Source organism: Vibrio sp. nBUS_14 (assembly GCF_051201655.1).
GTDB lineage: Bacteria > Pseudomonadota > Gammaproteobacteria > Enterobacterales > Vibrionaceae > Vibrio.
Map to the genome: position 1 here is coordinate 403,701 of NZ_CP179207.1, position 115,343 is coordinate 519,043.

At 43.9% G+C, this 115,343-nt stretch carries 85 protein-coding genes and 22 pseudogenes (2 of these 107 cut by a window edge); 47 read left to right on the forward strand and 60 right to left on the reverse strand.

All coding sequences use genetic code 11. The annotated features are described in order from the left end of the window. The 3 genes from ACMAZD_RS19395 to ACMAZD_RS19405 all read left to right on the forward strand — a co-directional run. Positions 1-1,657: the 3' portion of a PTS mannitol transporter subunit IICBA gene (locus tag ACMAZD_RS19395; protein ID WP_435250233.1), read on the forward strand. Its footprint begins 236 nt before the window's first position; the window shows 1,657 of its 1,893 coding nt (coding positions 237-1,893); its start codon lies beyond the left edge, outside the window; its stop codon occupies positions 1,655-1,657. A gap of 183 nt (positions 1,658-1,840) precedes the next feature. After that, complete coding sequence (locus ACMAZD_RS19400) at positions 1,841-2,989, forward strand: mannitol-1-phosphate 5-dehydrogenase (protein ID WP_435250234.1); 1,149 nt, start codon at positions 1,841-1,843, stop codon at positions 2,987-2,989. 50 nt (positions 2,990-3,039) lie between these two features. Then, entirely contained in the window at positions 3,040-3,576 is a 537-nt protein-coding gene (locus ACMAZD_RS19405; protein WP_435250235.1) for an MltR family transcriptional regulator, read from the forward strand. 346 nt (positions 3,577-3,922) lie between these two features. Here ACMAZD_RS19405 and nagB read toward each other — a convergent pair whose 3' ends face one another. The 9 genes from nagB to ACMAZD_RS19450 form a co-directional block, all read right to left on the reverse strand. Continuing rightward, positions 3,923-4,723, reverse strand: coding sequence for a glucosamine-6-phosphate deaminase (nagB, locus tag ACMAZD_RS19410; protein WP_435250236.1), 801 nt, complete (start codon positions 4,721-4,723; stop codon positions 3,923-3,925). Positions 4,724-5,900: 1,177 nt separating this feature from the next. Further along, positions 5,901-6,503, reverse strand: coding sequence for a flavin reductase family protein (locus ACMAZD_RS19415; protein ID WP_435249975.1), 603 nt, complete (start codon positions 6,501-6,503; stop codon positions 5,901-5,903). Between the two features lie 348 nt (positions 6,504-6,851). Beyond that, entirely contained in the window at positions 6,852-7,127 is a 276-nt protein-coding gene (locus ACMAZD_RS19420) for a hypothetical protein (RefSeq protein ID WP_435249976.1), read from the reverse strand. 510 nt (positions 7,128-7,637) lie between these two features. Then, positions 7,638-9,110 carry a group II intron reverse transcriptase/maturase gene (gene ltrA / locus ACMAZD_RS19425; protein WP_435247824.1) on the reverse strand — a complete coding sequence of 491 codons (1,473 nt, stop codon included), beginning with the start codon at positions 9,108-9,110 and terminating at the stop codon, positions 7,638-7,640. A 653-nt stretch (positions 9,111-9,763) separates the two neighbouring features. Beyond that, on the reverse strand, positions 9,764-10,162 hold the full coding sequence (locus tag ACMAZD_RS19430) for a hypothetical protein (protein ID WP_435249408.1): 399 nt from the start codon (positions 10,160-10,162) through the stop codon (positions 9,764-9,766). Further along, complete coding sequence (locus ACMAZD_RS19435) at positions 10,162-12,066, reverse strand: site-specific integrase (RefSeq protein WP_435249409.1); 1,905 nt, start codon at positions 12,064-12,066, stop codon at positions 10,162-10,164. The genes ACMAZD_RS19430 and ACMAZD_RS19435 overlap by 1 nt, the downstream gene beginning before the upstream one ends. 3 nt (positions 12,067-12,069) lie before the next feature. Continuing rightward, positions 12,070-13,812 carry a hypothetical protein gene (locus ACMAZD_RS19440; RefSeq protein WP_435249410.1) on the reverse strand — a complete coding sequence of 581 codons (1,743 nt, stop codon included), beginning with the start codon at positions 13,810-13,812 and terminating at the stop codon, positions 12,070-12,072. Then, the gene (locus ACMAZD_RS19445) at positions 13,809-15,083 is read right to left on the reverse strand and encodes a tyrosine-type recombinase/integrase (protein ID WP_435249738.1); all 1,275 of its coding nucleotides are present in this window, start codon (positions 15,081-15,083) and stop codon (positions 13,809-13,811) included. The genes ACMAZD_RS19440 and ACMAZD_RS19445 overlap by 4 nt, the downstream gene beginning before the upstream one ends. A 143-nt stretch (positions 15,084-15,226) precedes the next feature. Further along, the gene (locus ACMAZD_RS19450; protein WP_435250237.1) at positions 15,227-15,580 is read right to left on the reverse strand and encodes a DUF413 domain-containing protein; all 354 of its coding nucleotides are present in this window, start codon (positions 15,578-15,580) and stop codon (positions 15,227-15,229) included. 156 nt (positions 15,581-15,736) lie between these two features. On the opposite strand from ACMAZD_RS19450, the gene ACMAZD_RS19455 reads away from it, so the two are divergent. Then, positions 15,737-16,627 (forward strand): LysR family transcriptional regulator, encoded by an 891-nt coding sequence (locus ACMAZD_RS19455; protein ID WP_435250238.1) that lies wholly within the window; start codon positions 15,737-15,739, stop codon positions 16,625-16,627. Positions 16,628-16,751: 124 nt separating this feature from the next. On the opposite strand, the gene ACMAZD_RS19460 is transcribed toward ACMAZD_RS19455, so the two are convergent. Then, positions 16,752-16,955 (reverse strand): hypothetical protein, encoded by a 204-nt coding sequence (locus ACMAZD_RS19460; RefSeq protein ID WP_435250239.1) that lies wholly within the window; start codon positions 16,953-16,955, stop codon positions 16,752-16,754. Positions 16,956-17,189: 234 nt separating this feature from the next. Here ACMAZD_RS19460 and ACMAZD_RS19465 point away from each other — a divergent pair, with 234 nt between their 5' ends. From ACMAZD_RS19465 to ACMAZD_RS19475, 3 genes and pseudogenes are all read left to right on the forward strand, one after another. After that, entirely contained in the window at positions 17,190-18,638 is a 1,449-nt protein-coding gene (locus tag ACMAZD_RS19465) for an AlkA N-terminal domain-containing protein (protein WP_435250240.1), read from the forward strand. Between the two features lie 25 nt (positions 18,639-18,663). Further along, complete coding sequence (locus tag ACMAZD_RS19470; RefSeq protein WP_435250241.1) at positions 18,664-19,146, forward strand: methylated-DNA--[protein]-cysteine S-methyltransferase; 483 nt, start codon at positions 18,664-18,666, stop codon at positions 19,144-19,146. Between the two features lie 158 nt (positions 19,147-19,304). Beyond that, a pseudogene (locus tag ACMAZD_RS19475) lies at positions 19,305-19,690 on the forward strand (hypothetical protein). Between the two features lie 24 nt (positions 19,691-19,714). Here ACMAZD_RS19475 and nhaD read toward each other — a convergent pair. Together nhaD and ACMAZD_RS19485 are read right to left on the reverse strand one after the other, a co-directional pair. Next, a pseudogene (gene nhaD / locus ACMAZD_RS19480) lies at positions 19,715-21,153 on the reverse strand (sodium:proton antiporter NhaD). 286 nt (positions 21,154-21,439) lie between these two features. Then, positions 21,440-21,619 (reverse strand): hypothetical protein, encoded by a 180-nt coding sequence (locus ACMAZD_RS19485; protein WP_435250572.1) that lies wholly within the window; start codon positions 21,617-21,619, stop codon positions 21,440-21,442. Between the two features lie 522 nt (positions 21,620-22,141). Between ACMAZD_RS19485 and ACMAZD_RS19490 the strand changes: the two are divergent. The 4 genes and pseudogenes from ACMAZD_RS19490 to ACMAZD_RS19505 form a co-directional block, all read left to right on the forward strand. Continuing rightward, positions 22,142-22,222, forward strand: a pseudogene (locus ACMAZD_RS19490) (nucleoside recognition domain-containing protein); the annotation flags it as partial. Then, positions 22,221-22,514 (forward strand): annotated as a pseudogene (locus ACMAZD_RS19495) (hypothetical protein); the annotation flags it as partial. The pseudogenes ACMAZD_RS19490 and ACMAZD_RS19495, both read left to right, overlap by 2 nt. 603 nt (positions 22,515-23,117) lie before the next feature. Beyond that, the gene (locus ACMAZD_RS19500; protein ID WP_435250242.1) at positions 23,118-23,504 is read left to right on the forward strand and encodes an MAPEG family protein; all 387 of its coding nucleotides are present in this window, start codon (positions 23,118-23,120) and stop codon (positions 23,502-23,504) included. Positions 23,505-23,512: 8 nt separating this feature from the next. After that, positions 23,513-23,904: pseudogene (locus tag ACMAZD_RS19505) on the forward strand (DNA mismatch repair protein). A gap of 40 nt (positions 23,905-23,944) precedes the next feature. On the opposite strand, the gene ACMAZD_RS19510 reads toward ACMAZD_RS19505, so the two are convergent. The 3 genes and pseudogenes from ACMAZD_RS19510 to ACMAZD_RS19520 form a co-directional block, all read right to left on the reverse strand. Continuing rightward, positions 23,945-24,571 (reverse strand): START domain-containing protein, encoded by a 627-nt coding sequence (locus ACMAZD_RS19510; protein ID WP_435250243.1) that lies wholly within the window; start codon positions 24,569-24,571, stop codon positions 23,945-23,947. A 175-nt stretch (positions 24,572-24,746) separates the two neighbouring features. After that, positions 24,747-25,604 (reverse strand): DUF2608 domain-containing protein, encoded by an 858-nt coding sequence (locus tag ACMAZD_RS19515; protein ID WP_435250560.1) that lies wholly within the window; start codon positions 25,602-25,604, stop codon positions 24,747-24,749. A gap of 295 nt (positions 25,605-25,899) precedes the next feature. Continuing rightward, a pseudogene (locus ACMAZD_RS19520) lies at positions 25,900-26,106 on the reverse strand (YHS domain-containing (seleno)protein); the annotation flags it as partial. On the opposite strand from ACMAZD_RS19520, the pseudogene ACMAZD_RS19525 reads away from it, so the two are divergent. Together ACMAZD_RS19525 and ACMAZD_RS19530 are read left to right on the forward strand one after the other, a co-directional pair. Continuing rightward, a pseudogene (locus ACMAZD_RS19525) lies at positions 26,096-26,335 on the forward strand (helix-turn-helix domain-containing protein); the annotation flags it as partial. The pseudogenes ACMAZD_RS19520 and ACMAZD_RS19525 sit on opposite strands and share 11 nt — an antisense overlap. Before the next feature lie 205 nt (positions 26,336-26,540). After that, on the forward strand, positions 26,541-27,419 hold the full coding sequence (locus ACMAZD_RS19530) for a 6-pyruvoyl trahydropterin synthase family protein (protein WP_435250244.1): 879 nt from the start codon (positions 26,541-26,543) through the stop codon (positions 27,417-27,419). A 125-nt stretch (positions 27,420-27,544) separates the two neighbouring features. On the opposite strand, the gene ACMAZD_RS19535 is transcribed toward ACMAZD_RS19530, so the two are convergent. Beyond that, positions 27,545-28,585, reverse strand: a complete 1,041-nt coding sequence (locus tag ACMAZD_RS19535) for an acyltransferase (RefSeq protein WP_435250245.1) — start codon at positions 28,583-28,585, stop codon at positions 27,545-27,547. A 122-nt stretch (positions 28,586-28,707) separates the two neighbouring features. Then, entirely contained in the window at positions 28,708-29,664 is a 957-nt protein-coding gene (locus ACMAZD_RS19540) for an AEC family transporter (RefSeq protein WP_435250246.1), read from the reverse strand. 223 nt (positions 29,665-29,887) lie between these two features. On the opposite strand from ACMAZD_RS19540, the gene ACMAZD_RS19545 reads away from it, so the two are divergent. Next, positions 29,888-30,481, forward strand: a complete 594-nt coding sequence (locus ACMAZD_RS19545; protein ID WP_435250247.1) for a TetR/AcrR family transcriptional regulator — start codon at positions 29,888-29,890, stop codon at positions 30,479-30,481. 199 nt (positions 30,482-30,680) lie between these two features. Next, positions 30,681-31,529: an alpha/beta hydrolase gene (locus ACMAZD_RS19550; protein ID WP_435250248.1), complete on the forward strand. Its 849-nt coding sequence runs from the start codon at positions 30,681-30,683 to the stop codon at positions 31,527-31,529. Positions 31,530-31,641: 112 nt separating this feature from the next. Here the strand turns inward: ACMAZD_RS19550 and ACMAZD_RS19555 are convergent. From ACMAZD_RS19555 to ACMAZD_RS19570, 4 genes and pseudogenes are all read right to left on the reverse strand, one after another. Beyond that, positions 31,642-33,465 (reverse strand): annotated as a pseudogene (locus tag ACMAZD_RS19555) (glycosyl hydrolase family 18 protein); the annotation flags it as partial. Between the two features lie 166 nt (positions 33,466-33,631). Then, positions 33,632-34,825, reverse strand: a complete 1,194-nt coding sequence (locus tag ACMAZD_RS19560; RefSeq protein WP_435250153.1) for an IS91 family transposase — start codon at positions 34,823-34,825, stop codon at positions 33,632-33,634. 92 nt (positions 34,826-34,917) lie between these two features. Beyond that, positions 34,918-35,628, reverse strand: a pseudogene (locus ACMAZD_RS19565) (chitinase N-terminal domain-containing protein); the annotation flags it as partial. Positions 35,629-36,014: 386 nt separating this feature from the next. Continuing rightward, positions 36,015-36,479 (reverse strand): DUF2850 domain-containing protein, encoded by a 465-nt coding sequence (locus ACMAZD_RS19570; RefSeq protein ID WP_435250249.1) that lies wholly within the window; start codon positions 36,477-36,479, stop codon positions 36,015-36,017. A 308-nt stretch (positions 36,480-36,787) separates the two neighbouring features. Here ACMAZD_RS19570 and ACMAZD_RS19575 point away from each other — a divergent pair, with 308 nt between their 5' ends. After that, complete coding sequence (locus tag ACMAZD_RS19575) at positions 36,788-37,069, forward strand: pyrimidine/purine nucleoside phosphorylase (RefSeq protein WP_435250250.1); 282 nt, start codon at positions 36,788-36,790, stop codon at positions 37,067-37,069. A 183-nt stretch (positions 37,070-37,252) separates the two neighbouring features. Here ACMAZD_RS19575 and ACMAZD_RS19580 read toward each other — a convergent pair whose 3' ends face one another. Beyond that, positions 37,253-38,119: a pirin family protein gene (locus ACMAZD_RS19580; protein ID WP_435250251.1), complete on the reverse strand. Its 867-nt coding sequence runs from the start codon at positions 38,117-38,119 to the stop codon at positions 37,253-37,255. 158 nt (positions 38,120-38,277) lie between these two features. Between ACMAZD_RS19580 and ACMAZD_RS19585 the strand changes: the two genes are divergently transcribed. After that, on the forward strand, positions 38,278-38,559 hold the full coding sequence (locus tag ACMAZD_RS19585; RefSeq protein ID WP_435250252.1) for a hypothetical protein: 282 nt from the start codon (positions 38,278-38,280) through the stop codon (positions 38,557-38,559). A gap of 43 nt (positions 38,560-38,602) precedes the next feature. Here ACMAZD_RS19585 and ACMAZD_RS19590 read toward each other — a convergent pair whose 3' ends face one another. Together ACMAZD_RS19590 and ACMAZD_RS19595 are read right to left on the reverse strand one after the other, a co-directional pair. Beyond that, positions 38,603-39,784 carry a GGDEF domain-containing protein gene (locus tag ACMAZD_RS19590; RefSeq protein WP_435250561.1) on the reverse strand — a complete coding sequence of 394 codons (1,182 nt, stop codon included), beginning with the start codon at positions 39,782-39,784 and terminating at the stop codon, positions 38,603-38,605. Between the two features lie 373 nt (positions 39,785-40,157). After that, positions 40,158-41,261: an ISAs1 family transposase gene (locus ACMAZD_RS19595; RefSeq protein WP_435250253.1), complete on the reverse strand. Its 1,104-nt coding sequence runs from the start codon at positions 41,259-41,261 to the stop codon at positions 40,158-40,160. Between the two features lie 619 nt (positions 41,262-41,880). Here ACMAZD_RS19595 and pulA point away from each other — a divergent pair. Then, positions 41,881-45,519, forward strand: a pseudogene (pulA, locus tag ACMAZD_RS19600) (pullulanase-type alpha-1,6-glucosidase). A 605-nt stretch (positions 45,520-46,124) separates the two neighbouring features. Continuing rightward, positions 46,125-47,228, forward strand: a complete 1,104-nt coding sequence (locus tag ACMAZD_RS19605) for an ISAs1 family transposase (RefSeq protein WP_435247125.1) — start codon at positions 46,125-46,127, stop codon at positions 47,226-47,228. Between the two features lie 34 nt (positions 47,229-47,262). On the opposite strand, the gene ACMAZD_RS19610 is transcribed toward ACMAZD_RS19605, so the two are convergent. Together ACMAZD_RS19610 and ACMAZD_RS19615 are read right to left on the reverse strand one after the other, a co-directional pair. Further along, a complete protein-coding gene (locus ACMAZD_RS19610; protein WP_435250254.1) occupies positions 47,263-47,559 on the reverse strand; it encodes a hypothetical protein in 297 nt (98 codons plus the stop codon). Between the two features lie 44 nt (positions 47,560-47,603). Further along, positions 47,604-47,849: pseudogene (locus ACMAZD_RS19615) on the reverse strand (alpha-amylase); the annotation flags it as partial. Positions 47,850-48,007: 158 nt separating this feature from the next. On the opposite strand from ACMAZD_RS19615, the gene ACMAZD_RS19620 reads away from it, so the two are divergent. After that, positions 48,008-48,397: a DUF1294 domain-containing protein gene (locus ACMAZD_RS19620; RefSeq protein ID WP_435250255.1), complete on the forward strand. Its 390-nt coding sequence runs from the start codon at positions 48,008-48,010 to the stop codon at positions 48,395-48,397. A 55-nt stretch (positions 48,398-48,452) separates the two neighbouring features. On the opposite strand, the gene ACMAZD_RS19625 is transcribed toward ACMAZD_RS19620, so the two are convergent. Then, positions 48,453-49,037, reverse strand: a complete 585-nt coding sequence (locus ACMAZD_RS19625; protein WP_435250256.1) for a LysE family translocator — start codon at positions 49,035-49,037, stop codon at positions 48,453-48,455. Positions 49,038-49,178: 141 nt separating this feature from the next. Here ACMAZD_RS19625 and ACMAZD_RS19630 point away from each other — a divergent pair, with 141 nt between their 5' ends. The 3 genes from ACMAZD_RS19630 (at position 49,179) to ACMAZD_RS19640 (ending at position 52,163) form a co-directional block, all read left to right on the forward strand. Then, the gene (locus tag ACMAZD_RS19630; protein WP_435250257.1) at positions 49,179-49,619 is read left to right on the forward strand and encodes an Lrp/AsnC family transcriptional regulator; all 441 of its coding nucleotides are present in this window, start codon (positions 49,179-49,181) and stop codon (positions 49,617-49,619) included. Positions 49,620-49,645: 26 nt separating this feature from the next. After that, positions 49,646-50,575: a LysR family transcriptional regulator gene (locus ACMAZD_RS19635; protein ID WP_435250258.1), complete on the forward strand. Its 930-nt coding sequence runs from the start codon at positions 49,646-49,648 to the stop codon at positions 50,573-50,575. A gap of 343 nt (positions 50,576-50,918) precedes the next feature. Further along, on the forward strand, positions 50,919-52,163 hold the full coding sequence (locus tag ACMAZD_RS19640; RefSeq protein WP_435250562.1) for a tetratricopeptide repeat protein: 1,245 nt from the start codon (positions 50,919-50,921) through the stop codon (positions 52,161-52,163). Positions 52,164-52,327: 164 nt separating this feature from the next. Here the strand turns inward: ACMAZD_RS19640 and sstT are convergent, their stop codons facing one another. The 6 genes from sstT to malT all read right to left on the reverse strand — a co-directional run bounded on the left by sstT (position 52,328) and on the right by malT (position 60,092). Beyond that, positions 52,328-53,542 (reverse strand): serine/threonine transporter SstT, encoded by a 1,215-nt coding sequence (sstT, locus tag ACMAZD_RS19645; protein ID WP_004732110.1) that lies wholly within the window; start codon positions 53,540-53,542, stop codon positions 52,328-52,330. Between the two features lie 568 nt (positions 53,543-54,110). After that, positions 54,111-54,569: a copper chaperone PCu(A)C gene (locus ACMAZD_RS19650; RefSeq protein ID WP_435250259.1), complete on the reverse strand. Its 459-nt coding sequence runs from the start codon at positions 54,567-54,569 to the stop codon at positions 54,111-54,113. 112 nt (positions 54,570-54,681) lie between these two features. Next, positions 54,682-55,278, reverse strand: a complete 597-nt coding sequence (locus ACMAZD_RS19655; protein WP_435250260.1) for an SCO family protein — start codon at positions 55,276-55,278, stop codon at positions 54,682-54,684. Next, entirely contained in the window at positions 55,275-55,715 is a 441-nt protein-coding gene (locus tag ACMAZD_RS19660) for a hypothetical protein (protein WP_435250261.1), read from the reverse strand. The genes ACMAZD_RS19655 and ACMAZD_RS19660 overlap by 4 nt, the downstream gene beginning before the upstream one ends. 196 nt (positions 55,716-55,911) lie before the next feature. Beyond that, positions 55,912-56,832, reverse strand: coding sequence for a DUF368 domain-containing protein (locus ACMAZD_RS19665; RefSeq protein ID WP_435250262.1), 921 nt, complete (start codon positions 56,830-56,832; stop codon positions 55,912-55,914). 551 nt (positions 56,833-57,383) lie between these two features. After that, positions 57,384-60,092, reverse strand: a complete 2,709-nt coding sequence (gene malT, locus ACMAZD_RS19670; RefSeq protein ID WP_435250263.1) for an HTH-type transcriptional regulator MalT — start codon at positions 60,090-60,092, stop codon at positions 57,384-57,386. Positions 60,093-60,659: 567 nt separating this feature from the next. On the opposite strand from malT, the gene ACMAZD_RS19675 reads away from it, so the two are divergent. From ACMAZD_RS19675 to glgB, 3 genes are all read left to right on the forward strand, one after another. Then, positions 60,660-63,113 carry a glycogen/starch/alpha-glucan phosphorylase gene (locus ACMAZD_RS19675; protein WP_435250264.1) on the forward strand — a complete coding sequence of 818 codons (2,454 nt, stop codon included), beginning with the start codon at positions 60,660-60,662 and terminating at the stop codon, positions 63,111-63,113. Positions 63,114-63,290: 177 nt separating this feature from the next. Continuing rightward, positions 63,291-65,471: a 4-alpha-glucanotransferase gene (malQ, locus tag ACMAZD_RS19680; protein WP_435250265.1), complete on the forward strand. Its 2,181-nt coding sequence runs from the start codon at positions 63,291-63,293 to the stop codon at positions 65,469-65,471. A 175-nt stretch (positions 65,472-65,646) separates the two neighbouring features. Next, positions 65,647-67,830, forward strand: a complete 2,184-nt coding sequence (gene glgB / locus ACMAZD_RS19685; protein ID WP_435250266.1) for a 1,4-alpha-glucan branching protein GlgB — start codon at positions 65,647-65,649, stop codon at positions 67,828-67,830. Between the two features lie 266 nt (positions 67,831-68,096). Here glgB and ACMAZD_RS19690 read toward each other — a convergent pair whose 3' ends face one another. The 4 genes from ACMAZD_RS19690 to ACMAZD_RS19705 form a co-directional block, all read right to left on the reverse strand. Next, positions 68,097-68,936, reverse strand: coding sequence for an energy-coupling factor transporter transmembrane component T family protein (locus ACMAZD_RS19690; protein ID WP_435250267.1), 840 nt, complete (start codon positions 68,934-68,936; stop codon positions 68,097-68,099). Next, on the reverse strand, positions 68,933-70,627 hold the full coding sequence (locus ACMAZD_RS19695) for an ABC transporter ATP-binding protein (protein ID WP_435250268.1): 1,695 nt from the start codon (positions 70,625-70,627) through the stop codon (positions 68,933-68,935). Before ACMAZD_RS19695 ends, ACMAZD_RS19690 begins: the two co-directional genes overlap by 4 nt. Before the next feature lie 6 nt (positions 70,628-70,633). After that, complete coding sequence (locus ACMAZD_RS19700) at positions 70,634-71,182, reverse strand: ECF-type riboflavin transporter substrate-binding protein (protein WP_435250269.1); 549 nt, start codon at positions 71,180-71,182, stop codon at positions 70,634-70,636. Positions 71,183-71,421: 239 nt separating this feature from the next. Next, positions 71,422-71,613, reverse strand: coding sequence for a PT domain-containing protein (locus ACMAZD_RS19705; RefSeq protein ID WP_435250270.1), 192 nt, complete (start codon positions 71,611-71,613; stop codon positions 71,422-71,424). A 57-nt stretch (positions 71,614-71,670) separates the two neighbouring features. Between ACMAZD_RS19705 and ACMAZD_RS19710 the strand changes: the two are divergent. Continuing rightward, positions 71,671-71,879: pseudogene (locus tag ACMAZD_RS19710) on the forward strand (carboxymuconolactone decarboxylase family protein); the annotation flags it as partial. On the opposite strand, the pseudogene ACMAZD_RS19715 reads toward ACMAZD_RS19710, so the two are convergent. Further along, positions 71,838-72,290 (reverse strand): annotated as a pseudogene (locus ACMAZD_RS19715) (LacI family DNA-binding transcriptional regulator); the annotation flags it as partial. The pseudogenes ACMAZD_RS19710 and ACMAZD_RS19715 sit on opposite strands and share 42 nt — an antisense overlap. 118 nt (positions 72,291-72,408) lie before the next feature. Next, positions 72,409-73,836, reverse strand: coding sequence for a PLP-dependent aminotransferase family protein (locus ACMAZD_RS19720; protein ID WP_435250271.1), 1,428 nt, complete (start codon positions 73,834-73,836; stop codon positions 72,409-72,411). 124 nt (positions 73,837-73,960) lie between these two features. Between ACMAZD_RS19720 and ACMAZD_RS19725 the strand changes: the two genes are divergently transcribed. Continuing rightward, positions 73,961-74,860, forward strand: a complete 900-nt coding sequence (locus tag ACMAZD_RS19725; RefSeq protein WP_435250272.1) for a DMT family transporter — start codon at positions 73,961-73,963, stop codon at positions 74,858-74,860. Between the two features lie 103 nt (positions 74,861-74,963). On the opposite strand, the gene ACMAZD_RS19730 is transcribed toward ACMAZD_RS19725, so the two are convergent. Together ACMAZD_RS19730 and ACMAZD_RS19735 are read right to left on the reverse strand one after the other, a co-directional pair. Then, positions 74,964-75,389: a DUF3010 family protein gene (locus ACMAZD_RS19730; protein ID WP_017088295.1), complete on the reverse strand. Its 426-nt coding sequence runs from the start codon at positions 75,387-75,389 to the stop codon at positions 74,964-74,966. 314 nt (positions 75,390-75,703) lie between these two features. Beyond that, on the reverse strand, positions 75,704-76,051 hold the full coding sequence (locus ACMAZD_RS19735) for a DUF3316 domain-containing protein (RefSeq protein WP_435250273.1): 348 nt from the start codon (positions 76,049-76,051) through the stop codon (positions 75,704-75,706). A gap of 262 nt (positions 76,052-76,313) precedes the next feature. On the opposite strand from ACMAZD_RS19735, the gene ACMAZD_RS19740 reads away from it, so the two are divergent. Beyond that, positions 76,314-77,183 (forward strand): LysR family transcriptional regulator, encoded by an 870-nt coding sequence (locus tag ACMAZD_RS19740; protein ID WP_435250274.1) that lies wholly within the window; start codon positions 76,314-76,316, stop codon positions 77,181-77,183. 4 nt (positions 77,184-77,187) lie between these two features. Continuing rightward, positions 77,188-77,865: pseudogene (locus tag ACMAZD_RS19745) on the forward strand (endonuclease III domain-containing protein). A 148-nt stretch (positions 77,866-78,013) separates the two neighbouring features. Here ACMAZD_RS19745 and ACMAZD_RS19750 read toward each other — a convergent pair. Beyond that, positions 78,014-79,675 (reverse strand): methyl-accepting chemotaxis protein, encoded by a 1,662-nt coding sequence (locus ACMAZD_RS19750; protein ID WP_435250275.1) that lies wholly within the window; start codon positions 79,673-79,675, stop codon positions 78,014-78,016. 276 nt (positions 79,676-79,951) lie between these two features. On the opposite strand from ACMAZD_RS19750, the gene ACMAZD_RS19755 reads away from it, so the two are divergent. Next, a complete protein-coding gene (locus ACMAZD_RS19755; RefSeq protein ID WP_435250276.1) occupies positions 79,952-80,467 on the forward strand; it encodes an RNA methyltransferase in 516 nt (171 codons plus the stop codon). Between the two features lie 237 nt (positions 80,468-80,704). Here the strand turns inward: ACMAZD_RS19755 and ACMAZD_RS19760 are convergent, their stop codons facing one another. Then, positions 80,705-81,856: a multidrug effflux MFS transporter gene (locus ACMAZD_RS19760; protein ID WP_435250277.1), complete on the reverse strand. Its 1,152-nt coding sequence runs from the start codon at positions 81,854-81,856 to the stop codon at positions 80,705-80,707. A gap of 352 nt (positions 81,857-82,208) precedes the next feature. On the opposite strand from ACMAZD_RS19760, the pseudogene ACMAZD_RS19765 reads away from it, so the two are divergent. The 11 genes and pseudogenes from ACMAZD_RS19765 (at position 82,209) to phnE (ACMAZD_RS19815) (ending at position 95,206) form a co-directional block, all read left to right on the forward strand. Further along, positions 82,209-83,044 (forward strand): annotated as a pseudogene (locus ACMAZD_RS19765) (SGNH/GDSL hydrolase family protein). Between the two features lie 91 nt (positions 83,045-83,135). After that, entirely contained in the window at positions 83,136-84,026 is an 891-nt protein-coding gene (locus ACMAZD_RS19770) for a LysR family transcriptional regulator (RefSeq protein WP_435250278.1), read from the forward strand. Positions 84,027-84,117: 91 nt separating this feature from the next. Then, complete coding sequence (dgcN, locus tag ACMAZD_RS19775) at positions 84,118-85,125, forward strand: N-acetyltransferase DgcN (RefSeq protein WP_435250279.1); 1,008 nt, start codon at positions 84,118-84,120, stop codon at positions 85,123-85,125. A gap of 57 nt (positions 85,126-85,182) precedes the next feature. Next, on the forward strand, positions 85,183-86,178 hold the full coding sequence (gene dgcA / locus ACMAZD_RS19780; protein WP_435250280.1) for an N-acetyl-D-Glu racemase DgcA: 996 nt from the start codon (positions 85,183-85,185) through the stop codon (positions 86,176-86,178). A gap of 371 nt (positions 86,179-86,549) precedes the next feature. Further along, positions 86,550-88,523, forward strand: coding sequence for a sensor histidine kinase (locus ACMAZD_RS19785; protein ID WP_435250281.1), 1,974 nt, complete (start codon positions 86,550-86,552; stop codon positions 88,521-88,523). Continuing rightward, a complete protein-coding gene (locus tag ACMAZD_RS19790; RefSeq protein ID WP_435250282.1) occupies positions 88,520-89,872 on the forward strand; it encodes a sigma-54-dependent transcriptional regulator in 1,353 nt (450 codons plus the stop codon). Before ACMAZD_RS19785 ends, ACMAZD_RS19790 begins: the two co-directional genes overlap by 4 nt. A gap of 258 nt (positions 89,873-90,130) precedes the next feature. Beyond that, the gene (locus tag ACMAZD_RS19795) at positions 90,131-91,351 is read left to right on the forward strand and encodes a glycerophosphodiester phosphodiesterase family protein (RefSeq protein WP_435250283.1); all 1,221 of its coding nucleotides are present in this window, start codon (positions 90,131-90,133) and stop codon (positions 91,349-91,351) included. Positions 91,352-91,650: 299 nt separating this feature from the next. Then, complete coding sequence (phnD, locus tag ACMAZD_RS19800; protein ID WP_004732989.1) at positions 91,651-92,691, forward strand: phosphate/phosphite/phosphonate ABC transporter substrate-binding protein; 1,041 nt, start codon at positions 91,651-91,653, stop codon at positions 92,689-92,691. Between the two features lie 129 nt (positions 92,692-92,820). Further along, on the forward strand, positions 92,821-93,591 hold the full coding sequence (gene phnC, locus ACMAZD_RS19805) for a phosphonate ABC transporter ATP-binding protein (RefSeq protein ID WP_435250284.1): 771 nt from the start codon (positions 92,821-92,823) through the stop codon (positions 93,589-93,591). Continuing rightward, positions 93,579-94,403 (forward strand): phosphonate ABC transporter, permease protein PhnE, encoded by an 825-nt coding sequence (gene phnE, locus ACMAZD_RS19810; protein ID WP_372247069.1) that lies wholly within the window; start codon positions 93,579-93,581, stop codon positions 94,401-94,403. The genes phnC and phnE (ACMAZD_RS19810) overlap by 13 nt, the downstream gene beginning before the upstream one ends. Beyond that, a complete protein-coding gene (phnE, locus tag ACMAZD_RS19815; RefSeq protein WP_435250285.1) occupies positions 94,403-95,206 on the forward strand; it encodes a phosphonate ABC transporter, permease protein PhnE in 804 nt (267 codons plus the stop codon). Before phnE (ACMAZD_RS19810) ends, phnE (ACMAZD_RS19815) begins: the two co-directional genes overlap by 1 nt. Before the next feature lie 163 nt (positions 95,207-95,369). Here phnE (ACMAZD_RS19815) and ACMAZD_RS19820 read toward each other — a convergent pair whose 3' ends face one another. From ACMAZD_RS19820 to ACMAZD_RS19850, 7 genes and pseudogenes are all read right to left on the reverse strand, one after another. Beyond that, entirely contained in the window at positions 95,370-95,525 is a 156-nt protein-coding gene (locus tag ACMAZD_RS19820; protein WP_435250286.1) for a DUF3012 domain-containing protein, read from the reverse strand. Between the two features lie 169 nt (positions 95,526-95,694). After that, a pseudogene (locus ACMAZD_RS19825) lies at positions 95,695-95,862 on the reverse strand (helix-turn-helix domain-containing protein); the annotation flags it as partial. A gap of 156 nt (positions 95,863-96,018) precedes the next feature. After that, positions 96,019-96,480, reverse strand: a pseudogene (locus ACMAZD_RS19830) (hypothetical protein); the annotation flags it as partial. 21 nt (positions 96,481-96,501) lie between these two features. Further along, positions 96,502-97,605 (reverse strand): ISAs1 family transposase, encoded by a 1,104-nt coding sequence (locus ACMAZD_RS19835; protein ID WP_435247125.1) that lies wholly within the window; start codon positions 97,603-97,605, stop codon positions 96,502-96,504. A gap of 109 nt (positions 97,606-97,714) precedes the next feature. Continuing rightward, a pseudogene (locus tag ACMAZD_RS19840) lies at positions 97,715-98,392 on the reverse strand (HlyD family secretion protein); the annotation flags it as partial. Further along, entirely contained in the window at positions 98,392-98,787 is a 396-nt protein-coding gene (locus tag ACMAZD_RS19845) for a DUF3302 domain-containing protein (RefSeq protein ID WP_435250287.1), read from the reverse strand. The gene ACMAZD_RS19845 and the pseudogene ACMAZD_RS19840, both read right to left, overlap by 1 nt. A 285-nt stretch (positions 98,788-99,072) precedes the next feature. Then, positions 99,073-100,101 (reverse strand): IS630 family transposase, encoded by a 1,029-nt coding sequence (locus ACMAZD_RS19850; protein ID WP_435247117.1) that lies wholly within the window; start codon positions 100,099-100,101, stop codon positions 99,073-99,075. Positions 100,102-100,146: 45 nt separating this feature from the next. On the opposite strand from ACMAZD_RS19850, the pseudogene ACMAZD_RS19855 reads away from it, so the two are divergent. After that, positions 100,147-100,680: pseudogene (locus tag ACMAZD_RS19855) on the forward strand (EamA family transporter); the annotation flags it as partial. Positions 100,681-101,008: 328 nt separating this feature from the next. Beyond that, complete coding sequence (locus ACMAZD_RS19860) at positions 101,009-101,770, forward strand: IS5 family transposase (protein ID WP_102276546.1); 762 nt, start codon at positions 101,009-101,011, stop codon at positions 101,768-101,770. 21 nt (positions 101,771-101,791) lie between these two features. On the opposite strand, the gene ACMAZD_RS19865 is transcribed toward ACMAZD_RS19860, so the two are convergent. Then, positions 101,792-102,829 carry an IS110 family transposase gene (locus ACMAZD_RS19865; RefSeq protein WP_435250288.1) on the reverse strand — a complete coding sequence of 346 codons (1,038 nt, stop codon included), beginning with the start codon at positions 102,827-102,829 and terminating at the stop codon, positions 101,792-101,794. A 68-nt stretch (positions 102,830-102,897) separates the two neighbouring features. Here ACMAZD_RS19865 and ACMAZD_RS19870 point away from each other — a divergent pair. After that, a pseudogene (locus tag ACMAZD_RS19870) lies at positions 102,898-103,275 on the forward strand (EamA family transporter); the annotation flags it as partial. A 137-nt stretch (positions 103,276-103,412) separates the two neighbouring features. Here ACMAZD_RS19870 and ACMAZD_RS19875 read toward each other — a convergent pair. From ACMAZD_RS19875 to deoD, 7 genes and pseudogenes are all read right to left on the reverse strand, one after another. Continuing rightward, positions 103,413-104,234 (reverse strand): annotated as a pseudogene (locus ACMAZD_RS19875) (GGDEF domain-containing protein); the annotation flags it as partial. A 95-nt stretch (positions 104,235-104,329) separates the two neighbouring features. Continuing rightward, positions 104,330-105,052, reverse strand: coding sequence for an IS21-like element helper ATPase IstB (gene istB / locus ACMAZD_RS19880; protein WP_286291966.1), 723 nt, complete (start codon positions 105,050-105,052; stop codon positions 104,330-104,332). A 10-nt stretch (positions 105,053-105,062) separates the two neighbouring features. Next, on the reverse strand, positions 105,063-106,595 hold the full coding sequence (gene istA, locus ACMAZD_RS19885) for an IS21 family transposase (protein WP_435247818.1): 1,533 nt from the start codon (positions 106,593-106,595) through the stop codon (positions 105,063-105,065). A gap of 211 nt (positions 106,596-106,806) precedes the next feature. After that, positions 106,807-107,570, reverse strand: a pseudogene (locus ACMAZD_RS19890) (GGDEF domain-containing protein); the annotation flags it as partial. Continuing rightward, positions 107,570-109,039 carry a hypothetical protein gene (locus ACMAZD_RS19895; protein WP_435250289.1) on the reverse strand — a complete coding sequence of 490 codons (1,470 nt, stop codon included), beginning with the start codon at positions 109,037-109,039 and terminating at the stop codon, positions 107,570-107,572. The gene ACMAZD_RS19895 and the pseudogene ACMAZD_RS19890, both read right to left, overlap by 1 nt. 186 nt (positions 109,040-109,225) lie before the next feature. Next, positions 109,226-110,695: a transposase gene (locus tag ACMAZD_RS19900; protein ID WP_435250290.1), complete on the reverse strand. Its 1,470-nt coding sequence runs from the start codon at positions 110,693-110,695 to the stop codon at positions 109,226-109,228. Positions 110,696-110,777: 82 nt separating this feature from the next. Next, positions 110,778-111,488 (reverse strand): purine-nucleoside phosphorylase, encoded by a 711-nt coding sequence (gene deoD, locus ACMAZD_RS19905; RefSeq protein WP_435250291.1) that lies wholly within the window; start codon positions 111,486-111,488, stop codon positions 110,778-110,780. 346 nt (positions 111,489-111,834) lie between these two features. Here deoD and ACMAZD_RS19910 point away from each other — a divergent pair, with 346 nt between their 5' ends. Beyond that, complete coding sequence (locus ACMAZD_RS19910; RefSeq protein ID WP_435250292.1) at positions 111,835-112,833, forward strand: L,D-transpeptidase family protein; 999 nt, start codon at positions 111,835-111,837, stop codon at positions 112,831-112,833. A 117-nt stretch (positions 112,834-112,950) separates the two neighbouring features. Here ACMAZD_RS19910 and ACMAZD_RS19915 read toward each other — a convergent pair whose 3' ends face one another. Next, positions 112,951-113,217 carry an Lpp/OprI family alanine-zipper lipoprotein gene (locus ACMAZD_RS19915; RefSeq protein WP_435250293.1) on the reverse strand — a complete coding sequence of 89 codons (267 nt, stop codon included), beginning with the start codon at positions 113,215-113,217 and terminating at the stop codon, positions 112,951-112,953. Between the two features lie 362 nt (positions 113,218-113,579). On the opposite strand from ACMAZD_RS19915, the gene ACMAZD_RS19920 reads away from it, so the two are divergent. Further along, positions 113,580-114,911: a DEAD/DEAH box helicase gene (locus ACMAZD_RS19920; RefSeq protein ID WP_017104563.1), complete on the forward strand. Its 1,332-nt coding sequence runs from the start codon at positions 113,580-113,582 to the stop codon at positions 114,909-114,911. A gap of 167 nt (positions 114,912-115,078) precedes the next feature. Here the strand turns inward: ACMAZD_RS19920 and ACMAZD_RS19925 are convergent, their stop codons facing one another. Next, positions 115,079-115,343, reverse strand: the final stretch of a protein-coding gene (locus ACMAZD_RS19925; RefSeq protein WP_435250294.1) for an SGNH/GDSL hydrolase family protein. The gene runs 986 nt beyond the window's last position; the window shows 265 of its 1,251 coding nt (coding positions 987-1,251); the start codon falls outside the window, past its right edge; its stop codon occupies positions 115,079-115,081.

Below are 115,343 nucleotides of genomic sequence, written 5' to 3' on the forward strand. Positions count from 1 at the left end.
GGTAGTCGGCGCTATCACAACAATGGGTGTTATCGTTGGTACTGATATCCCAATGTTCATGGGTGCAATGATTGTAGGTCCACTGGGTGGGATCGCAATTAAGAAATTCGATGAGGCTGTTCACGGTAAAGTGAAGAGTGGCTTCGAAATGCTAGTGAACAACTTCTCTGCGGGTATCATCGGCATGATCTGTGCGATCATTGCGTTCATCGTGATTGGTCCTGCAGTTAAAGTTCTATCTTCTGGCTTGGCGGCTGGCGTTAACGTGATGGTTGAAGCGGGTGCATTACCTCTTGCTTCTATCTTTGTTGAACCTGCGAAAATCCTATTCCTAAACAACGCAATCAACCACGGCATCTTCTCTCCACTAGGTATCCAGCAATCTGAAGAGATTGGTCGCTCAATCTTCTTCCTAATCGAAGCTAACCCAGGTCCGGGTCTTGGCCTTCTACTTGCTTACATGGTGTTTGGTAAAGGTAGCGCGAAGCAGTCTGCTGCTGGTGCTTCTATCATCCATTTCCTAGGTGGTATCCACGAAATTTACTTCCCTTACGTTCTAATGAACCCACGTCTAATCCTTGCTGTAATCGCAGGTGGTATGGCGGGCGTATTCACTAACGTAGTGTTCGATTCTGGCCTTATCTCTCCAGCATCACCGGGTTCTATCTTCGCTATTTTATTGATGACGCCTAAAGGCTCTTACATCGGTGTGGTTCTTTCTGTTATCGCTGCAACGACTGTGTCTTTTATCGTAGCTTCAATCCTACTTAAGACTTCAGCTCAGGGTAATGACGAAGATTCACTAGAAAAAGCCTCTGCTCAAATGAAAGACATGAAAGCGTCTTCTAAAGGCGCAGCATCAGAAGCTGGCGTAAACCTAGCGGATGTTAAAGCTGTCTATGTAGCTTGTGATGCAGGTATGGGTTCGAGTGCAATGGGTGCTGGTCTACTTCGCAAAAAGGTAGCAGCAGCAAGCCTAGACATCGAGGTAACCAACTACGCAATCAACAACCTACCGGCTGATTCGCAAATTGTTATCACGCATAAAGACTTAACAGACCGTGCTCGTAACACCGTACCAGGTGCAATGCACATGTCTCTAAGTAACTTCCTAGACGGCGGCGTATACGACCAACTAGTTGCAGAGCTTACCGACGCACAAAGTGGTGAAGAAAAAGTAGAAGATCCGGCTCCTGCAGCGGCTCCAGAACAAGAAGGCAATAAGCTTGCACTGACTGACGACAGTATCTTCCTTGGCCTTAAAGCGACTCAAAAAGAAGACGCAATCAAGTTCGCTGGTGAGCAACTAGTCAAACTGGGCAACGTATCTCCAGAATACATAGCAGGCATGTTTGCTCGTGAAGAGCTTGTGTCTACCTACTTAGGTGAGTCTATCGCGGTACCACATGGCACAATCGAAGCAAAACAATACGTACAAAAAACCGGTATCGTTTTCTGTCAGTACCCTGAAGGTATTCAGTGGGGCGAAGATGAAGATGCGATCGCTAAGATGGTTATCGGTATTGCCGCACAAGGCGATGAGCACAACATGGTGCTGATGGCTATCACCAATTCACTTGATGATGAAGAAGCTGTGGAATGCTTACAGAATACAACAAACCCTGCTGATGTTCTACGTATCCTCAACGGAAACTAAAAAGCTCTAGTCAAGCTCCTGAGTGAAGGAGGTCGGTATCCCCCTACTGGCCTCATTTTCGGTCTTAATCTCTTTAAGAAGATTCAGTCTGAATAGCTTACTGCTTAATGCCTAGGGCATATCGTCAAGGCATGTTGTTGAGTAGTTAGCTATCTAGATTTAAATATTTATAAGGTCAAAATTATGAAAGCGTTACATTTTGGTGCAGGTAATATCGGTCGTGGTTTCATTGGTAAGCTTCTTTCTGATGCTGGTATGAAGGTTACGTTTGCTGACGTAAATGAAACGGTTGTAAATGCGTTAATTGAACGCCAAGAGTACCCAGTGAAGATTGTTGGCGAAGAGTGTGTTGTTGAAGTTGTTAAGAACGTGACAGCGGTAAACTCAGCAACAAGCGCCGTGGTAAATTGCATAGCTGAGTCTGATATTGTGACGACAGCGGTTGGTCCTACTGTTCTTAAAATCATCTCTAAGTCGATAGCTCAAGGCATTGAAAAGCGTGCTGCAGCAAACAACACTGCGCCAATGAACGTCATCGCGGCAGAGAATATGGTTCGCGGTACTAGTCAATTAAAAGCAGCAGTTTTAGAGCACCTTTCTGATGAAATGAAAGCGTTCACTGAAGATCATATTGGTTTTGTTGATTCAGCGGTTGACCGTATTGTTCCACCGGCAGAAGCGGGCGAAACAGATCCTCTAGCTGTAACGGTTGAAACGTTCAGCGAGTGGATCGTAGACCAAACACAATTTAAGGGTGAGATTCCAAATATCCCAGGTATGGAATGCACTGATAACCTAATGGCTTTCGTTGAGCGTAAACTATTCACGCTAAATACAGGTCACTTGGTAACGGCATACCTTGGTGTGCTTGCGGGTCACGAGACAATCAAAGACTCTATCGAAGATGACGTAATCCGCGCTGAAGTAACCGCAACGATGGAAGAGAGTGGCGCGGTTTTGATTAAGCGTTACGGCTTTGATCCAGAAGCGCACGCTGCATACATCCAAAAGATTCTTGGTCGTTTTGCGAACCCGTACCTACGTGATGAAGTGGATCGTGTTGGTCGCCAGCCAATTCGTAAACTGAGCCCGCAAGACCGCCTAGTTAAGCCTCTGAATGGTACATTAGAGTACAGCCTACCGAATGTTCACTTAGTAAAAGCAATCGCAGCTGCGTTCCATTACAAGAATGAAGATGACCCTCAAGCGGTGGAACTTCAAGCAATGTTCGCAGAAAAAGGGTTTGCTGAGACATTAGCGCATTATTCTGAGCTGAATAGTGACTCAGAAGTTGTTAAACTAGCGGGACAAGCTTATCTAGCATTGAAATGATAAACCATCAAAGTGCCACACCTGTGGCACTTTCTTATTGTCGAGCCGTTATGCCAATACAAACTAGCCACGAAACTGAATTACTCGAAGCACTATCTGAAGCTGAGAGCGCTAGCGCCTGTCTAATGGCGGCTTACGATGCATTGGACGACACGGTGGATGCGGTTTTAAAAAACATTTTCAAGAAAGATGACACGGCGATTAAGTTCGTTGTCGAGCCACTTCTCAACAGTGGCGGACCTTTAGGCGAGATTATGGTTCGCGGTAAGCTTCTATTGGGGCTTGGTGTGATCAGTAAAGAGCTCTATGACGATTTAGAGGTTTTCGTTACCTTAAAAGAGTGGGCGAAAATCCAGGGTGAAGACACCAACTTCACTGAAGTAGATGTGATATTTGAGCTTAATAAGGTGCACGCGGTTCAGCGTATTATGCCTATTGAATATGATGCGGAGATGGTGGAAACCATGTCGGGTCCAATGCTTCAAATGTTCTTGGGTCGACACCATCAGAAAGTGAAGTCGACGATCGTTTTGGCTATCACAGACATCATCCACACCTTGTGCCGAGATAACGCACTCAGTTCTTAGATCTGAGCTCTTAGTTCTCAGTTTTTGTGAAAGCGGCCGCTGTTGAGCTTAAAGTTTACGTGAAGCGCTTTTACTTAAATACTTTCCCCTAACTATCTCGTTTTAATCTGTTTTACCCATCCTAGAATTTACAGTTATTGCGGTTTCTCTTAGTTAGAGGAGTCGCTTTTTTGTATTGCTTTCAGTCCCAATATCTTCTTATCGAGGAGCAAACGCTTCATTACCCTTCTGCCGATTACTGCCTCTCCCTCTAGCTTGAAACATTTGTTCATTTTGTATTGAGACCGTGAATTTCAGGCACAAAAAAGCCACATAAAGTGGCTTTTTGTTTCAGCAAAACCTGAGATCATAGGTCTTGGATGTTTTCAGCTTCTAGCTCTTGGAAGTAGCGTAGAGTCTTAACTTTAAGTTCTTGTTGAGCTGGCTCATCAGCAACGATGATAGCTTTACGGTGCATCTGTAGAGCAGTAACAGTCCACATGTGGTTTACAGAACCTTCTATAGCCATTTGAAGTGCTTGTGCTTTGTTGTGTCCTAGAGAAAGGATCATTACTTCTTCAGAATCTAGAAGAGTAGCAACACCGATAGTTAGCGCGTATTTCGGAACTTGGTTGATGTCGCCATCGAAGAAACGAGAGTTCGCGATACGAGTGTCTTCAGTTAGCGTTTTGATACGAGTGCGTGAAGATAGAGAAGAACCTGGCTCATTGAATGCGATGTGACCGTCGATGCCTACGCCGCCCATGAACAGGTTGATTTTACCGTAAGAACGGATTTTCTCTTCGTATGCTGCACAGTGAGCATCGATGTCTTCAGCTTTGCCGTCTAGCAGGTTGATGTTTTCTGCTTGAATATCAACGTGGTTGAAGAAGTTCTCGTGCATGAATGTGCGGTAAGACTCTGGGTGGTTAGGGTCGATACCAACGTACTCATCCATGTTGAATGTTACAACGTGCTTGAAGCTTACTTCGCCCGATTTGTAAAGTTCAATCAGCTCAGCATAAGTAGTTAAAGGTGTGCTACCAGTAGGAAGACCTAGAACAAATGGACGCTCAGCTGTTGGAGCGAATTTTTTGATAGAATCTGCGATGTGACGAGCAGCCCATTTACCTACTTTTGCTTTGTTGCTTAAAGGAATAAGTCTCATTGATTTTGCCCCTAGAAATTAAATTTTATAGTGTTCTGAAACATTAATTCGCATTATAAAATAAGTTGTCTATTTCCGCTATTGTTTTAGGTCAAGTTTTTACTTTTTTAATGATATCTGTGACTAGAACTCTCAAAGTTGCAGATTTTCTATATGGATATTTGGTGTCGTTAAACAAGATTAATACGTTTGTCATATACCCTAAGGTCAATCCAATACAGCCGCTGAAAACAACAATCTAACCTGCTGGTTTGCGTTCTCTTATACGCGTCGAGAACTGGAGTTATCACGAGATGTTTATCGAAAGGGCGCTATGTTTAGGTGGTTCGGCTGCGCATTTAGAGCTAAATAAGTGTAGCTGAAGGGAAAGACGATGAAGCGGTGTCAGCGAGTCGATGCAAAGCAAGGCAATCACATTTTAGTCATTGCCGTACATTCTATCGCTATGAATTTTATATACATATTGGTAAAAAGGTGTAGTTTAGCTAGACTTATAACTGTCGAAGTAAAGTGTGTTTAAAGCAAAAAAAAGCACATGTAACTAAAAGTTAGATTGGAAACTTAGAAAACTCAGTTCTGGTAACGCCTCTAAGCCGATAATCTAACTTTTATCTAAATTATCTAAGTTTTTGCTCATTTTCGCACTGGAATTAAGATGGATAACAACGAAAAGTTAGATGAGAGGGGAGTTAGAAAAAATCTAAGTTTTTAAGCTTAGCATTAAACCGTAGGTGTGCTGCGTGCCAATAATCGATACAAAGCGAATCCATACATCGTAACTCAGAATTGGACATTTATTTTCCAGCGCTTTCGCTAAATTAGCAAACCATGAATAACTAGAAGTATGGCAAAGCTAGTTGTGAGGAGCTAGTTCGATGAATAAGATCGCACTAGCAAAATATTGGCTTTAGGTGGGCACCAAGTGCCGTTACGTCAAATTCAAACAAAACTACACATATCTAAAGCCTGTTCTATACTCATAAGGCATCTCAATATGAGCTTTCATATGTTATCCTTGCAAAAACACCTTCGTTCTGGAGGTGTTTTTTTATCTGAATCTCGATGCGCCCTAAGTGCCGTTACGTTAAATTCAAGCAAAACTACACATACCTAAAACCTGTTCTATGCCCAGAGAGCAGCTAAAGGTGAGTTTTCATGCCTAGTCCTTACAATACCTTTAATTTCTAGAAAGCTGTGTTCTTTCTCTTGTTAAGCTGTAATCACTGCCCGCCATTCGACCAATACTATCAAGCTTATCTGAGTCGATTCGATAATTTGAAATCGCATCATCAGCGACATGAATCGCGCATACTTCTCCAACCACTAAATGCCCCGACAATGCACCTTCTCCCAAGTCAATAATACGATTGAGTTTACATTCATAAGCAACGACTGCATTTTTAATACGAGGAGGAGTGACATGAGAGCTGCCTACTTTTTCAATCTCTGCGTATTCAAATTCATCCACATCAGCACCCACATTGTGGCAAGTTTTATTCATTGCCTCTAAATCATCATAGCTAACACTGTGGATCACAAATTCTTTTTGTTCTCGAATATTTCGCAATGTGTCTTTTGGAAGTTTATCTTCATTAAACATAGGGTTAAAGCAAAGCATTGGTGGATTTGCCGACGCTACTGTGAAAAAAGAAAATGGAGCAAGATTTACTTTCCCTTCCAACGACACAGAAGAAACCCATGCAATTGGTCTGGGTGTAATCCCTCCGATTAATAACTTATACGTTTCTGTAGGGGTTAAATCGTTTGGTGAGAGTTCCATGATGGCCTTCCTTCATATTTGATAAAAATAATGTAGTGCCCAACTATAACCCCAACCTACAGATGAAACGCAACACTTGAGCAGTCAATACCTAAAAAACAGGGGGCATTTCGTGACTCCGTAACGCAGAACGCCCCCTCGATTAGGAGCCGTGCTTGTGTCTAAATCTGAGTTCGCACTAAGTGCCATTACGTTAATTCAAGGTAAGGCACACACATCTAAAGCATGAACTATACTTACAGTGCAGCAATGATTAACTTGCATAAAATTATCTAATAAAATGCCTCCGAAATCGGAGGCATTTTTGCATATACAACTAGACTTTCATCAAGTGACGCTATGGTGAAATTACTTTTTTTCTCCGCCAACCTGAACGTAATCAATACCAATAATCCGATTTATAATACCAAGTAATGATGTCGTATCTGAGTTAGTAGAATGAATTGTCTCAAGCGTAGCCCCTTCTGGAACAAGGTCTAATGCTCTTTGCTGTGTATCTCCAGGAATTTGAGCCCCTAAAATATTAAAACTTTCTGCATGTGCTACATAAGCGGTATCTGTATGTGAAATACCAGAACAGCCTGCAAGCGTCGCTATACTCAATATCAGTAGTGAATTTTTCATGTCATATCCTTACGTAGAGCCTATGAAGTATTCATTTAAACAATTAATTAATGGCAAGGTAAAGTACAAATAATGAACACCACTCAAAAATCTGGTGTTCATTATTCCTGTTATGGTAAATGTGTGAGTTTGCTATCAGAAACAGCCCTCAGACCGCCTCAAACGCTCTTAGCGAAGATTTTACACATTTGAACAAAGCGGTATGTTTCTATAACGCTTTGTAAGTTTGTGACGTTTTAAAAGCGGTTTGTAGAGCAAAAGTCATCGAGTTTCTTTGAACTAAGAACTGCACTCCGATAACAATTTTTCGTACTTTATGAGCTTTGGGTTTCAGATTAGTTATGTTTGGCCAAAACCCATCCGACCGAGAACGTGGCTTTTTTGGCGAAACTAATAATGGTCGGGTAGACGACACTTGTTACCAAGTGCCGTCCCCCTAAGAACCCAGCGTGCAACTTTCACTGCACTAGGCTCAAGCCCTCACGAAGGCATCGTTTGATACCCAGCAACTTATAAAGCAGTGAGAATAGGCTCCTTCCAAGAGTTGCGAGCTTGCCTTTTTGACTTTCTCTTAGCCAAGTATTCTTGGTGTTGAGGGTCATATGGTGTCGCTGCACTTCGGATTTTTACATGCCTCTCGATCGGTACTTTGGCTATTTGGAAGAGATTGAACTGGCAATCCATATCCATGACCTTCTGCCAACCATGAAAATGCCATTGGCCTTTTCGATTGACGAAGTATTTAAGGGCCACCCAAGTTTTGGATTTTGTCGGATGACGCCTCACTGCCCAGTGCCATAATGCTAGAAATAGCTTATGACCAACATATCCGAATACCTGTTTAGCCACGCAATGGCGATAATAATTAGCCCAACCCCTTAATTTCGGATTTATCAGTTTGATAAGATCGTTTACAGAGGTTGTTGCATGCTTTTTGATGAGTTCGCGCAGATTACTCAAGAACAGCAATGTGTTAGATTTACTCGGTTTAATGAGCAATTTCCCTTTGTACTTCCTATGGTTGAATCCTAGAAAGTTAAAGCCGTTATCGATGTGTGTAATGTGCGTTTTCTCTTCGGATAATGTTAATCCTCTTTCCGCTAAAAAGTCAGCGATCAACGGTTTAATATCGTTCTCCAACACTTCCTTTGAAGTGCAGGTGACGACGAAATCGTCGGCGTATCCAATGAAATTGGCTCTACTACCCTTTTTGAGGGCCGTAGACTTAATATGCTGCTCAAGTCCAGCAAGAGTCATTAGCATCAAGGTTGGTGATATTATCCCACCTTGTGGTGTTCCCTCATCGGTGCGATAAAACAGACCTTTGTCCATAAAGCCAGATTTTAGCCATTGTTCCAACATTCTCTTATCAATAGCGATGTTATCAAGAAGCCATTGATGGCCGATCTTGTCGAAACAAGCTTTAATATCCCCTTCAAGTACCCATTTAGCTGATTTCTTTAATGCCAAACATTTGAAACACTGCCCAACTGCATCGGCAGTACTGCGATTTGGCCTAAATCCATAACTGTTAGGGTCAGCAAACGTTTCCGATATAGGCTCTAATGCAAGAAGATGGAGGGCTTGTTGCGCTCTGTCTATCATGCATGGAATGCCTAATGGTCTGAGCTTGCCGTTCTTTTTAGGGATGTAGATACGCTTGAGCGGTTGGGCTTTGTACGCCTTTCGACTCAATTGATTAACTGCTTTTATGCGGCGTGCATCTGTGTTCCAGATGACACCATCTATTCCAGGCGTTTTACTACCTTTATTTTGAGATACTCGCCTTACCGCAAGAAGCTTGGCTGAGCGAGAATGAGTTAGTATCCACTGCAAGGCTTTCGCTTTACCGTGTTTACCTTCTCTAGTTGCCTTTGCGATACGCATCTGAAGCTTTAATACATGCGATTCAATAGGTTTCCAGTCGATAGACTGCCATTGAGCACTGTCAGGAGAGGCACTAATCTCTTTAGAAATCATCATTTGCGTTTCTCCTTAAATAAAGTTCTTCAAACTTTCTCGCAACGAAAGACCAGTCGGAAGTGGGCTCACTTTCGTGACCAGACACGGGTCTGTATCTGCATCGTTACAATGCAGCCTTCGCTTTCTCCGACCTCCTTTACCCGCATCGCTATCGGCCACAAGGGCTTTCCCATAGGGAACGATACAGGCTTACCCTGTTCCGTATGTTACGTAAAATGTCAACTTAGATGCCCACTCTAGTGCGGAGAGTACTTTGATCACGAAAGGCCAATGCCCAACTCCTTTCCGACTCTCGTTGCCGTTTTGGCTACAGCGTATTAACCACTTCCGCTGCTTCATCGTATAACGCACCTTACATGGATTCACATTACATTCATCATATTGACTCCCTAGCACTCACCCGAGCTGTGGTTCTCAGGAGGAACATCTTCTCACGATTCCGTTCCCACTCAGCTAACGACTGAGTTTCGTTACATTGTCGGTTCCGCTGCTTTATTCAGGAACCTAGGGTCATCTGGTGATACAGATGGTTCACTCTTGTCGTGGTGAACAACGCTTCATACGACTTCAGGTCGCACGGGCAAAGACGAGTTAGCGACCTCTTCAGCCCTTCTGTTCAGCCCTTCTGACCTGTTCAGCCCCTCTTTTTAAACTTAAGCCTTGATGTTCTTCACATTAGTAGACTGCTTTCTTGTTGATGTCTTGTAGCGGTGCAACTCCCACGTTAACTGAGCCACGGACGTTGCCATTACTTTCATTTCATCTCTAAACTGGTCATTCTCGGCTCTTAGGCGTTTATTTGACTCTTCCAAATCATCATATCTTTCCTTATCAACCTGCTTCTTCTTTTTGGATTCCCCTTTCTTAGCCACGACGGGGTTAGGGTGGTAGCGAGCCTTTTCTGCCTGAACCATTTCCAAGATAGTAGGGTGATTCTTGCATGACCCGTTTGCCACGCCTGCCCTTTTTTCGACTGCATAGGGGCTCACCTTCTTGCCTTCCTTTTTCAGTGCTTCGAAGGCATTAATCAGCTTGGTTTTTACGTTTGCCATTACAACGCTCCTAATTCAAATCGTTCAAACTCGATGTTATGATCACGCATCACTTTCTCGGCAGCACGGATGTCTGTTAACTCACGAGCGAGCGTGTTCTGGTTGTAGAACCCCATGTCTTTCATTTGCTGTAATCTTCCTGCAATTCGTCTGTGACGCTCTTGCCAACGCTGCGCCTCTTCCTGATTAATGTTTAAATTTTCACAGTCACGACCAACACAACTTGATGGCTCAAACAAGTGCTCCATTTTGCACTTAAAACCAGCAAAGCATCTGCCATAACCTGTCGATTTATTTGCCCCTTTTGTTTTCTTGGCAAGCTCTTCAAATCGCTCTTCGGTCATTACGTTAGGGTCACCCTCAAACGCTTTCATAAACCCACCTGACTGTTCTTCAGGGTGGTCTATCATGTCCCGCAGATAGGTTTTATGGCTTTCCATTTCTGCGTCTTCAACCGCCTTCTTGATGTTGGCGGGATTCTCGATTCCAAGCAACGTTAAGACCTCAGCATGACTGGCATAAATAGCGGTCATTGATAGGCTAATGTGTTTGAACTGATGCTTCAAAGCCGCCAGCGACACTAAACCATTTCCGACCAGAAAATGGGCAAAGGTACGTCTCAGTGAGTGAGTCGAAAAGTGCCAATAAAACGTGCCATCCTCCCGCTCTTTAATAGGGTTATATTGAGCAGGTACGACAGGGTTTAGCAAGCCATACACCTCATCCATTTCATCGGGGTCATAGGTAATATCAAGGTGCTTTGAGTAGCCAGTAATGCTATGTCCAAGGTTTGTTGTATTTAGCACCACATCGTTTAGCTGACGTTTGATGATATCACTAACCCCATGCTTACCATCGAATCTAAATCGTGGTGAACAGTGAATGTCACCTTTATTGGATCGATAGTCATTATTTAGTACTGTTAAAACCTCTAGCGCCTTTTCACAGATAGGGGCGCACGCCCATGCATCCTCTCTAGGTAATGTCTCTAACTTACGAGTCCAAGAACGCAGTGTGCATAGCTTGATACCGTCAAGGTCAACTTCTTTGTAAGAGGTCGAGTCTATTTGTGTTAACTCACTGATTCGCATGCCCGTAAAGGCAGAAAGCGTCATAAAACAAGCACCTTCTATCGCCCTGAATTCATCACAGGCTTGGCGCTCGGTAATCCCATACTTTTGAGCATAAGCTTTTACATCGGTAAGGTTTTCCAGTTTTTCATGTGCAGCGGTGACATCTTCTATCAAGCGCCCCATCAGTTGCTCATAAATAACAGGAATAACCGTCGGGTAATGCCCTTTACCAGCGCTTGAATACTGCTTGGCGATTTGTTTGAGGCTTTTTCCTTCTTGAATACCGAGTGAAAAGTGACGCTGCTCTGGGAAGTGTTTGTTGAGTTGCCTAAGGACGCTTAGTGCTTCTAATCGAAGTTTTACCGTCTTTTCACTGTGCTTTTTCTGTTCATGAAGCAATTGACAAAAAACCAACTCATTACTGAGTAGAGAGAAGGAGTCAATGGAAGTGTCTTTAAATACTCTCAGGGCATAGTTTGACTTAACCGCTATCTCCCGACACTGACTAAATTTACGAAAAATGCCCCCATCCATGTGAAGCAGGTTACCTTTTGCTCCCCAAATCAAAAAATAGAGTCGCTGCTTGAGTTCAATAAGCAGATTGGGGTTGTGCTTTTTTGGGTGAAAACTAATTTGGTAGTTCGATTTCGTGTCGTTCGTGAGATTAAAAAATGCATTAAAATCCCAAACATCATCACCGAAATAGGAAACTGGGTTGCCTTCTTTATCCACGCTCACTACTGCGTCGTCACTAGGCATGGGAAACGGGTTCGATGCTAGCGGTAGAGCATACTTTTCAAACTTATTGAAATCATGACTGATACTGTACATGGTTTACCCCCTGAATATGTCCATAACGGAGTTTTCATCCCACAGAGGGTGGCACTCTCGCTCTAATTGCTTCATCGCAGCTTTGAGGTGAGCCTTTTTAAACCGTGCTTTGAGCTTATTTAGGTTCGCCTTCACTTCACCAAAGTTCGTGATGAAGTGCTCTACGTTTTGGTGCACCAACATGGCTTCATTCAGTCGCTTCTCAAAGGACAGCAGTCGCCATATGTCATGTGGGTCATCCACGATGCCAAAATTCGAGCAGCCAAAGCATTTCACGACGAAGCCGCAACCTAGCTGGGATTTTTCTTCATCCGAAAGGACACCACTTCTGTCTACGGTTTTCTGGAATTCCTTTTTTTGAGGAGTGTCGGCACCCTTACAAAAACCACCGTTCTGATTCTCAGCCACGCGGTGCTCAGTATCGGCTTCCTTTAAGGCTTCCCATTTCTCATGCGAAATCACCTCACCAATCGCTTCTTTGGCTTGTGCCACCGCGACAACCGTTCCCCCATCGGGATTTTCACCCAAGTTGTGCAAAGCCGTTAGGCCAAGTGCTAATTGGTTTCTGGCTTCGCCTTTAGTGACTTTGCCATACTTGGCGTTGTCATAAGTATCAGATGCATTGCGGGTGTTTTGTGCCGCCTTGCTTCGCCCTAGCTTATGCTCTGCGTACTGCTTAATGGATGATTTCAATAGTTCACAGTTCAAGCGAAAATCAGGGTTCTTTTCTATTAAAGCTTGGATGCGCTTGGAGTGTTTAACCAGATAATCTTGAGCATAGATATTGAGGTTATTTACGGTTGGAACATCACCATTCATCTTTCGGAATAGATAATGCTTATCCAAACCCAGAAAAGTAGAATGCGCCTTAGATAACGCAAGGTGTTCTTCAAAAAAACGCTTACAGGAGGCTCTAGGCGTGAATGAGCGAAGTTCAACCGTGTTTCCGCGAGTCTTAAATCCCTCAATGCTGATGCGACCTGCTCCTGACTTCTGGCACACCCATTCATCTTCTAAAAACATACTTAAGGTTTCTGTTTGCCCTGTTCCGAGATAGTAGATGGTCAGCAACACCGCATTGTAAACCAACCTATCAAACGCTAACTTTCTTTGATACTCAGATAGTGACTCATCCTGATAGCGCTCTAACAGCGCTCTGCGGTCAGCGAGCAAGGCGAAGGCAATAGAGCGCAACTGCTTTGAGTTGTAGTTGTCAGAATCTAAAGACGCTGAATTCGTATCAAGGTTTCTGGCTGCTTTAGGGATTGTTCCGAAGCCAAACTTTTTGCAGATTGAATTTAGGTTTGAACCTAGCCAGCCAAGATATTTCGGTTTGATAGACTTACCATACAACCCCTTACCTGTACTTGCCATTGAAAGGTAAGTCGCATGGATGTACTGAATACATGTTTCAGTAGAAAACTGAACTTTGGTTTTTCGTTTTCCGCTTTGGGCATTGAATGCATGACGAATAATTTGTCGGACATTACGGAATTGCTCCACCTTTGATGCTTCGCGCCACCCTGACTGCTGGAACTTGGAAATCAGCAAGCGAATATGCTCATCCGTGGCATACGCCTTTAGCTCCGCAAAGTCACACGTTGAGTTGTAACCATTACTGTTCTTCCAAGTATATTTCCACTTGGTAATTGCCGTCAGTGTGTTGTCGGTGACCATCTCCGTGGTCGGTGTAGAGCGATAAGCACGAGCGTTTTCTTTGGGTTCGGTATCCATTACATCAGTCACGATAGCGTTTCATCCTCTAGCAAGTTCATGGTTATCTCGGGGATTTGGTTCTTTTCAGGATTGCCCTCGTAATGCTTGAGGTACAGCATGGTGGTTTCTAAATCTTTATGACCCATTTCGTCCTTTAGCATTTTCAGCGCTTGCATCATCGACAACTCTTTAATTTGAGCCAACGACTCAAGCTTATAAGCGCCAAACGTTGCCCTGCAATCATGCTCTTTATGCTTAAAGTGAGGATTACTGTTCTCTTGTATCGCAGCGCGTAACTTAGCCCACAATGAGTTGAGACTCTTAGTGGTGAACGGTTCTCCATCCTTATTGATAAAAGCGGGAGGGTTCATATCACCCGTATTCATGAAGTACAACTGTTGCCGCTTTTTATATCGCTCACTTTCATGGTACTCATTAAGTGACTTCATCAACCAAACAGGCATAGAGACTTGTCGGTTGATATCATATTTGGTTTTGCAGTCGTGGTCAGGCCCAATCCAGATGCCCGTTAGTGTCTTCCCTTTGAAGCCCTTGGGAATAGCAAAGTGTTTAGGCTTAATGTCTGTGACCTCTATAGCGCGAAGCCCTACAGAAAGCGCCACACTAATCATTAAACGAAATTCTTTAGACAGCCCATTGCAACGCCAATTGTCCCTCACATGCTGTAGGTCAAGGTCATTCAATGGCTGTAGATTGGTTTCTCTGGTTGCGCTTCGGATTGAGCAGTCCGTCAAGGTCTGCCCGTACTTGGTAGTGCCCGTCACTTCAAACGGCAATTGAGAAATGTACCCATGGCGGTAACAAAACAGATAGAAGCGCCTCGCAATTGACAGAGCTGAAACGGCAGTGCTTCGACTCAAGTTACCTTTTTCTATCTCACCTTCTAAATAAGCTCGATAAAGGAAAATTGGGTAGCGCTGTAATCGCTCTTCGTGGTCGTCCCATTTTAGATTGTTGGCATCCAAGTATCGGTAATACCTCAACAGATGAAAGCACGTTGGCTTAACGTCCTTCGCCCCCTCTACGATACGACGACTTAAGATGTAAGCATTGGGCTCAAACACTGGCTTACCTTCGCTGGTAAACAGCATGAGAACACCTTTGAATGACATTGGCTTATCAACGGTAAACAATTCCTGAGTGTCTTCGTATGACACCGAATTTTCAGCGCCAAAGGAGATGGCAATCTCTTTAGTTACCTCAACGTCACCGATGTTAATGTATTCCGCTGTCTCTATGAGGTGATAGAAGTGCTCCATACCTGACTTTATCTCAATCAATCAAATCTAATTATAAGTATTACTTGCAATCTAATTTTGTCAATGTATATTTATATCTAGTGTTAATCTAATTATAACTATTGGAATTCTAAGTCGAATGAAAAAAAGCCCAAAGCGATGATGTATCACTTTGAGCTATTTTATTAATCTTCTAACACTAACTCACTTTCGTATTTTTCCCTTGGCATTTCACCGCGTATGCAGCCGTTTAGGGTATGAAATCGACGGCGTCCACGAGCTAGTTGAATGTACTTCAACCAAACAAGGTCTAATTTGGACTTTGCCTTATGAGGGTGAGACAACACTTTGATGAAGTGTCTTTCTTCTGCATTGATTGGTGTTAGTTCACCAGTCTCAAGTGCAAGCATAGTGTCACCAAACAAGGTTAGGATTTCCTCTTCTGACAGAGTAAAATTACCTGACTTTGCGAACCCTCGTGGGAATTTAATGGTGTCATAAAAACGTTTTTTTCCGTGTCGGAATTCGGTCTCAGACATATCAGCCTCAGTAATGTGGTTTAATAGAAATTAGTGTTTATTGCTCACGCGAAAATATTGTTAAAAGGCTAAAATAGGAAACAAAACGTTTTTGCCTTTACGATAAACAATCCTAGATCGGCTAGTTAGCAGATTTATTACAGAGATGTATTTTTGATGGATGTGAAAGTATTTAGAACCTTTCTTGAGGTTGCAAGGGTGCGCCATTTTGGGCGTGCAGCTGAAAACTTGTATTTAACGCAAGCGGCGGTGAGTGCGCGAATCAAACAGCTTGAAGGCTATTTTGATACTCAGCTCTTCATTCGTGACCGCAATAACATCAAGCTCACCTCTTCCGGTGAACGTTTAATTGGTTATGCTGAAGTGATGGTGTCGACGTTACAACAGGCCAAATTTGAGTTGTCGTTGGAGAGTGGTAAAGCCTTGCAGTTAACACTGGGTGGAACACCGAATATTTGGGATGCGTATCTGCAAAACTGTTTGAGCGTGGTAACCGATTCTTTTGGTGGTTATGGCTTTATGGCGGAGGTGATGGGGCGCGAGCAACTGAACCGTAATTTGTTAGAACGAACCTTAGATATGGCTTTTGCGTTCGATCAGATTAAAGCGGAAGAGCTGAACTGTAAAAAAGTCGCTGATTTGGTTTTGGTGTTGGTATCAACGCAACAAGATGATCTGGAATCTGTATTCCAACATAAATACGTTTATGTCGATTGGGGAACGCGTTTTGGTTCTGAACATGCCGAGCGTCATCCTAAAGTGCCCGCGCCGTATTTACGTACCTCAACGGCTCGTATCGCTTTAGACTTTATCTTAGAGAAAGGAGGTAGTGCCTATTTACCTGTTTCTATGGTTGAGCCTTTTATCGATTCAGGTCAGCTTCATAAGGTGAAAGGGGTCGAAGACTGGTATCGTCCTATCTACCTAAGCTACCGTAAAAGCAGCACCTCGGTTGATGCTATCATTCAGGTTGAAAAGTTGGTTAACAAGATTGACCCATCGACGGCTTACACGTTACAACAGGCCGCTGAACAAGCACTTGTGTAGTGGTATCCGTTGTCACTATACTGATGAATTTAAAATGGCTCCCAGCAAGGGAGCCATTTTTGTTTTTAAACCAGTTTAAGCCTGGTATCCGTAAGCTATTTCAAAGCGTTATGTTTTGAAAGCGTTATAGGTTCATTAAGTTCTCAATGGACTCTTCAAGAGAGTGAGATAGATAGGTATGGATCTGATGTCCATCGGTTGCGTCTATTTCAATCTTAGAAACCCCTTTGCTCGCTTTACCTTCAAGGAAGCTGAGAGATTGTTCTACTGATTGACTGGTGAGAACTTGTTGATTTGATAAAACAATACGACACGTGTGTAAAACCATAGCCTTTTTCCTTATTTTTCAATAGGTCTCTGCATCTTAGCGTGCTAAGTACCTATTGTTGACGTTGTGAGAAGAATACCTTCTCTAGGTTAAATTTAGTCGAATTGGATAAAATTAAAACCTTTTTTGTGACTTATCTGACCTTCGCTTCCGAAAATGGCTAGCGACAATGGAAGTTAACGGTAAACTTTTAGTTATCAGAATGAAGGTTATGAACAAATGGAAGAGCACGACATGTCGAAAAGTATTCATCACAACAGTACGTTAACGAGTGAGCAGTGCCATTTAGCTCGTTATGCTCGAGATGCTCGTTTTGATGGAATGTTTTTTACTGCGGTGAAAACCACGGGCATTTTTTGTCGACCTATTTGCCCTGCGAGCCCACCCAAAGAAGAAAATGTCGAATACTTTTCCCATCAAGCTCAGGCTTTGAAAGCGGGTTATCGCCCCTGTTTACGTTGTCGCCCAGACAGCGCGCCTTTTTCTCCTGCGTGGAAAGGGGTTGAAACTACCTTTCTGCGAGCTATGCAATTAATCGACAGCGGCGCGCTGAATTCGGGGTCGATTGTCGACCTTGCCACTCGACTAGGCATTTCAGACCGTTATCTACGAACCCTATTTGACAATTACATCGGAGTGTCACCCAAGCAATATAGTCTTTATAGTCAGCTGATGTTTGCCAAGCAGTTACTGCATACCAGTAGCATGAGTATTACACACGTGGGCTTTGCGAGTGGTTTTAACAGCACGCGCCGCTTCAATGATGCCTTTCAAAAAGAGCTTCAGCTTTCACCAAGTCAAATCCGAAGAGCTAAGCCAAGTAATAACCTAAGTAATCATATCCAACTCAGTTTTGTTGGCCCGTTGGACTGGGATCATTTGCTGGGTTTTTATCGACGACGAATGATTGAAGGCTTAGAAGAGGTGGGAGACGGCTATTACCAACGCACAGTGAACGTGAATGGTTCGAAGGGCTGGTTCAAGGCCACTGTAGCCAAAGAAAGTAGCTTGGATATTGAGTTTGAGTTGGATGATATGAGCCAATTAAGAAGCTTGATCGCCAACATTCGACGCATGTTCGACCTTGATGTCGATATCAGCAAAGTTGAAGCTTTCTTTACCACCATTGACTCTAACTTGGTCGCTAAAAGCGGCATTCGCATTCCGGGTGTATGGAGTTCTTGGGAGGCCGGAGTCAGAGCGATTCTCGGCCAACAAGTTTCGGTAACGGCGGCGATTGGCCAGCTTAACTTGTTGGTAAGAAAGCTTTCTGGTTCACATCAGGCTTCTAATTTGCAAGAGCCAGCTAATTCACAAGAGTGCTCTGATTTACACAAAATTGCTGAAGCATCTGAGAAAGCGTATTTCCCAACACCTAAACAAATAGCTGATGCTGATGTGAGCTTTCTAAGAATGCCGGGAAGTCGCAAGGAAGCCTTAAAGCGTTTTGCCGAATACATGGTCGATAACGAAGCCGAGCATCCTTCTAAGTGGATTGACCTAAAAGGCATAGGGCCTTGGACGATCCAATATGCGCAGCTGCGAGGGCTCAGTGAGCCTAACCATTTGCTCGTGGGCGATTTGGTGGTGAAGAAATTCATTAGGCATCGTCCTGCTATTAATGCAGAGAGCGTGTCGCCGTGGGGCAGCTACGCCACATTCCATTGTTGGAACCAATCTTAATCGGAATACTAAGCTAGGAGATATCATGGCTAACCGTTTTACTTACTACGAGAGCCCTCTGGGCACTGTGACTTTACAGGCGAACGATGAAGGGCTGTTAGGTCTCTGGTTTGAAATATACACCACTAAGCCTGAAGAGTTAGGAATTCGAGATGATAGCTTTCCGATCTTTGAATTGGTCACCGACCAACTCAATCGCTACTTTTCGGGGGAAGTTATCCAGTTTTCTGTGCCAATCGCGGCAAAGGGCACGCCATTTCAGCAATCGGTTTGGCAAGCTCTCACAACGATTCCTTACGGGGAAACATGGAGTTATGCTCAGTTAGCCGATGCAATCGGTAATCCAAAAGCGGTGCGTGCAGTGGGTTTGGCGAATGGAAAAAATCCGGTGTCAGTGATTGTGCCGTGCCATCGAGTTATTGGTAAAAATGGCAAATTGACGGGTTATGCGGGCGGCGTAGAACGCAAACAACGCTTGTTGGTTATTGAGGGAAGAGAAGGAGATTAAAGAGTCTTTTTCGGAATGTTTGTTGAAGATGGCGTATCAATGACTGGTCAACGTTAAGGGTTCTTAAAGTGTGACTTTGCAATAAAACTGCCACTTTCTGGAAAATACTTATTTGGTTGCATATCTTTTAAGCATGCTCTCTAGGCAAGGATGCCCAAATGAATAGCCATCATTCTCTGATAATCGGTTGCAGTAGCGCACTGTTGTTGACGGGTTGCTTAACCGATACCACTCGTCCATTCGAAGTCCCTCGGCTTGTTCTATTTAGCGGCATGTACGAGAACGCAGACAACGAAAGCTATCTCGAATTTGAATCGGGGCAAGTCATTTATCAATCGGTGAACAGCAACGTTACCCGCAGTTATCATGTCGAAGATGACTTGATCAGCATTGAGCTAAATTCAGTCAATAGCTGCAAGGGGCCCGGATTGGTCATGCGAATCCATTAAGAAGGTGCGATGCTCACGTGCAATCAGTGTCCAGCCTGCAGTTAAGCAACATCTGGACACGAGTTGAGAGGCCGCTGGATGATACGGCCTTCTAGACACTTTCCTTAAACAGACTCTTATTAAAAAATATCGCCGTTTAACCAAAGGTGTGCCGCAATACTCACAACGTAACCAATCATGATCACAGGCATCCATTTTAGGTGACCAAAGAAGGTGTATTTGCCGTGTGCCGCCCCCATTAATGCCACGCCGGCTGCACTACCAATTGACAATAAGCTACCGCCTACACCAGCCGTTAAGGTAATTAACAACCAGTTACCTATCGACATTTGAGGCTCCATTGATAACACCGCAAACATAACCGGAATGTTATCGACAATCGCAGACAAGATTCCCACCATGATGTTGGCCCAAATTGGATCCCATTGGCTGTACATCACCCCAGAAGCCAATTCCAAATACCCTAGCAGACTTAACCCCCCACACACATTACAACCCCGTAGAAGAACAATAATGTGTCCCATTCGGCATTAGATACCCTTCTAAATACATCAAATGGCACCACTGAGCCTAATCTCTTGAGTGCGTCCTCGTCGTTATCGGCAATCGCCACCGCTTTTTTCTTAGCGAGTGAATTGGGTAAGGTTTTACGCAAGTAGTATCCAAAGAACTGCAGATAGGCGAGCCCCATCATCATGCCCATCACGGGAGGGAAGTGAATCACAGCGTGGAAAGCGACCGCTGTGGCAATCGTCATGATGAACAAAAATACGATCCTTCTCGCGCCACGTTTTAGCTCGATATGTTGGTGAACCGTATCGGGTTGAGATGTCGGAACAAAGTAAGACATGATCAAGGCTGGAACAACGTAGTTCATGACTGAGGGGATAAATAGGGGAAGAAACTCGCTAAAACTCACGTAGCCTGCCTGCCATACCATCAGTGTTGTGATGTCCCCGAATGGACTGAATGCGCCGCCAGCATTGGCCGCAATCACGATATTCACACAAGCAAGGTTTACGAATTTTGGGTTTGAGCCTGCAACCTTGAGGACCACAGCACACATTAATAAAGCAGTGGTGAGGTTATCGGCAATCGGCGAGATAAAGAAGGCCAGAATACCGGTTAACCAGTACAGGGATCGGAAGTTAAAGCCTTTACCGACCATCCAAGCTTGAAGTGCGTCAAACAGTCTTCTTTCTTCCATAGCGCTGATGTACGTCATCGCGACCAACAGGAAAAGCAGTAATTCGGCGTATTCGAGTAGGTTGTGTTCGAGTGCTTGTTTCGCTACCTCAGTGAGGTTGTATTCTTGGTAGGTGAAGCCAATGATGATCCAGATGAGACCAGCAGCAAGTAAAACCGGCTTGGATTTTCGGAGCTTTAGGTATTCTTCCATCATCACGACTATGTAGGCGACAACGAAAATGGTGAGGGATAGATATCCAACAAATGAATTGGTGAGCTTGAGAGGTTCTCCCAACTGAGCAGTAGCAGCGCCCGCCACAGTAGAAAAAAATAAGAAAGAGAGAACAACTGAAAGCTGGATACCTAGCATGGATTACGCTCCGAAGTTAATAAGTTATTAACACGGGTAAAAGCGTAGACCTAAATAACCATATGGAGCGTGATAGATATCTTAATAATTCAATAGATTATGTTGAATACCAGAAACTATGATGGAAACCTTAGATTATGGCGAAAGCCGTAACCCACAGTGAAAAACTGTAAACCTAGTGGACATCGTAAACAAAGCCAAAAGCGTCGATTATTGGAAAATAGCGATGAAGTGAAAAAGCCCTATCGAACACTTTGTCGATAGAGCCCCTTCTAAATCGCCAACACTATGCAGCATTTTGAGCGAACGTCATTGTTTGCTCTACAGCACATACCTCAACAGGCCAGCCGTAGGATTGGTATTCCATCGCAAGTTGGTCCGCAACTGCGCGAGACACCGTGGCAGTGATCCACAGGCCTTTACCCATTACCTGATATTTGAGTGTTCTCATTTCCATTTTTGTCACCGTTTTCCTTCTATATTGGCTGCGCGAAGTCTATAGCACCTCTTGAGGCTGGAATTTCGAATCAAGCTCAAATCCTTTATAAAATGGCTCATTAATTCGGCTTGGATTAAAACTCAATCAGCAGAGTGGAAACGGTTGCGTTTTGGAAGAAAAATCACGATTTAAGTGCCTGTATTATAATTAAATAAAATTTTAACTAAAAAATCATGTAAGAGATCTCTTACATGATTATCAGATATCGGCTATCCAGGTTCTTATCCGTTGGACATTGATTTTTGTATTTCTTCTGTCTGTTTTCGGTTGCGCTATTGCAGTAAAATTTATTTAGTTTTGTATGTGAAATATGAGGATTTTGTCAGTTTGTATTTCGATATCGAAACCATAATCACAGTTTTATATGTTGCCTGTCATCTTCAATTTAAACCAATACTCTGTTTGATTTTGGTCATTAACCTTCTGCTAATTAGTTTGCACTATCTATGCGTGTTCTGTTCTACATAAACTAGATGTATAGAGATCCTTATGACTAATCCAATGAAAACCGATCGTAAAGTCACGATTGGTCGTTACATCGCACTCGCCTTTACGGTTGTGTTTTGCTCCAATCGTGGCGGTGTTTGGTTTGCCGGGTGAAGCCGCTGCAGTATTGATCGGTGCGTGGATGTCGATGAGCGGTGCAGTGGGTGTGGTAATCACGCTATTTGACTAAGGTATCTTGAATGGCAATCATATTGCGATCTTAGCGCCAGCTATTTACTTGATGGGCTCACAGGTTCAATACATGGGCCGTATCATGGGACCAATTGGTACCGAAGGCCGTTATATTCCAGTGATGATCGTTATTTCAGTGTTGAATGCGTTTGGTGCGATGTTCCTGATGAACATTACTCTGTAGCCTGACTTCTAACATTTTTTAGGCTTTAGAAAAAGGAAACCCCGTTTGGCTTTCACCAAACGGGGTCTATTCTTTTTGTAGCCATCCTACTACTGCGCGTTACTTATCTTTCAATAAGTAACTGGTGGTCCCTGCATCGTTCCTTGACGTGGCTAAATCCTTTAACCTATCCAATTCATCGCCTTCCTAGCGGTGTCCTTGCGAACTCATCAACCTGATAAGTGACTCTATCCTAGAGCATAACTTCCTTGCTGATAAGTCATCCTAAATCATCAAATCTTCATCCTGAAGATACCTAATCCATTAGGCTTTTCCTGTTCCTGCCAACTCCTTGTCGACATGTATATTAAACACTCTCGAGGCTTCTCCCACAATCTACCTCAAGTAAATAATCGGTAAGTTAAGCTAAAGAAAACTGTGCGGACACATACAAAACAATGACTTGGGTTTGTAATCTAGGATTTTTCTGCGAAGCTTGATTGTAATCTCTTACGTTTGTTGTGAGAGATCTCTTACATGCGTACGGGCGTGAATGCTCCTTGTTTGCTGAATACAGATATCTTGAAGTAGCCCGCCGAATAAACTAACCAGTAGGAAATGATAATGGTTACAGCGTTATATGCTTCGTTGCTCACCTTGGTCATGTTATGGCTTTCCATTGAAGTAATTAAGCAAAGAAGAAAGAATCAAGTGGCACACGCAGATGGTGGTATTGAATCGTTACAAGTGGCCCGTTCCGCTCAAAGTAACGCAATGGATTATATCCCGATTACCGTGATACTGATGGCTTTGCTAGAGTTCAATGGCGCCAATGTATGGCTGATTCACGTTATTGGTGTTGCTTTTGTTGCTGGTCGTATTATTCATGGAAAAAGCATTCTTGCTCGTAGCTTGAAGGGCAGAAAGCAAGGCATGTATTTGACCTTTGCCAGCATGGTGTCTTTAGTTGTTCTAAACTTGCTTTATCTCCCGTTTGACAAGCTTATATAAGGACAAGCATGGCGTTACGCCTTCCTCCACCGTGGATGATTGTATTAACAGGGTTAGTGCTGAATATTCTATTCTTGCCATCGTTGTGTCGAGCCTAGTGCTCGACAAAATGGTGGTTGAACAAGCCCAGTACCGAGAGCGTTAACAGGGCAACGTCTACTCGATTCAGTTGGCTTGGAACACGATTGAAACCTTAGAACGTAAGCGTGAATCTATGTTGTTGCACATGGATATTAGTACTTCTTCAAACTCGTCGGTGACACCGGAATTAGAAGATGCAATGTGTGGTCAGCTTGGTGAGTGGTTTAGTGGCGAAGTTCCAGAGATTACCGTCGAAAACCTTTCTCAGATCTTTGGCTTAGCATTGATTCTTGCGCGTGACCTAGCGAGACGAAATTAACCGTCCCACGCCTTAAGCGTAAGCTAAAGCTGATGATGAGTTATTGGTTGAGATTAGGGTGCTGTTGCCCTTGGTACTTTGGAAGCTGGTCTTGAAGCTTTTTGAAAGTATTGAATGCGTTGTTAGCTGATAAACGATTCATTAACCAGTCAGGCAAGATACCGCCTGCATTCGCATATGCCGTATAGGTGATGTGGGTCAGGCCATTAGTTAGAGGCTGTAAAACCCAAAGCGCATCGACCTCGTTGATTCGAATATACCCCGACTCTTTAGCCAAGTAATTGGATGCATCTTTAATGGTTAAGGTGAATTGACCGTCTTCTACTTCATATTTCGAATACGTCACCATATCTCGGTCACGAGCTGGCCAAGGAGCTTTGAACTGGGTGTAGACGATATTCTCATTACTAGAGATTTGCATTAATACTTCACTGTGCGACACATTGTCGATCCCATTCGGTACGTTATCGCTGTCCTCCAATAACAAGAGAAAACCTGAGTAGCTCGTTTCGACCTGCATTTGGGCTCGAACTTCAATAAGACCACTCCCATGATTACGCTTATGAATAGTGATGACATTTTCGCCTTTGACGAACAGCCATGGAGTCGCACAAGAGAAGGCTGAAAATAAACAGAGCCCAAGTGCCAAAATCCTAGGTAATATCATTATTCTTCCATGAAATGAAAAGCTTATCTGACATGAGTATAGAATAAAAATAGGTTGGGTTCGCGTGGCATTTATTTCTGTGTAAGCGAGAGGATATGACAAAAGAAGCGGTAGATGGTGTATGAAAAAGGTCGTGGAGCGTTGCGCCCCGCGACCCTAAATGTAGCGGTCTAGATTATTGCCCCAAACACGCTTCCCCAAGTCGAGCTGGGGCAATTTTATCAAGAACTACATTTAATTCTTTCCAATCGCTAGCCATCTTGTCTGCCTGCTCTTGTGTCAAAACTGAGCCATACTGTTTCATGCGATCATGTTCCACCTTGGTGTAGTGGAAAATATTGATATCGATAGAAGCATCATCTTTGTAGGCCTCTTCCATGTTGACGATGTTCTTTTTACTGTCATCGATAAATACAACACTGCTAAAGCTTTGACCTGTTTTATCAAGGATGTAGTCGAGCATGACCCCCTTGTTCATTCCTGTCGTCATCATGATGCCATTAATGTAACTCAGTGGGCGGTCAGGGTTATCGATGTAAATTGGTAGCTCATCTGAGCCTTTTTCTTTCAGTGCGGTACGCGTCATATCGTATTGATTACGAATCATCTCGCGTTCGGTCGCATAACGGTAATTGGGTGAACGCGAAGTGAGAGCCATTATAGTAAGCCCTTTATCTTGCCAGCCGCTGACGGTGCTTGGCACATCGTCTTCGGTAATTCTCATGGGAACAAGTTCGTAAAGCAGGCCGATTGAGTCTTGGAATAGGCAATCTACTTTGTCTTCAGCTGATGGCTTCACATCCAGTTTCCCTCGCTGCCACTGATACCAAATATCACCACCGATATCGCTCGTCGAGGTTAGAAGCGTGTTATCGATATCAATAACGATCAGCGGCTTTTCGCCTTTCTCTGTTAGTTGACTTACTTTATCTGCCACATCTTGGAATTTATCTGTTTCCTTAACGGTGACGTCGGCAAATGCATTACCGGCGAGAGTAAGAGCGCACAGCGCCGCTAACTTGTGTAGTTTCATCATACTTTCCTTTAACTCAAGATTGACCTCTTAAACGCTTTGCGAAAAAATCATCGAAAGCAGAATTTTATGGATGTTATAACATAACGCAATTGTATGTTTAGATTATCAATAACTAACCCATTTAAAATGTTGTCTAGATCACATAGCTTAAGAGCAGTGTTAGCTGAAACTCGGAAAATCAATGTTTTATGTACGCAAGTAATTAACCAATAGAAAAGGTTAACAAGGGTGGATTGAAAAACGGAAGACATAGGGTCTTCCGTTTATAGAAGGGAGGGGAGTGGCAATTTATCTAGAGCTTATAGGCTTCAAGCGTTTTTATAGTGGTCCAATTATTGTCCGCATCCTGGATGAACTCTTGTGTGTTCTCCAACCAACGTTTTTGTACTAACTTGTCTAAGTTCAGATATAACTTTCCATCTTTGATTTTTCAAGCTTGTGGATCGGTACGGAATTGGTCTCGGTTTTCGCTGTTCACAAACTGATAAATGGCATTTTTGGCTGCGATGTCTCGAACTCAGTGTATTGAAGCGTTCAAGCATGAAGTAGACGAACCCCAAGGTGACTATGTTCAAAAATGGCGGGTTTCTGTGGCTCAATCTTTGCTGTTGCAAAACAAGCCCATCAACTGGGGCGTGGATGAAGTGGGGTACAGCAGTTACTCTGGCTTCTCTCGTGCGTTTCAGCATGTAACCGGAATGTCGCCGCGGTTATGGCTAAAACAGAATGTGGTTATTAGCATGAAGCTTGGTTATGTTGTAGCGGAAATTGCGCGTAGTTTGCTCATTTCTCGAATGACAGTGTAAAAAGGTGGACTTTATAAGCTTGTTGTAACATTCTGCCCGTCCTATTTTATCAGACATCAATGAGACGAAGTGCCTGCTGAACATTATTCAGCCTCCCGTATCTCATTAAAGCACTAAGGAGTTTAACTTGAACCTATTTGTAAGAGACCTTACCGTTATCGATTCTTCATATATCTGTGAACACAGAGGGGTCGTAGGAGATAGTTGGATTTTAGATGTCACCATGTCTGGTGAACTGAACGAAATGAGCATGGTTCTGGACTTTAGCAGAGTCAAAAAACAGATCAAACAGCTGGTTGATCAACATGTTGATCACCGCTTACTGCTGCCAATGAAAAACGCTGCAACCGTGCATCAAGCCAGTAAACCGGGCTACTCTAAAGTGGATGTGCTGCGTGGTGACAAGAGCTTGCATCTGCACTGCCCTGATGAAGCATATTGCTTGATTGATGCAGAAGCGATCACCATCGAGAGTGTGACCGCACATGTTTATCATATTCTTCGCGATAACCTACCGAATAACGTCACGGGGTTAGAGATCACCCTTCGTCATGAGAACATTAATGGCGCGTTTTACCACTATACCCATGGCTTGAAAAAGCATGATGGCAACTGCCAACGCATCGCACATGGCCACCGTTCTCCAGTAGAAATCTTGGTTGATGGTCAGCGTGACGAACAACGCGAGCAGGCGTTTGCTCAGCGCTGGGAAGACATTTACTTAGGTTCTAAAGATGACCAAGTTTCAGTTTCATCACTTAACCTAAGTGAACACGCGCAAAGTGTTGATGATGAAAGTCACTATGGCTTCTGTTATACGGCGCCTCAAGGCGAATTTGAGCTAGCGATTGCTAAGAGTGAAACAGAAATCTTGCCGACGGATACTACGGTGGAATTACTTGCGGGCTATATTGCGGATCAAGTTGAGCCGAGCCTAGCAGAGAACCAATCACTACAAATCGTCGCTTATGAAGGTGTTGGCAAGGGCGCAATGGCGTTCCGATAACACTTCAACGAGTGACACAGTCTCGTTGCTGACATGATGAAATAAAGGCAAGATATTAAGTTATCTTGCCTTTATTTTTTGTGGATTTTTAAAGCTGATTTAGCGGATAGTTTTAGGCACAAACACTAACGCAGTAGCACACGTCGCAATGGTGTTTTTTCGATCCCAACAACCAACCCGAAGCTCAATAATAAGGTACCAAAAAATACTGTAACATCTTTTGCCAATTCCGTAATGCCCAAGACTCCGCAAATATTGAACAGCACGATAATGATCAGCAGATGGCAAACGTAGATACCTAGCATGTGCTTCGAAATAGCGCGAACCCACGCGTAATCACCGATGTTTGGATTAGCCAGAAGCCACATAAACACGCCCATTCCCCATAACGCTGTACCAAACAAGAAATCATTCATGTTGAACGCGATGTCGAACGTGGTTAGCCATGCTGCCTCAGCAAAGTGAATGAACATGCCTAAAGCTATTAATCCCAATGCCTTGGCTGAAGATAGTTTCCATTGATGCTGACGAATGAGGAAACCTAAGGTCACCATTAACGTGCTAAAGAATGGACCGTTACGTGTGAAGAAAGGGGCACTAAGGTTGGTTAAGCTTGTGTAGCTGCCCGCCAATACCCCATAAACGTAAAGCAGAATAGCCGCTGGCAAGAGTAGCTTCTCGAGTTTCATCTCGACCATTAAGGCGATGATCACAACCGCACACATCAAAGCGGGAATGAACCATAAGTGAACCAGTCCACCCTCTAAGAAAGAGTTGAGCGGGGTATTCATTAGGAAGCCCCAGTAACCCTGGCGTTCACCTAAGTAACCCAATTCTTCAACCTTAGCTAGATTAAATGGCATGGCTAGGCAAATGACGCTCCAAACTAACCAAACTTTGAGTAGTGGTTTGGAGTAGTTGATGAAGGTTGTCCAAGGCGATGCGGTGAGCTTAGGTTGGATCAGATAGCCGGAAATAAGGAAGAACAGAGGCACGGCGAAGCGAGCGGTTTGGTTGAGCACATAACCAATCCATGGCACTTCATCGATTTGCCAATAAGTAAGTGCCATCTGGCCGTGTAAGCCAATGATCGCCAAGATAGCAATCACTCGACCTAACTCGATACTGGCGATGCGTTGTGAAGGCGTATGTTGAACGGAAGACATATCAGATCTCTAAGAAAATTTTCGTAGAATCTAGCAGCCTTTTTGTTGAGCCAGTTAGCGCTAAATCAAGGGTTGCGATCTTTGTACTAAGGCACGTATAGATTCTTTGAAGCCTGTCGCAGCTATAGTAACCCCATTGCAGTAAGCGCAAAGATGCCAAGCGTACAAGTGATAAGTGAAACAACGGTGGTTAGCGCGATAATATTAGCGGCCAATGTGGAATTTCCGCCCATCGCACGCGCCATAACATAGCTCGCTGCTGCGGTTGGGGCGGCGCTCATCAAGAAAATAAGACCAAGATCTAACCCTCTAAAGCCGAAGAATAGAGCAGCCAGAGTGATGAATAGCGGAGCCAAAACAAGTTTGTATCCCGTAGAGAACCAAGTTGGGCCTTTATCTTTTTTCAGAGAGCGTATATCAAGCGATCCTCCAGTACATAGTAGGGCTAACGGTAACGTCATATTGGCAAAATACTGCCCTGCATCTGTCACCATTTTAGGTACTGGAATGGATAATAAGTAGAACAAGACACCCATAGCGATCGAGATAATAAGAGGGTTTTTGGTGAGTGTTTTAACAATCACCTGAATGGCTTTGTCACCCGACTCTTGACCTTTCGGCGTGAGCGCAATAACCGCCTGAATATTATAGAGAACCGTTAGCGATGCGACATAAAGAGCGGCAAGTGCGACACCGTCGTTACCGTATATATTAGTAACGCAAGCGAGACCTATAATGGCAGTGTTGGCACGAAAGCCACCTTGTACTATGACGCCTTGGTCTTGAGGTTTCTTAAAGGCTATTTTGGTGCTTACTGTGGTGAATACGAAGAAGGCAAGGTTGGCGACTAAGCCAAAAATGACGAGCTTTCCACTTGCGGCAAAGTCGTGGTTAGACTGAACAATACTCAAAAACAGCATTGCAGGCAGGGTGACTTGAAATACCACCTTAGAAGCAATATCAATGAAATGGTCATTGATTAAGCCAATTCGCTTGAGCATGACACCAAGAAACAGCATTAAACAGATCGGGCCTGTTACCGACGCCGAAAACGTAAACTGTTCCCAAAGTGTGTTCATTCTCTTTCCCTAGTTACTAAACTCAATAATTACCAAATTCAAATGTTACTCAACGCGATCACTGGTTAATTCAATAATCGGTTAACTCAAATTCCTTTGAATACTGCCGCATTTTTCCACAATTCTTGGATAAGAGAAATCAAATCCCAGTGGTTAAGCAAAAAACTTGAAAAAAAGTACGAACGTGCTAAAAATAAATCATCAGATTTATCATTGGTGAATAATGAGCAAAGGGAAGATAACCAAAGAGTATATTTTGAGCCATGCATTTGCACTTGCGAGCGAAAATGGCCTTGAGAGTTTAACGATTGGCGAATTAGCCAAGCAGTGTGGTATGTCTAAGAGTGGTTTGTTCGCGCATTTCAACTCTAAAGAGAACCTGCAACTCTCTGTGCTCAAATATTCCAACGCCATATTCACTGAAAGAGTCATCATTCCGGCGAGAGAGTTGGGCGACGGTGATATTGAAGCCAAGCTTAAACAACTGCTCGATAACTGGTTGGGTTGGAATCATTCATTCCAAGGCAGCTGTATGTTTATTGATGCTTGGAAAGATGCAGGCAGCGAAACGTCTGTGATTCAGAAGGCACTACAGAAAACCATTTCAGTGTGGATTGATTACTTGACGATTCAGGTAGCAAAAGCGGTTGATAGCAAACAGTTCAGGGCCGATTTAGATCCAAAACAGGCAACCTTTGAGTTATATGGCCTTTATTTGAGTGCGAACTTGTTCTACTCGTTGCGAGGTCAACAAGCGAGCCACACCCACTTTTGGAGTGGTGTACAGCGCTTAATCGCTAGCTGGAAAGTCGCTTAATTCGTTTTAAGCGGAGCATTGCTTAGGTAAGTTAAGCGAGGTAACAGTGACAAATAATTTTAAGAGAAATGGCGCAAAGCTACGATTAACTTTTATAAGTAGCAGCAACGCCATTTTTTACATTAACAAATAGCACGGTCGTTCGATTCTTAGGGCCGAGCTCAATCCGCCAATTATGATGGCGATACAAGGAACTGTCATGAGTGAAAAAATCTATTTTAATACATCGAACAAGTTCAGCTTAAAGCGTAGCTTAATTGGCGCTACGACAAATCTGCATTACATCCTAGCACCGAGTCACGCAAAGAAAACAGCACGTAAACTGCTGCTCACTCCGATGCGTACCGAGCAAAAAAACGCCGATCCACAAGGGCTCATCAAGAGTGAAATCAAAGGTCGTGATGGCGTCTTAAAAACGTATTCTTTGGGTACCGGTCCAGTTTGGGTGCTTATCCACGGTTGGTCAGGCACCGCGAGTCAGTTTTTTCCTTTAATGGAACACATCGCCGCGAAAGGTTTTACGGCCTTGGCTTACGATCATCCTGCTCATGGTGGCAGCGATGGCGTGCATGGTCATATCCCTGCGTTTGTGAACGGCTTAGAGGCGATTCTAGATTCGGTTGGTGAAGTAGCAGGTTTAGTCGGTCACAGTATGGGTACGGCTTCTGCGTTGGAATGTAAGCACGTTAAATTAGAAAACAAACCTTTGTTGCTAATTGCTCCAGTGTTGGATTATTTAGAAAATCTATTTGGCAGCGTGGCTCGTTCTGGTTACTCAATGAAGTTGTTTGAGGCGGTGGTGGGTGAAGTGGAAGAGCAGTTTAACTACCCAATTCAGTCTGTTGATCCCTATGGAAAGCTAGCGCTTCGTGAGTCTCAGACGATCATCGTTCATGATGAGCAAGATAAGTTTACTAAGTTTGATGTATCTCAGCGTGCGGCTAATGAAATGGGTCGCGTTACCTTGATTGCGACTCAAGGCCAAGGCCATGGGCGAGTAATGAAGTGCCCACAAGTATTCGAGAGCTTTGATAACTTGATAGGCTAAGTCTAACTAGCGTAAGTCAGCGGTACGCCAGTTAAGAAAACAAATAATAAAAAGGCCAACCAGAGGTTATCTGGTTGGCCTTTACTTTTAGGTGTTTAGCTAAACCCTATTTTTAGTTAGCACAGCTTGCTGGACCGATCTCTTTCCACACGCCCCATTGGCCTGTCGTTGTTGGATCTTCACCGGTTGTCCACCATTTCGCTTCCCAAACCTTACCGCCTTGTGTCACTTGGTCGCCGCCAGTGTAGACCGCATTTGAATCCCAAGCGTTAGTACATGTGCCACCGCCTGTGGTTTTCTTGAGGACTTTTACTGATGCAGCCGCGACTGATGTATCGGTACCATCGCTCACTGTCACAGAGAAGTTCATTACCGTGTCTTGCGTGTATTCCGCCGCGGCAAAGTTTACTGAAGCGCCTTGTACTGTTGCGTTAATACCTGCTGGTACATCCCATGTGAAGCTTAGAGTGTCTTGGTCTGCATCACTAGAAGCCGAAGCGTCAACCACTACTACATCACCGGCATTCACTTCAGAAGGAGCGGTAACTACTGCTACTGGAGCGGTATTAACTGGACTTGTGTCTTTAGGGTTTACCGTGACAACAACTGTGTCTGTTGACGTTGCGCCTTCGTTGTCTGTTACGGTTAGGCTGAATGTTAGAGTCTCTTGTTGTGCGACTTCCACAACATCGAAGCTTGCGACAGCTGCATTAGCATTAGCCAGTGTTACGGCTGGACCGCTAACTTGTGACCAAGCGTAGCTAGCGATTGTGCCGTCGCTGTCTTTTGAAGCACTGCCATCTAGAGAAATAGAAGCTGGACCTTCAAAGGATTGGTCAGCACCTGCAGCTGCCGTTGGTTTACGGTTTACAGGGTCTGTAGTGCCAACTGCTAGACCTTCATGCATTGCATTTAGGATATCGCCGTTATCTGCATCAATTTCCCAAGAGAATAGACCTGCAAGACCAAGGCTACGAACGTACGCGCCTTTTGCTTTCACTGAGCGGTCATCATCAAATGTAATCAACTTGCCTGAAGTGCGGTTCCAAACGTAAGGCGCTTCTGCCACCTCGTCGTAGCCATATTCAAAGCCATTGATGCCTTGGTTGTTTGCGCCAAGCATGTTCGCTTTAATGCCTTTGTAATCGATAACGCCATCTTCCCATACACCTTGAGCAGAGCTGCCGGTCAGTTTGCCATTACCCACGCCTGTCATTGGATCGCTTGGATCTGAAAGTGATGATGGTAATACGCCTTCCCAACCACGACCATACATCGCTGTACCAACCACAAGTTTGTTCGCTGGAACACCTTGCTCAAGCAACAATTGGATGCCGTTTTCTGTGGTATAAGCAGGACCAGTGTACTGTTCGCCATTTTCATCAAGGCCTGTGCCATCACATTGACCAGGACGCATGAAGTTACCGCAGTTTAGTGCTGTTTGGTGACCTAACACGTTGTTCCAACCGCCGTAGAAGTCGTAAGTCATTGCGAAGATGTAATCCATGTATTGGATAGCATCTCCGTAGTTCACGTCTTCGATCTTATCGTGACCAACACCGATCGCAGATGTTAGCTCGTAAGTACGGCCGTTTTCAGCTTCTAGTTCATCTAACATAACGCGCAGCTCTGCCATCAATGCAATGTAAGCAGGGCCGTCATTTACAGGGTCACCAAGATCGGGAGCAGCACCGCCTCCACCTGGGAATTCCCAATCGATATCAACGCCGTCGTAGAACTTCCATGTGTTGAGGAATTTCTTAACCGATGCAACGAACGTGTCGCGGTTCGCTTTTGTAGTGAAATCGAAGAACGGGTCAGACAGTGTCCAACCACCAATTGATGGGATGATTTTCAAGTCTGGATTGCGCTGTTTTAGCGCCATCATCATTGCGTAATTCCCCTTAATAGGTGAGCTGTATTCGTGACCAGCTTGAAGGTAAGGAATCTCAATGTTTCCTGACCTGAACAATCGCGGCATAACTCACGTCAGAATGAGTCCCGGACAGACCTAACTTCTGCTCTACAATCTAAACACGGATGTTTGTTGAACACTTTCATGCTGTTTTCGCTATTTCAGATACACCCATCCTGTGAAACGCCTAAATTGACCTGATTTGGGCTTGAACCAGAGCATGGTGGACCAGCTCTGACAGCGGCTCCCCAGCCCTAAAGCGAAGAAACGTTAAACGGTGCCCACAAAGAATGCACTCAAACGGATCAACCTTCACATACCCTTTCAGCATAGCTGCGTAACCGGGCATTTCAGGTGCGTCTTTAGGTGCGACACCCAAGGCACCGTAGACCTTAGGGAGCATCTCACCACGACGTCGGTTTGATAGAAAACCGAAGTATCGAATCATTTTGAAGTGCTTATCTGGAATATGCTCAATCATGCGTTCTATCAGAGCTTCTGGACTCAAAATGAGGGATTCCGTTCGACCATTCCTATGGTTGAGGTAATCAAACGTCACCAAGCCTCCCTGGAAGTTATGTCGTAAACGCGACGCCGATATCGGTGGCCGTTTTAGGTATCGACCCAGGTAAGTCATGGTTGGCGTCACGTTGGCTGTTTTCTTTGCAAAGTGCAGCTTCCATCGACGGCAATATTGGCTGGTTAAAAATCGGGACCAATCTTGCTCATTACGAATGAAAGGGCAGTCCTCTCCACTCAAGTCTAACTCTGAGTAATTGGAGCTGAGAAGTTGAGTGATGGCACCGCGCCAACACTTCTCAGTGGTCTTAGCTTTAAAGAAAATCGGCTTCCATAGACCAGTATTCTTACATAAACCCCCACGGGTGACAGACAAATGGATGTGCACATTCCAATTCAGCTTTCTGCCGTAGGTATGAAGTGCACAGAACACGCCAATATCGATATCGAGTTGCTTTGCCCATCCTAAGAAGATTTTGGCTGCGCAGCTAAAGAGATGATTGAGAAGAAAACGATTATCCCGAAAGATGGGCCACAACGTGTGTGGTAGCGTCAACGTAACGTGTTGATACTCACACTCAGGAAAGACATGTTGTTGCTTTCGTATCCACCGCTCTGTGGCTTTTATGCCACAACTGCTGCAAAAGCGAGATTTACACGTCTGGTGAATGTATTTGTGATGGGTGCAGTCAGCATGAGTGCATCGATACTCTTTAGAGCCAAAAGCAGCGGTACTGCAAGCGAGCATCTTGGTGACGTTTTCAATGACGACGGTTCGGAGGGTTTCTCGGTACTTATTGAGGTAGTTCAGCCAAGTATCGTTGGCATTGAAGAGTTGTTTGATGGGCTTATTCGGATGCATGACCTATAGGATAAACGATCCATGTAAAGCACCCTAGTCGGTTGAGTCTCTTTGTTTTCGGCCGTAGGCCGCTCAGGCGACACCGTCGCCGGTTCAGGGAAACTCTTCTGGAAAGCTGCCCAAGGGTCATGAATCACTACTTCGTAATCGTTAACGCCCTGACACGCTGTCATGAGTGCGTTGTAGCTGTTACCGCCTACTGATTCATTAGGACCACAAATTGGGATGAAGCCGTAAAGGATATGGGTCAAGTTATCAGCGGGTAGGTTATCGACTGTGTAATCACGGCCATAGATGCCCCACTCAACAAAGTAAGTACCTACTACCGTGTTTGGATCTGTGTTGTATGACTTGTTGTTCGGGTCCACATTCATCGCAAGTGGCGCTAAGTGTGAGCCATCGGTATCTGCGATTGTGATCTGAGCGGGTGCACTCTTGGCACAGCCTGTTTCGTCACACGCTTCGATTTCCATCTGAAATAAGCCGCCTTGGCCGTATTCGAATGAAGCTGTCGTTTGGCTGCCAGTTATAGGGCCTGTGGCCACTTTAACGCCATCAAAGTAGATGTTGTAAGTGTTTCCTGACGTTCCGCTCCATTGGTTGAATTTAACGTCGACCTTTGCTTTGTCGTGATATTTAACCATTTGGTTATAGCCAGAAGTCGTTTCCATCGCGAGTTCAATTTTAGAAAATTGTAGGTTGTTGGAACCGTACATGTCGATGCTAGGTGCTGTTGGTGCAGCTAATGCTGTACCTGATAGCGCTAGAGCAATGCTTGCCGCACAGGTATTAATACGAATCATACTATTTCTCTCATTCCTTGAAGGTTACGAGAACCAAATGGCCCCATAAACGGCTCCAATCAGTTTTGAAGGAGCTTCCTTGTCAGTATTCGAGAGAGTTTTAATTTCATAACTGAAAATAAATCCGTTTTCGATGGACAGCTAAAAAATTGTATCTTGTTACAATTCTGTTGCTTAATGAATGAGAGGCGGAGTCCATGTTTTATAAAATAAACAGTCTTCAGAATGAAAATCTTATAAGTGAAATTACGCGACATGAAGTTATGAAAAGGTGCGACAAGCGATAAGAAAATATCGTCATTTTAAGGAGAATCACAGAGTTGGATGTATGGAGTTGGGGCAGGTTGTACGTGAAAGACAGTGCTTGTTTTAAAAAATGAAGGGGTTTATCGTTTGAATTGTTCCGCTAATGAAGTGCGTCGTTGCTGCATAACACTGTGGGTATCACCCGCAGCTGTGTCTTCATAGCCCTCTTTAATGAACTGTTGTGAAGGGACGCTTGGAACGAGTCGCTTTAAACGAGGGGAATCGTAGGTACCACTTATCGTATAAACCGTTGCCCCCGAGCCTGTATTGATCGTGACAACTTTGCCATCAAAATCAAATGAAGTACTGATGAAGCGATGGTTCATCATCACGCCATTGTCTGAAAGGGTCAGGATGTCAGTTTTGTAAGGTGGAGCGCCAATCTCTATCCATGTGCCGTGGACATTACTTGGGCTGACGGATTGTTGGTGAGTTTGATAGGCCAAATACCCTGCAGTGAGAGCAATGATAGCGGCAACCAATAGAAAAAGGTAACGTAGCGAGTTGGCAAATATATCTGCTATTTTAGTGCGCTTTTTCGCCATTTTTCGTCATTTCCTTACTTATACTGCCTTGAATACTATAAATTAAAACCTTAGTTTGCAAAGATAGTTGCGAGAGTTAGAAGCAGGATTGAATGTTCTAGATAAATGGGTTGCTTTGGCTAATTTTAAGTTTTTCTGATGGCATTCGTTCAATCAATGCATCTCTATTGTAGAAAAGACTCAAGCTATGCGTATTTATTTCTTGTAGGAATGTCGTGAATTGGTTAAAACAATTACCATGTGAATTTACGCATAGGCTGATTCATTGAAGCCTAATAATTGCAATTTGAAGATAACAAGGAAGTACAATGATTAAAGAGAATGCATACTTTGATGGTGGCGTTAAGTCGTTAGCGTTTAACCAGTCTGGTGCTGATGTGAGTGTTGGTGTGATGGCTGCTGGCGAATACACATTCGGTACCGCAGCTCCGGAAAAGATGACCGTTGTAAAAGGCGCTCTAATTGTAAAGCGTGTAGGTGATGAAGATTGGACAACATACCAATCTGGCGAGTCTTTTGACGTTGCGGGTGATTCTTCTTTCGACCTACAAGTAAAAGAAGCAACGGCTTACTTGTGTGAGTACTTATAAGAAACTAGGTTTTAGTTTCGATTAATAAGAAAAAACCACGCTCTTGGAGCGTGGTTCAATAAGTGATAGGTAACCCGGCAGTGGATAGTGTCACTTGTTTTTACAATCATCAAATGGACGACCAAAATTCGTTGTTCGTTGCAAAACCTCTTCAATATCAGCTCAAAGCCAAGACATCGTAAATCAGTAAGTCTCAAAAACACCGTTGTTGTAATCCTGAATAGCCTGTTCAATCTCTTCCATCGAGTTCATGACAAACGGACCGTAGTGCACAACCGGTTCATCAATCGGTTGACCAGAAAAAATCAACACACCTGAATCTTCTAGGCTTTCTAAAAATAATAATTCAGCTTTTGTTAACAGGGCCAGTTGACCTTGGTTGATGACTTTGTCGCCGATTTGGATATTACCTCGGTAAACATAAGCCATAGAATTATGTTTAATATCAGTCCCTAACGTCACTTTTTGCCCTGAATTCGCTCGCCAATCCGCAACGCTTAATGGCACACCTGTCGTTTGTAATGGACCTTGTATTTGTATAGCGTCCGTTTTAGTTTGTCTATGCAGTTCAAACCCACCGGAAATCACTCTAAGTAAACCGATTTGTTCGTTTTGATGTTCTGCAATGCTTTCACTTTGGAAGTCATGGTATTGCGCTGGCTGAATTTTGTGTGTTGCAGGCTGGTTTATCCAAATCTGAAAACCGTGCAATGCGCCTTCTTCCATCATCGGCATTTCACTGTGAATCACACCACGACCCGCGGCCATCCACTGTGCGCCACCGCTACGAAGTTCACCGACATTACCCATGTGGTCCTTGTGTTGGAAGTGACCTTTAAGCATGTAAGTGAGCGTTTCTATCCCACGGTGAGGGTGAGGAGGAAAGCCACCAACGTAGTCTTTGCTTTCATCCGATTTAAGTTCGTCGACCATCAAAAATGGAGAGAAACGTGTGTTATTGAAACCAGCGAGTCTCTGGATTTTGACGCCATCACCATCGGAGGTGGCATGTGCTGCAATCACATGACCTACTGCTCTTACATTCGTCATTTTGAAACCCTCATAAACTTGAATAGCTGTAGTTTATGTAATTTAATTTCAAAAGAAGATGGCATAGTGTTGAGTGTCTTATTCGAAAATCTTGAACAGGTAAGAATATGAAATTATGTCTATACTTGAATGTAGAGTAGACCGCCAAGGAGGCCGCTATGGCAGTTCAGCAAAAACATGGCGAAAGGCATGGTCGGATGGGTTTTGATAACGACTTTACAACGGAGCAAAGCCAACGTTTTACCGAGGTTGCGAATAGCGCTGTTAAACGTCGCGTGAAAAAACGTGAGATTGAAGCCCCGTTTCTTCTGTCGGCTAAGCAAGCCGCTTTTAAAACGGTAGTGAGACCTAGAGGCAATAACCCAAACCGAACACGACAAGTCGTATGGATCATTGTGATCGGGTTAGTGAGCCTTTGGCTTATGTATATGGCTGGTTAGTACGCGTAATGGTAAGCGATAGGTGTGCGATATTAATGGTTAGCTAGCGCTGACGCGTTTTTAACAGCGTGATATTGTTTCCTTCCACCTTCGCTTCAAGACAATCTTCAAGTTCTGATGCATCAGATTCTGAGCAGGTGAGGTTCGTCGGTAATTCGGTTGATACTGGGTTGTCGTGATAATAAGCGTATCGGTTTTTCCCTGAGTGTTTCGCCACATACATCGCTTTATCGGCGCATCTTGTTAACTCATGTAATTCTTGTGCATCTTGCGGATACAAAGAAACCCCAACACTGAGCGTTAGCTCTTTGATTCTTTCATTAGTCTGACAGCCGCTTTCAAATAAACCACATATTCTATCGAGAATACCATCGAGGTCTTTTCGAGTTGGGATGTCATACAGCATCAGAACGAACTCGTCCCCAGCAAAGCGTGCGATGGAATAGTCGTATTCATGATTCTTTCGATCTCGGGTTCGAATATTGTTGCTCAAGCGATTGGCAAAATGTTGCAAGACGCTGTCGCCCACATCGTGGCCATAGCTGTCGTTGATACTTTTAAAATCATCGATATCCAGAAACACCAAGGCGGTGAGGGATCGTTTGCTATCCACGGTTGCTAACTTCTCGACCGCCCAGCGCTCAAAGCTCCAACGATTGGCCAAGCCTGTGAGTTGGTCTCGATAGGCCAGATCTTCAATGCCTTCTTTGTAGAGGCGTTGTATATAGCTGACGGCTTTTGTGTAGTAATAGGCCGATGTGTGACACACCAAACTCATGGTAAACAGGCTAAGAATAAACCGGTGTGTACTGTTAAATGGCAAAGAAAAGTTATTGGGCATTGCCGTAATCAAGGTGCTGATAAACAAACAAAATGAGGTGCTAAAGATGATTCCAATTCTGAAGTCATTGATAAAAATCACCGCCGCTAGAATAGGGTAGAGCCAAAGAATTCGATCGGGAATCGCGTGACTGTACAAAAATAGGATGATGCCCTGAACTAACAATATCCCACTCAGAATCAGCTCCGAGTAATCAGGGTTGACGACCTTTCTTACGTAAAATGCATTGGAGATAGCGATAAGCGCAAAGCACAGTTCGAATAGCGACAATGTGTAGTGTTGGCCCTGGAAGTAAGCCCAAGTGTAAAAGATGAATAACGCCGCGGCAGTTAGTGAAAAGGAGTGAACAATTTTTTGCTTGCGGGTGGATCGTATGTCCGCCATTTCTTCTAGGTGTCTGCCGACGAGCCTTTTCATGTGATTTGTGCCAAAGATTTTTATAATGGTATTAATAGTAGATTAAATAATAAGCTACGCAGAGACTTAGATAACTATTTAGTGTGACTGTAATCAATTTTTCATATGAAATAATAATCAAATCATTATAAATAGTGATGTACATCACCGACGGTGCCAGTCGTCTCTATAATGTGGTATTCAAAGATCAGGTTGGTAGAGTCGATTTGATTATTATGTACTTGCTTTCCAATGATTTACTGAACATAGTTTGTAGATACCTAAATTTGATAGAGGCTCATTATGTTAATTACTTTTAGTTGCAAGTCTCATGCTAGCGTAAGGGCACGAATGTACTTTGTTAATTTGATGTAAACAAAACCGAAGCTCTGTAATCTTTGTCCCATACCGCTTTATTCATCTTCCTGGGTACTGACAAGTTCCCTTCGGATTTTCTAAACAAGTTCTGAACAAAACGTCTGCAACAAGCCATATTTAGTGCTGAATCTCCAGCATAAATACATTGTTCATCTTCTTTGAAAATAACGTCCAACGCCCAGTGCTGCTGGTTCTCGATGTGCCAGTGTTTTCTGGTCGCTTGTAAGGCTAACTCTAACAACAAGTGATCTGTGCAAATATAATACGATGTTTCATAACTTCCTTTCCCTTTGACACTTCTATCTCTCACCACTGCAACAACACTTTTAACGACAGACCACTTTTCTCTGAGTGCTTCACTGAAGGCTGCTGGGAGAACGTAAACCTCACGAACCTCTTTTCTGCCATGCCCTTTATCTTCGGTGATGTATGACTCTTGTTTATCTTCAGGCAAAGACCAATAGTCTTGGAATTGTGCATCCACTTCTGCAAGCAAACTGGGCTGATTCAGTTTGACTTGCACTAAGAAATCGCCACCTTTATCAACCACTTTATTCAGAGTTTCAACCTGACAATGCAGGGCATCAGCCGTTAATAGACATCCTTTTATATCTAAAGTATCTAACAGGTTTCTTATCGCTGTTAGCTCCGTCCCTTTGCCTTTACAGGGTTGATGTGTGAGGGTCAAACCTTCATCAACATCGAATGCCGAGACCATATAAAGGGGGTTATCTTGTTTGTTTGCTTTAGCACCTTTTAGTACCTTCCCGTCAACACTGATGATAGGTTGAGCATGCCTCTCTCTATGCAAATTAACCCAGCCCACCATAGCTTCTAAGAGTGTTTCAGGAACAATAGTCCTCATAATTGCTGCAATATTATGACGAGTAGGAAGGCCATTTTCGTAGGGGAAATACTCACGTAACCAGTCGATATTTCCTTCACCAAAATCCTTGATATCCGTCCACTTGTTTTGACCACAAAGCATGGCTGTTATGACAACAAAAGCGACTTCTATAACAGGGTAGACTTGGTTGATGTGCGAACGGGTATCTTTCACTTTTTTTAGCTGTTCAATGATAATCATGCGAGTTTCTCATATTTTTTATTTCATGATCTGATCGTGACTATCAGGAAAAGTTCCAATTGAAAATAAAGTTATTTATTTTCAATAACTAAAGTTCGATCCCGCCCTTACATATTGAAGGCGTTCACCAACAAGTATTCACCATTGAAAATAGCATCGGTAATTTTAATATCGAATTAAAACAGCTCGCATCTTTGGTTTGGGTATTGTCGTTGGCAGAATAACCTATCTATCAATATCAGTTACTTAACAACCATTACTTTCTAATTAACAATTAACTTAATTACCAAGTTAAATTAACAGTCTCTCAATTCGATACCTTCCTCACAGTAATAAGGATGAGCTCTCATCCTTACTATCTACTCCTAGCTTCTACGCCTTAGGTTATTAATATCGAACTATGAGCTGTTGACCCAATTAATTTCACTTAAACCAAATACAAAGTGTGATACTGACATTAGGTTTCCTATTTTTACGTATTAAAAATAACTTTACATATAGCCATCACAAATAGTTGACTATCATTCGGACTAGGATATTCATCTTCATAAAAAGTGAAATATGGATATCAAACGTGAACAATATAAATAAGAACATCACTCTACAACGCACCTTCAACATTACAAAAAAGAGAAACTTCAAACGATCAACGCTAGCCAAAGCGATTCTGTCTCTCTTCACAGCTACCCTTATCGCAGGCTGTGGTAGCGATAACGACAGCGACACGGATGCTGGCAACAGTGGGTTATACAAAGCTGGCGAAAACGAAGTCGTTGTTTACTACAAACGTGATGTAGCAGCTGCAAGCACTTCGGGTTCTACTTACGACGGCTGGGGACTTCACCTATGGAATGGTGAGGGTTGTACTAGCACAGACTTAATCGCAATGGGTCTCAGCGAAACGGGTACCAACTGGGAAGCGCCATATGAATTTGACGGCATCAGCGATACCTACGGTGCCTATTATGTATTGAAAGTCAATCCTGATGCAACTGATCCACACAAATGCATGAATTTCATCTTACATAATGGCGACGAAAAAGGGTTTGGTAGTGCAAATTCTAAAATCGATCTAATCACGCTTGGCGATTCACAAGGCGTGTTTGGTTTTCATGGCAGCAGTGAGTTGTACTACGACACAATTTCAGAACGCCCAGTCAATATCGATGGTCAAAAAGCGCATTGGTTGGACGCAGATACTATCGTTTGGGAAGCAGCTAGTAACGCCGATTCTATGGAATTGTTCTACGCACTAGATAACAGCATCACCATGAACGGCACAGAGATCTTAGGAGGCACAGCCGTTGAGCTAACCAAAGATGGCGAGCTACCCTCTGAATTGAAAGAGCGTTTCCGTCATCTAGCAAGCCTACCTGCTTTATCGATCGATGTTGACGACAACACGCTACGCACCATTTTGAAATCTCAGATAATTCTTGTTGCCTACACTGCCAATGGCGACATTACCTCTTCAACAGAGGTTCAAAAACCTGGCGTGCTTGATGCTGTATTTGCTAGTGAAGATGCTGGTAATGCGATGGCTGAAGAACTAGGCGCGATTGTTGAAGGCAATGCGGCTACCTTCAAGCTTTGGGCACCAACAGCGCAAGATGTTGAACTCGTCCTATACAGCGAAGATCTGCAAAGTTCACAAATCATTCCAATGACGGAAAGTGCTGAAACGGGCATTTGGACGACTGATGCCGTGTCTAATGCAGTCAACAGTTACTATCGTTACCAAGTGAAGGTTTACCACCCAACCACAGGTAACATTGAAACTCGCCTAGTAACCGACCCTTACTCACTCAGTTTGTCGAAGAACTCCGCATACTCTCAAGTCATTGACCTGAATGATTCAACCTTGAAACCAGCGAACTGGGACGACTACGAACGCCCAACCGTAGAGAAAGACGAAGACCATATACTGTATGAATCTCACCTTCGTGACTTTAGCTTCAGCGATAAGGCAGGCACAGCGAACCTAAACGGTAAGTACCTAGCGCTCACAGAAGCAGATCGTGAGTCGGTCAAACACCTACAAGCTCTGCAAGATGCGGGCTTAACGACGCTGCATATCTTACCGGCATTCGATATCACTACCGTTGATGAAGATGAAGCGAACCGTGTCGATATTACTGACACCGTTGGTAAGCTATACGATGTAAAACCTGCCGCCGCCTTGTGTGGAAACGAAGACGAAAACACAATAATCGAAGATGTGCTCGATGGCTATGTTCCTTCTACAGGGGATGCCCAAGCGTTGATGAATGACCTGCGCATGCTGGACAGCTTCAACTGGGGCTACGATCCATTCCACTACACAGTTCCAGAGGGGAGTTACGCGACAGATCCTAACGGTTCGAAGCGTATTCTAGAATTCCGTCAAATGGTGAAAGCCACGCACGACATGGATCTTAAGCTGATCATGGACGTGGTATACAACCATACCAACGCGTCTGGCGTGAACGATAAGTCGGTACTGGATAAGATTGTCCCTGGGTACTACCACCGTCTTAACGTGAACACAGGTGGCGTCGAAAACTCAACCTGTTGTGACAACACCGCGACCGAAAACCTAATGATGGGTAAATTGATGGTCGACTCACTTAAGGTGTGGGCTGACGATTATAAAGTGGATGGTTTCCGTTTTGACCTGATGGGCCACCAACCAAAAGATGTGATGGTAGAAGCTCTTGCTGAAGTACGTAAAATCGACGAAAACACCCTGTTCTACGGTGAAGGTTGGGACTTTGGCGAAGTAGCGTATAACGCACGCTTCGACCAAGCAAACCAAATCAACATGGCAGGCACAGAAATCGGTACCTTCTCGGATCGTTTACGTGATGCAGTACGCGGCGGTAGCCCATTCGATGGCGGTGTCGACTCAGAAGGCAACCACCCACTTCGCTTTAACCAAGGCTTTGGTAACGCAGCGATTGCCAACGAAGAAACGAAGTCCGACCAAGACTCAATCAACGGTCGTTTACACAACCAAGACCTTGTTCGTTTGGGGATGGCAGGTAACCTCGCAGAATACGTGTTGATTGATTACAAAGGCGACACCAAACTGGGTAAAAACGTTGATTACAACGGCGCACCCGCTGGCTACACCAAGATGCCTTCAGAGAACATCTCTTACGTCTCCAAACACGATAACCAAACGCTTTGGGATAACAACGCTTACAAGATCGCTGCAGGTACTAGCTCTGCAGAGCGTGCTCGCATGCAGTCTGTATCGCTCTCTACCGTGATGTTAGGCCAAGGCATACCATTCATCCATATGGGTTCTGAACTACTTCGTTCTAAGTCTATGCAGCGTGATTCTTACGATTCAGGTGACTGGTACAACCGCGTAATGTTTGATGGTACTGACAACAACTGGAATGTTGGCTTACCACGTGAAGATAAAGATGGTGCTAACTGGGATTTGATCAAAACTATCATTGCTGACAGCACGGCTTAACCAGACGCAGACGACATTGGGCTTACTAAGCAGCAATTCCTAGAGCTATTAAAAATCCGTAGCTCAAGCGAACTGTTCCGCTTAGACACAGCAGACGAAGTCATGAAGCGTGTCGATTTCCGAAATGTTGGCGAAGATCAAGTCGAAGGCCTGATTGTAATGTCTATTGATGATGGTGTGTCTGCGGGGGAAAATCTTGACCCTGCCAATGATGCGATTGTGGCAGTTGTAAACTCAACCAATGAATCTCAGTCGTTCAAAATCACCGGAGCTACTGGCTTTACACTTCAAGATGTTCAGAAAAACTCTGAAGATGACATTGTAAAAGGCGCAAGCTTCGCCGCTGAAACCTTCACTGTACCTGCATTAACCACAGCAGTATTTGTACGAGCTCAAGACGGTGCGCAAGGTGTTGGTTTGCCGGTTGATAACTCTGATAAAGATGTATCTAGTATTCCTCCATACGGTCAAACAACGGTTTACGTTCGTGGTGACATGAATGGATGGAACCCTCTTGATACTTGGGCGATGAACTTTGTTAGCAACGGCGTTTACTCTGTAACAGCCACTTTGGAAGTGGGCGACTATGGATTCAAGTTTGCGGATGCTGAGTGGGTATCACCTAACCTTGGTTGTGATTCTGTTGAGCTTGCAGATGGCTCTATCAATCTTGGCACTGATGGTAACTGCCAATTGAGCGTAACAGAAGCCGGCAGTTACACATTCACTTTCAATGCGATTCATGAGTTAGGTGACAATGTAGACAAAGCGGTCGTTTCAGTAACCCATAATTAAGCCTAGAGCTTAGAATTCTAATACAAAAATAGTAAAACCAGCGCAAGCTAGCCTTTTGGGAGACATCAGTCTCCCTTTTTTTGTCCTCAATAGACTCCAACCCAGTGAATCACATCATTCCCTTACCTTCATTAACCAAACCATCAATGTTAAGAGGTAACGAACTTCCTGAATTCTTCGTTCTTCGTTCTTCGTTCTTCGTAGAAAGCATAACGACTTCGTGTGAGCGTCTAATTTAAATGCATGTGAAATTTAGGAAGCGAGCTTAGGTTGGGAAATGAAATGGCGATTCATCAATAGAGTTCGTATTAAGATATTCGAGAAGAGTAAAATAGGCGAGATTTTTTAATTAACAGTGGTAAATAAAAACCATAAATAGCCCAGAACGTCCATTTATATTAGCTTCTGATTACTATGTGTAAGTCAGTGGTCATTTAAACCCGACATTCCGCACCTCATTTAGGAATAAATTGCTTCATATAGCTTACCTAGCAATAAGGGCGGGATCGAACTTTAGTTATTGAAAATAAATAACTTTATTTTCAATTGGAACTTTTCCTGATAGTCACGATCAGATCATGAAATAAAAAATATGAGAAACTCGCATGATTATCATTGAACAGCTAAAAAAAGTGAAAGATACCCGTTCGCACATCAACCAAGTCTACCCTGTTATAGAAGTCGCTTTTGTTGTCATAACAGCCATGCTTTGTGGTCAAAACAAGTGGACGGATATCAAGGATTTTGGTGAAGGAAATATCGACTGGTTACGTGAGTATTTCCCCTACGAAAATGGCCTTCCTACTCGTCATAATATTGCAGCAATTATGAGGACTATTGTTCCTGAAACACTCTTAGAAGCTATGGTGGGCTGGGTTAATTTGCATAGAGAGAGGCATGCTCAACCTATCATCAGTGTTGACGGGAAGGTACTAAAAGGTGCTAAAGCAAACAAACAAGATAACCCCCTTTATATGGTCTCGGCATTCGATGTTGATGAAGGTTTGACCCTCACACATCAACCCTGTAAAGGCAAAGGGACGGAGCTAACAGCGATAAGAAACCTGTTAGATACTTTAGATATAAAAGGATGTCTATTAACGGCTGATGCCCTGCATTGTCAGGTTGAAACTCTGAATAAAGTGGTTGATAAAGGTGGCGATTTCTTAGTGCAAGTCAAACTGAATCAGCCCAGTTTGCTTGCAGAAGTGGATGCACAATTCCAAGACTATTGGTCTTTGCCTGAAGATAAACAAGAGTCATACATCACCGAAGATAAAGGGCATGGCAGAAAAGAGGTTCGTGAGGTTTACGTTCTCCCAGCAGCCTTCAGTGAAGCACTCAGAGAAAAGTGGTCTGTCGTTAAAAGTGTTGTTGCAGTGGTGAGAGATAGAAGTGTCAAAGGGAAAGGAAGTTATGAAACATCGTATTATATTTGCACAGATCACTTGTCGTTAGAGTTAGCCTTACAAGCGACCAGAAAACACTGGCACATCGAGAACCAGCAGCACTGGGCGTTGGACGTTATTTTCAAAGAAGATGAACAATGTATTTATGCTGGAGATTCAGCACTAAATATGGCTTGTTGCAGACGTTTTGTTCAGAACTTGTTTAGAAAATCCGAAGGGAACTTGTCAGTACCCAGGAAGATGAATAAAGCGGTATGGGACAAAGATTACAGAGCTTCGGTTTTGTTTACATCAAATTAACAAAGTACATTCGTGCCCTTTTCAATATGTTCATCTAGCAATTAATTGCCATCCGCTTTTTGAGCTTTTGGATGACATCACTTGGAACCTTCAAGTGAATTCTATCTTTGTTCTGCTGGCTGAAATTTGCGGCAACAATGGTGGGCTCTTTGTGGTCAAAGCGCAGGAATGCGTAAACAGAATCACTCAAGTTGTTGATCTTGTGTAAGTCTCGATATTCACGTGTCATTGAAGAATGCTCAAGCGAAAAGTTCATTACCTGCCGATAGAAGTGACGTAGCTGCTTTTCGTTGTCGTTTAATAATCCACCATCGAATGCACCGTGGTTCATCGACTTTTGGTGTTGTGGGACGCCGATGTAGTCAAAGATTGATGTACGCGAGGGTGATCGTCTGAAATACCAAGGTGTTTGTAATCGTTGATGACGGCGAGATGTGGCACTCCGGTGTACCAAATATGCGTAATGCCGAGTTTGCGAATTTCAGACAGCGCTTTGTCTGTAAACTCATTGAATTTGCCGACGCCATTTTGCTCTATTGTGCCCCAAGGAACATGTTGGGTGTTTTTATTGCCAAATAAACGCGTAAAAACTTGATAGATGGCGTACTTTTGGTTGTACATATTTACCATTCCTTTAACTTCCATCATGTTATGCAGGGATGAAATGGCTTGTTTGTTATTTGGTAGGCTAACTGAATTACAATATGCCTTACTCATCCTTATCAAAATCTATAGGGCGTAATTGCTACAGTATGTGAGCTGTTACCCAAAAGGAGTTGATGTTGTCTTTATCTATTCAAATCGCCATAACCTATCTGGTTCTGGTGGCGGTGTCTGTGTTGTTTTATGAAGGTTCGAAAGCGCTGTTGGTGTGGTATCTGGTTATCGGATTGGTGACGTTTTTTGTGTATGCAAAGGACAAGAGGGCGGCGATCAATGGCAATTGGCGTGTGCCTGAGAAAACTTTGCACATCTTTTCTGTTGCTGGTGGTTGGTTAGGGGCGTTGATTGCTCAAGATAAGCTGCGCCATAAAACGCACAAGCAGCCATTCAGATCTATCTATTGGCTGACAGTGGCAGCTAATGTTGCGGCGTTTGTGTGGACGTTAACCCCGAGCGGGCAGGCGATATTTGGTTGTTGGTTAAGTGAGATTATTGGATATCTTTAACGAGAATGATGGCTAGTACCGTCTACTAACCATCACAAAGTAAGAGACTATTCGATTAGAGCATTGGAATCGTTGATGCTAACAGCAAGCCCGCCATGCCATAGTTGAAGCTTTTGATACGTACTGGTGTTGTTAGCCAGTGTTGAAGTTGCTTGCCTGCCGCCGTCCAGAATGTCACTGATGGTAAGTTGGCTAGCGTGAATATCGCCGCGATGATCGCAAGCTCCCACCATGAACTGCCACTGCTATAAACAGAAATCGCAGTTAGTGCCATTGACCAACCTTTCGGGTTTACCCACTGAAAACTTGCAGCGCCAATGAAGGTCATGGGCTTATAAGCTTCGGTACTTTTGGCTTTGCCGTTCAATGCAATCTTAATTGCTAGGTATACAAGGTAAGTCAGGCTTAGGTACTTCAATATTTGGTGAGAGACTGGGTAAGCGTTGAAAATGCCCATTAAGCCGAAACCAACCAACAACAACATGGCTGCAAACCCCAGAGCTATCCCAAGCATGTGCGGAATAGTACGGGCAAAGCCAACATTGGCACCTGATGTCATGAGCATGATGTTATTTGGACCCGGCGTGAACGTCGAGATAAACGCAAACAAGGCAAGTGCGCTAAGTTGTTCTAAAGGCATAATGGTTCTCCAGCAATAAAATGAACGAAGTGACTGACCGGTCATGACTTTCACGTGTTGAGAAACATAGTAGGTGGAATGTGAGGCAATTATGTGCTTTTATTTCACTTATTATCACTAAATGCACAATAATAAGTACCTATGGATAGATTTGACGAAAGGATATTGCAAGAGCTTAAATTGGACGGCAGAATCTCCAACATTGAGCTTTCAGAACGAATTGGTTTGTCGGCTTCAGCGACCCTAAGGCGAGTACAAGATCTCGAACGTAAAGGGATCATTCAAGGTTACCGCGCGGTTCTGGATAATGGCCTGATGGGGGTCGGCTTTATTGCTTATGTTTCGATTGGTTTATCGAGCCACAGCAAATTGGCTCAGCTAGAATTTGAACAGCATGTCAGCATGGAAAAAGAAGTGGTGGAGTGCCACAACATTACCGGTGCTAACGAATATTTGCTGAGGGTAGAAACCAAAGATCTGCCGGGCTATAAGAAGTTTCATGCCGATGTACTTGGGGAATGTGCTCAGGTTCAATCCATTACGACCATGGTTGTGATGGATACCCCCAAAGATGAACGCTAGTCGAGTTTTATTTCAGGAGAGGCGCAGTGCCCAATACTAATCAGTTGTTATTGTTCTTAGATGTGGTTCAACAAGGGTCGTTTACCAAAGCAGCAACCTTGCATGATATGGACAACTCCTCGCTCTCTAAACAGATCAAAAAACTTGAGCAAGACTTAGGTGTTCAGCTGCTCAACCGCTCTACACGCTCGTTCTCGCTGACGTCAGCAGGGGAAGATATTCTCGCGCAAACCTATGTGTTGAAAGACACCATCAATCAGATCCAAGGTATTGCAGATTCATACCAGTCTGAACCAAAAGGTGTGCTGCGAATTACTTCACCGATCTATTTTGGCCAGCAATATCTGCAACCTATCACCACTCAGTTCATGAGAAAGTACCCGGATGTTCAGATCGTGCTGTCATTGGATGACAAGATCGCCAACATTATCGCAGGGCAGTTTGATATCGCATTTCGCTTCAGTAAGCTCGTTGAATCGAATTTGATTGCCAAGAAGATTACCGACAGTAACTTTATGTTGGTCGCCTCGAACGACTTTGTGAAGCAGCATGGTGAACCTAAAACGCCACAAGATTTGCTCGCGTTACCCGCTGTGATTTATACCAATGGTGATATGACGGTCGATCATCTGAGAATCAGTGAAGAGCCGTATGGCAACACTTTCCAGAGCCTAACGATTCGTGGCAATTATAAGGTGAGTGATGTTCGCACCATGGTGTCTTGCGTAAAAGATGGCTTAGGCTATGGCTTCCTTGACCAATCAAACCTGTATGCCTCAATGAAAGAACTTGGCTTGGTTACTTTGCTTCCGGATTACCCGATTTCTACAATCGATACTGCTATCTACGCTGTCTATCCGCACCGTAAGCAGACCAAACTGGTCAAAGAGTTCATTACTACGGTTCAAGACTACATAGGCTCTCCGACCATTTGGGAGAAGATGCAGCAAGGTTAACGGTTTCTCTTCCATATCAAATCAAAAAAGAAGCTAGAACGTCACACGTATCAGTTTCTGGTGAGCGGTTGAGCCTAACTTGATGAAAGACAAGCTCGAGATAGCATCATTATTGAAGCAAAATCACGTGATTTTTGGGTTGCGTACGGATTAGTCTTTGCAGACTTCTTATCGTTATGTATTCCTGAGGTACTGAATCAAGTTTAAGGCGGAGCGTGCAGAGACAGCGTCTCCTTTCACCATCTGGGCTAATTGCTCCAGAAATTAACTACTCAATATTGACTGCTTGTGGCCGATATAGGGTAGAACGGAACCGAATTAGGTTAAAAATTTTATGAGTACAATGGGAATCGCAATTGGTGCGACTGCTCTTTCGCTGATACTTGTTGCCGTGTGGCTGATTTCTTTATCACTGAGAAAACAGCGCTTGGAACAAGAACGTAAAGCGCGTGCTGTCGCTTACCGAAAGGCGATTGAAAAAGCACGTATCCAAGAGCAAAAAGAGCGTAACTTCAAAGCTGAAACCGGGCATGTTCCATCGATTCTGTATTTGGCGAAAGAGGCTGAACGTAACAATATTAAGGAAGCTCTATATTGGTACGACAAAGCCGCGCATTTAGATAATGTCACGGGCATGTACGGCATTGTTCGCATGAGTATGAAGCGCAAAGAAGACCTAATTTTAAGAGAAAAAGCCAACTTTTGGCAGCTTGCGATTTCAGCCTTAGAGAACGACATGGTCGCGAAGTTTGAGATGGGTAAAGCGCTCGTTTTCGGCCGCGGAACCGATAAAAATATTCCCAAGGGTTATACCTACATAGAAGAGTCTGCGACGGGTGGAAACACCGAATCGATGTTGTTTATGGGTGAGTGGTGTCTAGACAAAGAAAACCCAGATTACTCAGCCGAAAGCTCATTCGAGTGGTATCAAAAGGCCGCAGATAAAAACAACTTAGACGGAAAAATCAAACTAGGTTTGAGTTACTTGAATGGTGTTGGTGTGGAGCCCAATCATGGTGAAGCTGTTTACTGGTTTGAGACAGCAGCCGAAAAGAACAGTGCAGAAGCTATGTTTAGAGCCGGTGAAGCTTGGATTGACCATGGTGAACACGGTAATGCGATTGCCTATATTTGGTTGTTTTTGTCCGCTCATTTTGGTTATTCAGAAGCAAAACAGTTGAGGGATAAAGTTGGGGGTGAACTTGGGGTTGATGCTGTCGTGGGCTTACAGGCTCTGACTAAACCGATAATGACCAAGCTGACACAAGAAGCAATCACTAAGCACTCAATTATTAAGGCGCTCAACAAGCTCTACAAACGCAATGTCCCTGTCCCTAAGAAGGTTAAAGAAGCGTCCGATGAAGAAGGTGAGGAGTTAAATGTCGATGGTAATCATATAGAGACCAAAGCGTCGAGTGAGCAAGCTTCTAACGTCGATTACAGCCAGCAGGTGACGCCAAACCATGATAGCGGAGCTGCGAATCAAGGGTCACCCAGCGATCAAGCAACGCATAACAAAGAAGCAAGCCCTAACTCTCTAGATTTCAGTCAGGCAGCAGTGGATCCAAGCTGGAAAAGCAACCACTAAACCGTGTTGGTTAGCTTTGATAAGTAAGACAAGAATGACTGAAGCTATAAATCTATATAGCTTCTAGCCGTAATCTAGAAAACCAAGACAACAAAAAAGGGAAGCGAATGCTTCCCTTTTTTAGAACTTAGAGCTTAGAGCTAAAGCCTAATACCCAAGAGCTGTTAAGCTTTGTTTTGCTCAGCTTTACATACAGCCGCAGTGAACACGACATCAGTTGAGCTGTTAAGCGCTGTTTCAGCAGAATCTTGAATCACACCAATGATGAAACCAACCGCTACAACCTGCATCGCTACATCGTTTGAGATACCGAATAGGCCACAAGCTAGAGGAATCAGTAGCAGTGAACCACCGGCAACGCCTGATGCGCCACATGCTGAAATTGCGGCAACAAGGCTTAGTAGAATCGCAGTGAAGATATCAATCTCAATACCCATTGTGTGTACAGCTGCAAGCGTTAACACAGTAATGGTGATTGCAGCACCTGCCATGTTGATGGTTGCGCCTAGAGGGATTGATACAGAGTAAGTATCTTCATCTAGCTCAAGCTTCTTACAAAGGTTCATGTTCACTGGGATGTTTGCAGCGCTTGAACGAGTGAAGAATGCCGTTACACCAGACTCACGAATACATTGCAGTACAAGTGGGTATGGGTTCTGTTTTGTCTTAACAAAGACAAGCAGTGGGTTAACGACAAGAGCAATGATCAGCATTGAGCTTAGTAGAACCGCTAGCAGTTGACCGTAGCTTGCTAGTGCATCGAAGCCCGTTGTTGCGAATGTAGTCGAAACAAGGCCGAAGATACCGAATGGCGCAAGACGAATAATGAAACGAACAATGTGTGAAACACTGTGGCTAAGGTCTTCGAAAACCGCTTTGGTTGTTGCAGATGCGTGGTGCAGTGCAAGACCAAGACCGATTGCCCAAGCAAGAATACCGATGTAGTTCGCGTTCATTAGCGCGCTCACTGGGTTATCGACAAGCTTGAATAGAAGAGTATGAAGAACTTCTGCAATACCTTGAGGAGGGTTAGCACCTTCAGCGCCAGCAACCAGTGTCAAAGTGGTTGGGAACATGAAGCTCAGTACTACCGCAGTCAGTGCAGCAGAGAACGTACCAATCAGGTAAAGCACAATGATTGGACGCATATGAGTATGCTGACCTTTCTTTTGGTTTGCGATAGAAGCTGCAACAAGAATGAATACTAAAATTGGGGCAACAGCTTTCAGAGCACCAACAAACAGACTACCTAATAGGCCTGCATCTTGAGCTGCTGAAGGAGAAACCATGGCGAGAACGACACCGAAAACAATACCAGCAAGGATCTGTAGAACGAGATTTCCACGAGCGATGCGGGCGAGCATGTTGTGATTTTGCATAAAATACCTGCAATTGTTAATTTATTATAGTGATGTATTTTTTATAAAGTTGTACCAAATCCAACTATACACTAGTGGAATGGGCGGTCATATTAGCGGGATCTAAGAGGGTGTCTAGGAATAGTTTACTTTTAGGGTGATTGTTTGCGCTACGTGGTGTTTTTAGAGCTAAATGTTAAATTTTTGTACTCTTGTTGAGATATAAATCTGCATGATAATACTCATTCGGGTCAATGTTCTGGTGAGGGCGCTGCCAGTGACCATTCACGAGATGATTATGTGCCATCTAATTCCTGTTGATATAAAGAAGCCCTAAGCCTAATGCGTTAAGAAGCTAGTTAAGCTTGGGTCGAATTCAAATAGATAGGACCCCGGATTTAGTCATGCGCTATTGGGCATGCAGTTATTGATCACTTAAGGCCAACAGTAAACCGGGTAAAAGTGTGCGGTAGCCAGTAGATGGCTTAATGTGGTCAGGCTTTGAATAAAAAGCGAGCTCAGTCTAGCAAAAAGCCACGATCGCGAGAAGTCATCGTGGCTTAATTTGTATTATTGATTGTGAATCTGATTAATGATGATCGTGGTTCATCTTTTTCATGCCACTCATTACTTTCTTAACCGGCGCGTCAAAGGTTTGCGTTTCACCGTTAGCGAAAGTCAGAGTCATTTCGATCTGCTCACCTTCTTTCAGGCTGTCTTTTACGTCGAACAACATAATGTGCAGGCTGCCAGGTTTAAGTACCGCTTCACCATTCGCAGGGATTGTGATCTCTTGAACTTGGCGCATTTTCATAACATCGCCGTCGACGATAACATCATGAAGCTCTACCTTGCCTGCTGCTGGTGTTGTTGCAGAAACAATAGTGCGATCTTTATCGCTGTGGTTCATCAGAGTTGTGAATACCGCACTGTTTACTGCTGAAGGTGGTGTTGCACGAGCGTACGCGTCATGAACCATAATGTCGCTATTGGCGTGAGCAAGCGGAGTGAGCAGTAAGCCTGCTAGAGCAAGTGCTTTTAACTTCATGTTGTTGTCCTTATTGTTTTAGGTTTTGGTCTGGGACCTGACTTTACGTTTCGAACTCTATTGGTTGAGTTCTTTATTTTTGTACACGTTGTTTCTAGAGTGACTTAGCACACTAGCGCGTCAATGTGTTGATCGCTTCAACAATTGGAGCAGGCGTCAACGTATGCGGTACTTTAGTAATCAAGTTACCGTTGGGCTTCAAAAAATAGAAATATGAGCTGTGGTCAAGTGTGTATGCTAGCTCTGAATCTTCGAGTTGTGTCTTTCTGAAAATAACACCGTATTTATGCGCCAGATTCGTGGTTACATCCAATGGACCACTCATACCTTCAATCATTGGGTTGAAGTACTGCGCGTATTCGTATGACGCTTCTGCAGCATCACGCTCTGGATCAAGAGAAACAAACATCGGTCGAATCTTGGCTTTCGATTCATCTGAGATTTGGTTGAGTGCTCCAGATAGCATTGCTAACGACGTTGGACAAACGTCAGGGCAGCGCGTAAAGCCAAAGTAAACGATTCGAATTCTGTCATCGGTTTCGTCAAAGAGTTTTATTGGTTGGTTGTCTTTTCCAAAAAGCGTTGTTTCGGAGAATTGTTGTTTTTCAGCGTGTTGCTCTTGAGCCTCTGTTTGACCATCGAGATAGCTTTTTACTCCAAAGCCAAGGACAAAGGCTACAACCAGCGCTAGCGACCAATTCTTACTCATCTTGTCATCCTTATTGCAGGTTTTACGGTTTCAACTCCATCGGTGAGCTCACCAAGCCAAGTCATGTGATCCATGGTACACACGGGTAAAATGACATCACCTTCATAGATGTTGTTACCAGTCTTTTTTAATTGGAAACGTGCTGAGCCCATTTCCATCTCTAAACCCGTCAGCGATAGCATCAAGGTTTCAGAGGCCGCGCCTTCCCAAACCACTTTGATTTTTGTTGGGACTAGAGGTTGAGCTGTTTCATGCTCAAGGGTCATAGCAACGGTGTCTTGCTCACACAATGTTGTTGAAAGCATGCAGTAGTCATCTAAGTTGACGTCAGGAGAGTGGCTCTCTACTACCGATTTAAATTGCTCGACTACCTGTGGCCCATAAAAGCCAGCGACCAGCGCAATACCGAGCGCAGCAACCTTTAATGCTGGGTGCATGTCGTGTTCTCATTTGATTTTATAAGAACGGCGATGGTATCACACCACTCAATACGTGCTTGTATCAAAAGGCAATTTTGTGCGTATAGTAGATTTAAAAAAAGCGAAGCCAGTAGCTTCGCTTTGATTCAATTTACTGACACGTCGCTATTAAGGAAAGCACCATACATGCGAAATGCCACTCGATTGTTAGAGGTTAGTCAGTATTGCGCTCGGCGAACTTTTCTAAGCTAAGAACTAATGCGATGGCAACTAACATCATGATCACAGCCAAGGTCAGTTGAGAAGGCTGAGAGGTGACTGCTTCGAAGTTAAATGGAGACAAGTTCTCTTGAATGAGAGGCACTTGCTCACCCTTAGAGTTGATGCGCCAGCTGATGGTCTCTTTCCACGGCCAGATCTTAGGCAGCGTACCAATCATCAAACCGGTTAAGAACACAAGCGTGAAGTCGCGGAATGAACGCAATAGCCAAGACAGTACATGTGAGAAAGTTAGTAGACCGATCACGCAGCCCGCAAGGAATAGGGCAAGCACGTCAATTTGGAATTCCTTCACGGCGCCAAGCACGGGGCCGTACATACCAATTAACAGCAAAATGAAGCTGCCTGATATGCCAGGTAAGATCATCGCACAGATCGCGATCGCACCTGCAATGAGGATGTTGATACTGGTTGGCTCCATTTGCAGAGGCTTAAGCACAGTAATGCTATAAGCGAAGGCAACACCAAGCAGTAAAAATACGAATCGAATCATATCGCGTTTTTCTACTTGCTTAAGAATGTGGAAAACCGACACTAAGATAAGGCCAAAGAAGAAAGACCACAGTGGAACCGGATGCGTGACCAATAACCAAGAAATCAGTTTTGCGAATGTTGCAATACTTGTGAATACGCCCGCGAACAGTGAGATCAGGAAGAAACCATTGATGTGGTTAAACGCGGCTTTGAAGCCTTCGCGTTTCCATAAGCCAAGTACGCTAGGGTTAATTCTGCGAATGCTTTCTAGCAGGGTATCGTAGATACCAGTGATGAATGCGATGGTTCCGCCCGATACGCCAGGGACAACGTCGGCTGCGCCCATTGCCATGCCTTTGAAAAAAGTACTTAAGTAGTTCATTGTTTCATTGAGTTGAGGGTGATTTTGTGCAGTATACAAACTTTAGTGTAAAAAAAGTATGAATATGCCTTTGGCGAGGTGCTTTTATTACCTTCTTAATTGTAAGGCAATAAGTTGAAGTGAACATTTGCCTAATATTTAAAATACAACCACTTAGTGATTTATCATTAAGAGTATCGATGAGACTGGTCTCTTATCGATGTTTCGTCTTGGTTGCATTATGCAAATGCACTTTGCAATTCGCATGTGAAAATCGCGGGTTTTATGCGATGCAGGGCTTATAAAACGCTAAATTAAAGTTGGCACGCTAACTGCAAAGTGTTAATCGACCCTTCTTAAGCCGAGGGTCACCTAGCCAACTGACGTTGTTAGTGAACTTATAATTTGTTCACAAATATATAAAGCCAATCGCGATTATTGCGGTTGGCTATTTTTTTGCTTGTCATTCGGCCCTCTGTGATTTTTCCTGCTAATTCCTTTATGTCGAAGCGAAAAAAAGCCAGCCACCATCGGTGACCAGCTTCTGCTTTATTTAGAATTTCAAATCCGTTTTAGTATCCCATCAACTGCAACAAATTCTCTGCTGTGCTGATTGCTTCTTTACGGTTGGCAATATTAAGCTTTTGGTACAGGTTACGGATGTGAGTCTTGATCGTGGTACCTGCAACATCAAGTTCTTGGGCGATTTGCTCATTACTAAATCCAGAGTAGATCAGGCCAAGCACCTGCCATTTACGCTGTGTGAGTGGGCTAGTACGCACAAGCTCAGGAATGTTCGGGTGATTAACCAGATTCTCAACAAAGTCTTCATCGAAGTGAACCGAACGGCTGCGTTGGGTAGTTGAGATATCTTTCATGATTTGCTGAGCACGGTGACGTTCTAAATCGCCTAACCCAGGCTTGTTGCTCAACTTATCTAAGATATGTCCGATAGTGCCACCGTCGACCAAAAAGTTACCTACCATTCCGGTTTGATTGGTCATATGTAGAGCTTCTTCAAGCAATACACGAGCGCTGTCTTCATCGTTAATCTGTGTAAGTAATACGGCTTCAACGATCAAGTTTCTATTGGTATCAGTAATCAGGTGTGAACGCTGTGCTTCGCTTTTCAGGAAGGTCAGCGCTTCTTCCGCTTCTTCATATTGCTCAAGAATGATGTGAGATCTTACAATATTTCGCCATTGAAGCTGACAGAAGTGGTTACTCGCCGATTCCGGACGAACTGCAACACTTAACCAGTCACGAATGGCGCCTTTATCGCCTTTGACCTGCCAGAATAAGATCAATGAAAGTGATGCATTCGCTGTCCAATCCACGTGATAGGTCGATTGACGCAATAGGTGTTGGATTTGATCGATAAACTTAGATGCTTTATCTATTTCACCACGGCTGAGCGAGATACGAGCCAGCATCGAATAGCTGTGCAGATGCTTACTTGGCGAGTGGTGGCCAAGAATATCTAAGCCCTTGTAACAACACTCTTCCGCTTCATCTAATCGGTTCCAACACCAGAAGACCTGAGCTCGAACACGCAACAAGAATTCATGCAGAGGTACGTATTGCAGCTGATGTTCTTCGATCAATTTGAACGCACTGTCTTGCAGCTCAAACGCTGCTTGAACATAACCTTGAGCAATCAGGATTTCGCTCTGTTGCAAAATCGCCCACAGTGCTTGATGGTAAACCTGATATTGACGTGCAAGCTTTTCAGTCTGCTGCATCATTGGCAAGGCACGGCTTAGATTGCCCATTACGTGATTGACTTCGCCGACAACAGAAGTCGCAACAATACGGCTACGATAAACGGTCGTGTTTAACTGGCTTAGAGAAAGCTCAGCCAATTCCAATGCTTTTTCTGGTTCATTACTATTAATAGCAACTTGCGCACGTAGGGCGTTGTATTGACCTTGCTGCTGAGTATCCAGTTCGATGTTTCGAGCTTGATACTGTGTTTCGGCTTCTTCTAATAGAGTGCCTACTTGATCATAGCGGTGCTGACTCTGTGCTAGCCAAGCGCGCAGCATTGATAGCTTCGGCTCACTGTATAACTGATCCGTAGTTAGTTGTTTGATCGCCATCTCTAGCGAAGACAACTCGCCTTGGTTAAACATCGGCCAACCGTGTTCCGTTAGAATTTGGATGATCAGTTCTGGATCTTCTGCGCGTTGTGCATGTCGTAGTGCTTGATGAGGCGTTTTTTGTTTGATCCACGCTTTCGCGGCACTTCTGTGCAACTCGGCTTCTTGTTGTGGAATTCGCGCTTGGCGCTCGTGGGCAAGAAATTCACCGAATAGGTTATGGAAGCGGTACCAGTTCTTCTCGCCTTCAAGAGGGTAGATGAACAAGCCAAATCGGTTGAGTGACTCGATCATCCCCAGTGCATCTTCACGTTGGGTAAGTGCGCATACAAGCTCGTCATTGAAATGATCAAGTACTGAACACTGCATCAAGAACTGTCGGGTTTCTTTATCCAGTAGATCGAATACTTCTTCAACTAAGTAATCCCAAAGGTGGGCATGGTTAAAGTGAGAGAAAGACTCGGCCGATTGAGCCAGCGTGCGTTTTTGATGTTGAGCTTGAAGGGCAATAAGCTGAAGTGCAGAAGGCCACCCCTCAACATAAGTACAGATACTGCCAGCGGTGGTGTCATCTACACCATCAGCGACACGTTGATTGAAGAAGCGCGTCGTCTCTTCAGTATCAAAAGCCAGAGAGTCGTTGCCAATCTCAATCATCAGATCACGAACACGAAGGTTTGCAGTGCCTAGTGGTGGTGTCCCACGGCTAGTCACAACAAGCGTTAGATTGTCGGGCATGTGCTTGAGGAAAAAGCGCATCGCCTCGTGAATGTCATCGTTATTAACTAAGTGGTAGTCATCCAGCACGAGGAAACATTCCTGGTGGAATTCAGACATCTCGGCGAACACTTCGCTTAACAAAGAATGCAGTGATGAGAACTGTCGCTTTTCTGCCAGTTTTTGGGCATTAGGACAGGCATTTTGAGTCGCTTTGTTAAGTGATTGAAGTAGGTAGTTGATATAGCGAAAGGCATCATTGTCACTGTCGTCAATGCTGTACCAACCCAAATTGGGTTTATCTACCAGCCATTGTGCAGCCATAGTGGTCTTGCCATACCCCGCTGGAGAGCGGAACAGTACGAGTTTGTAGCAATCTGCATTCTGAAGCAGATCGAGAACTCTAGGTCGCAGGATTGCATTGTGTAAGCGGCCGGGACGAGTCAGTTTCGAAGGGATCCACATATCGAAGTTTTACACCTATTCCGTGGCTATGTTCTGGAATATCTCAATCTATCGTTGAGTGCACTCTAATGACATTAGCCTAATTACTTAAGTCTTTACTCATATTACGTGAAGCAAAACGTTACCGACTATTATCCTCCTCAGAAACCTTGCACTCCTGCATGTTTTTAGCGTTCTACGCCCTTTATTTGTGACTTTTCTCACCTTGCGGGGTGGTTTGTGAATGTAACTTTTCCCTTACCTACACATCTTTCTCTGCAAAAGATGAGAGGCGGAAAATATTTTCGTGATCTGAAACTCAGATTTGGCAATGACTTTAAATGAGTTAAATAAAAGTCACATCATTTGAAGTTAAGTTATCGAACGGGAGCTTGTGATCCCAGTCACTCCACGTTTTTGTTCGAAGTCAGAACATGAGAGTCAGATCACTAACCCTATGTCGGTACGCCCCCTACGCCCTCCGATCTACTCCTAGTTAGTTGTACGGGCGGGAGGATGTTTAGTTAATGGTGACCATGCACGATATATCACAGATGAATTAGAATTATTAAAAGCGAGATTTCTGAAATGAAACCAACTCAGCAAAAAACTTTCGATAAAGTGTCGTTCCAAGAAAGCGTTAAGAAACATTTATCTGCAACCTACGCAACAACGATTGAAAATGCAGATAGCCGCGCATGGTACCTAGCGATGGGGCGCGCATTAGCAGAACTCACAACATTCGACCTGTTAGAAACTGAAAACGATGAAAAAATCAAAAATGCGAAGAGTGTTAACTACCTTTCGCTAGAATTCTTGATTGGTCGTCTGACAGGTAACAACCTAATCAGCATGGGCCTGTATGAGCAAATCACTCATGCAATGGAAGAGCTAGGTCAAAACCTAACTGACCTTCTAGAAGAAGAACGCGACCCATCACTAGGTAATGGTGGCCTTGGTCGTCTTGCTGCTTGTTTCATGGATTCTTGTGCCGCTCAAGAATACCCAACAGTAGGCTACGGCCTTCACTACGAATACGGTTTGTTCAAACAGTCTTTCCAAGACGGTCGCCAACAAGAAGCACCAGACGCATGGCGCGGTGTTGAAGGTTACCCATGGGAAGTGGCTCGTCCAGAGCTAGCACAACACATTGGTTTTTACGGTCATGTAGAAGTTGAATTCGTTGACGGTAAAGAAGTTCGTGCTTGGGTTCCTGGTATGGAATTAAAAGCAATGCCTTGGGATTTACCTATCGTAGGTTACGAGTCAAACACGGTTTACCCATTACGTCTTTGGGAATGTCAGGCAATCGCACCATTCTCACTAGCAAGCTTTAACAACGGTGATTACTTCGAAGCACAACACTCGCTAATCGATGCAGGTAACATCACTAAAGTGCTTTACCCGAACGACAATCACGAGAAAGGTAAGACTCTGCGTCTAATGCAGCAGTACTTCCACTCAGCAGCGTCTGTTCGCGATATTCTACGTCGTCACGAAGCGGCGGGTTTCTGTTTAGAAGATCTGCCAAAGCAAGAAACGATTCAGCTTAACGATACGCACCCAACTATCGCTATCCCTGAATTGATGCGCATCCTGATTGATGAGAAAGGTTTAACTTGGGATCAAGCATGGGAAATCAGTGCTCATACGTTCGCATATACGAACCACACACTACTTCCTGAAGCTCTAGAGACATGGTCTGAATCATTGATCAACCGTCTTCTTCCACGTCACATGGAAATCATTTTTGAAATCAACCACCGTTTCATGCAAGAAGTTCGCAAGATGTGGCCTGGTGACGGTGAGAAGCAAGCGAAGCTTTCTATCATCCAAGAAGGTTTCCACCGCATGGTTCGCATGGCAAACTTATGTGTGATTGGCTCTTACAAAGTAAACGGTGTAGCTGCGCTTCACTCACAACTGGTTAAGAAAGACTTGTTCCCTGAGTTCAACGAAATCTTCCCAGGTAAACTGACTAACGTAACGAACGGCATCACGCCACGTCGATGGTTGAAGTTCTGTAACCCAGGTCTATCTACGCTAATCACAGATAAGATCGGTTCAGAATGGCCTGCAAAACTTGAGCAACTTGAAGGCATTGCTAAGTTTGCAACAGACGCGAAATTCCAAAAAGAATTCATGGCGGTTAAGAAAGAAAACAAACAGCGCCTTGCTGATTGGGTTCAAGAGAACATGGGTATCGAGCTAGACACTAACGCTATCTTCGACGTGCAAATCAAGCGTCTACACGAATACAAGCGTCAGCACCTAGATTTGCTTCACATTCTATCTCTGTACCACCGTATTCTTAATGAACCTGGTTTTGAGTGTGAGCCACGCGTATGTTTCTTCGCCGCGAAAGCAGCACCGGGTTACCACTTAGCGAAAGAGATCATCTTCGCAGTTAACAAGATTGCAGAGAAGATCAACAACGATCCTCGCATCGGCAACAAGCTTAAAGTGGTATTCATCCCTGACTACCGTGTAAGCATGGCTGAAATCATCATCCCTGCAGCAGACGTTTCTCAGCAAATCTCACTGGCTGGTAAAGAAGCATCAGGTACGGGCAACATGAAGATGGCTCTAAACGGCGCTCTAACTATCGGTACGATGGATGGCGCAAACGTTGAGATCCGTGAAGAAGTTGGCGATGAAAATATCTACATTTTCGGCCTAGACGTTGACGGTGTTGTTGCATTGAAAGATCAGGGTTACAACCCATACAACTACTATAATGCAGACCCTCTACTGAAAGCATCTCTAGACCTATTGACTGGCGATGAGTTCTCTCCAGGTCAACCAGGCCTTCTACGTGCAACGTTTGATAGCCTATTAGATGGCGGTGACCCTTACCTATGTCTAGCAGACTTCGCATCTTATGTGAAAGCACACGAAGACATGGGCAAGCAATACAAAGACCAAGCAGGTTGGGCTAAGAAAGCGATTCTTAACACAGCATTGGTTGGTAAGTTCACATCAGATCGCTCAATCCGCGACTACGTGAACAACATCTGGAAGCTAAAAGCCGTTAAACGTTAATCGTTCCAAAAGTAGCCAAGGCAGTTTCTGCCTTGGCTCAATTAGCTTGTGAGCAAACAGACGGCTTATTCAGATAGCAATGCTTACAAACTGATTGTCACAAGCTAATTGATTAGTAAAAAATTAAATAAACAACCCTACAAAATTGAAAGCGTTAGAACGTTTTCGGAGAGAGCGATGAAAGAACAGACCGTATTAAAACAAGTCGCAGAAATGGCAAATATTGCCGACAGTTACGTTAGTGCGTGGGGCGATGAAGCACAGGTATCAGACGAAACGATTACGTCTCTATTGGCTTCATTGGGCTACGATACAAGCAGCGATGATGCACTATTAAAGTCAGCAGAAAGAAAACACAAAAAAGATGTACTAGACCCAGTTCTTGTCTTGCGTGATGGTGAGCCAGTAGAAGTGGCGCTGAATTTAGGTGTTAGTGCACGTGAAAGCGAGTTCAGCTGGCGCTTAGAGACCGAGCAAGGAGAGGTACTTGAAGGCTATCTTCAATCTCAAGTCGTTCGTGATGAGCGTGCCGAGGGTGGCCCTTTAGTGTTTGCACTGCCAAATGATTTAGCATGGGGTTATCACAAGCTCATTGTGAGCCGTAAACGTCGTAAGAAGCCTTACGAAATGACACTGATCATTACGCCAAAAGCGTGTTTCAAACAGGCGCCAATCGAGCAAGGTAAAAAGCTTTGGGGTCCGAGTGTACAGCTTTACACGTTAAGAACTCAGCATAACTGGGGTATTGGTGACTTTGGCGACCTAAAACAGCTTGTTGCAGATATCTCGTCTCGCGGTGGTGACTTCGTTGGTCTAAACCCGATTCACTCATTGTTCCCTGCAAACCCTGAAGGTGCGAGCCCATACAGCCCGTCTTCACGTCGCTGGTTGAACATCTTATATATTGATGTGAGCTCAGTACCTGAATTCGCATTAAGTGCAGAAGCGCAACAAACCGTAGGCAGCGCAGAGTTCCAACAACGCCTACAGAAAGCGCGTGATGCACACTGGGTGAACTACACCGAAGTGTCTGAGCTGAAGATGAGCATCTTGCCTTTGCTATTCGCAGAGTTTAAGACTCGTCATCTAGACAAGAACAGCGATCGTGCACAAGCCTTCCTAGCATTTGTGGAAGAGGGCGGTGACAGCCTGATGCATCAAGCGGCGTTTGATGCACTGCACGGTGAATTGCATGCTGAAGATTCTGGCATGTGGGGATGGCCGGTATTCCCTGAGAAGTACCGCACATTTGAAAGCCCAGCAACACAGAAATACATCAAAGAGAACCTAGAGCAAGTGCATCTTTACATGTACCTGCAATGGTTAGCAGATTGCCAAATCAATGATGCTCAATCGCTTGCTGAAGAGAAAGGCATGGCGGTTGGCCTGTACCGAGACTTAGCGGTAGGCGTTGCGGATTCTGGTAGCGAAACATGGGCTGACGAAGGCAACCTAGTGATGGATACGAGCATCGGTGCTCCGCCGGACATTCTTGGTCCTCTAGGCCAAAACTGGGGCTTACCACCACTGAACCCAGAAGTGCTTCTAGAAACAAGCTACGATGCTTACATCAAGTTGCTTCGTGCGAACATGAAACACTGTGGTGCACTGCGTATTGACCACGTGTTAGGTCTGCTACGTTTATGGTGGGTTCCAAAAGGTGAAAACGCAACGAAAGGCGCATACATCTACTATCCAGTACAAGACATGCTGTCGATTCTTGCACTTGAATCTCACCGTTACCAATGTAGCGTTATCGGTGAAGATTTAGGGACAGTACCAGATGAGATCGTAGGCATCCTAGCGGATGCTGGCGTGCACTCTTACAAAGTGTTCTTCTTCGAAACATCAGAAGAAGATGGTGGTTTCATCTCTCCGAAGCACTACGCATCACAATCAATGGCGGCTCTGTGTACGCACGATATGCCAACATTACGTGGCTTCTGGCACTGTGATGACCTGAAGATGGGTCAAGAGATTGGTTTATATCCAGATGCAGAACAGTTAGAAACCTTGTTCGATGACCGTCTGGAGTGCAAACAAGGTATTTTAGATTCAGTGGCTTGGCATGGTTTCCTACCTGAAGGTGTTGGCCGCGATGCAAGCCAAGTACCTATGGACTCTTATCTTGCAGAAGCTCTCCAACTGCACGTTGCGGCTGGTGGTTCGACACTTCTTAGTGTTCAACTGGAAGATTGGCTAGAGATGGACAAGCCAGTAAATATTCCCGGCACAGTGGATGAGTACCCTAACTGGCGTCGTAAACTCTCGTTGAACTTGGACGAAATCTTTGCTCACGAAGGCGTTAATCGTATCGCTTCTAAGTTGACAGACGTTCGAGAAAAAGCAGGAAAGTAATGACATTGAGTGACTTGAATATAGGTGGTTTTTTGCTTACGGCGTACGAAACTACAACCTCGGTCACTCAACAATGAATGCTCATCTGGTAGAATAAATCGTCGTTATATTGCCCGCACCAATAGCGGGCATTTTTGTATTATATTTTTTGGATGTTTGGTTAGGGAGAAACGTTTTGGAACTAAGTTCGATTTCAAAGCAAAAACAAATATATACCCAACTATCACAGGCTTGTTTTACTGACCCTTTTGCTTTTCTAGGGCCATACTTACCTTCTGATCAAGGTGCATTACGCGTATGGATTCCAGGGGCGGATAAAGTCGAGTTGATTGTTGGAAAGGAACCTCGTATTGAGTTAGCGCGAGAGGGCGAAAGTGGCTTCATTCTTAAGCAAGAAAGAGACTTACGTTTTACCCATTACAAGTTAGCAGTAGATTGGGCTGGGGAAGTGCAGATCATTGATGATCCGTACCAGTATCATGAACTCTATGCTAGCTATGAGGATCTTCATACACCGAAAGACATGTACCATCACATGGGGGCTCAATTTATTACTTTAGAGCGTGATGGTCAGGTTATTGCGGGTACTCGATTTTTAGTCTATGCACCGCATACAACTGCGGCAAGTTTGGTGGGTAACTTTAATGCTTGGGATGGTCGTCGCCATCCAATGCAACGCTTAGATTACGGTATGTGGGGCCTATTCATTCCTGATCTGGAAGAGGGCGCTCAATACAAATTTGAATTAAAAGGACCTGATGGCGAAGGCTTACCACATAAAGCTGACCCATGGGGTTTCTACTCTGAGCAATACCCATCATTTTCTTCTGTGACTTACGATCACGCTCGTTATGAGTGGCGAGATACTCAATGGCAGAATCGTCCAGTGACGCAAAAGCGTAAAGAAGCGCTTTCGTTCTATGAATTGCATGCCGGTTCTTGGAAGCGTAATGCTGAAGGCGAATTCCTAGATTACCGTGAGCTAGCGGCAGAACTGATTCCATACCTAACGGATCTTGGCTATACGCACGTTGAATTGATGCCAGTTTCAGAGCATCCGTTTTACGGTTCTTGGGGCTATCAACCAATAGGCTTGTTCGCACCAACGAGTCGTTTTGGCTCTCCGGATGACTTCAAATTCTTCGTCGATCAATGTCACCAAGCTGGCCTAGGTGTTGTTCTCGATTGGGTTCCTGCACACTTCCCAAGTGATGATCATGGTCTAGCAAACTTCGATGGTACGCCATTGTTCCATGATCCAGATCCACGTCGTGGTTGGCACCAAGATTGGAACTCGTACATTTACGACTTAGGCAAAGAGCATGTTCGTCGTTTCTTGGTAGCCAATGCACTGTACTGGTTCGAACAATTCCATATCGATGGCATTCGTGTTGATGCGGTTGCTTCGATGTTGTACCTCGACTATTCGCGTAGCCATGATCAATGGATCCCGAATGCGGATGGCGGTAACGAAAACTACGACGCTATCGCAACCCTTAAGTGGATGAACGAAGAAGTGTACAAACACTTCCCGAATGCGATGACGATTGCTGAAGAGTCAACGGCTTTCCCTGGTGTTTCAGCACCGACCTTTATGGGCGGCTTAGGCTTTGGCTTTAAGTGGAACATGGGTTGGATGCACGACAGCCTGTCTTACATTCAAGAAGACCCAATTAATCGTAAATATCACCACGATACAATTACTTTCCCACTGGTTTATGCACACAGTGAGAACTATGTATTGTCTCTGTCTCACGATGAGGTGGTTTACGGTAAAGGTTCTATCCATGACAAGATGCCTGGTGATGAATGGCAGCAAACAGCGAACTTACGTGCTTACATGGGTTACATGTATGCGCAGCCGGGTAAGAAGTTGAGCTTCATGGGCGCTGAGTTTGGTCAGACGGCTGAATGGAATCATGACGATCAACTGCAATGGTTCTTGTTAGATTATAAGCGCCATCAAGGAGTGCAGCGTTTAACCAAAGACTTAAACAACTTGTATCGTTGTGAAGCTGCTATGCACGATCTTGATTTCGACCCTAAAGGCTTTGAATGGCGTCTTCAAGACTCTGCAGAAGCGAGTGTTCTAGCACATGAACGTATTAGTGAGTCTGGTGAGCGCGTGTTGGTGGTATCTAACTTTACGCCTGTTCCCCACGAGCACTTCCGTCTAGGTGTTCCAGTACAAGGTAAGTACATCCTGTTACTCAATACTGATGATGCTAAATACAACGGCAGTGGTTATGATACGAAAGAAGTTGTCGAAATCGAAGCCGTTCAAAGTGAAGGGCTGGATACTTCTATTGAGCTGCGCCTACCTCCATTGTCGACTATTTTTTACAAGTTGAATCCGTAATGTAGTTCGACAAATTGCGAGCGTAGATAGTACAAAAAAGGGAACCTTATGGTTCCCTTTTCTATTTCACGCAACATTCTGTAAACGCAATATTAAGAGTTTCTAAATTAGAACTCAAACCCAAAGATGTGAGGAAATGGTCAGTTCATTACCAAAATACGATGGTTACGGTTTGTTCGGTTAAGTTGTATTCAAAAGTGAATGGGTAAAATGACACACCGCCCTATTGAGCAGTGTGTCATTTTATCTATTTGTTTAAATTGATACTAAAATGGATACCAAAACAACACTGGTTCAAGAATGCGTTTTGCGATAGCCAATATCACGATTAAACCGATGATAAATAAACAAATACAATCGATACGTTTTAGAGGTGCATAGCTGTACCAAGTGCGTGCTTTGTGCCGTCCAAAACCGCGCAGTGTCATCGCATTTGAAATCTCATCTGCTCTGTCTAAGCTCGAGAAAATCAATGGGCCTAACACTTTGGCCACGTTTTTGATGCGAGTGATAAGTGGCGCTTTCTTTGAAAGTTCGACGCCGCGAGCCTGTTGAGCATGCATGATATTGATGAAGTCTTTTTTAACTTCAGGCAAATAACGCAATGTTAAGCTTACCGCATACGCAATCTTGTATGGAACGCCGATACGGTTCAGGCTTGCTGCAAACTCAGTTGGATGCGTTGTGAAGACAAAAATCAGCGCTATCGGGAACATACTCATGTACTTGAGCGTGACAGTCACTAAGTAAAACAGTGTCTCTTGGCTCAATGAATAGTTGCCAGGAAGCGTCAACATCAGAGTTTCGCTACCGATGAGTTCAGGACCTTGTTGTGGAGCCAGTAAATACATAAATAAGGCATTTAGGCTCAGAACACTTGCCGTACCAATCAATAGCGGCTTGTAAACACGCACGGGAACTTGAGTCAGCTTTAATAGATATAAGCCAGTCAGGATCAAAACAACGATGAGCCTGAGATCGAAGGTTGTAAGGACAACGGTTACCCAAGCTAAAAATAGTGCAAATTTTGTTATGCCATTAAGAGCATGCAGTGGCGATTTTGTGTCAATGTAATTGATGCCGAATTTTACTTTAGATGCATTCATTGAGTGCTTCTCTCGTAGTCGATGAAGTACTGCATAAATGCATTGGTGTCGTCGATTTTCATCATAGTCGCGAGTTCATAAATGCTGGTGGTACAAAGATTTGCGCGTTCTAATAGTGATGGTTGACTGAATACTTCCGTCATCGCTGCATTGGCAATCAGCTTACTGTCTGCAATCACGATTGAACGTGTGGTGTACTCTAGAACGAGATGCATGTCGTGTGAAATAATCACAACGGTAATACCTAAATCGCGATTGAGCTTTTGAATAAACGCCAGCATGGATGTGTAGTTACGGTAATCTTGACCTGCCGTAGGTTCGTCTAAGATAAGAAGTTCAGGTTCCAATACTAAGATAGAGGCAATCGTCACACGTTTTTTCTGACCGTAGCTTAAAGCTTCGATGGGCCAGTGGCGGAACTTGTTCAGCCCACATAGCTCAAGAACGTTCTCAACTTTCTCTTTTATCTGATCTTCTGCAACGCCACGGTTACGAAGGCCAAACGCAATCTCGTCGAAAATTATATGATGCGAGATCATATGATTTGGGTTCTGCATTACCACGCCGACTTTCTGGCTTCTTTCGAAGATGGAAAGCTCAGATAGGTCTTCGCCATTAAGATACGAAGAGCCTGAATCGGCATCAATCACACCCATAACAATCTTGGTGATGGTGGACTTACCCGAGCCGTTTTTACCTAAGATTGAAACAAACTCACCCTTGCCAATCTTGAAGCTGACATCTTCAAGCGCATTCTTTTCGCCGTCGTAAGAATAAGTCAGGCCATGTACTTCGAGTAAAGGCGTGTACTGCTTCTCTGCTAGCGGTTCAGGGCGTTCAGCAAACCAACCTTGTACTGAAGGGCGGAATCTTTTGTAATCCAAAGCTTTGAGGTTTGAAAGCTTATCTTCGCTAGTCAGAGGTGCTTTCGCTGCTTTAAGCGCAGACAGATAAAGAGGTTCACGAATACCGTGTTTATCAAGTAGTTCAGAAGCTAAGATTTCATCGGGTGTCATGTCCGCGACGATTTCACCACGTTCCATTAAGATCACACGATCAATATCGCGATGCAGGACATCCTCAAGGCGATGCTCGATAATCACGATAGTTTTGTTGGTTTCTTTATGCAGTTGGTCGATGATCTCAATTGTGGCCTTGCTTGTGTTAGGGTCAAGGCTCGCTAGAGGCTCATCAAACAGCAAGATATCGACATCGTCGACTAGAATACCGGCTAACGAAACTCGTTGTTTCTGGCCGCCTGAAAGGTCGTGTGGAGAGCGTTCAAGCATATCCGCTAGGTCGACCATTTTTGCGGTCGACTTAACTAACGGGTACATATCAATGTTTGACATCAACTGGTTTTCTAATGCGAACGCGATATCTTCGCCGATACTTAACCCCACAAATTGGCTATCAGTATCTTGTAATACCGTGCCGACTTGTTCGGTATAGTCGTGCATCGAAAACTCAGAAATGCTGTTGCCGTTGATCTCTAAAGCGCCGGTGACTTCACCTTTAATGGCATGAGGTATCAGACCATTGAGACACTGACCTAGAGTCGATTTACCACTACCACTCGGTCCAATAATGACGATTTTCTCTCCTTTCTCTATCCTTAGATTGATATTTTTTAGCGTCGATTTATCCAGCGACTCATATCTAAAAGAGAAGTTCGAAAATGCTATAGTCATTATCGCTTATGCCTCAGTTAGGTTGCGGCTTTGCTTATTGCGTTTAGCGACTGATTTAAGGATCAGGAAACCCACAACAGCGATCAGAACAGTGTTACCCGCAGCGATAATAGACAGTTGAGTGAAGACTTTCGTGAACGGTTCTGCGTAAAGAATAGTATCTAAGAATGCAGAACAGCCATATCCGACAACATTACCAATAAGGGCAAGTACAACGAACAATGCAAAGTCTTTCATTGGCAGTTCGCCTTGTTGAAGACGGTTTTTGGTTACCATCGGGAACAGACCAATAATCATACCTACGATGCCCGAGCCTAACACCCAAGTTAACCATACGCCCCAACCTGCGAACAAGTCCGTTACCCAGTGGCCAATAAAGCCAACTAGGAAGCCAACAATCGGGCCGAACAGAACAGAAAACAGTGCTAGAACTGCCATTGCTGGCTTTAATGTCGTGTTAGCGAACACTGGGACACCAAACATAGGCAAACCACCAATGCCGTACAGTGCCGCGCCAATAGCGATAACGACGACTGTTTTAGCTGAAAAGTTCATAGATAACCTCGAATACTGAAAGATAAAGCATAATAAAGAACCAATATTCGCCACTATTAATATGTGTCTCAATGAGATCGTTTTTTGGGCAAATATAAAAATAAGGCGCGCATTATATAGTAGAACCCTTCCATAAGGGAAGGTAAGTGTCTAGATGTCTAAAATTCCATCTGAACGTGGAAGTAATATGAAGACAAAGCATCATTTATGGTTAATCAATAGCTCGTCCTAAAGTCAGTCTAGTTTTGTTTGATATACACATGTCGGAATATATTGAGGAGTGAGTAAGCCAGTTTGACTTGTGCCTTTGCTTTTTTAAACGATCGTTCTGGTTGGTTGGTTGGTTGGTTGGTTGGTTGGTTGGTTGGTTGGTTGGTTGGTTGGTTGGTTGGTTGGTTTGTATTGTTTTCACACCAACGGAGAACAGTCATTAATTTCTCCGTGATTGATTTAATGAATTTAGAATCAGAATTGATAGGAATAGAGCCATGAGCAATTTCAAAATTCACTCAGTAGAATCAGCACCAGAACAAAGCAAACTCATTCTTGAGTGTACAAAAAACAGATGGGAAGAGTACCGGGGTTGTTTGGTGTGCTAGCTGAATCTCCAAATACTCTGAAAGCCTACAGAGAGCTTCATCAGCTTTTTAGCGACTCGCCTTTTGATGCTGAAGAGCTTACGGTTGTGTGGCAAACTTGCAGGTAATTGAGCGGAGTAACGCAGTAATGTGGTGTTATCGAGCATCTTTGAATGAATGACCACTGCTTCACAACCTTGGCTGATAAGAAAGTCGAGGCCTTCTTTTTCTCGCTAAGCATTGTGTCCGCCACTTACTACAACCAGTTGATATCCGTTTGTTCTCGCGACTTCCTCGACACTCTTTGCGACCAGCGCAAAAAATGGAGCCGCAAGGTTACCCGTCAATAGCCCAAGCGTGTTGCTGCTTCTGCTTGCCAAGGCGGTTGCGCGGGCATCTTTGTGGCAATTAAGCTCTTTGACTGCACGTTCTAGCGTTATCGGCTCAATATAGTAGGTACGGTTTAATACACGAGAAACCGTTGCTGTTGAAACCCCTGCAAGTGCTGCTACATCTTTTATTGTTGCCACGTTTAATTCTGCCAAGCATAGAAAAGCTGGAGTGTAGCGAATCTCTAATGTTTAATATGTTAGTAAGGTAAAAGCTATTAACTCTGGGTTGAGAATATTAGTCGAATGCTGGAAATATCTAGCGTGCATGTTTCGCGATCAACTTAGCCAACGTCACTATCCCTTCTTTCCAATCTTTACTTTCTTCAATGTTAGCCACAGTGAATCGCAGGCAATGTTTGAATTGGTCGTGTGTACCAAATACGGTGCCGGGTAAGATCCCCAGTTTATGTTTTAAGCAATCTTGATAGACCGCATAACTGTCGACTGATTCTGGGAGCGTTATCCAGTTGATAAATGAGCCTTCCGGCTTTGATAAGTGGTAGCGCCCAACAAGGTGCGGGTAGCTATCCAGTGCTTGTATTAAAAGGCTTTGAAACTGTTTTTGATTGGTTTGATAGAGCCGTTTCATCTTGGATAAATGACTGCGGTATTTGCCTGTCGTGAGAAACTGCCCGACTGCGGATTGCATGAGGTTGGAACTGCCCATGTTGTCACACAGTAGATACTTTTCGACCAAGGGTTGATAACGACCTGAAAGTAACCAACCGACACGCAGGCGGGAATCTAAGGTCTTAGATAGCGAATTAACGTAGATCACGCGATCTTGGTTATCAAGTTCTTTTAAGCTAGCAATTGGTGCGTCAAACGCCAAGCTACCGAACACATCGTCTTCGATAATCGGCAAAGATCCGGTTATTTCCAACAGCGCTTTTCGATTAGTTAAGGGAATTCTTGAGCCTGTCGGGTTGGTAAAGTTTGGTGTCAGTAGCAGCGTCTTTACTTCCCATTTATTCAGTGCACTTTGCAGCGAAGGAATGTCGATTCCATGGCTAACACTGCTCGGTATTTCAAGGGCTTGTAAGCCAAGTGATTCAAGTAATAGTAAATTGCCGAAGTAACACGGTGACTCTACCGCCACGATGTCACCCGGTTTGGTTAGTGCACGTAAAGCCAAACTGATCGCCTGTTGAGCTCCGTGAGTAATCGCAATTTCTTTCGATCCCGCAGGCACACCTAGATCATGGGTGATCTTTAACAATTGCTTTACTAATTGCTCGTCGCCGGGAGGCAATTGGTAATAACCGGGCAACTGAGTTTGTAAACGGCTATGGCGGCCGATCTCGGCGTATAAGCTTCGAATGGCAGGGTTGTTGATGTTCGGGTGAGCAGAGCCGGCAAGTAACTTCATATGACCTTTAGGACGAGAGAGTACCGATTTGGTGACAGATAAGAGGTCAACTTTTTGAGGTTGGCTGGGAACATCCCAACTTGTGGTGTTCGGGGCTTTGACGCGATAACCCGATTTGGGAACCGAGTACACCCAACCCGTTGCTTCCAATTCTTGATAGGCGCGAATCACAGTGTTTTTGCTCACGCCAAGCTGTTCACTTAACTGACGGATCGAGGGAAGGCGATCGTCTGGATGAAAAAGTCCTTTATCAATCTGAGCTATAATATGCTGTTCGGTGGCGAGATATTTATTACCGATGAGTTTTGCTTCCACGTTATTCTCCCTCGTTGCTCACACTTAATCTGTAACCATTTAAAGTGTTATATCTGTATCTTTATTAGTTATCTGTACCCAACTAAGGTAACAGCATTGATGAAGAGTTGACCAGAGGTTTGTAATGCTGATTAAAATGATTCCGTTTGTGTTTGTAATATTGTGGTCGTCAGGCTTTGTTGGCGCACGTCTTGGTGTGGAATACGCCGAACCCGCGACGTTACTTTCACTCAGGATGGTGGCGAACGTGGTGCTGTTCTTGGTTTTGATTGCAATCCTTAAGCGTCGTATTCCTCGTGGCCGAGCATTCTTCCATGCTTGTGTAGTCGGCATATTGATTCACGGTTTTTACCTTGGTGGTACTTATTTGGCGATCAATTGGGGGATGCCTGCGGGGTTAAGTTCGCTATTGGTGGGTCTACAACCAATTCTTACTGCGCTAATCATGGTCAGCTGTACCTCGCAACGTTTTAACTTCGCGCAATGGCTGGGCTTAGCGCTCGGTTTTGCGGGTATTAGCCTAGTGTTGATGGGCAATATTCAATGGCAATCGGACGATCAAAAAGGCATGGCGACATTACTATGTTTAGTGTCACTGGTCGGTATTACCTGCGGCACTTTGTACCAGAAACGTTTTTGTCAGGGTACTGATATGGTGGGTGGCGCGATGGTGCAATACTTGGCTTCAGCTGCGCTGTTTCTGCCTTTTGCAATGCGTTACGAAACCATGCAGGTGAACTGGACGCTAGAATTTACGTTAACGCTGATTTGGCTGGTGGTTGTGTTGTCTTGTATCGCAATACTGTTGTTGCTGTACATGGTAGCACATGGCGCATCTTCAAGTGTCGCATCGGTGTTTTATCTCGTTCCACCGACGACCGCAATTCAAGCGTGGCTTATCTTCGGTGAATCGTTTGATATCTATGGTGCAATGGGCTTCGCGTTATCAGCCACTGCGGTTTATCTGGTAGTGAAAAAGCCGGAATGGATTAAGGCTCGCAGGCGAACAGCGTTAGAGCGGTAAGCATGTTTAATAAAACAAACTGAGTTTAAAGCGAGTGATAGAAACAAAAAATAGCCTGAATATTCAGGCTATTTTCTCTAAATCTTTCGCTAATACTTGGCGATTAACGTTGCATCAAACAAGCGTATGCCGTTGTAAACGGTGCTTCTTGGTATTGCTTAAGGCCAGTCTCTTTGAACTTCATCATAAGAGGGTTGCGCTTAAGGCTTTCTTTGATGTCAGCTGGTGACACAACTGTTACGTCTAGGCCATCGATCAATTGAATTGCTGCTTCTAGTTTGAAACCGAAGCCACCGCCAGCAAATTTGCCTTTAGTTTGGCGCTGACGAATTACCACTTTATCTACTTGGTAATCTTCCATCAGTTTTGCGAAAGAGAATTGAAAATCTTTCATGTTTTGCGTGTCGTTTGCATCGCCAATAGCGACTTTTGAAACGCGACAATCAGGAATGTTAAATACGCCATCAGAAAGAGAAAGTAGACAAATGATTGCATCATTACCTTTGATTTCAACGCCACAAATTTTCATGTTTATACCTATTTACTTTTGAGCCGTACATTATGGTGCTATTTCTCGCACTTCTCCAGTAATAGCGCACCTAAGCAGTAAATAAGTACAAAAATAATGTGGGCACGGTATCTGGAGCAGTCGGCAATTTGGTTTTCATTTGGAAGTTAAAGATATTGGCGACATTTTTGGATACGTTTAGTTTGATAATAACTTTCGTATTCAGATGCGTAAGTATCTTCGTTTCTATCATGAACAAAAAAGCCCGTACTCATGAGTACGGGCTTTCTTTTTGGATGCGTGATCGGTTTTTAGAACTGATCAATCATTCGGTGTTAGCTGCTACGATCGTCTTTGTATGTGTAACGGTAGTCAACTTTTACGTTGGCTTGGTAATGGATATCGCCACTCATGTTAGTGATTTTTTTCACTTCCATATTCGCGTCATCGATCTTGAACGAATCGTATTTTGTTGTTTGTTGGAACTGTGGCAGTTCTCTAGAAAGCTCAAAAGGTGTCTTTGCGCTTAGCTCATCCATAAGGTTTGTTCCTGCATCGTATGCTTCCGCTTCAGTAACAAATGTATCAGATTTTAGCGTTGTTTCTTGAATCGTTGTTTTGGTTGCTGCAAATGCTGTTGTGCTGAGTACAAGAGTTGATGCAAGTATGATTAATTTCTTCATAGGATTACCTTACTTTGTTGAAGTACCGGTTTGTCGGTACACAACTAACATATCAGTGAAGTGGTATGATGAGTGTTAGGGGAAACTACAATATTGTTAGTCTTCAGTAAGCAAAAATGAGCAATGTCAGCCGTTGGTAGGAATTATTTTGTCTTATTGTCGCTCGTAAAAATTTGTGCGCAGAGCACGCCAAGCAAGGTGACAGTGATTTGTAACTTCAATACACTGTATGGGTAACCATCGTTCAGCATAAGGTAAAAGTATGGCCAATTGGGAAGGGGTAAGTGAGTTTGTTGCAGTGGCAGAGCGTGAAAGCTTTACTGTTGCTGCACAAAAGCTTTCTACATCAGTGGCTCAAATCAGTCGTAGGGTGGCAAACCTCGAAGAGCGCCTAGCAGTGAAACTACTCAATCGAACGACTCGTAAGGTTTCTCTAACAGAAGCCGGGCAACTTTATTTTCAGCAATGTAAGTTGTTGGTAGAAGGTTTAGAAATTGCTGAGCTAGCTGTAACGCAGATGCAATCCACACCTAAAGGTTTGTTGAAAGTGACGGCTCCCGTGACCTATGGCGAGCGTCAACTCGCACCGATACTCCATCAGTTTTTAAAGCTTCACCCACAAGTAGAACTTGAGCTGATGCTGACCAATCAAAAACTTGATCTTATCGATTCTGGTGTTGATGTGGCGATTCGTCTTGGTCGCCTAGATGATTCAAGCCTTGTGGCAAAGAAGCTTTCTCAACGACAACTCTACGTATGTGCCAGCCCTGAATATATTGAACGTTATGGTGAACCACATACGCTTTCTGAATTGAGCCATCACCCATGTTTGGTGGGTGGTTTTGAGCATTGGCGTTTCAAAGAAAATGGCCGTCCTCGCGCGGTTCGCGTGAATGGGCGCATCAAATGTAATAGTGGTTTAGCTTTGTTGGATGCTGCGAAGCAGAGTATTGGTTTGGTTCAATTGCCTGAGTATTACGTGAGCGAAGATCTTGATTCGGGGGAGTTAGTTGAGGTGCTATCCGATTACCGAGATGATAAAGAAGGGATCTGGGCACTCTATCCGCAGAACCGTAACTTGTCTTCAAAGGTTCGCTTATTAGTCGATTTTCTATCTGAGCAACTGGATTAGTTCTATGACGGTAAGCCTTCGTAATGTAATCCGTCCAAACGACTTGATACTCAAAGTATTCGATACACTTGAGCAGCACTGCGGTTATTTTGATTGGTGGCAAAGGAATGACCCTTACGAAATCATTCTAGGCGCTATTCTGGTTCAGAGTGCCAACTGGAAGAACGCAGAGAAAGCACTCACCAATTTAGGCGACAAGTGTAATCTAAGGTCAGTCGCAGAGATGGCTCTTGATGATCTTGCCCAAAAGATTCGTTCTAGTGGCTACTACAATCAGAAAGTCATTAAGTTGAAGGCCGTGACTGCGTGGTTTTTGAAATACCAATACGATATGTCTGTAGTTCGTGCTCAGGATAAGGATCAACGGCGTAAAGAGTTATTGGAAGTCAAAGGAATTGGTGGCGAAACCGCTGACGCGATTCTGGTATAAGCAATAGGTAAGCCGTCTTTTGTAATTGATGCGTACGCGAGAAGGATTTTCACTCGCAACGGGTTGGATGTGCCTAAATCGTATGAGAAATTTCGAACTTTAATGGAAAGCGTAATCCCTCAAGATATAAAAAGGTACGGCCATTATCATGGCTTACTCGTCGATCATGGTCAGCAATTTTGTAACCCAAAACCCAAGTGTGAACATTGCCCATTGAATCAAGATTGCGTTAAGGCTGGAGTTGGAGTTTAGTTCTACTTAGCGCTATTCCTTTCATTTAAACACTCTTCGATAAAAAAATAGGGCTTCAGAAGGATGATTCTGAAGCCCTATTTCATTTGATTCAAAAGCTATAAACGTTTTGTCGCGTTTACTTGTTATTTACTAGACCCAAAATGTATTAGACCGTGAAGCGATCCACCAAATGGTATAGCTCATTGGCGCGAGTGTTTAGGTTTTGGCTACCCGTACGGTTTTGATTCGCCAATGATGCCGATTGTGAGCTTTGATCTGAAATCACCACAATACGTTGAGATATCTCTTGGCCGACAATGTTTTGTTGTTCCGTCGCTGTGGCAATAAGCGAGTTCATGTCCATGATGGTATCAATCGATGCTTGGATCTTCGCGAGTGCTGCGGCTGCGGCATTGGCTTCTTCCACAGTTTGAGCACTTCGATTTTGGCTCGAATCCATGGCTTTTACTGCGGCATCTGAAGCGGCTTTTAGCTGCTGAATCATTTTGTGAATGTCACCTGTACTTTCTTGAGTACGACTTGCCAGCTTACGAACCTCATCCGCTACCACAGCGAATCCACGACCTTGTTCACCAGCACGCGCTGCCTCGATCGCGGCATTCAATGCCAAAAGGTTGGTCTGTTCGGCAATATCTTGAATAACGGCCAGTGAAGACGAGATGTTTTGAACATCGCCTTCCAAACGCGATACGACTGTATTCGCTTCGGATACTTCACTTGCCAACGCTGCAACCGAATCGGCAGCTGCGTTGACTATCTGTTGCGCTTCTTTGGCGTTGTTTTCTGCTAATTTCGCCGAATCGGCCGCTTGGCTTGCGTTGCTTGAGATCTCTTGCGCCGTTGTGGTCATCTCCGTCATCGCCGTTGCAACTTGTTCTGTTTCTTCACGCTGACCTGTGGCAATTTCGTCGACCTGCGCGGCGCGAGAAGACATGCTGCTTGTTTCAGATACCACTTGTTGACCAACTTCGCTGACGTTGCGGATGATGGTTTGCAGGCTGGTAACAAACGCATTGAAGTTCTCGCTGAGTTGGGTGAATTCAGGGGCATTAAAGGTTTCCATTCTAGCCGTTAGGTCGGCCTCACCGCTAGCAAAGGCGCTAATTGAATGGTCAAACTGTTCTAGCGGCTTCATAATAGTACGGTTGACAGCAACGGCGAACACCGCAACTACTAGGGCGATCAAACCACAGAAAAGAGCTATCGCGGTCAGTGAGTTTTGCAGTGCAGCGTTTGAGCTCTCTTTCATCTCGGCGATAACCGCATCGATGTCGTCAGTATAAAAACCAGTACCAAGCATTAAATCCCACTGTGTAATGAATATCGAGTAGCTGAGTTTCGGTAGTGCTTCAGACTGACCAAGTTTCGGAAAGTAGTAAGTGGTGAATTCGCCAAGTTTTGAATTACTGATAAGATCTTGAATAAGGTAATTGCCTCTTTTGTCTTGTAAGTCGTAGTAATTTTTGCCGATACCATCAGTATTTCTCCCGGCGACGACTCTCACACCTTTCGAGTCGTAACCAAAGATATAGCCAGATTCGCCATACTCGAGTGTTTTCAAGGTTGGTAGAGCTTCTTCTAGTGTCGCCCCTCTTTCTAAGAAAGGACTGATGGCAGATTGGGCCATTTGTATATACGCTTTGAGTTCCTTTTCTTTCATGGCCATCATGTTGTTACGCGTCGATTCTACTTGTTGCGCGGTCAGCTCTACGCTCTTCATATACGTTACGCTCATCATCCCGATTACCATTAGTAGTAAAGGAATGAAAGAGAGAATATAAAGGCGGTTTTTGATGGTTAGGGTCATGTCATACTTCCTGTTCGATTGTCTTGTGCAATTTCTAAATACAATATGAATGTGGTTGCTATTTGTAAATGGGCTTATTGATTAATTGTTACCCTAGAGTGATTTTGTTTTACAAATATGATGGCGGTTAAATATTTGATGTGACATGTGTTCCAACTAAGGTGAGGGAGATAAAGCGGTTATTTTATTTCGATGCTTTTGAATTCTACACTGCTTTGTTAGAATGCGATGCTTTGCAGCACCCTGCTATGTTTATCCGTTAAGTGAGAAATATTCATGAACAAAAGCCATGTGACTATTGGTTTAACTAACCCTAAGAGCCCGACAAACGTGGGTGCAGTTATGCGTGCTGCTGGCTGTTATCAAGTCGATACCGTCAAATATACAGGGCAGCGCTATGAAAAAGCGGCTAAATTCCATACCGACACCAAGAGTGCTGCGCGCACTATTCCACTGACGGGCGTTGAGTCATTTCTAGATAAACTTGATCCTGAAACCAAGATTGTTTGTGTGGAACTTGCGGAAGGTGCTACGCCACTGCCACGTTTTAAACACCCGAAAAACGCTATCTATATTTTTGGCCCAGAAGACGGTTCCATTTCTCAAGATGTAGCTGATAGAGCGGATCACGTTGTGTACGTACCAACAGTTGGTTGCATGAATTTGGCTGCGACAGTGAATGTGCTGCTTTACGATCGCCTTGCAAAGTCTGATGAAATGGACGAAAGCAACGAGCTGATTAAGAAAAGCCGTGATAACCGCAATCACTTGCTAATAAAAGAAAAGTCATAACTCAGATATCATTGTTAAATGTAACCTGTTTATCATGTTTAAAACTCAATATCATTGAAGTCGAAAGTAAGCAGGTTTATGAGGTATTTGATTACGACAAAGGCAATGAATATAGCTGTGGAAAATAGAGTTATATAAAATAGAGCCGTCATTTTAATTTCCTTGAATATTAAATGAGTCGTATATCATCAATAAAAAACCACCTGGTTAAGGTGGTTTTTTATTTTAAGGTAAGCGTTATCGACGTTTCACGTTGTGCAGTGTATGCATAATGACAAGTACGATAGAAGCGATCGCACATCCTAATAGCGTTACCGCTAAATCCCCAAACTCCGCCGCTTTATGGAGGCCGAAGCCGATAATTAAGTAATAAAACAGGCCGAGTAGTGCGCCTGCACTGCCTAAGTGATCGCGGTAGTGGGTTAGTGCTCCACTCAATAAGTTTGGTAACGCAAGCCCAAATGATAAAGAAACAAATACCATAGGGATAAAGAACCAAACTGAATCCTGCATTATAAATACGCCCAAGCCAGCAATTAATAATACCCAAGACGCGAACGTTACGATTTTATCGTGGCTTAAGTGCATACGTATTAGCTTCATGTTGATAACAGAGCCCAGAACAGATCCTATGGCTAGAATAAAGCCTGTATTTCCAAAGAAGCTTACGCTAGCGCCTAATTTTTCAAACATAAATGGTGCAATACTGTAATAAGAAAATAGAGCGATATTAAATAATCCAACCATTAAAGTTACGTACCAAATATGTGGGTCAGTAAGCATTTTCATAGCAACAGAAATTAAGCTATCTCGTTTCGTGTTTACAGGTTTAGTCTCTGGAAGTTTAAATAAAGACCAAATCAATAATGCGGCCACGAAAACGACCATTGCACAGAATACCCATTTGTAGCCACCGGTTGATGTTAACCAACTGCCTGTTAGCATTCCGACAACAGGGCTTATGCCTATTGATGTGCCTACGATAGAAAATACATGACTTAACTCTTTGCCTTGATATCCATCACGAATAATAGTTTGAGTACAGACCGACCCAACCGCGGCGCCAAAAGCACAGCAACCGAAGCCCATTAACAACAGGTCAAAAGTCGGTGATAGCATGGTGAATATAGCTGCAATAATGAATACACTTAAGCCTAATAATGTTGAGATTCTTCTTCCCAATACGTCACACATTCTGCCCCAGAACACAACGCCAAACGCAAAGGCGATGAAAAAAATGGACATGGCTTGTGCGGCTTCGCTACTGCTGACTCCAAAATGGTTCTTCACAGAAGTAAGAGCTGGGCTATACATTGTCTCTACTATTTGCGGGAACATAAGTAGGACAACGGCCAATGGGATAGATATCTTTTCTATAATCTTATTCATTTTTTGTTTTTAAATACCTCTATTTAAACTGTATCTTTCTAAATATGTCCTGTTATTCCCTTTAGAAGGGTTCTACAGAATAAGTATCATTCTACGTACGACCTGGGGAATCCTTATAATGACATTTGGACAAAAAACGTTAATATATGGACGTGATGTTTGAGGGGAGATGTTCTGAATTTAAGTTTCAGAGATTAACCATCTTGGTATTTGCGCAGAAAGTAACAGTAACATGGCAGAAGAAGCTATGAAGCTGACCCAAGCGTTGTCTACTTGCCTTTTTCTCTACCTACCAATCTTTGAATCAGATACTATCATTCCAATAGAAAGAAAACTGAAGGGTAGGCAACGCATGGATGACAAGCAATTGATTGCTGCGCTGCAAGAGGCTCCTGTCTTCGAACTGTACAAATTGTTCCAGCAATACGGACAAAATCGTTCTCTTTATGTTTTGTTAGAGAAGCTCGTTGATTTGAAAGAACAACATTACCTCAAAACCTAACTCAGCCTATTAAGACCGCATATCGAAGGTGTACTTTCCAATTCGATAGCACCACACCGAATGACGAGATCCTCAAAGCGGTCGCTATTCAGTCTGAGATTCAACAGCGAGGTCACAGTATGAGTCGCTACATCATGACATCGGACAATCATCGCCATTTCTCTCCAAATGCAGACTTAGTCATGTTTGGTGATTCGATCACCGAGTGGGCTCCGTGGGCGGATATTTTCCGTGATATATCTATGGTCAATCGTGGCTTAGCAGGCGATACCACCACAGGTATGTTGCGCCGCATTGATACCACGTTGAACGTTAAGCCAAAGCTAGTGTGCTTTATGGCTGGGATAAACGATTTAGCGCAAGGTTACGATGTTGACCATATCTACCAGAACTACGTTGATATACTTAAAGTGTGGCAAGAAAACGATATTCGAATTTTGGTGCAATCAACGCTTTATGTTGGCTCTAAATTGCTCGGCTTAAACCCTTCAGTGGAACTGCTCAATAGCAAAATAAGCGAGTACTGCACTCAGCAAGGCATTACGTTCTTAGATGTGAATTCAGTCTTATCCCCTAACAAGCGCCTGTCGAATGAATACTCATGTGATGATCTGCATTTGAATGCCAAGGCTTACCAAGTTTGGGCTGAGGTTTTTCAGCCACAGATAATAGAACTGTTAAAATAAACTCATGCAGACAGCTAGTTAAACAGACAGATTAGCCAATACAAGAGAAGCCAAGTTCTACACTTGTTTTGTTAACCATAAGGACATCAATTTGAATCTAAGACAACTGGAAGTCTTTTACGCCATTATGCAGAGCGGAACTGTATCTGGGGCTGCGCGCAATCTGCATGTGTCGCAACCTAATGTGACCCGTATTTTGGCGCATACCGAGCAGCAGCTTGGGTTTGGATTGTTCGAGCGTGTGAAAGGTCGATTGGTGCCAACCGTTGAAGCGAAAACCTTGCTGCCAGAAGCGGAAAAGGTCTATCAGCAACTGGGGCAATTTCGTGCTTTGACCAACAAAGTCAAACAAGGACATCAGCATTTACGCATTGGCGCGCCACCGATTCTGGCGACTAAATTACTGACTCCGGTGATCGCCCAAATGTCTCGCGAGCAAGAACTCTCTTTTGAATTACTAACCGCCAACCGTGACGAACTGTGTGCTGGGCTATTAAAGCATGAGCTTGATATTGCTATCGCGTTCGGCGATGAAGCACCGCCTGCGATATTAAGTGAAACGCTATTAACCGAATCACTTAAGGTTTTGGCTCCTTTCAATACGGTTGATCATTTACCTACAGAATTGACTCTAGATGATTTGATCCGTTATCCGCTGCCAATCATCGGGCTTGATAGCCGCGATCCACTAGGCCTCCTGTTACATCAAAGCCTTATTGCGTGTGATGAGCATTACCACCATCCGATATCTGTACGTGGGTATAGCGCGGCGGCGGAACTGGTCAAGCACCAAGCAGGTTTTGCGATTGTTGATCCGTGGACGGCAGAGCAGTACCAAAATGACGATGCGGTCTGTGTGTTGCCTCTTCAGCCAGACATCCAATTGTCGGTATCGATGCTTTGCGCAGAGCACACCCCTCAGTCGATTTCCGTTAAGCAATTTATCGCTTCATTGAAGATCCATACTCACCCTATAACTTAAGGTTATAGGCTCGCCATAAATAGGCATTCGGCACCTGCGAAGTTCTTAATTAAAGTAAATCCACACAAGGACTTATTAATTAGGAATGCTCATGTCAATCGTTCAACCTTACCTTCTTTTTCTTGGGGATGTTACTGACCCACTCGCTGCAAAAACAGCTCGTGGCATTCACCAATGGCGACCAGAAATCTGCCTAGGTCAACTGCGTTTAACGGGTGATACTGTTTCATTGGGCTTAACGGACATGACCCTGCAAGACGCACAAACGCATGGTGCGAAGACTCTAGTGATTGGCACCGCAAATCCGGGTGGTGTAATTCCTGAGTCTTGGCAGTCAACCATTATGGCCGCTGCAGAAATGGGATTTGAGATTGCGTCTGGCATGCACCAACGATTGAGTGAATTTTCACCGCTTGCTGACATGCAGCAACAAGGATTGACTAAGCTTTATGATGTACGCCATTTTGACGGTGTTCTTAATGTTGGTAACGGAAAGCTTCGTCAAGGTAAGCGCCTGCTTACTGTCGGAACAGATTGCTCGGTAGGCAAAATGTTCTCGGCATTAGCCATTGAAAAGTCGCTTAAAGAGTCAGGTACATCCGCTCAGTTCAAAGCGACAGGGCAGACAGGTATTTTGATTGAAGGCAGCGGAATTTCGATTGATGCTGTAGTTGCGGATTTTATTTCTGGCGCAGTTGAAGCGATTAGCCCCGATTTTACCGACCACGAGTGGGACATCATTGAAGGGCAAGGTTCTTTGTTCAACCCTTCGTTTGCAGGCGTGAGTTTGGGTCTATTACATGGTGCACAAGCTGATGCCTTAGTGCTGTGTCATGAAGTTGGGCGACCACATATTCGTAACCTTCCTCATGCTCAATTACCAAGCATAGAACAGACGATTGAAGCCAACTTGCAAGCGGCGCGACTGACCAATCCAGACGCGAAGCTGGTGGGTATCTGCTTGAACACGTCGGCGATTAGCATTGAAGAGGCTGAAACATTGTGCCAAGAATGGACCACACTCTATCAAGTGCCGGTGACGGACCCGGTGCGCTTTGGTGTACAACATATTACTGATCATTTGCGACATTCACTTTAACGACTTCATCATTTCTACGTTTCCATTTGTTATAGCGAACATCAACCGAGTGAAATTATGAAGATTACAGCAGACCCCATTACTATCGCGATGCAAACGCCTTTTCGCATATCTCGTGGCAGTCGAACTGAGTGTCACGTTGTTCGTGTTTACATTGAACATAATGGCAAACAAGCTCAAGGCGAATGCACGCCTTACCCACGATACGGCGAGTCATCGGAGTCTGTGTTAGCGCAAATCCAACACGCCTCTAGCGCACTTGAAGCCATGTTTGAACGGGGCGTTACCGATCCGGCAGAGCTAAGAGAGCATCTCCAGTCTTTATTGGCCGGAGGGGCAGCGCGAAATGCGGTTGATTGTGCGCTTTGGGATTTAGAAGCACAGCAGAACGACCAGACCTTTCCAAGTAGCTTGTTTGAGTTACCCAATCAAATCGTGACTGCAATGACCGTCTCGATTGGTACTCCAGAAGCCATGGCGACTCAGGCTCGAGACTATGTCGCGAATGGTGCGAAACTTCTGAAAGTGAAGCTTGATGGCGAGCAGGTGATAGAACGTGTTCGCGAGGTACGAGAAGCCGCGGCAGATGTTCAAATTGTATTGGATGCGAATGAAGCATGGACAGGATTGAATCTCGAAGAGTTGTTCAACCAACTAGCAGAATTTGATGTTGCGATGATCGAGCAGCCTTTACCCCAGCAGCATGATGCGTCACTGGCGCACATCAAACACCCGATACCACTGTGTGCCGATGAAAGTTGTCATACTACCTCACAGCTCTCATCGCTGTTGGGCAAGTATGAAATGGTTAACATCAAACTCGATAAAACGGGCGGTTTGACTGAAGCATTGGTACTTGCAGAAGAAGCCCAAAGGCTCGGGTTTACTCTGATGTCTGGTTGTATGCTCGGTACATCGTTGGCGATGCGTGCAGCTCTGCCAATTGCCGTTCAATCTGAAATCGTCGATCTCGATGGCCCAGTCTTACTTGGCCAAGATGTTTTTCCTGCTCTGACTTATCGTGATGGGATGATTATTCTTGAAGTTCTTTGAATACGTTTAATCGATGGATATGGCATAGATGAAATCGTATGAGTGAAAACTTGTGCGATTTTTTCGGTCTCTAGACCTTAACTTATTAAATAATCGAAGGTTTTGACTGCTTGATGGAGAGTGCTATTCATATAATTTACGTGCGTATTGATAAAGTAATCACGTTTCTGTCGGTGCGGTCACTTTCTATTATCGCAAAACAGACAACCTAGGGTTTATAAAATAATTGTTATGGTGTTTTATGTGAAATGTTAATGATTACTCTTCGTTTAATAGTTCTACTAAAGCTATCTGATGTGAGGTTGAGTAAGGTATAAGCCCTAACCGTCTGAATCATTGACCAATTCCTATGGATTATTGATGAGAAGAGGGTGGAGCGAGTGAGTAGTCATGTCTCCGAAGTGATAGAAAATAAAGACAGCTTTGAACGCCCGTTTTCAATCAAAATCCCGCGTCGTAAGTGGTTTGGTTGGAAAGGCATCGAACTGCGCTTGGTGTTGGCATTGGCTATGTTATCGATGACCACCATCTTCCTTTCGGTTGTTTCTAGCTTTACTTTTGACGACCTAAACCAACGCCTCGTTGAATTAAAAGAGAGTGAAATCCCCGCCTTAGATAACGCTGCACGCCTCAATGATATGGTGCGTGTGATTATCACGACTTCATCTCAACTCAGTGATGCTGAATCTAATTTAGAGCGTAAGCAGGCGATGCTTAAAATTGAAGAGGCTATTTCAGTGATGAATAGCGTTATGGTTCAATTCCCTGATTATCACGCCTATTTTAAAGATCTTATTGCCCAAGTTAATAATAGTCTGAGTCTGTTGTATCAAAGTGAGATTGAGTCAGAACAACTCAATCAAGAACTTCGTAATTTGCTCGAAGGCTTTTATCCTCTATTGCAACAAGCCAGTGATTCACTCGATAGTTTGCCTGAACCAGCCAAAGATAAAATCCAATATACTCAGTTGAAATCTCTGCTTTATTACCAATTAGGCTTGGTAGAAAAGCTGTATAACGACTCAAGTTTTAATGAGCTCGATTACACCAGCTACCGCCTAGAGCAAGTAGGTGAAGTATGGTGGAAACTTTGGGTCAGTGGTGATTTAAGAAGTGATTTTCCTGAATTAGATCATCAACTCACGGTGATTTATAACCTTGCTTCAAGTGATAGCAGCTTGTATGGACTCAAAAACAAAGCGCTCGATCATCTTTATCAAGAGCAATACTTCCTGCAAAATAGCCGCGAACATTTGAATCAGTTAACCGTGCAGATCGAAAGCAACACCAGCAAGGTGAATAGCAATATTGACCAATCGATTCAACAAGCGCAGCTGTCTTTACAATCGAATCAGCAACTCTCTCTTTTTCTTTCTCTATTTAGTGTGTTGGCTGCCGCTGCCATTTCGTGGTTCTACGTGCGTAAGAGTATTTTAGAACGGCTTTTACAGCTCAAAGACAACATGTTCGCGATTTCTACCGGCCATTTAGATACCGAGGTTTCTATTCGGGGAAAAGACGAAGTGACGCAAATGGCCAAGTACCTAAAGGTATTCCAGACCACGGCCAAAGTCGTTAAGCAAACCAATCGAAAATTAGAAGCCGAGGTTGAAGAACGTACCTTAGCAGAAGCCAAATTACGAGTGACCCAAGACGAGTTAATCCAAGCCGGAAAACTGGCTGCGCTTGGGCAATTAAGTGTCGGGATCACGCACGAGATCAATCAACCGCTGACCGCAGTAAACAGTCACGTTCGAAGTGCTCAATTATGGTTAGCTAAGCAAAGGCCTGATAGGGCAGAAGAGAACCTGAAAAAGATCGAGGTCTTGTTAGATAAAGTGGCTGCGATAACTCGTCACCTAAAAGCGTTCTCGCGTAAGAGCGATGGCAAGATTGATAACGTTGAATTGGATAAGGTCGTCCGTGACGCGATTGATCTCTTTGAAACTCGACAAAGCGCAGTGTCGATTCAGTATTCACCACAAAGCAACCAGATGGTTCGAGCTAACAGCATTCGCTTAGAACAGGTACTGGTGAATTTGATCAGCAATGCTCTGGATGCCATCGAACACAGAGAGAAACCAGATCTCAGCATCTCTACTCAAGAGTATTCGAATACCATTCAGATTTTGGTGATGGACAACGGGTTAGGGATACCTGAAGAGGACATTCCGCATCTGTTCGACCCATTTTATACGCGTAAGGTTACAGGCAAGGGGCTTGGACTCGGTTTGTCTATCGCATACAACATCATAAAAGACTTTGGCGGATCGATTCACGTGGAATCCGTCGAACACCAAGGTACCACTTTTATCGTCACTCTACCAAAAGGCATAGCCTCATGACTGCAGAAAAACACATAGTTCTTATCGATGATGAAATCGATGTCGTTGAAGCCGTGAGTGAAATGTTGGAGCTAGAAGGGTTTAGCGTCACTGCCTTTACCGACCCTAACCTTGGTCTTAAATCGCTTAAAGCAAACAGCCAAGCGGTTGTGTTGTGTGATGTACGAATGCCACAGGTGGATGGGCTTACGCTTCTGAGTTCAATCCAGCATAGAGCTACTAATATCCCCGTATTGTTGATGAGTGGCCATGGCGATATTCCCATGGCGATAGAGGCAATGAAGCTAGGGGCTTTCGACTTTTTAGAAAAACCACTTAATGCTAGTGAGTTGGTAGAGAAACTCGACTTGGCGCTGGCACAATCTCAGCACAATTACCCAGCGACTACAGACGGTGATGCGGAAACTGAGTTACCGATTGAAACGGTGGTTATTGGCCAATCAAAAGCGATGGATACGATACGTAAGCAAGTGCTCGCACTGTCTCATACTGGTGTGGATACCATCATCAACGGCGAAACAGGAACGGGCAAAGAAGTGATTGCTCGCGCGTTGCATCAATTTAGCCGTCGTAAGGCGAAGCCCTTTGTCGCGATCAACTGTGGCGGCATGACAGAGAGCATTATCGAAAGTGAGTTGTTTGGTCATGAAGCGGGTTCGTTTACCAGTGCCAACAAGAAACGCATTGGTAAAATAGAACAAGCCAATGGCGGTACTCTGTTTCTTGATGAAATAGAAAGCATGCCAATGGCCGTGCAAATTAAACTGCTGCGCGTCATTCAAGAAAGAATGATCGAGCGCGTTGGTGGTAACGAGTTAATCCCGGTCGATATTGTGGTGGTAGCCGCTAGCAAAGCTGATCTCGCTAGCTTGAGTGAAACGGGTGAGTTCAGAGCCGATTTCTTCTATCGCCTCAATATCGCGAGCTTAAACCTTCCCGCATTGCGTCAACGCAAAGAGGACATTCAGGTGTTGTTCCGTCACTTTGTGATTCAAGCGAGCCATAAATACAAGACACGACCATCAACGCTTTATCCCGAACAAATACAGCAGCTATGTCGACACGAATGGCCTGGTAACGTGCGCGAATTACGCAATGTTGCTGATCGATTTGTGCTCGGTATTGTGGGAGATGGCTTTGATCTCCAATCGCCGATTTGTGAATCAACTAGGGAAGATTTCGCCTTTGAAAAGCAGATGGAGCAGTATGAGAGAAATGTATTAACCGAAGCGTTGATAGAGAGTGCAGGCAATATCAATGAGGCCTCAAGCAAGCTGAACCTACCACGCAAAACGCTTTATCGAAAAATGAAGAAACATCAATTGGATAAAGAGAGTTTCAAGGCCTAGCTGGTTTATTCATTCGCTTAGTAAAAGCACAAGACAATAATGACCCATTTAACTTTTAGTCGAATGGGTAACCGTTTCAAGTAATTGTAATAAAAGGGCTTTAACATTTGGCACAAAGCGTGCAACCACTACATTGTGGCATACGTTCACATGAGGTTATTCGGTGTTGAGCCCAAATTTATATGCCGGTTATCCAACACCGAATGAGCGAATAAAGGAAGTTAGAAAAATAATTGCTTGTTGCAAGGAGATACAAACATGAAGCAAATACTGAAAGGTTCGATTGCTCTGATACTAGGTGTGAGCTCGATGACGGCATGGGCCGCAGCAGAATCAGCCGACTTAGGTCCTCGTCCCCTCTTTTTAGTGAACAATATGGATGAGAGCCCTTTGAAAACAAAGCTGTTGAGTTGCAGTGAAGGACCTTTTCATCGTAGTGATTTTTCTATTGGACATCGCGGAGCTGCGATGCAGTTTCCTGAGCACACCAAGGAATCCTACTTAGCGGCCATTCAAATGGGCGCGGGCGTAGTAGAGTGTGATGTGACTTTCACCAAAGACAAGGCGTTGGTATGTCGTCACTCTCAAAGTGATCTACACACCACAACCGATGTTTTGGCGCATCCAGATCTCGCTAAGAAGTGTTCAACACCGTTCACGCCAGCCAACCCAGCGACAGGCGAAGATGCTCAGGTTGAGTGTCGTACCTCTGATTTCACGCTAGCGGAGTTTAAAACTCTCAAAGGGAAAATGGATGGTGCGAATCCAAAAGCAACCACTGTTAAAGAGTACATGAATGGCACACTTGGTTGGAGAACCGATCTTTACAGCCAAAGTGGAACATTGATGACACACGCCGAAAGTGCGGCACTGTTTAAAGAGCACGGCGTCAAGGTGACTCCTGAGCTGAAATCTGCGGCGGTAGAAATGCCTTTCAATGGTTTTAGCCAAGAGATGTACGCGCAGAAGCTGGTGGATGAGCTGAAAGAGGCGGGCTTTGAGCCTTCGGAGGCTTACTTGCAGTCATTCAACTTAGATGATGTGAAGTATTGGGTTAATGAAACGCCTAAGTTCGGCAAGCAAGCGGTTTATCTTGACGACCGTGTCTACGAGCAAGCGGACTTTGTCGCGTCTGTTGAAAACATGAAAGAGCTACACGATGCGGGTGTGAATATCATCGCACCACCTCTGTTTGCTTTGGTTGAGCTAGGTGAGAACAACGAATTGGTTGCGTCTAACTACGCGAAACTGGCAAAAGATGCTGATCTTGAGATTATTGCATGGACACTTGAGCGTTCGGGTCCACTAGCTCAAGGCGGCGGTTGGTATTACCAAAGCGTGAAAGATGGCATCAACAATGATGGCGACATGATGAAAATGCTTGATGTACTAGCGCAAGATGTCGGTGTAATGGGCGTATTCAGTGACTGGCCTGCAACGGTAACTTACTACGCTAACTGCATGGACAGCGACGCTTAGGCTATTCAAAGCGCGCTGCTACGTCGCTAATTATAGCGTTTGTCTAAAGAGCACTTAGTCAAAGAATAATAAGAGAAAAAGCAGTGAACCAAAGAGCCTTCGGGCTCTTTTTTTACCATCGAAATTGGTGGGACACAAATGACCCAAATGGTGACTTGTGAGTTGGACAGTAATGACACAAAAGTAATTTAACAATTTGGCTTTTTGTATAAGCTATTGAAATTAAACAAATTTAAAGGTGGCACGAAGGCTGCAATAGCGAAGGTGACTTTCAACAATAAGTAAAGTAAGGTTTGAATATGAAAATCAGTGTTAAAGGACTGTTAATCGCTAGCTCATTGCTACTTCCTTCAATGGCTATGGCAAGTGACTGCTCTAGTCGTGGTGTGTTAGACGATCGATACTGTGATGAAAACCAAGATTTGGTCGCCGATTCACCAAAGAATCCAGATGAGTGGAACGATCCAAGTACGCTTGTGTTTACTTACACGCCAGTAGAAGACCCAGCGTTATACAAAGATGCGTTTGCGGATTTCCAAGCTCACCTAAGTAAAATCACGGGTAAGCGAGTGATTTACTACACAGTGCACTCGAACTCTGCGCAAGTAGAAGCGATGCGTTCTGGTCGACTGCACGTTGCAGGTTTCTCGACTGGCCCGACTGGCTACGCAGTTAACCTCGCGGGTTACGTTCCAATCGCAGTGAAAGGCGATGAGTCTGGCTTCCAGGGCTACAACTTAATCACGATTGTTCGTAAAGACAGCGGCATTAATAAAATGTCTGATCTGAAAGGCAAAAAGGTTGCACACACTTCTGCATCTTCCAACTCTGGCAACCTAGCTCCACGTGCGTTATTCCCAGCGAAAGGCCTAGTGCCAGATGAAGATTACAAAGTGCTTTACTCAGGCAAGCATGACCAATCGATTCTAGGCGTCTTCAATGGAGATTATGACGCAGCACCTGTGGCATCGGACGTGTACGATCGTATGGTAGCAGCAGGTCGTGTTGACGATTCTGAACTGAAGATTATCTACCGTAGCCCACGCTTCCCAACGTCTGCGTTTGGCTATGCTTACAACCTAAAACCAGAGCTAGTTGAGAAGATCAACGAGGCTTTCTTTAGCTACCGTTTTACACCAGAAATGAGCGCATCGTTTAAAGGTGCCGACCGTTTCTCGCCAATCAGCTACAAAGAAGAGTGGGATGTGATTCGTGATATCGCCCACGCGACAGGTACGGCTTACACTAAAACTGGCCTGAAAAAGTTAGCTGAGAAAGATGCGGCTAAACGTGCAAAGAAAAAAGCTGCTGAGTTAGCAAAACAAGCAAACAACGGCTAGTTCGTCACTCTGTTGGAAGGCTAAGTTTTAGAAAGACTTTGCCCTTTAAAAACACCTACCTCAACTAAATATCTATGCCCTCGCGGGTAGGGCATAGATCATTCTAAAATTCGCACAAGGAAATGCAGTATGGCCGTAGCAAGCTATGAAGGAATAAAGATAAATAACCTTTTCCACGAATATGTGGCAGGCAAGCCAATCCTTAAAGGCATTAATATTGATATCGGTGAGCCAGGTATCATCGCGATCATTGGTCCATCTGGTACCGGTAAAAGTACGCTTCTGCGTTGTATTAATCGACTCAACGATCCAAGCCAAGGCGAAATCATTTTTGATGGCGCAGATCTGACTCAATTAAAAGGTCAAGCGCTACGTAAACAGCGTCGACACATCGGTATGGTGTTCCAAGAATATAACCTCGTGGAACGTTTAACGGTTATCGAGAACGTGTTAAGTGGCCGTTTAGGCTACATGACCGCTTGGAATGCATGGCGTCGTAACTACTCAGCTGAAGATTTAGCAAAAGCTTTCGAGTTACTCGAATTTGTAGGCCTACAAGATTTTGCCAACCAACGTGCCGACAGTTTATCGGGCGGCCAAAGACAACGTGTCGGTATCGCTCGGGCAGTCATGCAAGACCCATATATCTTATTGGCGGATGAACCAACGTCATCACTCGACCCGAAAACAGCGGTTGAGATTATGGAGTTAATGGAGACATTCGCAGAACAGAAAAACATCCCAGTGTTGGTTAATATCCACGATGTGAACTTAGCCAAGCGTTATGCCAAGCGCATCATCGGCATGTGTAATGGTAAGGTGCATTACGATGGCAGCCCTGAAGGTATTTCAGAAGAAGACCTAAAAATCATTTATGGGGGTGAATCATGGCTGGATTAAATCCAAGCTCGTCGCCAAGCGTTTCATCAAGCACATCGTCAGCGAAGCACGAAAATCCGTTCAAAACCTCATGGACTAACCGTGCAATTATCGCTGCAATTATTGGCTACCTGTTTTACAGTTTTGCGACATTAGGACTGACCTTTGATCGTTTGGTCATTGGTTTTGGTGAAAGTGAGCGGTTACTATCAAGAATGTTTCCGCCAGATTTTTCGCGTACTAATTTACTGCTAAGTGGCTTAGCGGAGAGCTTACAGATAGCGATCATTTCGAGTTTCTTCGGCATCGTCATCTCACTGTTTCTTGGCTTACTTGCTGCAAGAAACATGATGCCTTCGATTGTATCGACGCCGATTCGTGGTTTTATCGCATTGTGTCGTTCTTTCCACCCTGTGATCATTGCCATTCTATTCGTGAAAGCGGTTGGCTTCGGTGCCCTTGCTGGGATCCTGACTTTGGTATTCGCATCCATTGGCTTCATCGCCAAGTTGTTTGCTGAAGCCATTGAAGAGATCTCTTTTAAGCCGGTTGAAGCGATTAAAGCGACGGGGGCGAGTTTTGTCAGCGTCATTCTGTACGCGGTGATGCCACAGGTATTTACTCGTTTCATTGGTTTCGCAAGCTATCAGTTGGACTCGAACTTACGTAATTCAACCATGGTTGGCATCGTGGGTGCTGGTGGCCTTGGTGGTACACTTTTCTCCGCATTCCAACGTTTTGACTACGACTTCGTCGCCGCTATTTTGATCACCATTATCGCGTTGATTCTTGTGGGTGAATTTCTTTCCAATATTGTTAGGAGAATCTTCTAATGGCAACTGCATCTATCGATAAAGAGTGGCAGCGCTTTACACCAAACGAACGTGTGGCTCGATTTGCCGTTTACCTTAGCCTTGTGTGCGCCATCGTGTGGTCTTGGCAGACCGTTGAAGTGATTCCAGAGTTTTTATATGACGCGCCAGCGCAGTTTGCCGACATGTTCGAACGAATGGTGCCAATGGACTACGCGTTCTATACTGAGTCGATTCACGCAGCGATGATTGAAACACTGCACATCGCTACATTAGGTACCTTGTTTACCTTGGTATTTGCTATTCCTTTGGCGCTGATGAATGCGCCAAATATCACTCCGAATAAAGCTTTGAACTGGATTGCTCAATTCTTTCTCGTGTCTTCACGTTCTGTGAATTCATTGGTTTGGGCACTGTTGTTTATCGCACTGTTTGGCCCCGGTGTTCTGGCAGGTATTATGGCAATTGCCATTCGCAGTATCGGCTTTGTAGGGAAGCTGTTAGCGGAAGCAATTGCTGAAGTGAACATGGGGCCTATTGAAGCTTTACGCGCGACCGGTGCTTCTTGGATGAGCGTTTTACTGAAAGGTTATTGGCCACAAGTGATGCCAGCGTTCTATTCCATCGTACTGTTCCGTTGGGACATCAATGTACGTGAATCTGCGGTACTGGGTTTGGTGGGTGCTGGTGGTATTGGCGTAGTACTAAACGACGCGCAGAACCTTTTCGAGTGGCAAAAAGTTTCAATGGTATTAGTGAGTATCTTCGCGGTGGTTATCGTTGCAGAAGCAGTGGTGATCCACATCCGTAACAAGCTGATCTAATGAGTATGTTGTATGCAGTATGTTTTTTGTAACATGTGTTTTGTTTGAAAGTTAAGAGCTTATCTAGCATTTTGAAGCTCAAACGACCCTAGGTACTTCGGTCTACCTAGCGGTCGTTTTTTTATCTAAAAAATTGAAAAGCTCTGTAGTAGTGAGTGCTTTTTTAGAAAATGCAATGCTTGGCAAAATCACCGGCTTCATTAGCCGTCCAGTCGCCTTTAGGCTTCTCTTTCATATCCGTACACCAAGCTTTACTGCCCACCTCGGTACATGCCATTAACTGAGTGGCTAGGAAAAGTATCAATGTGACTTTCTTCATAATAAATATTCCGTTTCGGTCTAGATTTCGGATAACTCTATCAAATACCATTGATGATTGTTATAGCAACCAGTAGCTTAAGGGATTTAAAGACGATATGGATTTGAGCCGAGTCTGAGGTTTGATAGCCGCTTAACAGAAATGTCCAACTTTACGGGGTCACTTCAGTATGCTGAGTGGGTAAAAATGAATCAGTACCATGGATGGTAAAGACTTGAGCCCAATACCGTATCTGTCTTGAAGAAATTGAATATTGTTTTGCTAAATAGAGGGATGACGTGCCATCTAAGTATTGCTTAGCAATGATACATTTTAGCTCTCGGCTATATTTGGACATAAAAAGACCCCCAATAATTGGTGTCCAACTATTGGGGGTCAGTTCAGTTTCTGGCTTTTTCATTCATATAAACAATATGTTAGATCTACTTGAGACCTAGTTACCGGCTATTTATGGTCTAGATACAAGTTATGTAGTGCTCTAGGTATAAACAGCTTAGTGATCTAGGTATAAGTAATTCTGCCAGCTCTTCATACGAATAAGTACCTTACGCATGATAGACACGTGAGTGAAGCTGTCAGAATATATCGCTACTTCAACCGCGGTACCCATAGGTAAATGGTATTCAGATAGGTCATCTGTGATGGTCAACTTAACGAATACACGGCCACTGGTACGCAGTGCTTCAGTTCCAAGCAGTGCACCACGCGCTTGGAATTGGCTCTCACCAATCGCTGGAATCACTTCATCAATTCGGCCCTTAAACACTTTCCCTGGTAATGCTCTAAATAAGAACTCCGCTTCAAACCCTGTTTGTAGGCGCTGTAACGAATTTTGTCTAAACGCTGCCGTATAAAACTGAGCTTCAGTGTGAACAAACGTCATCACGGGCGCTAAAGGTAGTGGCACCGCCATTACACCTGGGCGTAATGCTAATTGTGTAACGTATCCGTCGGTAAAGGGCACGAATGTACTTTGTTAATTTGATGTAAACAAAACCGAAGCTCTGTAATCTTTGTCCCATACCGCTTTATTCATCTTCCTGGGTACTGACAAGTTCCCTTCGGATTTTCTAAACAAGTTCTGAACAAAACGTCTGCAACAAGCCATATTTAGTGCTGAATCTCCAGCATAAATACATTGTTCATCTTCTTTGAAAATAACGTCCAACGCCCAGTGCTGCTGGTTCTCGATGTGCCAGTGTTTTCTGGTCGCTTGTAAGGCTAACTCTAACGACAAGTGATCTGTGCAAATATAATACGATGTTTCATAACTTCCTTTCCCTTTGACACTTCTATCTCTCACCACTGCAACAACACTTTTAACGACAGACCACTTTTCTCTGAGTGCTTCACTGAAGGCTGCTGGGAGAACGTAAACCTCACGAACCTCTTTTCTGCCATGCCCTTTATCTTCGGTGATGTATGACTCTTGTTTATCTTCAGGCAAAGACCAATAGTCTTGGAATTGTGCATCCACTTCTGCAAGCAAACTGGGCTGATTCAGTTTGACTTGCACTAAGAAATCGCCACCTTTATCAACCACTTTATTCAGAGTTTCAACCTGACAATGCAGGGCATCAGCCGTTAATAGACATCCTTTTATATCTAAAGTATCTAACAGGTTTCTTATCGCTGTTAGCTCCGTCCCTTTGCCTTTACAGGGTTGATGTGTGAGGGTCAAACCTTCATCAACATCGAATGCCGAGACCATATAAAGGGGGTTATCTTGTTTGTTTGCTTTAGCACCTTTTAGTACCTTCCCGTCAACACTGATGATAGGTTGAGCATGCCTCTCTCTATGCAAATTAACCCAGCCCACCATAGCTTCTAAGAGTGTTTCAGGAACAATAGTCCTCATAATTGCTGCAATATTATGACGAGTAGGAAGGCCATTTTCGTAGGGGAAATACTCACGTAACCAGTCGATATTTCCTTCACCAAAATCCTTGATATCCGTCCACTTGTTTTGACCACAAAGCATGGCTGTTATGACAACAAAAGCGACTTCTATAACAGGGTAGACTTGGTTGATGTGCGAACGGGTATCTTTCACTTTTTTTAGCTGTTCAATGATAATCATGCGAGTTTCTCATATTTTTTATTTCATGATCTGATCGTGACTATCAGGAAAAGTTCCAATTGAAAATAAAGTTATTTATTTTCAATAACTAAAGTTCGATCCCGCCCTTTCCGTCGGTAGGAGCTCGAACAACGGTTTGTTCTAAGTCGAACTGAGCTTTACGCAATTCGGCTAATAGGCTTAAAACTGCGGTGTTCTCACCACCTATTGCAGAATCTAGGGAGATTGTTGCTTGATTTAGATTCGCGTCTGCAATTTTTACTGCGGCTTCTGATGCTTTGTAAGCTTGTCTGCGAGTGTCTAATTGTTGTTCGGTAAAGGCTCCGCTGTCATAACCCCGCTTGTAACGAGAGAACTCACGTTGGGCCTTATCCCTCTCTGCGATAGCTTTGATTTTAGCCGCTTCCGCTGCGGTTACCTCTGATTCCATTCCAAGGGCACCTTGGCTTGCTTCTTTTACTTTTGCCTCTAACCTTGCGACCTCTGCTTCAAATGGAATAGGGTCGATTTTGAAAAGAATATCCCCTTGCTTAAGAGGTTTGTTGGCCTCCACAGGAACTTCGATAACTTTACCTCTAACGCCTGAAACGACAGGTGTGGTTGAGTAAACTTGGTTACCGATTTGCGTGAAAGGGTGGTTGTAGTTCATCAGCAGAATGAGTGTGCCTACGATGATCACACCACCAAGAACGGCTGTGGGTACTGTCCACTTATTTAGCGGGATATTGAACACCTTGAAAATGGTGATACAAAGCGCCGCGTAGGTCATTATCAGCAGTAAATCCATTACTTAACCTCCTGATCTTGAGCGTTATTCTGATCTTTAGCTTGGTTATCTTTCATTGAATAGGCTTGTTTGAGTTGCGCGATTTCTTCCTGAATGGTGCTGACTTGATCAATTAAAATATCGACACGATGATGAATGTCGTGTTGTTCTTCTTCAAGTTTGGCAAAACCCCAACCGCGATCTTTACGCCAGAGCGTGGCCCAAATCCAGAGAAATGGCCAAATAGTGTGTAAGGTAAATAGGCTAACCCAGCCTGAGACATGAATAGCATCTTGATGAGGGTGATTGCGTTCTTTCGCTATTTCATAGGGAATATCGTGAATAACGATGATGCCGTAAAAGATTACTAATGCTACGAAAATGAGTAGACCGAGAGCAAAATAGTCTAAAAACATAACAGGTCCTTGTAATGTTAGATATTAGTTATAAATATAGTACGCTAGCATACAAGTAATTGTTAAAAAATTGATTTACCGAGTTACAAATAATGTGTTTTCGCTTCTAATGCGAACAAAATTATTATTGAATCTTATAAAATCGTAACCACGTTTGGTGGGTAATTTATGGCATTGGGTAAGGAAATCTAGTTGAAGCGATGAAGACATTGGTTTGATAAAGAGTATGGTTCTAAATGATGTGCATAACCACAAAAGGATAAATTTGGATGTATATATACCCTTTCAACTTGAAGATGCAGGTATCAGTACCTGAAAATTATCTGTAATTCTGGATACAAGTGAGCCTGCAACTTCTGGTAACGTCACATCGAAAAACTTTTTGATAGCAGAGGTGAATGCTGTTTTGGAGGGAAAATAGACATTGTTCCTCACATGCTCATTCATTACTTTCCAAAGCCGCTCTATTGGATTTAAGTTTGGGCTGTATGAGGGTAAGTAATGAAGCTCTATATTGAGTACTTTTGCCGCATTCCTAACCATTTCTGACCGATGGTAGGCTGCACCATCAAGCACAATATGCACGGTTTGCTCTAGTGGATAATGCTCTTTCTTGAGTTTCCAAAAGAAGCGAACAATACTCTCGCTATCTATCGTTTCATAAGTATCTGTGATCGTTGCGCTGATGTTTTTCAATGACAGAGCACCGATTAGATTCACTCGAGTGCGGCTACCTGTCGTTTCAATTAGCTTATCCTGTCCCTTACGGATCCAGCCACAGCTAAGTTTTGTTGATTGAGTTGGATGAACGGCGTCCATGAAAAGTACAGGCGCATCCTTGGGCTTAAGTACCTCGTTGTAATACTCGATAAATGCTTGCTGCTCTTCAGGCTTTAGTTTATGTGGTACACCTTTGGGCTTTTTGTATGCAAAACCGTGGTGATGTAACCACTTATTAATCCCAGAAACGGTGTAGCTCACACCGAATTCAGCTTCGACGTAAGTAACGATTTGACGCGTATGAAAATAGGTTTTCTCAGTCAAATGCTCGATGAGCTGCATCGTCTGAGTATCAGAAAGTAGACTCTGGCTCCCGCCATTCTCAGGTTTAAGTTTTTCAGATAGAGCATAATCACTAAGATGACGAGCAACTGTAGATTCATGGATACGAAGGGCTTGAGAGATCATAGGCGGGCTCCAACCTTCGGAAGCTAGCAAGACAGCTTTTATACGGTCGCATACTCGACGATCACGCTCAGTATTGTGCATCTGTTCGAGTTGTTGTTTTTGCTCAGGAGTTAGTACCATTTTCATGGTGAGTAGCATGATCCTGATTTCATTGAAAATCAAGCATTTTCAATGATCACGGGTATAGGTGAATTGGCCGCTATTAGTGCTGCGATCGTGTGGGCGTGTGCGACATGGATTTATGGGCAGTTTGGGCATCGCTTTTCTGCGATGCAGCTGAACATTGTCAAAGGCATAGTCGCTTCTGGAATGATGCTGCTTGTGATGCTTCTTATTCCGATGCCGGAGTTTGAACTGAGTGCTAACCACTTTTGGATATTGGCTATCTCTGGTGTTATCGGAATTGCGATTGGAGACAGTACCTATTTTGCGGCGTTGAGAAGGATCGGTGCCAACAAAACCTTATTACTTGAATCTTTGGCTCCTCCACTTTCAGGTGTGCTGGCATTGATGTTCCTCGGTGCGGCCTTGACCTTACAAAGCTGGTTAGGTGTTGTAATCACTACGCTCGCAGTCACTTTTGTCGTTTTTCAACCGTCCAAATCGGTGAGCGGAGAATCTAATGACAAAGCGCAATGGAGCGGTATTGGATATGGGCTTGTAGCGAGTGTGTGTCAGGCTTCGGGTGTGGTTATTTCCCATTATGTATATGGAATCCACGTATTTACAAAGTGATTTTGGCAATAAAAGTTAAGATGCGGTCGTATATTCGGCTTCTTATTGAAGGAGCTACCCTCTAGCCTTTGATGTTTTGCGCACCTACTGTCCTTATCGCGTTAGCAGCTTTTTACAGCATGACAGAATGGCCAGGTTCTCAGTAGGTTGGTCTTACCTTTTATGCATCATCATTTTGTAAAATTTAAAAATTTGTTAATGATTAATTAGGGCGTGTTGATCTTTCGTGAGTGTTTTTTGAACAGCATGGTAAAGAGTTATAATTTGCTTCGCCAAAAGTAAAACCATAACCAATACCATGCCAAGAACAATGCTAACTGATATTCGCTGGGAACTGCTACTCCAAGTTATGAAAAGTACAGGTCGTATTTACGATAAAACTGAACATCGAATGACATTTGAAGGAATACTTTATCGAATGAGAACAGGTATTCCTTGGCGAGATCTACCCTCTGAGTTCGGAGAGTGGAGTACCGTTTACAGACGATTTAATCTTTGGTCAAAGAAAGGGATTTTAGATAATCTTTTCAAAAGCTTATCTAGCATGGCTGACTTTGAATGGGTATTTCTTGATGGCTCTATAGTTAGAGCGCATCAGCATAGTACAGGTGCAGCTACTGAAAGTTCAGAGCAAATAGGAAAAAGTCGCGGGGGCAACTCAACCAAAATTCACTTAGCTGTAGATAGTGGTGGCCTGCCGATTTGCTTTGATTTATCAGAGGGACAACGCCACGATATAGTGCATGCCGAAAGCTTAGTTGAGCAACTCGATGAAGTTAATACCATCGTTTGTGATAAAGGATATGACAGCGAACCTTTCCGTACTTTTGTTAAGGAACGTGGCGGAGAAACAGTAATTGCTAAACGCAATTACGGACAAGATATAGACAAAGACAGTATGGATTGGTGTCTATACAAGTATCGTCACTTGGTCGAAAATGCCTTTGGGAGAATTAAGCATTATCGAGCTATTTCAAGTAGATATGACAAGCTAGAAAGGAATTATGCCAGCATGTTATCACTGGCATTCATGTTAATGTGGCTACCGATGTATTGTTGAACACGGAATGTACAGCAAAGATCAACACGCCCTAGTGAGTAATACTGGTTTATATTCAGTCTCATACCGAAGCATTGCCCACGCAGTACGTACCACTTTGTTAGCCAGTGCAATACAGGCCTTCTTGAAGCCGATACGATCTATGATGCTCCTCAACCAAGCATCCTTCCGAGTCTTCGGTTTTTCGGGTAGTCGTCCAACGTAAGACATTGCGCCAAGATAAAGAAGCGAGCGTAGCTCCTTCACACCACCGCATTTATCGATCCCAATCATAAAAACTTTGCCACCTGAACTGTGCTGTTTAGGTGTAAGACCAACAAATGCTGAAGCTTGTCTTCCATTCTTGAAGTGCTTTCCATCACCAAGAGTTGTATAGAGCATCGCAGCAGTTGTTTCACCAACACCTTCAATGCCCATTAATCGTTGGCACGGTTCTATCTGACGGGTTAAAGCATTTTTCTCTTTTTCGAATGCGATAAGTTTTGCTTTAAGTTCTTGATATTGCTCCCACAGCATCGACAGAACGGATACGACATTAGAAGGTATTGGTGTATCTCCATCAAGCACGGTTTGAACCGACGCTTTTAAGCCTTTTTCACCTCTAGGGTTTGCTATCCCGTAGCCCAAAATTGTCCCTCTAATGTGAAGAGCTAGGGAAACAACACTACGAGATAAGAATCTACGACTAGTTTCTAAAGAATGCATAGCTTGTTGTTCCAATGACTTTGGACGGCTGTACTTGATACCAATTTGGATAGCAGCATTAGCGATAGCAAGGGCATCATTATGATCAGTTTTATGTCCTTCTAGGTAGCCTTTCACTTTCTTCGGATTGATAATCCGCACTTCGTGTCCAAACTTTTCAGCTAACTGACCCCAATAATGACATCCGCAACACCCTTCCATCGCGACAATGGAAGGCTTAGCCTTGGCAAGAAACTCTTTCATTTTCTGTCGACTTAAAGGTTTATTGGACAGCATCTCACCATGAACACTGATATGACAGACTTGTAGAACATTTTTAGCTAGGTCGATAGCGATAATATTATTGCTCAACATATTGGAACCCTCGTATTTATCTCATTCTCCTAAGTCTAGCTTGGCAAAGGAGGGAGTGGATTCCATACATCACTTTAGTGGCTGGTGATATTCCGCCGTTGTTCGGCGCTTTGATTCGCCTGACGATTGGTGTGTTTGCTGTAATGCTTATTATCTCGTTTGTTGAGAAGAAGCCATATTCGTCAATAAAAAGAGATTTATGGGCGATGACTAAGCTCGACCAGTTTTGGCTTCTCGGGGCAATCTTTGTTGGGACGTTCCTCGCTTTATGGTTACAGCAAGTGGCGTTGAAAAATGCCAATCCTGCGATTGCACAGACATTGATAGCGACCAGTCCAGTCTTTATTTTGGTGATCTATGCGCTTAAAGGGGAAAAGGTGTCAAAGCAAAGTATCATCGGGACGCTTGTCGCTTTAGGTGGGATCTCTCTGTTTTTCTATCAATAGCCTATCACTCACCTCACTAGATTGAAGGTTATTTGAGAGTAGTGCTGCATTGAATGAGAGTTAATCTGTATTTTCTCTCATCTATTATAGTTTCTCTCATGTATAACTACTCTCAGATCATGCTCTCTCGATTGCAACTACTCGCTACAGACCTGATTTCGACCATTAGCCTTCGCTCGGTATAAGGCTTTATCTGCACGATAGAAAGTACGTTGAGTATTTTCTCCTTCGCGATGTAAAGTGATACCAATGCTGACGGTTAAACCGCGTTCACCTAGTATCTCATGCCAACCAAATTGGAAGATTCGTTCGCGGTAATTTTCCGAGTGCATTTCTGCCTTAGCAAGGTTGGTGCTCTCAAGGATGACTAAGAACTCCTCCCCACCAAACCGGACACAAGATGCGCCTCTAAACTTGAAGTAGGCACTGAGTTCCTGAGACACGCTTACAATCGCTTTGTCGCCCACTAAGTGGCTGAGTTCGTCGTTGATTGACTTAAAGTGGTCAATATCAACCACCATTAATGCGAAAGGTGTTTCGTGTAGCAACATGTCTTTCAGTTTTACATCTAACCATCGACGGTTATGCAAACCCGTCAGCGGATCGGTGAAAACGTCTTGTTGCAGTTGAGCAACGGCATTTTTGTGCTGCTCAGTAGTTTCTTTTAGTTCTCTATTCTCTTGTTCAGACAAGATAAGTTTGAGTTTTAGTTCGAAACGAGAAAGGCGGCGCAATTGACTTGCGCCAAGCTCACTGATTGGAATCTGCTTCATTAAGTCTGTTTCTATGCGGTAGCCTTTCTTCTCATAGCTCAGCGCCTCTTGGAAGTGGCCTTGATTCATACACACATCACTCAATGAATCATAGAAACGTTTTGCGAGCACAGGTGACGAGTAGTCTTTCACTCGTTTGTCTGTACTCGATAAGATCATATTTGCGTATTCTTGCTTATTGATTGCGTATTTCGGCTGATGTGACCCCTAGTTTCGTTTTTAATCGACCACCTTTTTAAGCCTCTCTTTTCTCTTCCTTAGTTTTACTCCAAGTGGTCGATTTAAGCCAGTTTTCTCATTGATTCCCCTCGTAACTCGATTCTATGACTTTGATGAACCAACCTATCTAAGATCGCATCAGCGATCGTCGAGTTGTCGATCATCTCGTGCCATTCTTTTACAGGTAGTTGGCTGATAATGATCGTACTGCACTCTTGGTATCTATCTTCTAGCACTTCGAGAAGATTACTTGCATGCTCTTGGCTGAGTTTTTCCATTCCCCAGTCATCGATAACCAACAGTTTTTTCTTAGACAAGCTCAGTAGTAGCTTTTGATAGCTGCCATCAAGGCGGCTACTACTCAGGTCATCAAGTAAACGATTTAGGCGATAATAACGACTTGGGCAGTGTTGCTCACACGCCTGCTCGGCGAGCGCACAAGCAACATAGGTTTTACCTGCACCTGTTGCACCTGTAATCAGGACATTCTGTCGCTTTTGTAAATAAGTGCCTGATAATAACTCTCCCATCATTGCTCTTTTTAAGCCTCGTTCTGGGCGGTAGTCCAGTTGATTACCGCTAGCGCTTAGGCGCAGCTTGGCTTGCCGTTTAAGTCGTTGGATTTTGGTTTGATCTCGGTTCACTATCTCATGATCAAGGATGAGTCCTAACCTTTCTTCAAAGCCAAGTTCAGCATAGGTCGCGGGGTGTATTCTTTGCTGTTCCAGTGCATCAGAAGCATGACTTAGGCGTAGTGATTTTAACTGTTGGATTATTGCGTCCATATTGTTTCTCCTAGTGGTAGTAGTTGGAACCACGAACATTAGTGTGTTTAAGGTTTGGTGTATCAGTGGAAGGCTGAGAGAGAGTGCCTTCACGATGGTTCTTCAATAAGTTTTTGACGAAGCCAAGGTATGGCTTCTCTGTCACTAAGGCATCTCGGCAAGCTTGTTCTAACCGTGCGTCTGAGTGCTTTTTGGCAAGACTTAGTAACCCAAAGCAACTTCTAAAGGCCAATGCTTCATGCTCTGGGCGTTTGAGCAACATCTGAGTCAGTTCACCTGTGGCTGGCCCAATAGATTTTCCCCAACGGATAAAACGCTCGGGTGTCCATGATTGGTATTGATGGTTGCTTGGCATATGCTCGTAAACGGTAGAGAGACCATATTCTTTTTGGCTTGTGCAGTGGTGAGCAACAATGCTCCCTTTGTGGTAGATACGTATTATTTGATGCGTTGCTTCAAGCTCAACTTGTTGCCCAACAAGTTGGTGCGGCACAGAGTAGAAGTGCTTTTTATATTGAATGTGATAATCAGGGGAGACGGTTGCTCGTTTAGTTTCGATATACACATATGGTTGCGATGGCAGTGGTTTTAACGCTGGACGGTCAACTTTGTTGAACAAGTCATGTCGATTGACACCAAGCTGCTTCATCTCTCGTTGGTTTAAGTCATGCATCAGCTTTCGGATAGCCAGGTTCAGCTCAGCCATTGTATAGAACACTTGGTGGCGAAGGCGCATCATTATCCAGCGCTCTACGATGAGAACTGCGTTCTCAGCTTTGGCTTTATCTTTAGGCTTGTAGGGCCTGGCTGGCATCACAGCAACGCCGTAATGTTGTGCCAGTTTTCGGTAGCTCTCATTGAGGATAGGGCTATGACGGTCTGCTTTCGTTATAGCAGATTTCAGATTATCAGGTACAAGTAGATTCGGAGCACCACCAAAGTGATTAAAGGTATTCACATGAGCCATGAGGAAGTGTTCAAGCCCTTGGCTCTCACTCGCCTCGACATAGGTGTAATTTGACGCCCCTAAAGTGGCGACAAATACCTGAGCATGTCTGCATTCTCCTGTATCTGGATTCACAACAGGGATCGTCGGGCCACAGTAGTCAATGAAGAGCTTGTCACCAGCATGGTGAAGTTGGCGCATACTGCGTTTTTGTGTCTTTAGCCAACGTCTATACAGTTCGCAGAACTGTGTATAGCCATAGGCTTTGTCTTGATGCTGATGACAATACTCTTCCCAAAGCAAAGCTTTAGTCATCCCTTTACGCTTCAATTCTAAGTAGCAGAGAGTGAAATCAGGCATCACTTTATGCTGAGAAGATGAGCGACCATCAAACAAAGCTTGGGTGACTTGATTTTCATGATGAGTCTCTTCCAGTGGCCACGTGAGGCCACTGGATTTAAATCGGGATAGATGCTGGGATACAGTGGAATGAGCAATATTGAGGCAAGCGGCGATCTGTCGATTAGAAAGATTGCACTCGTATCGGAGGCGTAATATTTCCTTAATTTTATTCATTGGCATTCTCTTTTTCGGCATGATTTATCCTTAGTGCTCTCAACATGAAAGACTCAGGTTAAACCTATTGATTTAAAAGAGAAAAGAGGTTTATTTCGGTAAATCGACCATCGATTTCGGAAACACACCGAAAAGTGGATGATTAAAACCGAAATGAGTGGTCGGTTAAAAACGGATTTGGTGGTCGATTAAAACCGAAATAGGCGGTCGGATAGCTCCGAAATATGCAATTGATTGCACTTAAGCAGCGTGCGAGCTCTAAGCGAGTCATGGTGGTTAACCAGCTTGCTTGTGTATTCTTTGCTGAATATTGAACCTTAGATAGGCAGCGTAGTGCTTCATGGTACTTTTTCTTAGCACGAAGCACCTTGGCTTGATAAAGCGCTATCTGTGCGGTCAACAACTTGTCGCTGACGAGAATGCTCAGCTCTTCACATTCGTTGAGCAAATCGGTAGCCGCCGTAATACGATTGAGTAGCAGAAGGCTTGCGACCATATGCAGCTTGAACTTAAGGCGAAGTGAACGACTGCTTATTGCGTGATCGATGCTATTGATCTTTTGATAGTAACGTAGCGCACGGTTGTGATCACCATAGGCGTCGCACAGGTTGCCCATTCCCAAAATTGCCATCACGTATTCATCAATGTAGCCGTGTTCAACAGCGATTGATGATGAACTGATGAATTCATTCAGAGCAGAGGTGTAGTCTCCAATTTCGACGAGACGATCACTTAGGCTGGTTTCACCGTAAGGATGTCTTCGATGTCGGTAGGCAAGTGGAGCAGGTCGAGTGCCAATCTGAGTTCATCAATACTGGCTTGGTTTTGTTGCAACTCAGCACGGTATTCTGAACTGATGATATAGCAGTGGGCTTGTTCTGTTTTGGTTGTCGAAACGTGCTGGCGAATGTGGTCCCAGAATATGATCGCTTCTTCGCCCGATACCGATGACGGATCTAAACCTGCGTCAGTGATCTTACTTAATAGCGTTTCCATCAATCTCTTACCTCGGCATCATCTTCTTCTAATTGTTCAAGAGTGAACGGGAACGTCAAAATATCATTGAGGCTGACGGTAGGTTTTGAACCTTTTAATCCTTTTCGATGCCAAGGGAACATATCAAGCATGGTGGTTAGAGTTTTGAAGGTTTGTTCTGCCGCCTCGTCTTTCTCGGAAAGCATCAGTGCGACACGTTCAGAGCTCAGCCTTGAAATGAAATCGTTTTGATTACATAGGGTATGAGCGATTTCGGTACAGACATCCAAGTAGTCGGGGTCTACGTGTTGAAACATGATGATGCTGTGATTCGAGCGTTTGAGCTCTGTTTTGAAGAGAACCAATTGCTCCCACCAAAACGTCTCAGAGACGACAAAGGAAAAATGCTTTTCTGGATCGTATTCATGTTGACCACGAATGCGGTTTATAAGCTTTCGTGCTCTCTGTTCAAGTTGGCGTTTTGAGCTTCGCGCTTTATCTAGGCCAACTCGTGTCGTTTGTTCTCGAAGCATACCGATAGAGTATTGACGGTATTTCTTGAATGCGATTAACGCGGCTTTAAAATCTTGGCTTTCTTCTGCAACCAAAGATTGTTGATAGCAGATCTGGCTCAGCAATTCACCATTGTCGAACTCGTTTGCAGATTGTTCAGCAAGTTTGAGCAACTCAGCGGCGCGCTCAGATCTTTTTCTCAGAAGCTCTAATCGAGCTCGACTGATATAAGAGTGCGCCTTCATCCAAATTAGGTTGTGCTCGACGGCAAGTGTATGCGCTTTGGCTGTTGCTCGTTCTGCGTCGTCTAAACGTTCTAAACCAAGTAGGGCAAGGCCTCTAAAGTCCCAGACTTCGGCATGCCAGGTGTTATCTTTATGTTCTTTAAGTGCTTCTTCCGCTCCATCCAGTACCGATAACATCTCAACGTAATTGTTGAGCAAGTAGTAATCCCAAGCGAGCAGTATTCTAGCTTTGCCCTCTAACCAGCCAATTCGGCTAATGTTCGCCACTTTTACGGCGAGCTGATGGGTAGAGCGGGCTAGCTTGTATTCGTTAGTCATTCGCCAAATATTGCCGAGGCCAATCAAGCATTCAATTTGTATCTCAACTTCATCAACCAAAGCTGATTGTTCTAAGGCATTTATCCAAAACTGTTGAGCTGAATAATATTTGGCTTGTCCCCAGAACTGGAGCGCATGTAGGTGAAGTATTTCAGGGAGGAAAAGGTCGGTGTCTAAGCGGCTCTGTCTTTTGTAAGCTTCTTTGATGTGTTTTAAACCTGTCTGGTAATCCATCAGGTTCCAGCAACACTTAGCCATCAGCATCAGCGACTGGATCGCGCCCTCTTCAAACAGAACTTGCTCTGATCTGACGAGGCACTGTTGTGCAATCTCAAGGATCACCAACGGTTCAGAGTCGACACGAGTTTTGAGTTGTTCTAGTTCTGTTTCAAGAAGGTACTGATTTTTGTCCAAGGCTTAGATCCATAATTATCGAACATATTGATAACACAATCATTATAAGAGTGTGGTTTAGGATAAGCACTAATTATCTTTCGTAGAGCATATAAGGAACATGTATCTTTTCTATTTATGGGTGTTACCTCATGTTGTTACTTTAAAATCAATGAGTTCCCAAATAAATGTCTAGTTTATAGCTGTCTATGAAAGTAGTTGCTTTAGGGTTAATGGCTGCTCAGTTACGCCTAAACGTTGTGCCGCAGTTAGCCCTTGCTTATCTTGATAGCACAGATTGTGCCAAGCTCTGAATATGTCGAGTAATGGAAGAATGCCACCTGGACGAAGTTTACGCCTAGGCTCATTAATGAAGCTATCAAACAGAACTTGGAAGCGTTGTTGATAGAACTTAGTTTGTTGAATAGATGCAGTATTAAACCACTGTTTTGGTTCTGGATTGTTACCTGTTAGGTAGCAAATACCTTTCTGGCTATCACCTTGATTGGCAATAGCCCAGCGATCGCGCCACCAACTCATGTGTACAATGTCGATCTTTTCAAAACTTTGATCGTCTTGCCAGCCAAGATCTTCCTCTACATACATAAGATCAATATTTTGACTCTGTATACGCGGCAAACAAACGCTTAGGGCGGCAGATCTTAGTAATGGGTCTTGTGGCATATAAATGGCGACATGCTTACTCTCATCACACATATCCAACACATGTAAGAAGTGTGCATAAGAGGTGTAAGGCGGTCGAATGAGTGCCCCTTTAGACGGATAGCTAAACGTAGTGAGGTTGCCCATAGGGTCCTCAACGTTGCCTCTCGCAAGGATCACTTGATACTGTTGCTCAATACGCTCTTTCAACTTCTCAGAAGGATGAGGAAGTTCGAGGTTTGCCTCTGATGAGTGGTCTTTTGAGACAAAGCGTGCCACATCGTCGTACGGGTTGTGGTCAACATTTCCCGTAGGCTCTTCATTCTGAGAGTAATTGACATGTTGGCAAAGGATATAGCCAGAATGCGCTTCGCCCGTTGCGATCCAGACCACACCGTTATTACTTTGTGGTTGTAAGCGCTGATAATGGGAAGCAAGTTGATAGTCTTTGGCATGATTAACCCATCGAGCATCGATCATCGCTAATTTGCGACGGCAACGGCTCGCGATATGGTCAACATGATCATAGAAAGTTTTTGGATTGATCTCGAGTTTTCTACAGATTTCACGTACGGAATAGCCCATGAACAATAAGCCCATGAGGTTTTCTTGAAACTGAAGTTTTTTATTGGATCCTGACCACTTATCAACGAAGGTTGATTGGCAATCTTTGCATCGATAACGCTGCCTGTCACCGCTGTAACCGAAAGCATGATAAAGATGTTTGTGGGTATGAACCGATAGGCCAAAGTTATCGCAATCATCATTGCGGCAAGCAGGAAGGCCATCGCTGTGAAGTTGTCTCAGGCGATGAAGTTCGCTTAACACTTCACGATTGTTAAGTAAGGGGGGGAAAGCTCCACATTCACGACAAACCATCGCTGGACGCTTAGGGTTAGCGTGTTGCAAAACATACCGTTTTGCATCGCTCAAGCCAAAGTTGTCACACGCCAATGTTTTACAAAAGTTGAGTTGCAAACCATCCGCATCTTTTGGCAGCTTGTCGTTAGACACGATCTCCCCCTCGGGATTATTTGAGCAGCCAAATGAGCTTGTCTGCGGGGTAACGCTTTTCAATGTATCTTTTATCAAATCGTTAGATGTTGATTGCAGTCTCTAGAGCAACTTTCATCATGTCGTTGAAAGATTTTTGACGCTCTTCTGATCTTAGTTTCTCACCACGGATGATGTGGTCAGATACTGTTAGGATTGTTAGCGCTTTAGCACCAAGATCCGCAGCAACACCGTAGATACCAGCCGCTTCCATATCAACACCAAGGATGCCTAGTTTTTCCATTTTTTCGAAAAGGTCAGCTTCTGGAGTGTAGAAAAGGTCTGCAGAGAATACGTTACCAACTTTAACTGGAACTTCTTGAGCACGTGCTTGGCTTACTGCTTCTTCTAGAAGACCAAAATCAGCGATAGCAGCGAAGTCATGGTTGTTGAAACGAATACGGTTTACTTTTGAGTCAGTAGAAGCACCCATACCGATAACAACGTCCATTAGTTTAACGTCGTCACGTACTGCACCACAGCTACCTACGCGAATTACGTTCTTTACACCGTACTCAGCGATAAGCTCGTGTGTATAGATGCAAGCAGATGGGATACCCATACCGTGGCCCATGACAGAAACTCTCTTACCTTTGTAAGTGCCTGTGTAACCAAACATGTTGCGAACGTCACAAACTTGCTTCACGTCATCAAGGAATGTTTCAGCAATGTATTTTGCGCGAAGCGGATCGCCCGGCATAAGTACTGTTTCTGCGAAATCACCAGCTTGAGCATTAATATGAGGTGTAGCCATGGTCGTTCTCCAAAGTTTAAACGGTAATTATAGGAACAGGATTTAATCAATTACCGATTCTGTTGAATTGAATTCGTTTTGTTGAGGCAATATTAGCGAGTTAAAACGAGGTCTCGTGAGACTTTAGTCACAAAATAGATCCGGCATTATAGTTTTATTAATATTGATAACCAAATGTGTTGAAACCTTAAAGGCAATCGATTTTGTATGGGTAATTTGCAAGCTATCTACAGAAAAATCTCAAAATATAAACCTATTGCATATTAGTTTAGAGACAACAATACATTGTAGAGACGTTTGATCAGCGATAATCTAAACTTTGATAAAAGACAAACCAAGGAATTGTATGTCGTATTGCGCTAACTTGATGCCTTTGCTCGCTATGAAAATACAACTGCGCAAGATCGCTTTGCATACTGTGAGAAAGACTTTGTTCAGTCTGGTAACAACTCTTCTACTCGCAGGCGCGATGATTCCGTCGTGGGGGTCTGCTGCAACTTTTGAGTTGCCACCAAAAGAAAGTCGTATTGTGGGCAGAATACAGCAACATCAAGTCGCAGCGGGTGAAACGTTGGCTATTATCGCAAAGCAATACGATATTGGCTTCCTCTCTTTGATGGCGGCAAACAAAGGGGTCGATCCTTTTCTTCCTGCTGAAGGTTATGTGTTAAGCATTCCTAGCTTTTTGATTCTGCCGGACACTCCGAGAAAGGGCATTGTGATTAATCTTGCTGAGTTGAGATTGTATTACTTTGAGCCTGAGAAGAATCAGGTGCATGTGTTCCCGGTCGGTATTGGTCGAGTAGGGCGTGATACTCCCGAGATGATCACCAAGATAAGCCAAAAACGTTCAAACCCGACTTGGACTCCTCCAAACTCAATCCGTAAAGAGTACTTAGAGAAAGGGATAGAGTTACCAAGAGTGGTTCCTGCTGGGCCTGAAAATCCTTTAGGTGAATATGCATTGCGACTTGCTTATGGTGCTGGTGATTATCTGATACACGGTACCAATAAAGACTTTGGTATTGGCTTGCGAGTGAGTTCTGGGTGTATCCGTATGGAACCTAAAGATATTGAGTGGCTTTTTGAACAGGTGAGTCGTGGTGAACAAGTCACAATAATCGACGAGCCGATTAAGGTGTCTTTAGAGCCCGATAGAAGTGTATTTGTTGAAGCTCATGAACCATTGACGCGAAGTGATGGCTCTAAGAAATTACTGCAAATCCCTGTTGAATTAAAATGGTGGCTTGAAGACGCAGATCTTTCTAATTCAAAGGCGAAAGCGGTGATCTTTGCTCAAAACGGTGTGCCTGTTGAAATCGCACCACCTGTGATTGAGTTTTAAAAATGAACCATCCTCTCTCAATAAAAAAACACCACCTCGAAAAGAGGTGGTGTTTTCAATTTACTGTATGTATATACGTCTTTTGAAATCTACAGCTTCATTGAGCTTCTATCTCAACTACTTAGTGTAAGACTCAGCAATGTTGTCGATACGGTCGTTAGCTCGATCCGCTTCTTCTTTTGCTGCCATAGCCGCAGCTGATGCTTCTTGAGCTTTCATTTCAGCAGCCGCTTTGTCACTCTTAAGTGCTTCTACTTCGCTGGTTAGCTCAGCAACTTGGTTAGTTAGTTGGTCCATTTCTGATATCGCTGCTTCTTCAGGCTCTGAAGAACAACCTGCTAAAATAAATACTGAGGCTGCAGCTGCGATTAACATCTTATTCATAAGAACTCCTTGCTTATTTATCATCAAAAGATGCGCTATACATTCTTTATCATATAGTCGCTTCATTAATGATTGTAGCGACTAATTTTTTAACTGCAAAAACAATAACTAAAGAAATTGCTAAATTTTTGAGGTAATTAGCTAGGCATCACAATCAGTCTCACTTTTGAGATGACGTGTGTGGCTCGGTAATAATACAGTGAAAAGGTGAGTCACCCCTTTGTTCGCGGTACATACAATATTCTGGCTAACATTAGATAAAGGGATAAATTTACTGTGATCTCTATCCTTATAAAGTACTTTCGCGGTATCATGTCACGTTAAATTAATTTTATTCAATACCATCATGACTGGAGAGTCCTTTGCACTTTAAAGATTTAGGCTTAGATAACCGCTTACTGAAGAACTTAAAACATTACGACTTCAAGAAGGCGACAGAGATCCAATCAAAAGCGATCCCTGTTGCTATTGCTGGTAAGGATCTATTGGCTTCATCAAAAACGGGATCAGGAAAAACATTGGCGTTTGTGTTGCCGATGATACATAAAGCATTAAAAACAAAAGCGTTTTCTGCTAAAGATCCTCGTGGTGTAATTTTGGCTCCTACTCGTGAGCTAGCAAAACAAGTTTACGGCGAGCTGCGTAGCATGCTTGGCGGTCTGTCTTACGAAGCCACACTTATCTTGGGTGGCGAAAACTTTAACGACCAAGTTAAAGCTCTACGTAAGTACCCTCGTTTTATTGTTGCGACTCCAGGTCGTCTTGCGGATCACCTTGAGCACCGCTCACTGTTTTTAGATGGTGTTGAAACGCTAATCCTTGATGAAGCTGACCGTATGCTGGATTTAGGTTTCGCACCTGAGTTACGTCGCATTGCGAATGCAGCTAAGCACCGTCGTCGTCAAACGTTGATGTTCTCTGCGACGCTTGATCACGCGGAAGTGAATGGCATTGCAAATGAAATGCTTGACGCACCTAAGCGTATCTCTGTTGGTGTTTCTAACGAACAGCACCTTGATATCACTCAGAAGTTTTACCTTTGTGACCATCTTGATCACAAAGAAGCGATCTTGGATCGTGTGATTGAAGAAGCTGAATACCGTCAGGTGATGATCTTCACTGCAACTCGTGCCGATACTGACCGTCTAACGGATAAGTTGAACGAGAAGAAGCTCAAAGCTGTGGCATTGAGCGGCAACTTAAACCAAACGCAACGTAATGCCATCATGAGCCAATTTGAGCGTGCGGTTTACAAGATCTTGGTAACAACCGATGTTGCTTCACGTGGTATCGATATTCCAAACGTAAGCCACGTGATTAACTTTGATATGCCTAAGCATACAGAAGAGTACGTGCACCGCGTTGGTCGTACTGGTCGTGCAGGTAACAAAGGTGATGCGATCTCTTTAGTTGGTCCAAAAGACTGGGACAGCTTTAAGCGTGTTGAGCTTTACCTTCAACAAGATCTGACTTTCTCAGTACTTGAAGGCTTGAAAGGTAAATTTAAAGGTATTAAGCCTCGTAAACCTGCTTTTGCTAAAGGCGGGCCTGCGAAGAAGAAGACCAACACCCAAGTTAAGAAAACGCCTAAGAAACCGGTTAAGCGCGATAAGAGCTTCCACCAAAATGTGGCTGTGGGTGATACCGTGTTTATCCCTAAGAAGAAAGTCGCACCAAAAGTGGACGACGAGTAATCAACTTGCGTGACCTAAAAGCTTAGCTTTGAAAGGTTGATGCAAATAAAAACCGCCAATGATGGCGGTTTTTTTGTATCGGTATTTTGTCTATTTCTCGTCTCTCTTTATCTTGCCCTATGCTCTTTTAATTTCTGAAAAGCTTGAAAGGACTCTTATCTTTGCATCTATTCAAAGTCGAAGGTCGAAAATGAAGACATGAGAATATTATCCGCTAGATATTTATGGATTGCGGTAGTTGGGTGCGTCACCCCCCAAAACACATAGCGGTCTGAGCCATAGGTCGCGCAATCATTAGTCAAGCTATGGCGATATAAGTAATCGGAAGCCGAATGGCGTTGAATATCTAAACATGCATCCGTAGCGTTCAGAAATCCATGCTGCTGCGGGTTTTCAGTAATGTGGTTAAACAGATCATGAGCATTGAAAAGT

What these genes read in the sequence shown, in the direction of transcription:
- ACMAZD_RS19400 (WP_435250234.1), top strand. Translation starts at nt 1,841, where the DNA reads ATGAAAGCGTTACATTTTGGTGCAGGTAATATCGGTCGTGGTTTCATT.
- ACMAZD_RS19405 (WP_435250235.1), top strand. Translation starts at nt 3,040, where the DNA reads ATGCCAATACAAACTAGCCACGAAACTGAATTACTCGAAGCACTATCT.
- nagB (WP_435250236.1), bottom strand. Translation starts at nt 4,723, where the DNA reads ATGAGACTTATTCCTTTAAGCAACAAAGCAAAAGTAGGTAAATGGGCT.
- ACMAZD_RS19415 (WP_435249975.1), bottom strand. Translation starts at nt 6,503, where the DNA reads ATGGAACTCTCACCAAACGATTTAACCCCTACAGAAACGTATAAGTTA.
- ACMAZD_RS19420 (WP_435249976.1), bottom strand. Translation starts at nt 7,127, where the DNA reads ATGAAAAATTCACTACTGATATTGAGTATAGCGACGCTTGCAGGCTGT.
- ltrA (WP_435247824.1), bottom strand. Translation starts at nt 9,110, where the DNA reads ATGATGATTTCTAAAGAGATTAGTGCCTCTCCTGACAGTGCTCAATGG.
- ACMAZD_RS19430 (WP_435249408.1), bottom strand. Translation starts at nt 10,162, where the DNA reads ATGGCAAACGTAAAAACCAAGCTGATTAATGCCTTCGAAGCACTGAAA.
- ACMAZD_RS19435 (WP_435249409.1), bottom strand. Translation starts at nt 12,066, where the DNA reads ATGTACAGTATCAGTCATGATTTCAATAAGTTTGAAAAGTATGCTCTA.
- ACMAZD_RS19450 (WP_435250237.1), bottom strand. Translation starts at nt 15,580, where the DNA reads ATGTCTGAGACCGAATTCCGACACGGAAAAAAACGTTTTTATGACACC.
- ACMAZD_RS19455 (WP_435250238.1), top strand. Translation starts at nt 15,737, where the DNA reads ATGGATGTGAAAGTATTTAGAACCTTTCTTGAGGTTGCAAGGGTGCGC.
- ACMAZD_RS19460 (WP_435250239.1), bottom strand. Translation starts at nt 16,955, where the DNA reads ATGGTTTTACACACGTGTCGTATTGTTTTATCAAATCAACAAGTTCTC.
- ACMAZD_RS19465 (WP_435250240.1), top strand. Translation starts at nt 17,190, where the DNA reads ATGTCGAAAAGTATTCATCACAACAGTACGTTAACGAGTGAGCAGTGC.
- ACMAZD_RS19470 (WP_435250241.1), top strand. Translation starts at nt 18,664, where the DNA reads ATGGCTAACCGTTTTACTTACTACGAGAGCCCTCTGGGCACTGTGACT.
- ACMAZD_RS19500 (WP_435250242.1), top strand. Translation starts at nt 23,118, where the DNA reads ATGGTTACAGCGTTATATGCTTCGTTGCTCACCTTGGTCATGTTATGG.
- ACMAZD_RS19510 (WP_435250243.1), bottom strand. Translation starts at nt 24,571, where the DNA reads ATGATATTACCTAGGATTTTGGCACTTGGGCTCTGTTTATTTTCAGCC.
- ACMAZD_RS19515 (WP_435250560.1), bottom strand. Translation starts at nt 25,604, where the DNA reads ATGAAACTACACAAGTTAGCGGCGCTGTGCGCTCTTACTCTCGCCGGT.
- ACMAZD_RS19535 (WP_435250245.1), bottom strand. Translation starts at nt 28,585, where the DNA reads ATGTCTTCCGTTCAACATACGCCTTCACAACGCATCGCCAGTATCGAG.
- ACMAZD_RS19540 (WP_435250246.1), bottom strand. Translation starts at nt 29,664, where the DNA reads ATGAACACACTTTGGGAACAGTTTACGTTTTCGGCGTCGGTAACAGGC.
- ACMAZD_RS19545 (WP_435250247.1), top strand. Translation starts at nt 29,888, where the DNA reads ATGAGCAAAGGGAAGATAACCAAAGAGTATATTTTGAGCCATGCATTT.
- ACMAZD_RS19550 (WP_435250248.1), top strand. Translation starts at nt 30,681, where the DNA reads ATGAGTGAAAAAATCTATTTTAATACATCGAACAAGTTCAGCTTAAAG.
- ACMAZD_RS19560 (WP_435250153.1), bottom strand. Translation starts at nt 34,825, where the DNA reads ATGCATCCGAATAAGCCCATCAAACAACTCTTCAATGCCAACGATACT.
- ACMAZD_RS19570 (WP_435250249.1), bottom strand. Translation starts at nt 36,479, where the DNA reads ATGGCGAAAAAGCGCACTAAAATAGCAGATATATTTGCCAACTCGCTA.
- ACMAZD_RS19575 (WP_435250250.1), top strand. Translation starts at nt 36,788, where the DNA reads ATGATTAAAGAGAATGCATACTTTGATGGTGGCGTTAAGTCGTTAGCG.
- ACMAZD_RS19580 (WP_435250251.1), bottom strand. Translation starts at nt 38,119, where the DNA reads ATGACGAATGTAAGAGCAGTAGGTCATGTGATTGCAGCACATGCCACC.
- ACMAZD_RS19585 (WP_435250252.1), top strand. Translation starts at nt 38,278, where the DNA reads ATGGCAGTTCAGCAAAAACATGGCGAAAGGCATGGTCGGATGGGTTTT.
- ACMAZD_RS19590 (WP_435250561.1), bottom strand. Translation starts at nt 39,784, where the DNA reads ATGGCGGACATACGATCCACCCGCAAGCAAAAAATTGTTCACTCCTTT.
- ACMAZD_RS19595 (WP_435250253.1), bottom strand. Translation starts at nt 41,261, where the DNA reads ATGATTATCATTGAACAGCTAAAAAAAGTGAAAGATACCCGTTCGCAC.
- ACMAZD_RS19605 (WP_435247125.1), top strand. Translation starts at nt 46,125, where the DNA reads ATGATTATCATTGAACAGCTAAAAAAAGTGAAAGATACCCGTTCGCAC.
- ACMAZD_RS19610 (WP_435250254.1), bottom strand. Translation starts at nt 47,559, where the DNA reads ATGAACCACGGTGCATTCGATGGTGGATTATTAAACGACAACGAAAAG.
- ACMAZD_RS19620 (WP_435250255.1), top strand. Translation starts at nt 48,008, where the DNA reads ATGTTGTCTTTATCTATTCAAATCGCCATAACCTATCTGGTTCTGGTG.
- ACMAZD_RS19625 (WP_435250256.1), bottom strand. Translation starts at nt 49,037, where the DNA reads ATGCCTTTAGAACAACTTAGCGCACTTGCCTTGTTTGCGTTTATCTCG.
- ACMAZD_RS19630 (WP_435250257.1), top strand. Translation starts at nt 49,179, where the DNA reads ATGGATAGATTTGACGAAAGGATATTGCAAGAGCTTAAATTGGACGGC.
- ACMAZD_RS19640 (WP_435250562.1), top strand. Translation starts at nt 50,919, where the DNA reads ATGGGAATCGCAATTGGTGCGACTGCTCTTTCGCTGATACTTGTTGCC.
- sstT (WP_004732110.1), bottom strand. Translation starts at nt 53,542, where the DNA reads ATGCAAAATCACAACATGCTCGCCCGCATCGCTCGTGGAAATCTCGTT.
- ACMAZD_RS19650 (WP_435250259.1), bottom strand. Translation starts at nt 54,569, where the DNA reads ATGAAGTTAAAAGCACTTGCTCTAGCAGGCTTACTGCTCACTCCGCTT.
- ACMAZD_RS19655 (WP_435250260.1), bottom strand. Translation starts at nt 55,278, where the DNA reads ATGAGTAAGAATTGGTCGCTAGCGCTGGTTGTAGCCTTTGTCCTTGGC.
- ACMAZD_RS19660 (WP_435250261.1), bottom strand. Translation starts at nt 55,715, where the DNA reads ATGCACCCAGCATTAAAGGTTGCTGCGCTCGGTATTGCGCTGGTCGCT.
- ACMAZD_RS19665 (WP_435250262.1), bottom strand. Translation starts at nt 56,832, where the DNA reads ATGAACTACTTAAGTACTTTTTTCAAAGGCATGGCAATGGGCGCAGCC.
- malT (WP_435250263.1), bottom strand. Translation starts at nt 60,092, where the DNA reads ATGTGGATCCCTTCGAAACTGACTCGTCCCGGCCGCTTACACAATGCA.
- ACMAZD_RS19675 (WP_435250264.1), top strand. Translation starts at nt 60,660, where the DNA reads ATGAAACCAACTCAGCAAAAAACTTTCGATAAAGTGTCGTTCCAAGAA.
- malQ (WP_435250265.1), top strand. Translation starts at nt 63,291, where the DNA reads ATGAAAGAACAGACCGTATTAAAACAAGTCGCAGAAATGGCAAATATT.
- ACMAZD_RS19690 (WP_435250267.1), bottom strand. Translation starts at nt 68,936, where the DNA reads ATGAATGCATCTAAAGTAAAATTCGGCATCAATTACATTGACACAAAA.
- ACMAZD_RS19695 (WP_435250268.1), bottom strand. Translation starts at nt 70,627, where the DNA reads ATGACTATAGCATTTTCGAACTTCTCTTTTAGATATGAGTCGCTGGAT.
- ACMAZD_RS19700 (WP_435250269.1), bottom strand. Translation starts at nt 71,182, where the DNA reads ATGAACTTTTCAGCTAAAACAGTCGTCGTTATCGCTATTGGCGCGGCA.
- ACMAZD_RS19705 (WP_435250270.1), bottom strand. Translation starts at nt 71,613, where the DNA reads ATGACTGTTCTCCGTTGGTGTGAAAACAATACAAACCAACCAACCAAC.
- ACMAZD_RS19725 (WP_435250272.1), top strand. Translation starts at nt 73,961, where the DNA reads ATGCTGATTAAAATGATTCCGTTTGTGTTTGTAATATTGTGGTCGTCA.
- ACMAZD_RS19730 (WP_017088295.1), bottom strand. Translation starts at nt 75,389, where the DNA reads ATGAAAATTTGTGGCGTTGAAATCAAAGGTAATGATGCAATCATTTGT.
- ACMAZD_RS19735 (WP_435250273.1), bottom strand. Translation starts at nt 76,051, where the DNA reads ATGAAGAAATTAATCATACTTGCATCAACTCTTGTACTCAGCACAACA.
- ACMAZD_RS19740 (WP_435250274.1), top strand. Translation starts at nt 76,314, where the DNA reads ATGGCCAATTGGGAAGGGGTAAGTGAGTTTGTTGCAGTGGCAGAGCGT.
- ACMAZD_RS19750 (WP_435250275.1), bottom strand. Translation starts at nt 79,675, where the DNA reads ATGACCCTAACCATCAAAAACCGCCTTTATATTCTCTCTTTCATTCCT.
- ACMAZD_RS19755 (WP_435250276.1), top strand. Translation starts at nt 79,952, where the DNA reads ATGAACAAAAGCCATGTGACTATTGGTTTAACTAACCCTAAGAGCCCG.
- ACMAZD_RS19760 (WP_435250277.1), bottom strand. Translation starts at nt 81,856, where the DNA reads ATGAATAAGATTATAGAAAAGATATCTATCCCATTGGCCGTTGTCCTA.
- dgcN (WP_435250279.1), top strand. Translation starts at nt 84,118, where the DNA reads ATGTCAATCGTTCAACCTTACCTTCTTTTTCTTGGGGATGTTACTGAC.
- dgcA (WP_435250280.1), top strand. Translation starts at nt 85,183, where the DNA reads ATGAAGATTACAGCAGACCCCATTACTATCGCGATGCAAACGCCTTTT.
- ACMAZD_RS19790 (WP_435250282.1), top strand. Translation starts at nt 88,520, where the DNA reads ATGACTGCAGAAAAACACATAGTTCTTATCGATGATGAAATCGATGTC.
- ACMAZD_RS19795 (WP_435250283.1), top strand. Translation starts at nt 90,131, where the DNA reads ATGAAGCAAATACTGAAAGGTTCGATTGCTCTGATACTAGGTGTGAGC.
- phnD (WP_004732989.1), top strand. Translation starts at nt 91,651, where the DNA reads ATGAAAATCAGTGTTAAAGGACTGTTAATCGCTAGCTCATTGCTACTT.
- phnC (WP_435250284.1), top strand. Translation starts at nt 92,821, where the DNA reads ATGGCCGTAGCAAGCTATGAAGGAATAAAGATAAATAACCTTTTCCAC.
- phnE (WP_372247069.1), top strand. Translation starts at nt 93,579, where the DNA reads ATGGCTGGATTAAATCCAAGCTCGTCGCCAAGCGTTTCATCAAGCACA.
- phnE (WP_435250285.1), top strand. Translation starts at nt 94,403, where the DNA reads ATGGCAACTGCATCTATCGATAAAGAGTGGCAGCGCTTTACACCAAAC.
- ACMAZD_RS19820 (WP_435250286.1), bottom strand. Translation starts at nt 95,525, where the DNA reads ATGAAGAAAGTCACATTGATACTTTTCCTAGCCACTCAGTTAATGGCA.
- ACMAZD_RS19835 (WP_435247125.1), bottom strand. Translation starts at nt 97,605, where the DNA reads ATGATTATCATTGAACAGCTAAAAAAAGTGAAAGATACCCGTTCGCAC.
- ACMAZD_RS19845 (WP_435250287.1), bottom strand. Translation starts at nt 98,787, where the DNA reads ATGTTTTTAGACTATTTTGCTCTCGGTCTACTCATTTTCGTAGCATTA.
- ACMAZD_RS19850 (WP_435247117.1), bottom strand. Translation starts at nt 100,101, where the DNA reads ATGAAAATGGTACTAACTCCTGAGCAAAAACAACAACTCGAACAGATG.
- ACMAZD_RS19860 (WP_102276546.1), top strand. Translation starts at nt 101,009, where the DNA reads ATGCCAAGAACAATGCTAACTGATATTCGCTGGGAACTGCTACTCCAA.
- ACMAZD_RS19865 (WP_435250288.1), bottom strand. Translation starts at nt 102,829, where the DNA reads ATGTTGAGCAATAATATTATCGCTATCGACCTAGCTAAAAATGTTCTA.
- istB (WP_286291966.1), bottom strand. Translation starts at nt 105,052, where the DNA reads ATGGACGCAATAATCCAACAGTTAAAATCACTACGCCTAAGTCATGCT.
- istA (WP_435247818.1), bottom strand. Translation starts at nt 106,595, where the DNA reads ATGCCGAAAAAGAGAATGCCAATGAATAAAATTAAGGAAATATTACGC.
- deoD (WP_435250291.1), bottom strand. Translation starts at nt 111,488, where the DNA reads ATGGCTACACCTCATATTAATGCTCAAGCTGGTGATTTCGCAGAAACA.
- ACMAZD_RS19910 (WP_435250292.1), top strand. Translation starts at nt 111,835, where the DNA reads ATGTCGTATTGCGCTAACTTGATGCCTTTGCTCGCTATGAAAATACAA.
- ACMAZD_RS19915 (WP_435250293.1), bottom strand. Translation starts at nt 113,217, where the DNA reads ATGAATAAGATGTTAATCGCAGCTGCAGCCTCAGTATTTATTTTAGCA.